We start from the raw sequence: 90548 nt of genomic DNA, 5'->3' as shown, positions 1-90548 counted from the left end.
TATCGCTTCAACCGGCGCTTCGATTTGCCGGCCATGGTGCTCGATTTGGCCCATGCGCTGCTCGGAACCCGCCCGCAAGCAGAGCGGGCTCTTCGAGATCCAGCTGACATTCGACGCTAATCAGGCCTCCGGGAGAGGGTGCCGACAGGCGGGAGAGGGTTCGGGCGGAGCGAAATGTCGAGGCAAGTCCGCCCTCTCCCCCGGCCCCTCTCCCGCTAGCGGGGGAGGGGAGGGCAAGCACGTCAGCGCCCCCCGACTACCACCGGTTCCGGTTCCAGCCGCACGCCGAACTTCGCCTGCACGGTGGCGATCACGTGTTGCGCGAAGGCCCATAGTTCGCCGCCGCTGGCATGTCCATGGTTCACCAGCACCAGGGCATGGCGGTTGGAGATGCCGGCATCGCCTTCGCGCTGGCCCTTGAGGCCGGCGGCCTCGATCAGCCACGCGGCGGAGAGCTTGCTGCGGCCATCGGCCTGCGGCCACGCGGGCAGTTCCGGGTGTTCGCGCTTGAGCGCTTCGGCCCGCGCGGCATCGACCACTGGATTCTTGAAAAAGCTGCCGGCGTTGCCGATCACCGCAGGATCCGGCAGCTTGCGCGTGCGCAGGTGCACCACCGCTTCGGCGACGTGGAACGGCGCGGGCCTGGCCACGCCCATGCGCGCGAGTTCCTCGCGGATGCCGGCGTAGTCGAGGCGCAGCTCGCGCGAGCGGGGCAGGGCAAAGCGCACGGCGGTGACGATGTAGCGGCCGGGCTCGCGCTTGAACAGCGAGTCGCGGTAGCCGAACGCGCAGGTGGCGCGGTCGAGCTGGGCCACGCGATGTTCGCGGGTATCCCAGGCTTCCACGCTCTCGATGAACTCGGCGACCTCGGTGCCGTAGGCGCCGATGTTCTGGATCGGCGCGGCGCCCACCGTGCCGGGGATCAGGATCAGGTTTTCCAGTCCCGCATAGCCCTGGCCCAGCGACCAGCGCACGAAGTCGTCCCAGCGCTCGCCCGCGGCCACCGCGATGCGCGCGATGTCGCCGTCCTGCTCCACCTGCACGCCGCGGGTTTCCATCGCCAGCACGGTGCCGTCGAAATCACCGGCGAGCAGCAGGTTGCTGCCTTCGCCCAGCACCAGCAGCGGCGCGTTGCGCACGGCGGGGAAGTCCAGCAGCTCGGGCAGCTTGCTGGCGTCGCGCAGCTCGGCCAGCAGCTTCGCACGTGCGTTGACGCGCAGCGTGTTGCGCGTGGCGAGCGGGGCGTTTTCGGTGAGCGTGTAGCCGCCCATGTCGATCCTTTCAGGCGGCATGCGGGGCTTCCTGTTGGCGGCGGATCTCGTCCACGCACTCGGCGATCAGCCGCGGGCCGCGGTAGATCAGGCCGGAATAGAGCTGCACCAGGGTGGCGCCGGCGTCGAGTTTCTCGGCGGCGTCGCTGCCGTCGAGGATGCCGCCCACGCCCACGATGGGCACGCGCTCGCCGAGGCGGCGGCGCATGCCGCGCAATACGTCGGTGGAGAGCGCGAGCAGCGGCTTGCCGGACAGTCCGCCGGTCTCGCTGCCGCGCGGATCGTCCGCCACGAGGGAGTGGTCGATCGTGGTGTTGGTGCAGATCACGCCGTCGATGCCGGTGGCGAGCAGGGTTTCGGCGATGCCGTCCTGCTCGTGTTCGGAGAGGTCGGGCGCGATCTTCAGCAGCATCGGCTTGCGCTTGCCGCCCTGCGAGCCGAGCTGCTCTTGCCGCTCGCGCAACGTGGCGATGAAGCGGCGCAATGTGGCTTCTTCCTGCAGGTCGCGCAGCCCCTGCGTGTTCGGCGAGGAGATGTTCACCGTGATGTAGGTGGCGCGGTCGTACACGCGCTCCAGGCACAGCAGGTAATCGTCCACCGCGTTCTCGTTCGGCGTGTCCTTGTTCTTGCCGATGTTGATGCCGAGCACGCCGCGGTAGCCGGCCTTGTCCACGTTGCGCACCAGCGCGTCGACGCCCGCGTTGTTGAAGCCCATGCGGTTGATGATGGCCTCGTGCTGCGGCAGGCGGAACAGCCGCGGCTTCGGGTTGCCCAGTTGCGGCCGTGGCGTCACCGTGCCCACTTCGACGAAACCGAAACCCAGCGCGCCCAGAGCGTCGAGGTGGTCGGCGTTCTTGTCCAGGCCTGCGGCAAGGCCGACGGGATTCGGGAAGCGGATGCCGAAGGCTTCCACCGGCAGTTCGTCGGCAGGCCTGGCGACGAAGCGCATCAGCTCGCTGCGATGGGCCACGTCCAGGCCATAGAGGGTGAGGCCGTGTGCGGTCTCGGCGTCCAGCGCGAACAGCAGCGGGCGGAGCAGGTCGTACATGAAGAATCTCGGTAGAAAAGGTCTGGCCGACCGGTTTTTTGCTCGTCATTCCCGCGAAAGCAGGAATCCAGTGACTCTGGTCTTCAGGGAATTACAGTCGCTGGATCCCAGCTTTCGCTGGGATGACGAGCTAAAGCTGAAACGATCCCGCGATGATGCGCGTGTCGTAGTCGAAGCTGATGCGTCCGTTCTGCTGGCAGCGCTCGAACAGCTCGCGCAGCGCAGCGATCATCGGCGCGTGCTGCGAATGGCCTTCCTTCGGCGCGTAGGAGGATGACATCAGGCGGCCGCGCAACGCGTCGAAATCCAGCGACTGCTTGTGCTCGAAACGCACCGTGCCGCGCCAGCCGGCGCCGAACCACGCGCGCATGCTGTCGTCGTCGGCGTAGCGTTCCGCCACGCTGGTGTAGTCGGTGCCGTAACGCAGCAGCAGCGCCTCGTAGCCTTCGAGGAAGGGCGTGCCGGTGAGCCGACGCGAGTTCCAGAAGATCGCGGCGAGGCCGCCGGGACGCAGGATGCGCGTGAATTCGCGCCGCGTGGAAGCGGGGTCGAACCAGTGGAAGGCCTGCGCCACCGTCACCAGGTCGACGCTGCCGTCGGGCAGGTGGGTGGCGTCGGACGTGCCGTCGACGGCGCGGAAACGCGGGTTGTCGCCCAGCCAGGCGAGCGCCGCGTCGCGCATCGCCGCGTTCGGTTCCACCGCGGTCACGTCGTGGCCGGCGTCGAGGAGCAGCTTGCAGGAGATGCCGGTGCCCGCGCCCACGTCGGCCACCTTCCACGCAGGCGTGACGCCCTGTTCGCGGTGCAGCCAGTCGAGCATCGCGACGGGGTAGTCGGGGCGATAGCGCACGTAATCGGCGACGCGGTCGCTGAAGCGTTCGGTGGAATGCAGTTGGCTCATGGCATCAACCCGAGAGGTTCTGGCCGCCATCCACGCACAGTGTCTGGCCGGTGATCCAGCCGGCCCACGGCGAGGCGAGGAACAGCGCGGCGTGGGCGATTTCCTCCGGCTTGCCGTAACGGCCGAACGGAATTTTCGCGAGCGTGGCAGCGTACAACTCGGGTTCTTCGCGCTTGCGCCGGTCCCACAATCCGTCGGCGAATTCGATCGAGCCCGGCGCGATGGCGTTGACGCGGATGCGTTGCCCGGCGAGCTGCATCGCCTGCGAGGTGGTGTAGTGGCTGAGCGCGGCCTTCATCGCGGCATAGGCGGAGCCGTTGCGGCGCGGATGGAAGGCGGCGATGGAACTGGTGTGCAGGATGCTGGCGTGCGGCGAGCGCTGCAGGTACGGCAACGCGCAGCGCGAGGCGCGCACGGCGGCCATCAGGTCGACGTTGAAGTTCGCCAGCCAGGCCTCGTCGTCTTCGCTGAAGCCGTAGCCCGAGGCGTTGTTCACCAGCACGTCGATGCCGCCCAGCGTGTCGGCGGCGGCATCGACGTAGCCGGCGATGGCGTTTGCATCGCCCAGGTCGCAACTGGCCGCGTGCGTCGCGTGGCCGAAGACGGCGAGTTCGTCGTGCGCGGCCTTGAGCGCCTCCGCGCCGCGTGCGCAGATGGAGACCGCCGCGCCGGCTTCCGCGAAGGCCAGCGCGATGCTGCGGCCGATGCCCTTGCTGCCGCCGGCGACGGCGATGCGCCAGCCGCGGAAATCGAAAAGCGGAGTGGCGGACGGATCAGGCATCAGTGCCAATGCGCGAAGCCAAAACCAAAGACCAGCATCGCGATGACGAAGACCACCACCAGCACGCTGAAGGCCAATTGCACGTAACCCAGCACCAGCCCGGCGACGGCCATGCCGTCGCCCTCGATGCGCTGGTCGATGGGTGCACGGCGGATCTCGCCGCGCGCCAGGTGGCCGCAGATCACCGCGATCAACGCGCCGATGAAGGGCAGCATGAACCAGGTGAGGATGCCGAACACCAGGCTCACGATGGCCATGGAGCTGGTGGTGCTGCGTTGGGGCGGCTGGTAGCTCATGGTGATGATCCCTGGATTGCAGAGTGCGGAAAACCTTCTCCCTCCCCTGCGTGCAGGGGAGGGTTGGGGTGGGGTGCTTTTGTCTCCACGCAAGCGTGAGAGCCACCCCCTCCCAACCTGCATTCGGGCCATCCATGGTCCTCACCCTACGGGCGGCTTGCGCCGTGCAAATCGGCAATCCTGCCGATTTGTCCCCTGCAAGCAGGGGGAGGGGCACAGCAACTTACAAGTCGAACTTGATGCCCTGCGCCAGCGGCAGCGAATCGGAGTAGTTGATGGTGTTGGTCTGGCGGCGCATGTAGGCCTGCCACGCGGTCGAGCCCGACTCGCGGCCGCCGCCGGTTTCCTTTTCGCCGCCGAACGCGCCGCCGATCTCCGCGCCGCTGGTGCCGATGTTGACGTTGGCGATGCCGCAGTCGCTGCCGGCGGCGGACAGGAAGGCTTCCGCGCGCTTCAGGTTGGTGGTGAAGATCGAGGACGACAGGCCCTGCGGCACCGCGTTCTGCATCTCGATGGCGTCCGCGATGTCGCGGTACTTCATCACGTACAGGATCGGCGCGAAGGTCTCGTGCTGCACGATCTCGGCGTCATTGGTGAGGCCGGTGACGATGGCCGGCAGCACGAAGTTGCCGGGGCGCTCGATGGCGGCGCCGCCGGTTTCCACCTTGCCGCCCGCGGCCTTGGCCTTGGCGATGGCATCGAGGTAGGCGGCCACGCCTTCCTTGCTGTTGAGCGGGCCCATCAGGTTGGCCGGGTCGGTGGGGTCGCCGATCTTGCCTTCCACCTGCTTGTACGCGGTGATCAGCTTGGCCAGCACCTCGTCGTACACCGACTCCTGCACGATCAGGCGGCGCGTGGTGGTGCAGCGCTGGCCGGCGGTACCCACCGCGCCGAACACGATGGCCGGGATCGCCAGCTTCAGGTCGGCGGTTTCGTCCACGATGATGCAGTTGTTGCCGCCCAGCTCCAGCAGCGAGCGGCCCATGCGCTGCGCCACGCGCTCGCCGACCTGGCGGCCGACCTTGGTGCTGCCGGTGAACGAGATCAGCCCCACGCGCTTGTCGTCCACGAACTGCTGCGCCAGCGCGCTGCCGGCGTCGTTGAACAGGAAGAACAGGTCGGGGAAGCCGGCCTTGTTCAGCGCCTCGTTGCAGATCTTCATCGAGGCGATGGCGGACAGCGGGGTCTTGGGCGAGGGCTTCCAGATGCTGATGTCGCCGCAGATCGCGGCGATGAAGCTGTTCCACGCCCACACCGCCACCGGGAAGTTGAACGCGCTGATGATGCCGACCAGGCCGATCGGGTGCCACTGCTCGTACATGCGGTGGCCGGGGCGCTCGCTGTGCATGGTCAGGCCGTACAACTGGCGCGACAGGCCCACGGCAAAATCGCCGATGTCGATCATCTCCTGCACTTCGCCGTCGCCTTCCGGCTTGGACTTGCCCATCTCCAGCGCCACCAGCGAACCCAGCGCATCCTTGTGCGCGCGCAGCGCGTCGGCGCACAGGCGGATCGCCTCGCCGCGGCGCGGCGCCGGCGTGGTGCGCCACACCTTGAAGGCGGCCTGGGCGCGCTCGACGATGGCGTCGTAGTCGGCCTGCGAGGAGGCATTCACGCGGCCCAGCACCTCGCCGGTGGTCGGGTTCACCGGCTCCAGCACGCCGGCGTCGCTGGTCTTCGACCACTCGCCGTTGCCGAGGTAGGTGCCGGAATTCGTCTCGGCCAGGCCGAGCGCGGAGAGGATGCTGTGGGACATGCGGACTCCAGTGCCGGACGCGTGCGTGCGCCCCGTTTCAAAAGGGGGATTCTAGCAGGGGCGGCCCCGCGGCCGGTTCCGGAGGGGCGCGTTCCATGCCAGAATCCGCGCCTCGGCCCCGTAGCTCAGCTGGATAGAGCATCCCCCTCCTAAGGGGAAGGTCGCGCGTTCGAATCGCGCCGGGGTCACCAGATGCGCAAAGGCCGGCGAAAGCCGGCCTTTGGCGTTGCTGTGGTGGGTGTTTCGAGGCGATAAGTAACGTTTGAATTTAATGATCTGCGAGCTTTTGCGCAGGTCTGGTAAGGTGCGGCGACGGGCTCGATATCATGCGGGGATGCCCTTTCGATTTGGATCGGCGAGCCAGTTTTTCAGTTGTTGCATAAACACCCAAACATCGTTGTCCGATGGTTTTAAGTAATTCGCGGCGTTCGGATCTTCCCCCATTTTTTCGAAGACGCTTATCAGCCATGATGGCCCGTGGCCTGATGCACCCAAGTGTTTCAGCCATGATTCCAACTCACCACCAGATATTATAAATACGCCGTAGTCTCCGAGTTGAGATAGAAGATTCTTCGCCGCTTCTTGCTCGGTAGGACTGAGGATTGTGATGCCACCATCGCGTTTCATGTCGCGCCCAGTGGCATCCATCGCTTGTTTAATGGCCGCGCGCATTGTCGCCAACGATCCGTGGGAGATATTTGGAACATTCGCTCCAGAAAGCAAATTCGTCCACGTTGTACCTCCATCTTTAAGTATGTCAACGTCAATAATGCCGGCGGCTGGAATGCCTAATTTACGCAGGGGGCGAAGTATTGTCTGGACGGTCTGCTTGTTCTGCGCGTTGATGAATAGACAGTTGGGAATTCCCCATTCGGGCTTGAATCGCAGCAAACGTTCATTAATTTCTTGGTAGAAAGCTCTGTCTGCATCGGACTCAGTTACAACTACAAATTCATAAAACAGGCCGCTAAGAACGCCGGTTGATCGAAGTAGTGGATTTCGCATCAGCTCGAGGATTTCGTCACTAGGGAGTACTCTTGCCGTGGCGGTACCTCCTCGATAAGTTAGTCGGACAATATTAAGTGGGGCTCCGGATTGAATGCAGCCCATGACGAATGTAGGGCTATGGGTGGAAACAAATATTCTTTTTTCAGCTGAAAGAGCGGCACGGGAAACCTCGTGGCCAAGTTTGGAGGCGAGCGAAGGATGGAGAAATGCTTCCGGCTCATCAATGAGTAGTATTTGTGGGTCGCCAGCCATTACTTCGGTAATGATGCCGGCAAAGGCTTTCACTCCATCACTTGCCAGATCGATAAGCTGAGCTTCCGAGTGAAATTTAACCGCTTCGGCGTGAATTCCGCGCTCTTCTAAGTCATTGGCTGGTGCACGCTGAGACAGCCGAATGCGCAGATATCCCAAGCTGGTGGGGTCAATTACGAAATAAGAGCCAAACGCTTCATTGACGATTCGACGAACCTCGTGACGCTTTTTGTCGTCTCGGAATAAGACTTGAAAGCTCGATTGTGGCGGCATTTGTAAATCGCCGGCGCTTTGCTGATTAACTAAATTGATTCTGTTCCGGCCGTCAAGTATTAGTGTGCTGTGTTGCAAAAACCACTGACAGAAAGCTTGAATGTTGGTGTCTGGTTTCTCTATAAATTGGGTAAGAGAGCTTATGGGCACCTGTTGCCGGCCATATCGGCTGCCGACGATGATGTGGTCTATGTTGATTGCCTCTCCTTGGCCTGGCACCTGCTTAATGCTCTCGATTGCTTGTGGTGTTTTATCGGCGGCAAGGCCGGTAAAGGTGAGGTCGTCAAGAATTACTGCTGAGGCATCTTTCGACCCTCTTCGACAGTACTGTTCAATTTCAGAAAGCACCTTGCTCTTGCCAGAATTATTTGGTCCAACGAACACAGTAACTGGCGTCGCAGTAATGTTTTCTGGGTTGAGGCCGGGGGCGCGACCGAATTTGAGCTTGAAATTGGAAATCACGCTAAAGGCTCCAGGGGGGCATTTTTGATGATGCTGAGCTCAAATTCGCTTGTCTTATAAAGCCTGTTAATTAATTTAAATTTACAATATGGATTCAGGTCATTGGCATTTCATGTAAATTGAAAGGTTTAATTTTTTTCTTAATTTATGTTGCTTAATTTTGTGGTCTTTCCAAAGGGCGGCGAGCATATGGTGATTCTCTCGCCATGGACTGGCGTCGACAAGTTGAGCATGCGTGATTGGCGCCGTCCTTGGCGCCTTCTATGACCACGATCAGTGCGATTTCCTCAACATCGCCGTGAGCCGTTCAAGCTGCAGGCGATACCCATCCAGCACCTTGGCCGTAACGACCGCATAGCGATCCGCTTCATCCCACCGCCGCGCCTCCAGCGCCTCACGCACACCAGGCACGGTCTTCACGCCATAACCCGTGAGCATCCCGGGCGCATAGATCATGTGCCGGAACCAGGTGCGCCCGGGCAGGCCGTCGGGGCTGGTGAGCGACTGTTCCATGCGGCCCATCAGCGTGTTCAGGGCTTTGCGCTGGGCATCGGTGAGGTCGAGTCCGCTGGCGGCGCGGGCGTGGTAGGCGGTTTCGTAGGCCTGCGCGCTCTGCTTCAGTTTCTGCGCGGCCTGGTCCAGCGGGGCGAGGTCGATGGCTGGCACGTCGGAGTCCCGTGCGGGCGGGGCCACGGGGTGGCTGGGGTCGTCGGCGAGGGCGAAGGCATGCTGGTCGAGCAGGCGGTGCTGTTCGTCGGTGGCCTTGCGCGTGGCGTCGACCAGTTCGTGCAGTTGTTTCACGTAGCGGTCCAGCGTGTCGCTGAAGTCGCCGAGGCGCAGCGGCAGCACGCTGGCGTCGGCAGTGCGCAGCACGATGTGGCCGGCGACCTTGGACAGCGCCACGCCGTATTCGAAGCTGGGGTCGCCGAAGCGCGCGTAGTGCTCGAAGGTGTCGTAGGCGGAGTGGTACACGGCTTCGTTTTCGTCCTCGCCGCCGAAGCCGAGGTCGAGCGAGGCGATGCCCAGGTGTTCGAGGAAGGCGCTGTAGTCGGAGCCGGAGCCCAGCGCCTCGATCGGCAGGTCGCCGCCGCCGGCCGCGAGCTTGGCGTCGTCCTTCGCGCGTGGGCTTGCACCCTTGGCCGCACCTTGCACCTGCATGCGCGCGCGCAGGCGTTGCTGCACGCTCACGTGGGTTTCCGGGTCGGTGACGCCGGAGGCGACCTGGTTCACCAGGTGCTGCAGCGAGTGGCTGCCGCCCGCGCCGAGGAAGCCGCGGCCGTTGGTGTCGGAGTTGACGTAGAGCACGGCTTTGGCCTGCAGCTCCTGTGCGTGCGTCTCGGCCCATTCGGTGGAGCCGAGCAGGCCGGGTTCCTCGCCGTCCCAACTGGCGTAGACCAGGGTGCGCTGCGGGCGCCAGCCCTGCTTGACCAGGGTGCCGATGGCCTTGGCCTCGGCCAGCAGCGCCACGTTGCCGGCCAGCGGATCGAAGGCGCCGAACACCCAGCCGTCGTGGTGGTTGCCGCGGACGATCCACTGGTCGGGTTCGCTGGAACCCTTGAGCGTGGCGATCACGTCGTAGACGGGCTGGCGGCCCCAGTTCGATTCGACCACGAGATGCGCTTTCGTGGTGCCGGGGCCGATGTGATAGGTGAAGGGCAGCGCGCCGCGCCAGTCGGCGGGCGCCACCGGGCCGCCCAGCGATTGCAGCAGCGGCGTGGCGTCGGCGTAGGAGATCGGCAGCACCGGGATCTTCATCAGTGTCCTGGCGTCTTTCAGCGCCAGGTGCTTGGCGCCGGGCACCGAGCCGTAGCCGGGCGTGGTGGGGTCGCCGGGGTACACCTGCATGTCGGCCACCGAGCCGCGCTGTACACCGTCGGCGGGACGCCAGCCGCCGTCGGGGTAGGTGTCGCCCTGGTAATAGCCGTCGTCGCGCGGGTCGGAATAGATCAGGCAACCCAGCGCGCCGTGCTCCTGCGCGAGCTTGGGCTTGAGGCCGCGCCAGCCGCCGCCGTAGCGCACGATCACGATCTTGCCCTTCACGTCGATGCCGCGGCGGGCCAGCGCCGTGTAGTCGTCGGGCATGCCGTAGTTGACGTAGACCAGCGGCGCGGTGACGTCGCCGTCGGCGCCGTAGACGTTGTACGGCGGCAGCGCGCCTTGCTGGATGGACGAGGTGGCGTCGCCGGGCAGCGGCGGCTCGTCGAGCTTGGCGGTGAAGGGCTTGGGGCCAAGCAGTTGCAGCGATTCCTTCTTCGGCGTGGGGTAGAGCACGTCGAAGGTTTCGATATGCGCGTCCCAGCCCCATTCGCGGAACTTCGCCAGCATGAAGTCGGCGTTCGCCTTGTCGTGCGGGGAGCCCACCTGGTTGGGCTGCGAGGCCATCTGCTTCAGCCACTCGCGCTGGTCGGCTGGGTCGAGCAGGGCGTCGAAGCGTTGTTCGAGGGTTTGTTCCTGCGTGGCGCCAGTGCGGGTGAAGCCGAGCATGCTGGTGCTGGCCTGATCGCTGGCGGGCGTGGCGGCCGACGTGGCGAAGGTCGCCAGCAGGCAGGCCAGGGCGCAGGCCGGGCGGATGTTCGGGTGTGGCATGTGGAACTCCCCTTGGCGTGGTTGCCGCGTGATGTGCAGTAGCGGGCTTGTTCAAGATTTCCGAAGCAGGGCGGACATGAAGCCCTCCCCTTCAAGGGGAGGGGGAGGCGGATCGTGCCGAGGTGCTTATTGCAGGCCTTGCCACACCGCATGCAGCAATTCGTCGGTGGGGTCGCTGCTCTGTTCCCAGTACATCAGCCCACCGAGGTGCTGCGCCTTCACGTAGGCGCCCTTGGCGGCGATGGATTGCGGGTCGTCGTAGGTGATGAAGCGGTGCGTCTGTTCGTTCCACAGGAACGGCGCATCGGCCTTCGCGTCCCAGTAGCGCACGTAGCCGTCGTGGTTGATGAAGTCGGCCTTGAGCTCCGGCCAGTCGTGGCCGCCCTGGTAGTGGCCGTATTTCTGGAACATGCCGTGATGGGCCGCATCGACATCGGCAAACTCGCGGCCATAGAACGCCACGCCGGGCACCAGCTTGGCGGCCGGCACGCCCGCGGCGAGGAACTGCCGCACCGCGCGCGACAGCGTGCGTGCATCGGCGGGAGCGAGTTCGGACGCGTGCAGGCCGGTGTGGTTGCAGGTGGTCGGCGTCATCACGTTGCAGAAGTCGTAGGTCATCATGTTGAACCAGTCCAGCGACGGCGCGACGGCGGCGAGGTCGATGCCGTCCACGAACGGGCCGTCGGCGGCGGCGATGGTCAACAGGTAGTGCTTGCCGTGGCCGGCCTTGTCCAATGCGGCGCGCAGCGCCTTCAGCAGCGCGGTGAAGTGTTCGCGGTCCTGCGGGTTGGAGGCGATGCCGGATTCGTGGTGGCCGGGGTATTCCCAGTCCACGTCGAGGCCGTCGGCATGCGTGTCCACCAGCAGCGCGGCGGCGCTGTCGGCGAAGCGCTGTCGTGTTTCCGCGGTCATCGCCGCTTCGGAGAAGCCGCCCACGCTCCAGCCGCCCACCGAGATCATCACCTTGAGCCTGGGATGCGTGGCTTTCAGCGCGATGCGCTGTTCCAGCAGCGTGCGGTCGTTGGGGGCGAGCGTCACGCGGCCATCGGCCGGGTGCGCGAATGCGAAGATCAGGGTGTCGATGCGGTCCACGTCGGCCGCGGGAATCGGGTGGTGTGCGGTGTCGTAGGCCACCACGCGATAGTGTTCGGAAGCTGCGTGTGCGAGCGGTGCGCAGGCGAGCATCGCCAGCAAGGGGAGCAGGGAAAGGCGGCGCAACGTCATCAGGGGGATTCCGCAACGGGGGAGTCCCGATCATCGCAGCGCTTCGATGGCGCCACCAGTGCGAATTACACTGCGAACCGGATTTGCCCGAGTGTCCTGCGTGAACCCAGCCGACAGCCCCGACGACCCGCGCCCCCAGCCGCCGCCCGAACCCGATCCCGGCGAGTGCTGCGGCAACGGCTGCGATCCGTGCATCTACGACTTGTACAACGACCAGGTGGCGTATTACCGCACTGCGCTGGCGGCGTGGCAGGCGCGGCATCCCGACGCGTGAGTCTTGCAGCCCTCAAGGGCATCTTGAATGACCGCATTTCTGCTCGTCATTCCCGCGAAAGCGGGATGAGCTTCACAACAGCGAAGCTGGTCATCCATTTCGACCTTGCGAAACATCCACTTGGATTCCCGCTTTCGCGGGAATGACGTCGGCGGGAGTTTTCGAGATCCCTTCAAGGGCTCCCTTGCTACTCCTGGCCGTTCGCCTTGAGCCGCATTGGCAAGCGCGCTTGCCGCCCCCAGATCAGCAGGCATCGTGCCCTTGGATGCCGCCATGATCCCGTTCTCCGTACTTGACCTTGCGCCGATCACCGCAGGCAGTGATGCCGCGCAGGCGTTCCGCAACACGCTGGACCTGGCGCAGCTCGCCGAACGGCTGGGCTACACGCGCTACTGGCTGGCCGAGCACCACAACATGCCGGGCATCGCCAGCGCGGCGACGGCGGTGCTGATCGGCCACGTGGCGGCCGGCACCTCGACCATCCGCGTGGGCGCAGGCGGCATCATGCTGCCGAACCACGCGCCGCTGCAGGTGGCCGAGGCGTTCGGCACGCTGGCGGCGCTGCATCCGGGGCGGATCGATCTCGGTCTCGGACGCGCGCCCGGCACCGACCAGGCCACCGCACGGGCGTTGCGCCGCTATTACGAAGGTGCCGACGAGTTTCCGCAGGACGTGGTGGAGCTGCTGGGTTATCTCGAACCGGCCGCGCCGGGGCAGGCGGTGCGTGCCGTGCCTGGTGCGGGCAGCGAGGTGCCGGTGTGGATACTCGGTTCCAGCCTGTTCGGCGCGCGGCTGGCTGCGCAGCTCGGCTTGCCGTATGCGTTCGCTTCGCACTTCGCGCCCGACGCGATGGACGAGGCGCTGGCGTTGTACCGGCGCGACTTCAAGCCTTCGGCACGGCTGGCGCGGCCTTACGCCATGCTGGGCATCAACGTGGTGGCCGCCGACAGCGATGCCGAGGCTCGGCGTTTGTTCACCACGCAGCAGCAGAGTTTCATCAATTTGCGGCGTGGGCAGCCGGGGCTGATTCCGCCGCCGATTGACGATATCGAGGCGTATTGGACGCCGGCGGAAAAGTTGATGGTGGAGCGGGCGCTGGCCTGTGCCGTGGTGGGCGATGCCGCCAGCGTGAAGCAGGGCCTCGCCGACTTCATCGCCCGCCACAAGCCGGACGAACTGATGATCACCAGCAACGTGTTCGACCATGCGTTGCGGCGGCGGTCGTATGAGTTGGTGGCCGCTGCGCGCGGGTAGCTCGCTGGGTGCTTCCAAGTTGTGACTCCCCTCGCCAGCTTGCGGGAGAGGGGTTGGGGGGAGAGGGTGCTTTTGCTTTAGCTGTGTTATCGCAAGCGACGAAGCGGTTTCGTGCGCCTGTCGGCGCCCGAGTTACTTTTCTCTTGCGTGGCCAAGAGAAAAGTAACCAAAAGAGAAGGCCACCCCGCGGCGGCGCTCTCCGGGCATCCTGCCCTCCGAGTCCGTGAGGCGTGGCCGGGCTTTTCGGCCGGGCTCCTGCCCGGTCGAAAAGGCGAGTCCATCCATGGACTCGCCCGCTGCGCGGCCTGATCGTCCACGCCTCACCGCCGCCGAGGGGCCCCGGGTAAAGCGGGCGCGCATCGTGCGCGCCAGAAGCATCGGCCAGAGCAAAGCGGCACGTGCATCGTGGGCCTTTGTGCCTCAGCTCCCAGATACGGCGAGGCATGGCGGCGGCAATGGGCGTGTCGCGAGATGTAGTTCCAGCATCCTCGAAACAGCAGGCTTGTAATCCCGGCGGATCAAGCAAGGCCATTTCTCTTGGTTACTTCTCTTTGGGCCAGCAAAGAGAAGTAACTCGAGCGCCGGCAGGCGATCGAAAGCCCGCCGCAGGCGAGCCAAGGTGCAGAAGTACAGGATTGTCGCCTGCGAAAGCAAAGCATTGCGCGGTAGCGTCCGCGGAGATCCGCTTACTGCTGCCCCACGCCCACCAATTTCACATCGAACACCAACGAGGTGTTGGGCGGGATCACGTCGCTGGCGCCGCGGGCGCCATAGCCGAGTTCGGCGGGGATCAGCAGGGTGCGTTCGCCGCCCACGTGCATGCCGGCCACGCCCTGGTCCCAGCCCTTGATGACCTGGCCCTGGCCCAGCGGGAAGGCGAACGGTTCGCCGCCGTGGTCGTCGGTGCTGTCGAACTTGCTGCCGTGCTTGTCCTTGGCGCGGTCGTCGTACAGCCAGCCGGTGTAGAGCACCTGCACCGTCATGCCCGGTTTCGCCTCGGGGCCGGTGCCCACCTTGGTATCCACTTCGGTGAGCTTGTCCACCTGGCCGTGGCCGGCCGGTTCGGGTGACGGCGGGATGCGGTTGCAGGCGGCGAGGGCGAGGGTGGAGACGGCGGCGAGCAGGGCGAGGCGATGGCGCATGGTGGGTATCCGCGATGACGATTCGCCATCATCGCAGATCGCCCGTGCTTCAGGCCGCCAGCGCCTGCCGCCATGCGTGCGCGGGGTAGTAGAAGCGCATCATGCGCGCCACGTAGGCGACGAGGTTCGGATGGCGTTCGGCGGCCGCGCGCAGCGGGGTGTCGAAGAACGGGGTGAGGATGGCGGCGAGCACGGCGAAGCCGATCGCGTCCACGCCATGCGGCCGGTCGCCGAACAGGTAGTCGTGCCCGCCGAGCAGTACGGCCAGCGCGTCGATGGAGCGCGTGCCCAGCTCCGCGATCTGGTCGCGCGAGTGGCGGCCGAGGCCGTGGGCGTGCAGTTCGTTCTGCTTGGCGGCCTGCAGGTTGTCGCGCAGTTGCTGGCGCACTTCTTCCGGTGCGCGGTCGACGAAATGCGCCGGGCCCTTGGCGAAGTTCTCGGCGTCGATCCAGCGGAACCACACCATCGCCCAGTACAGGTGGTCCTCCAGCAGGCGCTCGACGGCCCACGCCTCGGCGCGCTGGCGCGCATCGAGGCCGGCGTCCAGGTCCAGCGCGTATTTGTGCTCCAGGTGGGCGCGGATGAAGCTGGAGTCGCAGACGATCTCGCCCGCGTCGTCGATGTACGGCAGCTTGCCCTTGGGCGCTTCCGGCGGGATGGCGAACACCTTGCGGTAGGGCAGGCCGGCCATCTGCAGCTGCACTTCGGTCTTGGTGACGAAGGGGCTGGGGTCGGGCAGGCCGAAGGCGGGGGCGCAACCGTACAGGGTGATCTGGGACGTGCTCATCGCGGGGCTCCTCGTGTGGATGGAGCGCAGTCTGCCGGGGGGCTGCTGACAGCCTGTTGTCAGCAGTCGCCGTCGCGCCGGCGTCGCCGCGACCGGGCCCTACGGCGGTCGGAGGCCGGCCGCAAGATGGGCAGGGAGGGCCAATCCACGCTATCTTGCGCGGCAGCATCCAACGGGGAGTCCCATCGTGAACCCATCCGCACCCAGCGCGTCCACGCGCGCCGAACTGACCCTGCGCGGCCTGGTCATCGGCATCGTCATCACGGTGGTGTTCACCGCGGCCAATGTGTTCTTCGGCCTGAAGGCGGGCCTGACTTTCGCCACCTCGATCCCGGCGGCGGTGATCTCGATGGCGATCCTGCGGGCGATGAAGAACTCCACGATCCAGGAGAACAACATCGTGCAGACGGTGGCCTCGGCCGCCGGCACGCTGTCCTCGATCATCTTCGTGCTGCCGGGCATGATCATGATCGGCTGGTGGGCCGACTTCCCGTTCTGGACCTCGTTCGCCATCTGCGCGCTGGGCGGCATCCTGGGTGTGATGTATTCCATCCCGCTGCGTCGCGCGCTGGTGACCGATACCGACCTGCCGTATCCGGAAGGCCTGGCCTGCGCCGAGGTGCTCAAGGTGGGCACCGGCGACGACGCGGATGCCGGCAGCGAGGAAGAAAGCCGCGCCGGCCTGCTCGCCGTGCTGTGGGGCTCCATCGTCTCGGCCGTGTTCGCCGTGGTGGTCGCCACGCAGGTGTTCGCGTCGGATTTCGTGCGCAATTTCCGCGTGAACGACAAGGGCGCGGTCAGCGGTTTCGATTTCAATCTTTCCTTCGCGCTGTTCGCCATTGGCCATCTGGTGGGCCTGTCGGTGGGTATCGCGATGCTGATCGGCGCCGTCATCGGCTGGGGCTGGGGCGTGCCGCACTACTCGGTGCTGGGCGACATGAGCCAGTCGGTGGCGGACCTCGCCAACGGCACCTGGAGCCACAAGGTGCGTTTCGTCGGTGCCGGCGCGATCGGCGTATCGGCGATCTGGACGCTGGCCAAGCTGGTGAAGCCGGTGGTCAGCGGCCTGGCTTCGGCGATGGCGGCTTCGCGTGTGCGCAAGGCCGGCAACGCCGACTCGCTGCCGCGCACCGAGCGCGACATCCCGATCGGCATCGTGGGGTTGGTCACGCTGGCGTGTTTCGTGCCGATCGCGTGGCTGCTCGGCTACTTCGGTTCGATCAGTGGCCTGGGCAACCAGGTCGCCGTGCTCGCCATCGGCGGCGTGGCCTTCGTGGTGCTGATGGGCTTCTTCGTGTCCACCGTGTGCGGCTACATGGCCGGCCTGATCGGTTCGTCCAACAGCCCGCTGTCGGGCGTGGGCATTCTCGTGGTGATCGCCGCCGCGCTGCTGCTGGTGGCGTTCGTGAAGCCGCATGTCGGCCCGGAAGAAGGCAAGGCGCTGGTGGCGTTCGCGCTGTTCATCACCTCGGTGGTGTTCACGGTGGCGGCCATCGCCAACAACAACCTGCAGGATCTCAAGACCGGCCAGCTCGTCGACGCCACGCCGTGGCGCCAGCAGGTGGCGCTGGTCATCGGCGTGATCGCCGGCGCCGCGGTGATCCCGCCGGTGCTGAACCTGCTCAACAAGGCCTACGGCTTCGTGGGCGTGGCCGGCGTCGGCGCGCATGCGCTGCCGGCGCCGCAGGCGGGCCTGATTTCCGCGCTGGCGCAGGGCGTGATCACCAACAACATCGACTGGAGCCTGATCATCACGGGCATCTGGATCGGCGTCGGCATCATCGTGATCGACGAAATCCTCGCGCGCACCACCCGGAACATGCGCGTGCCGCCGCTGGCGGTGGGCCTGGGCATCTACCTGCCGACCGTCAGCACCTTGATGGTGGTGGTGGGTTCGGTGGTGGGCTGGTTCTTCGATCGCCGCGCGGATCGTCGTTCGAAGAAGCCGGAGGCCACCAAGCAGCTCGGCGTCCTGCTGGCCTCGGGCCTGATCGTGGGCGAGAGCGTGATGGGCGTGGTCATCGCCTTCATCGTCGGCTTCTCCGGCAAGCCGGCGCCGCTGGCGCTGGTGGGCGAGAGCTTCGGCGCGGCGGCGCAGTGGATCGGCGGCATCGTGTTCGTGGCCCTGGTGGTGGTGCTGTACCGCTGGATCGCCCGCATGGGGCAGGGCACGTCCGCGCGCTGATCGCGCGGACGTCGTTCACCGCCTGCAACATGGCGTGCCTTAAAATCGGGCGTCCCCAGGGAAAACGAGCATCGCGTGGAGCAGCAGGAAAAAGTCGAGCAGGCGCCACGCGCGGATGATGTCCTGAGCACGGTCGGCACGCGGGTGGCGGTGCTGCGCCGCGTGGCCGGGCCGCTGCTGTCGATGGGCATGCTGGTGCTGGCGATGTGGGGGCTGCGCCAGTTCGCGCGCCACGTCACCTACCAGGAGATCCGCGAATACGTGGCCAGCGTGTCGCGCCTGCGGCTGCTGCTGGCGATCGTGCTGACCACGCTGGGCTTCGGCGTGATGTCGCTGTACGACCGTTTCGGCCTCGAGTCCATCCACAAGTCGCTGCCGTGGCGGCGGGTCACCCTGATCTCCTTCATCAGCTACGCCTTCAGCAATGCGGTGGGCATGTCGTTCCTGGTGTCGGGCTCGATCCGCTACCGCTTCTACGTGCAGAACGGCCTCTCCACCGGCGAGATCGCCAGGCTGGTGCTGTACTGCACGCTGAGCTTCTGGCTGGGCCTGCTGGCGCTGACCGGCGTGACCCTGCTGGCGGTGCCGTTGCCCGCGGGCCTGCCGCTTAGCGACTGGCGGATCCCGCTGGCGCTCGTGTTGGCGGCGGTGCCGCTGGCCTGGGTGCTCGGTGGCTTCGTCCGCAAGCCGCTCCAGTTGTGGCGCTGGCGCGTGCTGCTGCCGCGGCCGCTGCCGGCGCTGCGCCAGGTGCTGGTGGGCGCGCTGGACTGGTGGCTGGCGGCGGCGGTGATGTACGTGCTGATGCCGGACAGCCTGCACGCCACCTTCGGGCACTTCCTGGCGATCTTCGTGATCGCGCAGATCGTGGGCCTGATCAGCCACGTGCCGGGCGGGCTGGGCGTGTTCGAGACGGTGATGCTGGCCGGCTTCCACGCCACCGACGACAAGCACCTGGCCGCGCCCATCCTCGGCGCGCTGGCGATGTTCCGGGTCGTCTACTACCTGATGCCGCTGTGCGCGGCGACCATGCTGGTGCTGCAGCGCGAGGCGCGCGGCCTGCGCCAGCAGTCGCTGTGGTCGCCGTGGTTCACCGGCCTGCTGCCCTCGTTCTTCGCGGGGCTGACCCTGGTGTCGGGCGCGGTGCTGCTGTTCTCCGGCGCCACGCGGGCGCTGCCGGAGCGCATGGAGATCCTGCGCGACGTGCTGCCGCTGTCGGTGCTGGAGGTGTCGCACTTCATGGCCAGCGTGATCGGCATGATGCTGCTGATCCTGGCGCGCGGCCTGCAGCGGCGGCTGGACGTGGCCTACTGGGCGACCCTGGTGCTGCTGGTGGTGGGTGCGGTGTTCTCGCTGCTCAAGGGCATCGACTACGAGGAGGCGACCCTGCTGGCCCTGCTGGCGATGGCGCTGGCGCCGGCGCACCGGCTGTTCTACCGGCGCGCCTCGCTGTTCGGCGGCCGTTTCTCGTGGGGCTGGATCGTGGCGATCCTGGCCGTGTTCGGCTGCGCCGCGTGGCTGGTGATGTTCAGCTACAAGCACGTGGAGTACAGCAACAGCCTGTGGTGGGAATTCAGCTTCCACCAGGGCGCCTCGCGCGCGCTGCGCGCGCTGGTGGGCGCGGCGGCGGCCGGCCTGCTGTTCGCGCTGGCCAGCCTGATCAAGCCGCAGCGCCTGCGCCGCGCGCCGCCCAGCGAGGCGGAGCTGGAGCGCGCGCTGCCGCTGATCCGCAACTTCCATTCCGCGCAGGCGCACCTGGCGCTGATGGGCGACAAGCACCTGCTGTTCGACGCCGACGGCAAGGCCTTCCTGATGTACGACACCGAGGGCCGCAGCTGGGTGACCATGGGCGACCCGGTGGGCGAGGACGAGGACGCGCGGCGCGAGCTGGTGTGGAGCTTCATGGAGCAGTGCGAGCGCGCGGGCGGCTGGCCGGTGTTCTACCAGGTCTGCCCGGCCGACCTGGACATGTACCTCGAAGTGGGCATGAACCTGCTGAAGATCGGCGAGGAAGCGCGCGTGCGGCTGGAGGACTTCAACCTCGACGGCAAGTCGAAGAAGACCCTGCGCGGCACCGTCAACAAGCTCAGCCGCGACGGCCTGCGGCTGGAGATCGTGCCGGCCGACGCGGTGGCGCCGCTGCTGCCGCGGCTGAAGCAGATTTCCGACGCCTGGCTGGGCGACAAGAACGCGCGCGAAAAGCGCTTCTCGCTGGGTTCGTTCGATCCGCGCTACCTGGTGCGCACGCCGATGGCGCTGATATGGCAGGGCGAGCAGTTGCTGGCCTTCGCCAACCTGTTCCTCACCGAGACGCGCGAAGAGGCCTCGCTGGACCTGATGCGCTTCGCGCCCGAGGGCCCGTCCGGCATCATGGATTTCCTGTTCATCGAACTGATGCAGTGGGCCAGGCAGCACGGCTACCGCTGGTTCAACCTCGGCATGGCGCCGCTGGCCGGCCTCACCAGCCGGCGCCAGGCGCCGCTGTGGAACCGCTTCGGCGCGCTGGTGTTCGGGCGCGGCGAGCGCTTCTACAATTTCCAGGGCCTGCAGCGCTACAAGGACAAGTTCGACCCCGAGTGGGAGCCGCGCTACATGGCCGTGCCCGGCGGCATCGCGCTGCCGGTGATCCTTACCAACGTGGCCAGCCTCATTTCCGGCGGCATCACCGGGGTCGTGCGTCGATGAGCAAGTCGAAGAGAGGCAAGTGGATCATGGGGTCAGGCGTGGGTGCGTGCGTGCTGGGCCTGGCCCTGCTGGTGTGGACACCGTTCTCCAGGCCCAGCCTGGAGGATTCCACCATCGTGCTGGCGCCCGCGGCCGGCGCGCAGGCGCCGGCGGGCAAGGGCGACGTGCTCACCATCCTGTATTCCGGCGACGGCGGCTGGGCCGACCTCGACAAGCAGCTCGGCAACGCCTTCGCGGCGGACGGCATCCCGGTGCTGGGCATCAACGCGTTCAAGTATTTCTGGCGCAACCGCACGCCCGACGAATCCGCCGCGCAACTCGACGCGCTGATGAGCAAGTACGTCGACCAGTGGCACAAGCCGCGCGTGTGGCTGGTGGGTTTCTCCTTCGGCGCCGACGTGCTGCCCACCATCATCGACAAGCTGAGCCCCGCCAACCGCGCGCGCATCACCCAGCTGGTGCTGCTGTCGCCCAGCCACGACACCAGCTTCGAGATCCAGTTCGAGGGCTACATGATCACGCAGGGCCGCTTCAAGGCCTTCGTGAAGACCGTGCTGGAGAAGTTCAACAAGGTGGAGCACTACGACGCGCTGCCGCCGCTGGTCGCGCTCCACAACCAGTTCCCCGTGATCTGCTACTACGGCAAGGATGAAGCCGACGATGCGCTGTGCACCGATCCAAAACTGCCCACGTGGGTGACGGTGCACGCCAAGAACGGCGACCATCACTTCGAAGGCGGCTACCAGCCGCTGGCGGCGCAGATGGTGGACGAGTTGCCGGCAGCGAGCGCATCGGCGCCGACGCCGCCTTGACGACGCGCGGGCGATACTGCCCGTCCTTCACGCGCAAGGGGGAGACTTCCATGCTCGACTGGCTCGGATACCGCAAGGAACTGCTCGCCCGCATCGGCGAGATCGGCAAGCTCAGCCCCGGCACGCTGGCCGGCTACCAGACCCTGTCCAAGGCCGGCGCCGAGACCGGCCACCTGGACGCCAAGACCCGCGAGCTGATCTCGCTGGCGGTGGCGGTCACCACCCGCTGCGACGGCTGCATCACCGTGCACACGGGCGAGGCGCTGAAGCATGGCGCGACGCGCGAGGAGATCGCCGAGGCGCTGGGCGTGGCCGTGGCGATGAACGCCGGCGCCGCGCTGGTGTACTCGGCGCGCGTGATGGACGCGGTGGCCACGCACAGCGGGGCGTGACCGCTTGCCGCGGGATGTCCGGGCGGGTCGCGACCATCGCATAATGCTCGCCGCGATTCACCGGACAGCCCGCACCATGCCCAGCCCGAAGATCCCCGACGACAGCAGGCTCGACCGCATCGTGGCCGAGGCGCGTCGCGCGGCCGAGCAGCGCGAGCTGGGCTATCGCGAGCGCGCGTTGAAGATGTACCCGTGGGTCTGCGGCCGTTGCGGCCGCGAGTTCACCCGCGCGAACGTGCGCGAGCTCACCGTGCACCACCGCAACCACAACCACGACGACAACCCCGCCGACGGCAGCAACTGGGAGCTGCTCTGCGTGTATTGCCACGACAACGAGCATTCGCGCCACATCGACCATGTGCGCGGCGCCGGCTACGACCTTGCCGCGCCCGAACAGGCGCCCGCCACCGGCAACCCGTTCGCCGACCTCAAGGCGATGCTGGAAGCGAAGGGCGGGCGCTGAACGCCGTCGCCTCGCGCGGGCACCGTACAATGGCCGCCCGTTTCCATCCGATATCACCGTGACTGCAGCCGGTTTCTCCGCGGCCGCGCCCGAGGCGGCGCTGGATGCCTTGTTCGTAGCGTTCGCCAGCGGCGGCTTGCCGCTGCCGACGGACGGCCGCGCGCTGTTCCTGCGTGCCCGCGCCGGCGTGCGTCTGCGCGAGCTGGCGCAGCCGGGCTGGCTGTGCGAGCAGAGCTTCCTGCCGTTCGCCGACGAGCTGGCGCGCTGCGGCCTGCGCGTGGGCGAAGCGGGCGAGGGGGAAACCTTTCCGCTGGTGCTGCTGCTGCCGCCGCGCCAGCGCGACGAGGCGCGCGCGCTGTTCACCCGTGCGCTGGACCATCTCGCACCGGGCGGCACGCTGGTGGCGAGCATGCCGAACGCCGAAGGTGCGAAGTCCAGCGAGGCCGACCTGAAGCGACTCGCCGGTGCGGTGGGCAGTCTGTCCAAGCATCATTGCCGGGTGTTCTGGACCACCCCGCGGCCGGGTGCCATCGACCGTGCCCTGCAGGACGCATGGCGCGCGCTGGACGCGCCGCGCGAAACCGCCGAGGGCTGGTGGAGCCGGCCCGGCCTGTTCGCGTGGGATCGCGTGGATCGTGCCTCAGCCTTGCTCGCCGAGCATTTCCCCGAAGATCTGCACGGTCGCATGGCCGATCTTGGCGCCGGCTACGGCTATCTCTCGACACAGCTGATCGAGCGCTGCCCTCGTCTCGCGGCGCTGGATTTGTACGAGGCGGAAGGGCGTGCCCTGGAGCCTTTGCACCGTAACGTGGCCAACGCCGTGGCCAAGTCAGGCCATGGGTTGCATATGAACGTGCATTGGCACGATGTCACCCGCGGGCTGCTGGACCGTTACGACGTCATCGTCAGCAACCCGCCGTTCCATCTCGGTCGAGCGGACTTGCCCGAACTCGGCCGCGCGTTCATCACCAGCGCCGCCGATGCGCTCACGTCGCAGGGGCGCCTGCTGATCGTGGCGAACCGCCATCTGCCGTACGAGGACTTGCTCGCCGCGCGCTTCGCCGAGGTGCGCCAGCTCGCGCTGCAGGACGGCTTCAAGGTGATCGAGGCAAGGAGCCTGCGCGCATGAAACTGGTCAAGCTGATCGCCAACCTCGGCTACGGCAGCCGCAAGGACGTGGCGTGGATGTTCCGCGAGGGCCGCATCACCGACGGCGACGGCGAAGTGCTGTACGCCGACGACAAGGTGGAACCCGCGCGTATCCACGTCGACGGCGAGCCGCTCGACCCGCCGCCCGGCCTGGTGCTGGCGATGCACAAGCCGCTGGGCGTCACCTGCTCGCGCAAGGACCCCGGCCGCGTGGTCTACGACCTGCTGCCGCCGCGCTACCGCGTGCGCGAACCCGCGCTCTCCAGCGTGGGCCGGCTCGACCGCGACACTTCGGGCCTGCTGTTGTTCACCGACGACGGCGCGCTGCTGCACCGGATCATCTCGCCCAGGGCCGAGGTGACCAAGGTCTACGAGGCCACGCTGGCGCAGGACCTGCGCGGCGACGAAGCCGCGCTGTTCGCCAGCGGCACGCTGCTGCTGGAATCCGAGACCACGCCGCTGGCCCCCGCCATGCTGGAGGCGCTCGGTCCGCGCCACGCGCGCCTCACCGTCACCGAAGGCCGCTACCACCAGGTGCGCCGCATGTTCGCCGCCACCGGCAACCATGTCGAAACGCTGGAGCGCGTGGCCGTGGGAGCCCTCACGCTGGGCGACCTGGCTGCGGGCGCGTGGCGCGCGCTTGGCGCGGACGACGTCGCGCGCATCTTCGTGGCGACGCAGGACGCACTGGCGAAAGCTCCGCAGGCATGAGCCCTCCGCGCATGTCGCCGAGGGGGCATGCGCCAACCTTGCTTGCGAACGAGCCCCGGCCCTTCCCGTGAAGGCGACGGGAGGCGACGTTCCCCGGCAAGATGAGTTAAAACGGCAACGCACCCCACGGCCGGTTCGAGGCCTCGCCCCAACACACCCAGAGGATCGTTGAACGTGTCTTCCGTCAATTCGCAACCCTTGACCGCCAAGCTCACGCAGGCGGCCATTTTCCTGGTGGTGACCCTGGATCCGGGCGCCGGGCCCGAGACGGCGGTGAAGGGGCTTTGCGCCGACCTTTCCTCGCTGCTGCGCGGCGTCGGGTTCCGCGTCCAGGACGGGCGCCTGTCGTGCGTCATGGGGGTCGGCTCGGCGGCCTGGGACCGGCTGTTCGGCAAGCCCAGGCCCGCGGAACTGCATCCGTTCCGCGAGATCCGCGGCGTCCACCATGCCGTCTCCACGCCGGGCGACCTGCTGTTCCATATCCGCGCCGACCGGATGGACCTGTGCTTCGAGATGGCCGGCGCCATCATGGAGCGGATCGGCGGCGTGGCGAAGGTGGTCGACGAGGTGCACGGCTTCAAGTACTTCGACGAGCGCGACCTGCTGGGCTTCGTCGACGGCACGGAGAACCCGGTCGGGCAGGCGGCCATGGACGCGGCGGCGATCGGCGACGAGGACCCGGCCTTCGCGGGCGGCAGCTACGTGATCACGCAGAAGTACCTGCACGACCTGCAGGCCTGGAACGCCATGCCGGTCGAGTACCAGGAGGGCGTGATAGGCCGCAGGAAACTGTCCGACATCGAGCTGGCGGAGCATGCCAAGCAGGCCTATGCGCACAACGTGCTGACCAACATCGAGGAGAACGGGCAGCAACTGCAGATCGTGCGGGCGAACATGCCGTTCGGCGAGATCGGCAAGGGCGAGTTCGGCACGTATTTCATCGGCTACGCGCGCTCGCCCAGCCGCATCGAACGCATGCTCGAGAACATGTTCGTGGGCCTGCCGCCCGGCAACTACGACCGGCTGCTGGACGTGAGCAGGGCGGTGACCGGCACGCTGTTCTTCGTGCCGACCGCGGCGTTCCTGGACGGCGTGTCCGATGACGCGCCGGATGCTGCGGCAGGCGGCGCGCACTAGGCTGGGTCGTGCGGCTCATCTCCGTGCGGGGAGGGATCGCCCCGGCCGTCCATGAAAAATGCCGCCCATGGGAACTCCGCAACGTCCCGACCGGGCTGGTGAAGACAGCGCCGCAGTCGCGCCCGACGCCGAGGCGGGTAAGATGACCCCATGCTCCCCAAGACCATCCCGATCAAACGCTACCCCGAACTGCGCTTGGCCGCCCGGCATCTCCCGGAGACCGCCCGGGTCACGCCAGCGGAGGCGTTGGGATTGTATGAGCGGGACGCACGCCGTCTGGATCGGCAGCACATGAACGACGCCGAGCGGACGCTGCTCAATACCCTGATCAGGGAAGTCGGTCATGGCGTCTTCAACGGCTGACCGTCCGCACCACCAACGCGTCATGACGGCGCTCTCCGCGTTCGACCCGGAGGCGCTGGCCGCGTGTTCATGCTATTTCGCTGGCGGCACCGCGATCGCCCTTCTGGTGGGCGAACACCGCGAGTCGGTCGATATCGATTTCCTGTGCGCCACCCGCGATGGGATGCGCGCGCTGCGGGAGACCGTGACCAGCCACAGTCTGGGCGCGCTCCTGAAACCAGACATTCAACTGGTGTTGCAGCGGGAGGTGCTCTCCGACCGATACGGCGTGCGCACCGTGGTGAACGTCGACGGCGTCAACATCAAACTTGAACTGGTTCACGAAGATCGCATCGATGTGTCCGGCGGTGCGGTCGCATCGCTCCCCGTGCCGGTGCTCAACCGTACCGATCTCTACGCCGAGAAACTCCTGGCGAATGCGGATCGGGGTACCGACGGGGCGATTCTGTACCGGGACATGATTGATCTGGCGGCCATGATCGCTACCTGGGGTCCCATTCCGGACGCCGCTTGGCAGAAGGCTCGCGTGGCCTACGGCACACACGTTGATCGGGCATTCGCCACGGTCCGTGACACGCTGCGCAATCACCCTGCCAAATGGGCCGAGGCATGCCAGCGCATGCACATCGATACCCACTGGCGCGAAAGACTGGCCGCTGCCATCGGTATGGCATAAGCGCCTGTCCCATATCTCCGCGTGCGCCTGTGCGATTGGCGCATGAGCTCGCCCGGCCACGCAAGGTGCCCGGATTCAAAACGCCCCTCGAAGTCTTCTCCGGGGAATCCATCAACACCGTTGCGAATCAGCCTTGAAGCCGTCAAGCAACAGGTAAGAAAAAAGGCCGTAAACCATTGGTCTACGGCCTCTTATTGGTGGAGTCAGGGAGGATCGAACTCCCGACCTCGTCATTGCGAACGACGCGCTCTCCCAGCTGAGCTATGACCCCGAAAGGGAAGGCGCATGATAGCCGCTCGAACTGGGGCGGGCAAGCCTGGCCACGGCCATGTAATCGTAGGAACGCACCCTGTGCGCGATGCCCTGGTGCCCGGTCGAAGCGAGAGCCATCGAGCACAGGGTGCTCCTACAGGGGCCGCATGGACTTGTGTGCTCGTTGCGGAAGGCTCTCAGGCCGGCAGCAGGGTGGGCAGGTGCTCGCGCAGCACCTCGCCGCGCCAGCCGTCGAGGAAGTCCGGCCATTCGGCGGTGACCACGTATTCCTCCAGCACCTTGCGCGGGCAGAGCAGGCCGGGGGGCAGGTCGAGTTCGGCGGCGCGTTTGTCGATCAGCTCCTTCATCGCGCCCAGCGCCTTTTTTGCCTCGCCCTGCGGATGGGCCGGGATGGGGCGGGTGGCTGTGATCTCGTCGGCTTCGACGGGTTCGCGCAGCAGGGCGAACAGTTCGCCGCGCTGGGCGCTGCGCAGGGCGCGCTGGCCGCGGCCGCGTTGTTCGAGCTCGGCGAGGCTGGCGGGTGGCTGCTGGGCCAGGCTCAGGGCGAGCGCGTCGTCGAGCAGCCACGGCCGCGGACGGTCCAGCATGCGTGCGCTGCGGTCGCGCCACAGCAGGACGCGGCGCAGCAGGGCCTGCCGTTCCGCCGGCCACTCGGCGGCGCCGCGCAGCGCGCGCTGCGGTTGCGGGTCGCCGTCGCGATGGCTGGCGCGGCGCTTCAGGCGTTCGCAGTCTTCGGCGAACCAGTCGCCGCGGCCGCGCTGGTGCAGGCGCCCGGCAAGCTGGGCGTGGATGGATTCGAGGTACACCACGTCCAGCGCGGCGTAGCTGCGCTGCGAGGCGGTGAGCGGGCGCTGCATCCAGTCCGAGCGCGTCTCGCCCTTGTCCAGTTCGTCGCCGCAGAGTTCCGCCACCAGCGCGCGGTAGCTGATGCCCAGCCCCATGCCGACGAAGGCGGCGGCGATCTGGGTATCGAACAGCACGCGCGGGCCGTCGGGCAGCAGCGGCGCCAGCGTCTCCAGGTCCTCGCCGGCACTGTGCATCACGGTGATGGCGTCGCCGCTGCCCAGCCTGGGCCGCAGCGTGTCGTCGATCGCGAAGGCCAGCGGATCGACCAGCGCATGGCGGCCGCGGCAACCCAGCTGCAGCAGGGCGAGCTGCGGATGGAAGCTGTCGCGGCGCATGAACTCGGTGTCCATGCCGACCACGGCGTCCGCCGGCACCTCGTCCAGCCAGGCTTGCAGCGTGGCGCGATCGGCGATCCAGTCGGCGGTGGCGTCGGATGGGGGCATGCGGATTCCTTGGAAAGGGCGGGGCGTGCATTGCCCCGTCATCGGTCGTGGCATAAGGTGGGCGGACGACGATAACAGGCCGATCCGGGAACGCCCAAGCATGCCGAGCAACAGCACGCTGCAACGTCAACGCACGCTGGGCGGCGTGGTCGGCATCATTGTGTTGGCCTTCGGCCTGGGCTACCACTTCTTCCCGGGCCTGTTCCACGCCGAACCGGTCGAGGTCGCGCGCCCCAACGTGCCGGCGCCGCCGGTGGCGCCCGGCCATGCGGCGGCGGCGGACGAACTGGCCGACGACCAGTTGAACGCGGGGCCGCCGATCACCCTTGCGCCCACCGCCGTGATCGCCGCGCGGCTGAACCACGAACACGCGAAGCTGCCGCGCCAGCTGACGCCCGACACGCCGCAGGTGCGCGCGTTGCTGGAGCGGGCCGACAAGGCGCTTGCCGCCGACCACCTGGCGGGCGACCAGGACAGCGCCGCCACGCTCTTCCTGCAGGCGGCGAAGGACAAGCCCGACAGCCGCCGCGCCGCGCAGGGCCTGATCGACGTGCGTTCCCGCCTGGTGGCGCAGGCCGAGCGCGACATCGCGCTGGGCAACGCCGAGGATGCTGGCGACCTGCTGGCGGCGCTGCAGCAGCTGCCCGACAGCATGGACGACGCGGCGCGCCTGACGGCCGCGCTCAAGACGCTCACCGAAGTGCGCCCGCTGCTGGCCAAGGCGGCGGGCCTGCTGCAGCAGGGCAAGGCGGACCAGCCCGCCGGACGCAGCGCGCTGGACATCTACCGCCAGGTGCAGCAGCTCGACCCGCAGAACGCGGTGGCGGAGCAGGGCATCCTCGACGTGCAGCACGCGGTGCTGGATCGCGCGCTGGCCGCCCTGGCGCAGAACGACTTCGCCAGCGCCGACAAGGTGCTGGCCGAGGCGCAGCTGATCCGCCCTGGCTCGCAGCAGCTGTACGACGTGCGCCAGCGCGTGGGCGACATGCGCGCGACGCGCGCCGGCGGCCTGCTGGACCAGGCGCGTTCCGCGCTGGATGCCGGCAACCTCGCGGTGGCGAGGCAGCTTGCCGGGCAGGCGCGCGCCACCTGGCCGCAACTGGACGACCTCGCCGCGTTCGACCAGCAACTGCTCAACGCGCAGGTCTACGACAGCCACAAGCCGGGCCAGGTGTTCAGCGACCGCTACGTGGACGTGGCCGGACAGTCGCCGGCGATGGTGGTGGTCCCCACCGGCAGTTTCCTGATGGGCGCGTCCGGCGCCGACAACGGCCGCAACGCGGACGAGCAGCCGCAGCACAAGGTCGACATGGCGCAGGGTTTCGCGATGTCGCGCAGCGCGATCACCGTGGGCCAGTTCCGCGAGTTCGTGCGCCTGAGCGGCTACGTGCCGGACTCGGTGAAGCATGGCGGAGCCAGCGTCTACGACGAGCGCAGCGGGACCATGCACGACGACGGCAACGCCAGCTGGCAGGACGACTATGCCGGCCGCAAGGCGGCCGACAGCCTGCCGGTGGTCAACGTTTCCTGGGGCGACGCCAAGGCCTATGCCGACTGGCTGGGCAAGCGCACCGGCAAGACCTATCGCCTGCCCAGCGAGGCCGAGTTCGCCTATGCGTTGCGCGCCGGCACCACCACGCGCTACTGGTGGGGCGACGGCACGCCCAGGGGCAAGCCGGAAAACCTCACCGGTTCGCGCGACCGCTCGCCCAGCGGCCGGCGCTGGAACAACGCGTTCCGCGACTACGGCGACGGCTACTGGGGGCCGGCGCCGGTGATGAGCTTCGCGCCCAATCCGTTCGGCCTGTACGACATGGGCGGCAACGTCACCGAGTGGACGGCCGACTGCTGGCACGACAACTACATCCGCGCGCCCGTCGACGGCAGCGCGTGGCTCAATCCCGGTTGCAGCATGCGCGTGCTGCGCGGCGGATCGTGGGGCAGTTCGCCCGACCAGGCGCGCTCGGCATGGCGGCAGGGTGCCGATGCCGGCCTGCGCAGCGGGCGCGTCGGTTTCCGCGTGGTGCGGGAACTTTAAATTTGTCGCGTTGCAACTACACCAAACGCCTTAAATTCGCGTAGATTGTGCATGCCGAATGGCCGTCGCCTCGTTGGAGGCGGTGCCTCAATCACCATAGATGGATGCCCATGGCTACCAAGACCACTGCCAAGAAAGCCCCCGCCAAGGCCGCCAAGCCGGCGCCGAAGGCCCCCGCCGCCGTCAAGCCGATCAGCGACGCGCTGAGCAAGTCCGGCCTGATCGCCCACATCGCCCAGCACGCCGGCGTCGAAGCCAAGCACGTCAAGGCCGTGCTCGCCTCGCTGGAGCACGTCGTGCTCGGTTCGCTGCACAAGAAGGGCGTCGGCCAGTTCACCCTGCCGGGCCTGTTCAAGGTCAACGCGGTGAAGGTGCCGGCCAAGCCGAAGCGCACCGGCATCAACCCGTTCACCAAGCAGGAACAGGTGTTCGCCGCCAAGCCGGCCACCGTGAAGGTGAAGGTGCGCCCGCTGAAGAAGCTGAAGGACGCCGCGGTCTGAGCGCCTTCGCGCCGCCCGCGATGCGGGTGGCGCGAATCCCGATACGACAAAGGCCGCGCAAGCGGCCTTTGTTGTTTTTGGATGGTCATCGTGACGCAGGCTCGCTGCTGTCCGGAATATTTTCGTGGCGGCTCGTCTCCCTTCTCCCTTCGGACGCGGGGAAGGGCCATGGATGGCCCTGCTTTGAGGAGCGAGGAAGAGGGGTTGGGGGAGAGGGTTCGGTCGGAGCGCGTTGCCGACATCTTTCGCAAGTCACCATCGCCGCGCTTCGACCGAATCCTTTCCCGCCCTGCGGGCACCCTCTCCCGGAGGGAGAGGGATTCACCCGCAGTGCTCACGCGGATTGCGTTGCTTACACGATCGGCACCTGGTTGACGTTGTTCTTCGGCTCCAGCCAGAACGCCTCGTTCGCGAAGCGGCCGAAGACCTCGCGCGGCAGGATGGGCGCCTGCTCGACCGCCGCCACCTTGCGGCGCACGGTATGCAGGCCCGGCATGCCCACGCGCGCATCGAACTCGTCGGCGTGGTATTCGACGTTGTCGAAGTCGTGTTCGAACCACGGCTCGTCGAGGAAGCGGTAGACCGCGCGCATCGCCGTGGCAGGGTCGCGCACCAGGGTCTCGTAGGTCAGCAGCAGCAGGTGGTCCCGTGCGTGCTGGCCGTAGAACGCGTCCTTGGTGGCCTGGTAGGCGAAGCCCACCATGCCGCGCGGATCGGTCAGCGCCTCGACGCGCGAGTACACCGTGGTGTTGGTGTCGAAGCGGAACACCTTGCTGACGCTGACCGGCTGCCGGCGTACCAGCCGCTCCATGCTGTCCAGCACCCAGGCCAGCTGGCGCACGCAGGCGATCACCTTCACGCCGGGGAACAGCACGTCGAGCAGCTGCATGCGGCTGCACCACAGGCGGCTGGTGTCGAACACCACGCCGGCGCCGGCCTGCACGGAGTAGAAGTTCTCGACCAGCCCGCGCAGCAGCGCGACGCGCTGTTCGTCGGAAACGTCGAACGAGAAATCGTTCTTGCTGCTCGCCTCCGCGATCACCACGCCCATGATGTCGGCCAGCGGGCTGGTCATGCCGGCGCGGAAGCGCGGGTTCTGGTTGAGGATGGCGGCCAGCAGGGTGGTGCCGGAGCGCGGCAGGCCGGAGATGAAATGGAACTTCCGTGACGACTGGCTGGCATCAGGCATGTGGACACTCTCCGCGGGTCAGGTGGCGTCGGTTGCAGGATAGCGTCCGGTTCATGGCGCGGGCGCCGTCGAGGCGCGGATGCGCATTTCGTAGCCGACCTCGACCATCGTGGCCTCGCCCTTGCCCTGCACGCGCAGCAGCAGTTCCTCGGTGGCGCGCCGGCCCATCTCGTGCACGGGCTGGCGGATGGTGGTCAGCGGCGGCCACACCTGGGTGGCGATGGGGGTGTCGTCGAAGCCGCAGACGGAGATTTCGCCGGGCACCGACACGCCGGCTTCGGCGGCGGCCCAGATCACGCCGGTGGCCATGTCGTCGTCCGCCGCGAAGATGGCGGTGGGGCGCTGCTTCAGCGCCAGCAGCTTGCGCGCGGCCGCCACGCCCGACTCGAAGGAGAACTCGCCCTGCACCATGTACTTCGGGTTTTCCTTCAGTCCGGCGCGCTGCATGCCGTCGCGGAAGCCGGCGAGGCGCCAGACGCCGCCGCCATGCTTGGGGTCGCCGATGATGTGCGCGATGCGGCGATGTCCAAGCGCCACCAGGTGCGCCACCATGGCCGCGGCGGCCTCGCGCTCGCGCAGCATCACGCCGATGCAATCCTTGGGGTGCAGCGGGGCGATGGAGGCGAACGGCAGGTCGTTCCTGCGCAGGTGCTCCAGCAACTGCGGATGGTCGGTGATCGGCGGCGTGAGGATCAGCCCGTCGGGCCGGTGCCGCGACAGGATGTCCTCGACGCGCCCGACCAGGTCCGGCGCGCTCGACACCAGCGGCTGCACCATCATGCTGTAGTGCTGCGCCTCGCAGGCCTCGAGCACGCCGGCCTGCACTTCCATGATGTAGCTGGGTGACAGGTTGTCGTACAGCAGGCCGATCATGAAGGAGCGGTTGGTCGCCAGGCTGCGCGCCGAGGTGAGCGGGCGGTAGTTGAGTTCGGCCATGGCCGCCAGCACGCGGTCGCGCACCGTGTCGCGCACGTTCGGCTCGCTGTTGAGCACCCGCGACACGGTCTTTTTCGAGGTGCCCGAGGCGCGGGCGACATCGTTGATGGTCACGCGCGACATGGGGTGCTGTCCGTGTTCAATGGGTGGTTTCCTGTGAGGCGGCGGCCGGGACGCCTTGTGCCGGAACGTTCCAGCCATCCACTTCGACGACCGGCGCCGCGCCGCCCTGTGATGCGTAGTGCGCGACCAGCACGATGGACTCGCCGGGCCACAGCGTGACGTCATTGTCGTTCCACACGATAGGCAGCGCGAGGTCGCCGTGCGCGCCGCGCCGGATCGACACGTGCTGGAACAGGGCCACGGCCCTGGACGACGCGGGCACTGTCAGGGTGACGGTGGTGACGTCCTCGTTGCCTTCGCGCCGCGTCGTCGCATGGGCCTCGCTGGTCGCGGTCGGCAGGGACTTCAGCGCGGTGAGGTCCGCGTACTGCGTCAGCGGAGTGAGGTACCAGTTCGACTTTGCCCAGTCGAGCACATCTGCCCGGGTGGAAAGCCAGTAGACGTTGCGGCTGACGGGCTTGCCATCGGAAGCGGAAAGATCGAGCTCGACGAAATACGTGGGCGACAGGCCCGCCAGCGTCGGCAGCGTCGCCACTTGCTGCGTGTGGTTGCCCGCGAGGGCGATGCCCTGCAAGTGTTTCTCGTAGCGTACGCTGCCATCGAGGTTGCGCACTCGGATGTTCGCCTGCAGGCCGTGCGCATCGTCCAGCGTGTGGTTCACCAGCACGATGGCGTTCGCGTCGTACGAATACTGGATGTGCAGCGGCTCGTTCGCCTTCTTCGCGCCGAAGTAGGCGCCGGCCGGATTCATGTACCAGTCGTACAGGTGCCAGTGCAGCGAGGGCCAGGCGTTGTTGAGCATCCAGTAGATCACGCCGGTGGACGGGTTGGCCGCATCCATGTGCGCGTTGAACGCCTCGAATTCCGCGCGCACGTTGTCGTAGTTGTCGAGTTGGGCCTTGGCGGCGTAGTCGGCGAGATCGGTGGGGGCGCCGTAGCGGTGGGCGAGGGCGTTGTCGAACGGCGTCAGCACCGCGAACGGCGACCACGCGGCGGAGGCGTGGTACTGGCGCAGCTCCGGGTACTTCCACAGCGCCTCCTGCTCCTGCGGCGACAGCATGCGCTGCAGGTCTTCCAGCCGCGGGATGGTGGCGCCCGCGCTGACCTCGGAGTCGAAGCCGAACGCGCCGCCCAGCTTGTCGGCATACCAGTACGCGGGCGGGATCCAGTCGTACGGCCCGGCCATCTTCATGCCGGAAGGGCCGGTTTCCGCGGTCGCTTGGTCGGAGGCGGCCGAGACGATCGGCAACGGCCAGTCCGCGGCGCGCAGCGTGTCCGCGTACATCTTCGCTATGGCCGGCGGCGGCGCGTTGTCGCTGCCGATCAGGAAGCCGATCACCGAGGGATGGTTGCGCAGCAGGCGGGCTTCGCTGGCCATCGAATCCGCGGCCACCTTTTCGTCGGCGGCGTTCCACGGTTCACCGCCGGTCTTCGCGGCGGACTCCCATTTGTCGCAGCACTCCCAGCCCGCGAGTATCAGGATGCCGTCGCGGTCGGCGAGCTCGTAGAAGCGCTGGTCCTCCAGCTTGCCCTCGCTGCGGATGGTGTTGAGGCCGAGGTTGCGCACGTAGCCGAACTCGGCCTCCATGCGTGCGGGATCGTCGCGCAGGAACATGTCCGGCGCCCAGCCCGCACCGCGGATCAGCAGCGGTTTGCCGTTGACGAAGAACTGGCGGTAACCCTGCTTGGTGAGGCTGGAGCTGACACTGCGTATGCCGAACGTGGTGCCGGCCTTGTCGGAAGTCGCGCCGTCGACCGCGGCAGTCATGTCGAGCTGGTACAGCGGATGCGCGCCCATGCCGACCGGCCACCAGATCCTCGGGTGATCCAGTGCGAGGCCCGGCGTGGTCTTTGGTGAGAACGCAACCACCAGTGTCTGCCCGGGGGCGAGGTGGATGGTCTGTTGCAGCGGCACGCCGGCCACCGTGCCGGTGATCGTCGCGTCATGCGCCACCTTGTCGAGGTTCCTCGCCTCCACCTGCACGCCCAGGTCAGCATGCGAGAGATCGGGAGACAGCGACGAGCCAACCTGCGGCCAGCGCAGTTCGACCGGCCCGGCCTGCACGATGTCCACGCCGCGCCACGGCCCCATGTTGTTGTCCGGCGGTGTTGGGTTCCAGTCCACCCAGCTCGTCGTCAATGCCATGCGCGGATCGGCCGGATGCACGCGCAGGGCGACGGTGTTCTCACCGGCATGCACCCAGCGCGTCACGTCGAATTCGTTGACGGGGTAGGCGCCGGCGATGGCCACGTGGTCGGCGACCAAGTGGCCGTTCACCCACAGGTCGGCGCTGGCGATCATGCCGTTGGTGCGCAACAGCGTGTGCATGCCCTGTGCGCTTCTCGTCAGGGTGAATCCGCTGCGGTACCACCACGGCGTCACGAACAGGTCGCCGCTGGAGTCGGGCACCTCTACCGCGCGCAGGTTGTCGCTGTGGAACACGTCCTTGTACACGTCGTTCTCCAGCAGGCCGGCCATGACCGTCGCGCGGCCGCTGACCGGATACCAGCCCTTGGTGGAGTAGCCGCTCGCGGAGATTTCGTCGCCGCCTTGCTGCGCCTTCGCGCTGTCCTGGATCTGCCAGTGGCCGATGGTGGTGATCGAGCCCGCGTCGCCGTCCGCCCGTGTGGGCGCGTAAGCCGTCTGGGCGCAGGCGAGCGGTGCGGCCAGCATCAGCGTGGCGATCGTCGAGCAGGCATGTTGGGTCGAAATGCGCATGGCGTCAGTGCTTCCTTAGAGCCTGTTCATGGTCTCCGCATGGCCCGCGCCGGGAGCTGTTTGCGCGCAGGCCAAGGAAGAAGGGGGGAGTGGACGTCCGTCCACGACCGAGTGATGACGCCGGCATGCGGGCAAACAGACCCGGCCCTGCGGGTTGCCATCGAGTGGCCGCCATGCGGCAGCACGCGGCTTGACCTGACCGCCAGTCAGGCGCTGCGCCACGCGCTACCACCTGGCGACCCATGCAAGGCAACGCGGGCCATGTGGAGATCATGAACAGGCTCTTGAATAGGCTTCATGTATTTCGACCGGCGCGAACGGCCACGAGCGGCTGGCCCTGGCCCAGATCGCGAACACTGCCAGCCCGGCGAGTATCCACACGCCGGACAGGATCAGCGACAAGGCGGATGCGGAGACGTAGACGTAGATCCAGCCCGCCAGCGCGATCACGCATGGCACGGGGTAAAGCCACTGCTTGTACGGTCGTTCCAGTTGCGGCTGGCGCTTGCGCAACACCACCAGCGCGGCGATCTGCGCCACCGACTGCACGATGATGGTCGCGGCCAGCAGCATGTTGATGACTTCGGTGAGGTCGAAGAACGTGCCGATCGCCGTCGCCACGCCCATCGTGAGCAGGGCCACGTGCGGGAAACCGAGCCTGGCGTGCAGGCGCCCGAACACGGACAGGAACACCTTCTCCTGCGCCGCCTGGAACGGCACGCGCGAACCGCCCAGCAGGCCGGTGAACACCGAGGCGAACGCGGTCACGATGATGAGCACGGTCATCACCGCTGCGGCCGCATGCCCCCAGCTGCGTTCCACCACCAGCGAGGCCACGGATTTCGATTGCGCGATTTCCTGCCACGGCGCCACGCCGAGCACGCTGATGTTGAGCGCGAGGTAGACGAACATCATCGCGATCACCGAGATGATGATCGAGCCGGGCATCGTGCGGCCCGGGTTGCGCAGCTCGTCGCCGATGTAGGCGGTGGTGTTGTAGCCGAGGTAGTCGTAGATGCCGATCACTAGCCCCGCGCCCAGTCCCATGAAGAACTTGCTGCCGAACGCGCCGGCCGGCCAGGCGAAGGCGTAGCCCGCGTTGAAATGCGAGAAGCCCGCCGCGGCCACGCCGACGACCGAGACCAGCATGATCACCCACAGCGCGACGGTGATCGCGCGCACCGACTCGATGCGCCGATACAGCAGCCAGGTGACTAGCGCGGTCGCCGCCACGCCGATGAGGTGCACCGGCCACCAGCCGAGGCCGGGGAAGAAGAACTCCAGGTACTCCACCATGCCGATGATGCCGGTGGACATCAGCAACGGAATCGCCAGCAGCATCGTCCAGATGAACAGGAACGGCATCAGCTTGCCGGTGCGGTACTGGAACGCTTCGCGCAGGTAGACGTAGGTGCCGCCGGAGCCGGGCATGGCCGCGCCCAGCTCGGCCCAGACCAGGCCGTCGGCCATCGCGAGGATGGCGCCGGCGATCCAGCCGATCACCGCCTGCGGGCCGCCCATCGCGGCGACCATGATGGGGATGGTGATGAACGGCCCGATGCCGCACATCTGCGTCATGTTGATCGCGGTGCCCGAGAACAGGCCGATGGAGCGGTGGAAGCCGTTGCCGCGGACGGGCTGGGGCGCGCTGGAATCCTGCATGGTGGCCTTGTTGTCGTGTGTGTCCCGGTGAATCCCTCTCCCTCCGGGAGAGGGTGCCCGAAGGGCGGGAGAGGGTCCGGGCGGAGCGAAGTGTCGATGGCTTGCGCGAGACTTCAGTATCGCGCTTCAGCCGGACCCTCTCCCCAAACTCCTCCCCCGGAGGTCTGATCAGCGTCGAGTCTCGGTCGTGCCATGTTCTGTCTCCCTCCCCTGCGTGCAGGGGAGGGCTGGGGTGGGGTCAAGCGCTTGCGAAGGCAATCCATGAGCGTCTTTCGCAAGGTTTCACCCCCTCCCAACCTCCCCCCTGCAAGCAGGGGGAGGAGCAAATCGGCTCACCGCTGAGACTCGACGCCGAATCAAGCCCCCGGAGGGGGAGGGGAGGACGATCCGGGCAGCGAGGGGAACCGTCCGGCTCACCATTGCCCGCGTATGCCCAGCATGACCATGCGCTCGGAGTACTGCGAGTGCGCGGCCTGGTCGGGCCATACGAGGTAATACTTCTGGTACTCGTTGGTGAGGTTGGTGCCGTCGAGGAAGATCGTGGCGTACTTGTTGAGCTTGTACGACACCGATGCGTCCAGATACTTCTGCGGCGCTTCGTACATCTCCAGGCCGGTGATGTTGCCCACGTCCTGCTCCACCGCGCGGCGCGAGCGATAGTTGTAGGCAAGGCGCGCCTCGAAGCGGTTGTCCTGGTACCACACGATGAAGTTGCCGGACTTGGTGGAGTTGTCCTGGAACGGAATCTTCGCGCCGGACAGGTCCCGCAGGCCCGTGTTGCTGGGCGCGTAGGTGGCGTTCACCTCGATACCGGTCTTGGACAGGAAGCCCGGCAGGAAGGTGAAGCCCTGGCGGTAGTCGTATTCCGCGCCCTGGATGCTGTTGCCGCTGCCCTGCACAGGCTCCTGGATCGTGATGCAGTGGTCGCGCACCACGCCGTCCTCGTCCGGGTAGCCGCAGTTGGTCACGTTGCCGTTGACGATGAAGCTCTCCATGTCGATGCGGAACAGCGCGAGGCTCATCATGCTGGTGGGGTTGATGTACCACTCCAGCGACGCGCCGTAGTTGGTGGAGCGCCACGGGTTGAGGTTCGGGTTGCCCGCGGACTGCCCGCTGGAGACGCGATAGAGCGGCCCCTGCGGCGTTTCCATCAACGAGTAGTTCAACTGCAGGCCGCCGGACCACTGGCTCAGATCCAGCGGCATCATGTTCTTGGAAGCGGCGAGGCGGAACTTCAGGGTGTCGGTGATATCCAGCGAGAAGTTGGCCGAGGGCAGCACGTCCTGGTAGCTGCGGTTGGTGATGGCCGTGCCGTTGGGTTGCGACACGTCGCCGTACGCGCCCGGCGCGCCGACCAGGTGCTGGGTCACGTTGAGGTCGGTGTGGATCATGCGCACGCCGACGTTGCCGCTGTACGGCATGTCGCCGATGGTGCCGCTGAAATCCCCTTGCATGTAGCCGGTCAGCTCGCGCAGGCCCACGCCCCAGGTGGTGCTGGGATCGTCCGCGATGACGGTGTCGGGATAGAGCGACTTCCAGTACGAAATGGGGTTGACCAGTGCGTTCGGGTTGACCGCCCAGAAGTTGATGCCCGAGCCGAGCAGGTTGGTGTATTCCTTCCAGTTGCCCGACAGCGGCGCGGCCGTGTCCGGCATCGAGATCGCGGACAACGGCCCCGCGCGGTAGTAGCCCTCGGCGTTGCCGGCGGTGCACGAACCGGTATTCATCACCACGTCGGCGCCGACGTAGCGCACCAGGCAGCCGTTCGGATCGGTGGCGCCCATGCCGGCATACACCGGCGTTTCCAGGGTCCAGCCGACGTTGTTGGCGCTGCGGATGCTGTCGCGCAGGCCGAATTCGAGCTGGATGCCGTCCTGGAAATCGTACTTGCCGTCGAAGCGCAGCGCGTTGAGGCTCACCTGGCGGTCGTAGTCGCCGGAGGATTCGATCGTCTTCATCGTCCAGCCGGCGGGGTTGGCGAAATCGTTGATCATCGTCTGCGGCATGCTGATGGTGAGGTAGCGTCCGCCGAAGTTGGCAATGATCGGCAGGGTGTTCTGCGGTATGCCGTTGGCGTTGAACACGCGGTCGCCGCCGAGTTGCGACGGATAGATCATCGTGGTGCCCGGCGTGGTGCTGCCGTCGCTCAGCACGTTGGGCCACAGCCCGCCGTCGGAGTCGGAGATGTTGAGGTCGGTTTCCACGTTCGACTGGAACGCCGTGTCGTGCACGCCGCGCAGGCCGAAGGTGAACGAGCCGCCGTTGTCGTAGTCCAGCTGCAGGTTGAAGTTCTTCGCGTTGGAGCTCTTCTGGGTGATCTGCGAGAACGACTCCACGTCGCCCGGCCACTTCTCGTACACCTGTGTGGTGTACAGCTGCGAGCCTTCCCAGCCAGGCTGTGGCGTGCCGTAGGCGCCGAGCGCGGGGCTGCCGGTGTTGCGCGACTGCAGCGGCACGTAGGTCGCGCCCTGCCAGTCGGTGGAGTTGAACTGGATGCCGACGTTGGTATCCCACTCGCGCTGCTGCGAGTAGAAGAAGTCGCTGGTCAGGCTGAAGCCGTTGCCGAGGTCCGCCTGGAACGACATGTTGGCGGACTTGCGCTTGCGCTGGGTGACGGTGTCGTAGATGCCGATGTTCTGGCTGCCCATGAACACGCCGTTGGACTTGCCGTCGCCGTTGACGTCCACGCTGCCGTCGGCGTTCTGGTGGATCTGCGAGGGGATCGGCGCGCCGTTCCACGACGTCAGGAAGCCACCGTAGCCGCCCGCGCTGGTGGCGTTCTCGCCGTTCAGCACCACGCCGTACTGGTCGAGGCCCTCGGTGGAGTTCTCGCGCGTGGTGTTGGAGAAGTCGGCGGAGACCAGCAGGCCCCACTTGCCGTCGTCGTTGTACGAGATCAGGCCGTTGGCCTCGGGGCCCCAGCGGTCGGTGGTGCTGCCGCGCTCGCCGTTGGCGGAGTAGCTGTAGGTGAAGCCGCTGGGCAAGTCCCAGGGGCGGTAGGTGTGCAGGTCGACCGCGCCGCTGATGCCGCCGTCGGTCTCGCTGGCGGTGGTCGACTTGACCACGTCCACGCCGTGGAACAGCGTCGAGGGCAGCATGGTGAAGTCCGGCTGCTGCGAGTCGATCTGGTCCGCGGTGATGAACACCTCGCCGTTCAACATCGTGCCGACCTGCGGCAGGCCGCGCACGGAGACCGACGTGCCCACGCCGGCATCGCGGTCGATCTGCACGCCGGTGACGCGCTGCAGCGAGTCGGTGATGGTGGTGTCGGGCAGGGCGCCGATGTTTTCCGCGGTGATGCTGTCCTGGATGTTCGGCGCCTGGCGTTTCACGTCGATCGCGCGCTCCTGCGACGCGCGCACGCCGGAGACGTTCACGGTGGACAGCGTGACTGCGTTCTTGTCGGCAGCGCTGTTCTTGTCCTTGCCATTGGCCTTCCTGGCGTCGGGCGTCGAAGCCGCCGGTGTCGATGGCGCGGTCTGCGCCGTGGCGGCCTGCGTCGCCTGTCCGTCCGACTGGGCGTCGGCGAACGGTGACGCCGCGACCGACGTCGACACGACGGCGAACAGCGACATGGTGATGGCGAACGACAAGGGATGCTTGCGATGTACGGTGGACATGGGCCTTGACCTCTAGTTGTTGGTGCCTGTCTAACCTCGGATGCTTCGCGGTGCTCCAAAATGCGTGTGATCCGGCGGCGCCCGCATGTTTCGTGCGCCGACGCGATGCAATCTCTCTGCTCTCTCGATCTCCCCGGCCATGGCCCTGCAGGCCACGGTCATTCCCTTCGGTGCCACTTGTGCGGGACGTGCGCCCGCGTACCGCTTATTTCGAAAACGCCACGTGCGCCAACGCCCACTGGCCATCGCGTGGATCGCCGGTGGCGTAGATGCACAAGTCGCGGACGCCGGCTCCCGCCGGCAACGCAACGTCTGCATCCAGATGGATCTGTCCCTTGGCCGGCGCCGCGCGCTCCAGCGGCAGGCTGGCAAGCAGCGGGCCCGTGCAGGAACCGGCATGGATCTCGAACTCGCCGGCCGCGCTGGCCTTGCGGCGCACGGTGGCGTCCCTGGCCTCGTCGCCGAAGCGCCACGCAATGCGCTCCACGGCCAGGGCGACATGCCTGATGCCGGACAACTGCGCCTGCGGCCACAGCCAGCAGGCATTGCCGATGTCCACGGCATAGACCGGCCTCGTGCCCTGGGCCGGCCGGCTGCCGTCGAGGCGCGAAGCGGGTTGGCCGGAGCAGGTTGCCAGCGCGCCGCCGTCGCGGCTCAGCGAGGTGGCCTCGTCCAGCACCTGCGTGCGCGGCGCAGCGAGCTCGAAGCCGTCCGGTGCGAATGCCGCGGCCCGCAGCGTCGTCCTGTCCGTGAGCGTGAGCGGTTGCGTGTATGGCGTGGAGTGGATGCCGGGTGCGGAGCCATCCGTCGTGTAGCGGATCGTCCCGGGTCCCGCCTGGGTGGAGAGCGTGACGCGGAACGCGCCATCGGCACCGGCTGCCACCTGGAAGGCCGGCGCAAACGCGCTGTCGGCATAGCCGATGCCGAGCGCGCGCCAACGCGCCAGTTCGGCCGGCATGCGCTGCAGGAAACCGTTCCAGTCATGTGCGTCCGCCGGCGACCAGGCCAGTTCCGACATCGCCGCGAGGCGCGGGAACAGCGCGTGCTGGTCGTGCGCGAACGTCGGCATCTGCTCGGTCCACAGACTGGCCTGCACGCCGACGATGCGCCGGGCCTCGGCGGCATTCGCGCCGGGCGGGATGATGGCCGTGTCGTAGGCCTGCCGCAGCGTCGCCGCGGGCGGCGGGCCGGCCCACTCGTCCGGCAGGCTGGACTGGTAGTGGTCGAAGTACAGCGATTCCTGCGGCGTCATCACCACGTCGTGGCCTTGCCTGGCCGCCTGCAACGCCACGCGTTCGTTGTCGTCGCCGTGCCACGACATCACCAGCTGCGTGGCCGGCAGCGTCGCGCCGGCGACGATCTCGTCGTCCCAGCCCACCGGCCTGCGCCCGTGTCGCACGAGGTAGTCGGCAAGCCGGCCCATGAACCAGCCCTGCAGTTGGTCCATGTTCGCCAGGCCCAGACTGTGCATCTGCGCGCGCACCTCGGGCGATGCGTTCCACTGCTGCTTGTCGGCCTCGTCGCCGCCCAGCGAGATGTACTTCGACGGGAACAGCCGCATCACCTCGTCGAGCACGTCATCGACGAAGCGCAGGGTCTTTTCATTCGGATCGAGCAGCCATGGACTGACGCCCCAATCGGTCCACACGGCCGGACGCCGGCCGGTCACGCCCAGCCACGGATAGGCGGCGATGGCCGCCTGCGAATGGCCGGGCAGGTCGATTTCCGGCACCACGTCCACGTAGCGTTCGGTGGCATAGCGCACGATCTCGCGCACCTCGGCCTCGGTGTAGTAGCCGCAATAGGGCTTGTCGGCGGAACCGGTCAGTTCGGCGTCCAGGCCCACCGCCTTGCGGCATGCGCCGACGCGCGTCAGCTCGGGATATTCTGGAATCTGCAGGCGCCAGCCCTGGTCCTCGGTCACGTGCCAGAGCAGCACGTCGAGCTTGCCCTGCGACATCCAGTCGATCAGCTTCTCGATGTCGGCGACGCTCTGGAAATGCCGTCCGGAGTCGAGCAACAGCGCACGCCAGGCGAAACGCGGATGATCGTCGATGACGCCATCGGCCACCGCGGCCGGCGCGCCACGCATCCAGCCGGGCGGCGTCAGCAGTTGCCACAGGGTGACGCCGCCGTAGAACGCGCCGCGCGGCGTGCGCGAGACGACCCGTATGCCCTGGTCGCCCACCGTGATGCGATAGCCGGCGTCGCCCACCACGTCGGCATGCGGGTCCAGCTCGAACGTGATCGCCGGATGCGCGCTGGCCGCCGTGGCCATGCGCAGATGCAATCCGCCGGTGTCGGCGACCCTTTGCACGAAACGATCCGCGATGGATTGCAGCCCGGCGCCATACACCACGACCTCGGCGCCGTCCGCGACGTCGAACGAGCCGGAGGCTGCCGGCTGCATGCTTGCCGGCTGCGGCATCAGCGACCAGGCGGGCGTGTCGGACGCAGCGGCCGCGCCGCCCGCCGTCGCCAGCCAGGCCACGGCCATGCAGCGGAAAAGCCGGGATGGCGCGACGCGGCTCATGCGACCAGCCCGCTTGCGATGACCCCGCCCGGCACGCCGCGCCGCAGATACCAGCGCGCCGCGCCCAGCACGCCATGGTGGCCGTGTTCCGTCACCCACACCGGCACCTGCGCGAGCAGCGCGCGTGCGCTGCGCCCGTGCAGGAAACGTTCTTCGAAAGCACTGCGCTCGAGCAGCGCGAACATGGAGGACAGGAAGCCGCCGGCCAGGTACACGCCGCCGGTCGCCATGAACGCCAGCGCGAGGTTGCCGACCAGGCTGCCCAGCGACGCACAGAAAACCTCCACGGCTTCCGTTGCGCGCGCATCGTTGCCGGCAGCGGCTGCGAGGGTGACGGCCTGCGGCGTGGCGTGTTCCGGCGTTTCCCCCTGCAAGGCGCACAGGGCCTGGTAGGCGGTCAGCAGGCCGGGGCCGGAGACGATGCGCTCGAACTCCACGTAGCCGCCATCCGGGGCGAGCTGCGCGAGGATCGCACGCTCGCGCACCGAGTTCGGCGCGTAGTCCATCTGCCCGGCCTCCGTCGTCAGCACGAAGCCGCCTGCCGGGCCGGGGACGTGGACGGCGGCGCCGAGGCCGGTGCCGGGGCCGATCACCAGGGTCGGGCCAACGCCGCGCGTGCGCGGCCCGCAGAGGTGGCGGCCCTCGTGGGCCAGCGCGCCATCCAGTGCATGGCCCAGCGCCTCGAAATCGTTGAGCACGGCAACATCATCCAGCGCCAGCGCTTCGCGCAACTGCGACAGGTGGATGGGCCAGGCGAGGTTGTCGTTCACCACCTCGTCGCCCATCAGCTGCCCCGCGCAAGCCAGCACGCAGTGCCGCAGCGGCACCTGCGCGTCGGCATCGACGAAGGCGCGCAGCAGCGCCGACAGCGTGGTGAACTCCGCGCACACGAACTTGCGATAGGCGAGCGTCTCGATCCCGTGGTGCGCTGAGCGCACCAGCGCGACGCGTGCGTGCGTGCCGCCGATGTCGGCGGCCAGAAACGGCGTCGTCGGTATCCCCGCCTGTCGATCCGGATGGTCGATTGCCACGTCCAGCGCGCTCCCCCGCAATGGATTCGCCATCAGCTTGAAACGTTGTTGACACCGGTGTCAAGTCGTGACGCAACATGCGCGGAAAATGCCCGGGAGTGGGCTGCACGATGAGTTCCGGTCGTGCCAGAGGCTTGGCGGGAGGCGGCCTCCGATATGAAGAAGCCCGCAGTCATGCGGGCTTCGGGGGCTTTGCGTACATCGCCATGGCGCGTATCCCGCATGCTCCTGCCTGGCCGGAAACCCGCTGCAGAAAGGAGTGCATGGATCGGCTTCAGCGTCCCGTCAATCCCATGCCGGCGACAAACCCGCTGGGCTGACTTCGCGGCCGTTGCGCTCCAGCGCGGCGATCTGCGCCATGTCGTCGGCATCGAGCTTCAGGTCGCGGGCGAGCAGGTTGCTGGCCAGGTTCTCGCGCCGGGTCGAGGACGGAATCACCGCATAACCCAGTTGCAGTGCCCAGGCCAGCGCCACCTGCGCCGCGGTGGCCCGGTGCTTGTCCGCGATCCTCGCCAGCACCGGATCCTGCAGCACCTTGCCGTAGGCCAGGGTCATGTACGAGGTCACGGCAATGCCTTGCTCCTCGAGGAAGGCGGTCAGCGTACGGTTCTGCAGGTAGGGGCTCAGCTCGATCTGGTTGGTGGCGATCTCGCCCTTGCCGACCACGGCCACGGCCTGCTCCGTCAGCTCGATGTTGAAGTTGGAAATGCCGATACGGCGGGTCAGGCCCAGCGCCTTGGCCTCGGCCAGCGCTTCCATGTATTCGGGCAGCGCCACGCCGTTGCCCGGTGCGGGCCAGTGGATCAGGGTCAGGTCCACCTGGTCGGTGCGCAGCTTCGCCAGGCTCTCGCGCAGGCTGGGTACCAGCTTGGCCCGTGCGTAGTTGTCGGTCCAGATCTTGGTGGTCACGAACAGCTCGGAGCGCTTCACGCCGCTCTCGGCGATCGCCTGGCCGACTTCGGCCTCGTTGCCGTAGATCTGCGCCGTGTCGATGGCGCGATAGCCCACGTCCAGCGCGTTGCGCAGCGAGTCGATCACGGTCTGGCCGGTCAGGCGGAACGTGCCGACGCCGAAAGAGGGGATGGTGTTCATCGAGGTTTCCTTGGCTCAGACGGAAGAAGAGGGCAGCGGCACGCGGCGGCGGGCATGGCTGTGGCCCAGCCAGACCAGGCCGAAGCCGCCGGCGGCGAGCGCCGCGCCGGCCCAGAGCACCGCCGAATAACCCAGCCCCTGGCTGATGACGGCTCCGCCCAGCGCGGCGCCGACCGCGTTGCCGAGATTGAACGCGCCGATGTTGACGGACGACGCCAGCCCCGGTGCCTGCTCCGCAGCCTGCATCACGCGCATCTGCACCGGCGGCACGATGCCGAAGGACGCGGCGCCCCAGACCACCAGCCCGATCGCCGCGCCCACATGGGTGGTCAGCACCAGCGGCAGCACGAGCATGATGAATGCGAGCGACGCGAGGATGAGCTTGGCCGCGCCATCCAGCGACCAGTCGGCCAGGCGGCCGCCCAGGCTGTTGCCCAGCGTGAAACCGATGCCGATCAGCACCAGCGCGAAGGCCACGAAGCCCGGGCTGGCGTGCGTGATGGCGGCGAGCACCGGCGCCACGTAGGTGTAGAGCGCAAACATGGCACCCGCACCGAGCACGGTGGTACCCATGGCCAGCAGCACCTCCGGGCGCGTCAGCACCGCCAGCTCGCGGCGCACGTCGGGGCGCGTGCCGGGTTCGCCCTTGGGCAGTACCAGCCACAACGAAGCGATGGTGAGCAGGCCGAGCAGGGCCGTGCCGCCGAACGCAAGGCGCCAGCCCACCTGCTGCCCGACCCAGGTCGCCGCCGGCACGCCGCCGACGTTGGCCACGGTCAGGCCCATGAACATGGCGGCGATCGCGCTGGCCTGCTTTTCCCTGGGCACCACGCTGGCCGCCACCACCGCACCGATGCCGAAGAAGGCGCCATGGTTCAGGCTGGTGATGAGGCGCGACAGCAGCAGGGTCGCATAGCTGGGCGCGAATGCCGACAGCAGGTTGCCGAGGGTGAAGACGAGCATCAGCGACATCAGCGCCGCGCGCTTGCCGAAGCGGCTGAACAGCAGCGTCATCACCGGCGCGCCGAGCATGACGCCCACTGCATAGGCGGAGACCAGCATGCCCGCGCGGGGAATGCTCACGTGGACGCCGTCGGCGATCACGGGCAGCAGGCCCATCGGGGTGAATTCGGTGGTGCCGATGGCGAACGCGCCGACAGCGAGGGAGAGCAGGGCTAGGCGTGGGGATTTCATGCCGCGCAGTGTGCCCGGTTAATATTTGCGGATTAAGTCAGGTATCTGCCAAATTCATTTGACCTGGATTCAATAATGAAAACGACCCTGGACGAACTGCAGGCCTTCGTGGCCATCGTGGACACGGGCTCGATCACCGCCGCCTCGGAACGGCTGGGGCTGACGATCTCGGCCACCAGCCGCACGCTGGGCCGGCTGGAGGAAAAGCTGCAGACCACCCTGCTGCGCCGTACCACGCGGCGGCTGGAGCTGACCGAGGAGGGCGCCGGTTTCCTGCAGCATGCGCGCGCGATCCTGGCCTCGGTGGACGAGGCCGAGGAACATATGGCGGCGCGACGGATGCGCCCGGCCGGGCGGCTGCGCGTCGATGCGGCCACGCCCTTCATGCTGCACGTGCTGGTGCCGTTGCTGGCCAGTTTCCGCGCCCGCTATCCCGAGGTGGAGCTGGAGCTGAATTCCAACGAGGGCATCATCGACCTGATCCAGAAGCACACCGACGTGGCCTTCCGCATCGGCGTGCTCAAGGATTCCAGCCTGCATGCCCGCCCCGTGGGCACCAGCCGCGTGCGGGTACTGGCCAGCCCTGCCTACCTAAGGCGCCATGGCACGCCGACCAGGCCGGCTCAGCTCGACCGGCACACGCTGCTGGGCTTCACCCAGCCCGAAACCTTGAACGACTGGCCGCTGCGCGACGCGGACGGCAACGTCCTGCGCATCCGGCCGGCGCTGGCCTCCTCCAGCGGCGAAACGCTGCGCCACATGGCCCTGGCGGGCCTGGGCATCGTCTGTCTTTCGGACTTCATGACGCGCGAGGACCGCCGTGGCGGCAAGCTGGTGCAGCTCTTTCCGCGGCAGACGCTGGACGTGCGCCAATCGATCAATGCGGTCTACTACCGCAACACCGCGCTGGCCGCGCGGATCACCTGTTTCGTGGATCACGTGGCCGAGACGCTGGGCAAGCGACCGTTCGATGCGTGACGCCCGGGTGCGAAGCAAAACAAAAGCCGCTCGATGGCGGCTCTCGTCAATGCAGCTATTCGATTTCTCGCGTGGTACCGGTGAGAGGACTCGAACCTCCACTCTGTCGCCAGAAGCGGATTTTGAGTCCGCCGCGTCTACCATTCCGCCACACCGGCACGTGAGCTGCGCATTATGCCGTGATCAGTGCACCGGGTCGAGGCCCAGCTGGCGGTCGCAGCATTCGTAGCCGTCGTCGCCGGCCAGCGGCTGGAACACCGCGCAGTGGGTCATGTTGCCGGAGTAGATGTGCAGGCTGACCGCGATGTCCTGGTCGCTGGGGTTGCGGATGGTGTGGTACTCGTGCGGCGGGATCAGGCTGCCGGCGGAGCCGGGGCCGGCCTGCACCGAGCCCACGGGCTGGAAGTGGCAGTGGCCGTCGGTGTCGCTGAGGCGCTCGTACTGCACCACGTCCAGCGCACCGCGCCACACGCCTTCGACGCACCACATGCCGGCATGGTCGTGGATCGGCGTGCCCTGGCCGGGGCCCCAGGTCATCGCCACCACGCAGTAGCCGTGGTCATCACTGCGGTACAGCTCGCGCCGCGCGTAGCGGCCTTCGGCGGTTTCCAGCACGCATTCGGGCAACTGGATTTCATTGCCGCGGATCAGCCGGCACAAGCTGTTGCGCAGGCTGTCGGTGATCGCAGGCGTGCTGCCCTGGGCGACGGCGGTGTCGATGGCGGCGATCAGCTGGCGACAGCCGGGGAATTCGGTGGTGAGCATGGTGACTCCGGGCGTAGCGTGAAACGGTACGGTCATTATAGGTTCGGTGGCCGCTAATGACGAATGGTCATGAGAGGCCCCCACGGCTGCGCCAGCGGTCCGGGAGCGGACACGGGAATGTCGCGATGCGCTTGTACCGTGGTTAATCGAGGCGTGCCTATGCTCGACGGGACGCAGCTTCGAGGAGACGGCCATGGGCACTCATGCGAAACGCGGAAACGGCGGCAACGGGAATCCGACCCGGAACCCGCAGCCGGGCACGTCCGGACCGGTCGCGAACGGGCTGGCCGCGATCAGCCATATCGTGGTGCTGATGCTGGAGAACCGTTCGTTCGACCACATGCTCGGCTTCCTCTACGCCGACGCGGATAACGTCTCGCCCGCCGGACAGCCGTTCGAGGGCCTGACCGGCAAGGAGTCGAACCCCGACGGCGCGAGCGGCAGCAGCGTCGCGGTAGCGCAGATCCAACCCGGCCAGGCGAACACCTACTTCCTGCCCGGCGCCGATCCCGGCGAGGGCTACGTGGCGACGAACGCGCAGTTGTTCGGCAGCAACACGCCACCCGTGCCGCCGGTGGCGACCAACGCCGGTTTCGTCAACGACTTCGCCGCCACCCTGGCGACGGAGATCAGGGAAAAGGAATCGATCTACCCGGGCACCGTCGCCACCGACATCATGGCGATGCACACGCCTGCGACCCTGCCGGTGCTGTCAGCGCTGGCCCGCGGCTTTGCCGTGTGCGACCACTGGTTCGGCTCGGCGCCCACCGAGACCCTGCCCAACCGCTCCTTCGTCCATGCGGCGACTTCGCAGGGCCACATGGACGACAAGACCAAGTCGTTCACCGCGCCGACGATCTACGGCCTGCTCTCGCAGAACAATATCGACTGGATGATCTACGGCTACGACGCCGACCCGCTGACCCGGCTGACCTTCAGCGACACGGCGAGCGCGGCGGATGCGCATTTCGGCGAGTTCACCGATTTCCAGGCGGAGGCAAAGCAGGGCCAACTGGCCGCGTATACCTTCCTCGAACCCAGCTGGGGATCGAGCGGCAACAGCCAGCACCCCAACTACGACGTCGCGCTGGGCGAGCAGCTGATCCACGACGTCTACTACGCGTTGCGCAACGGGCCGGCCTGGAACGAGACACTGCTGATCGTCACGTACGACGAGCACGGCGGCTGCTACGACCATGTGTCGCCGCCGACCAATGCCGTACCGCCGGATGCCACGGCGGGCGAGTTCGGTTTCGACTTCAAGCGCTTCGGGCCGCGCGTGCCCACGCTGCTGGTTTCGCCGCTGATCGCGGCGGGCACGGTGTTCCGTGTGGCGACTGGCGCGATGCCGTTCGATCACACGTCCATCCTCAAGACGATCGAGCTGCGCTGGAGCCTGCCGGCGCTGACCGCGCGCGACGCGGCAGCGCTAGATGTCGGCGGCGTGCTCACGCTGGCGGCGGCGCGCACCGACGATCCACTCGCCGGAGTCGTCGTGCCCGTTTCCAGCGGGACGAATCCCGCCGCCGGCAAGCCTTCGCATCTGCAGGAGGTGTACGCCGATCTGGCAGCAGCTTTGCCGGTCGCCGCGACCAAACCTGATCGTACGTCGCTGCGCAGCGAGGATGACTACGAGGCATACATTCGCCAGCGCGTGACTGCGTGGAAGACGCAGAAAGGGCGCTGAGAATTCGGGTGCGGATTCCGGTTGGATCGAACATCGAATCCGGCAGGCGCTGAGAATGCCCTGCTGGTGCTGGCCACAAGTGTCAGAGGTGTCAATGACTACCAGCGTTTGCCTTGTGCACGAGCGTGTCGAACGCCGCAGTGGTTTGTACATCGGTGAAGTTGCAGTGGCCACTGCCAGTCGGAGCCAGGACAGTCAGCCACTTGCCGTTGCCTGCCGCACGGACCTGGTCCGGATAGATGTCATGAAACCGCGCAGGGACGGTGGGATCGGAGGGATTCCATTGCATCACCAACGGTATGTCGATGCGGCCGGTCAGGGTGACGTTGCGCCGGGCATAGGTCATCGCGGCGGGTGAGCCGGCATAGCGATGCACCTGGCGGTTGAAAGCGGCATCGTCGCCGAACCCGTGATAAATCGTCTTGCGGTTGTCCACCGGCATGCCACCGGCACGCCGCTCGAATTCGCGAAACGCCATGTAATAGAGCGAGAGCGGCAGCTGCGTTCCTGGCGCTTCCTGCAGACGCTTTTTCAACAAGGCGGCCTCCTTCGGGTGTGCTTGCAGCGCCTTGGCGAAAATATCCTCGGGGATGAAGGACGGTGAATCGGGCGCTGCCAGATCCGGCAGGACGCCGGGAATCAAGGCATCGAACGCCACCAAGGGAGTGAGCACGCCACGCGCCATGAATTCCGGTGTCGAGACGGTCAGGCCGCACGTGATCATCGCGCCCGTGTAGGTGTGTGGGTAACGCTCGATGCTCGCCGCCACCTCCAAGCCGCCCAACGAGAAGCCGTAGATATAGGTGTGGGCAGGATGGGCGAAGGTACGAACGAAATATTGGCGGAGGTGTTCATTGTCGACGATGGCATCACCTACCGCCCAGCCTTGCGATGCGTACTGGCTCTGGGCAACGGCATAGCCTTCCTTGAGAAAGTCGGGCGTGGCATCGGCGGCTGTCATCGGCGTCTTTATGGGGGCACCCACGGGCTGGTAGCCGTGCATCAGCATGACCAGGTCGCCATTCCAGTTTGCCGGGATATCGATGCGGTAAAGGGCGCCCTGCAGCGTCCCGGTATGGACACCCGGCTGCAGCTCGCTTGCATGCACAGGCAAGGAGGCCATGCCGATACAAGCGGCCAATGCGAGACAGATCTTGGTGGCGTAGCGTGATGCTGCACGTTTCATGATGTCCCTCCAGAAGGAAAAGGTTGCACAGGGGTACCGTTGCGGCCATTCGGCATGGCCACAGACAGGTCGGGCATGGGGGGGCTGGTCAGCTCTTCGGTGCGGGAGTCATCGAGGAAAACCGAACGGCGGTGGCCAGGGTTCCATCCGCGTCGACCACCAGCAGGATCCTTTCCTCGCCGTGCTGGCGCTTGACGAGGTAGGTGTCCGAACCGAACTTGCTGACGCCCGTGAATGTGTAGGATTCGACCGGTCCGATCTCGGCGAGATACTTTTCCCTCGACGCCTTCTGCTGCTCGCGCACCCAGGCCAGGTCGGGGCTCATGCCGGCGCCGCTGTCGGGATCGCTGAGCAGCAATTGCAATGCCTTCTCGCTGCCCGGGAACGGTTTCTGCGCCTTGATGCGAGCCGCAAGCGCGGCGTTGATCCGGTCGGCGGTGGCCTTGTCGATACGCGGTCGGTCGAGGACAACGCGCCCGTTCTGCGTGGCGACCAGTCGCGAGGCGTATCCATGGACGTCCGTGACGAAGTGCACACTGGCGCCATCCTTGCCTTCCACGGCAAATCGGGTCTCGCCGATCGGGACGATATGGAACGGCTTCGGTGCGGCGATCTGCCCGCTGATACTGACGGTGAGACCGTTGCCGGCACGCGTCACGGCGATAAGCGAGATCGGGCTGATCTGGTAAAAGCCGGTGTAGCGGTCAAGCGTGTCGTTGCCCAGCACGACAGTGGCCTGCGCGTTCCGGCGGCCGGAATCGGGCGGTGTTACCTGCGCCGCAAAGATCGCCATGCCCAGCGAAGCGCAAACCAGTGCGGCCGCCGAAGCGCGCGCCCCTTTGCCCGGCTTGCGCAGCATCTGGCGGATCCGCAGTTCAAGGAACGACGCGGAATCGGACATCGCGGGTACCACGGCGATGCGACCCGACTGGCGCTGGCCGACCTGGATCAGCGTTTCGCAATACGCGGTGATGTCGTGCCCACCCAGCAGGACGCGGGCATCGCAGTCCACCTCGATCGCGCGGCGCAGGCGGCGGAATTGCCACCACAGCAATGGATTCCATGGCATCAGCGTCAGCAATGCCAAGGCGAGCGCGATGACTTGCGGATCGCGTGCGTCCAGATGCGAACGTTCATGGGCGAGCGTGCATCGCTGCTGTTCCTCGCTTGCGTGCAGCAGCCACGCAGGTACAACGATGCGCGGGCGCATCAAGCCGACGACCGCAGGCCCCGCGCTAGGCGCGACCAGAACGCGCTCGCCACATAGAACTCCTTCATGCCAACCGCGCTTGCGTCGCTGCAACAGCGTGGAACCCACGGCGAGCATCAGCGCCATCAATACCGAGGCTATAGCCCAGATGGTGCGTGCCAGCGCATCGATGCTGGTGGACATGGCGTACGGCCGGACGTCCTCAAGATCGAGCAGCACCGATGGCATCCGTATCGATGTGGCATTGCGCAGGACAATCGACGTCGGCGCCTCGCCGGATTTGAGGTTGTCGGGAAGTCGTATCGATGCGTAGGCAATCACCATTGGCAGCACCAGCGAACCGATGAGCGATGCGATCCACAACCATCGCGTTACGGCTCCGCGAACTTTGGCCGCCCGTTCCGCCAGGAGTGCGGCCGCACTCAACGCCAGCGTGACCAGGACGGCATAGAGCATCCAGGCAATCATCGGGACTCGTCCTTGGCGGAGCGTTCGGCCAGCAGCTGCCGCATGCGACGTATCTGCTCGGCGCTGAGCTTCTGTTCCGACACCAGGTGCGAGAAGAGCAACTCCGCCGAGCCCTTGAACAGCTTGTCGGTCAGGTGCTGCACCGCATTCTTGCGTGCAGCCTGCTGCTTGATGCTGGCGAAGTAGCGATGCCCGCGTCCTTCCTCGTCATGCCCTACATAGCCCTTGCCTTCGAGCGTACGTAGTACGGTAAGCACCGTCGTGTAGGCGAGCTCGTCGCTCAGACGTTCGCGAACTTCGGCGACCAACGAAGGCCCGTGGTCCCACAGGGCCTGCATGATGTCGGCTTCTCGATCGGTGAGGGAAATCTTCATGCACCGGCGCATCATCTACTATGGACATAGTAGATACTCGCGTCCGTCGGCTTGTCAACTATGGATATAGTTGACAAACGATTCCTCGGACACGACGGGAGGAAGGGGCGGTGGTGCAAGCAAGGCGCTGCCGAAGGGCAGGGCGATCAACCTGCGTCATTGAGGATAGGGAAAGTGTCTGTCTCGACCCACGGCAGTCCTTTCAGGATGACCCGAATTGGGCAGCTGCAGGGTGGGCGACACCGGCGTGTTGTTCAGGGCATGCCGGGACGCTATTCAGTCGTCACCGTAATCCGCGCTGGATTCAAAGCTTCGCCAGGAAACCGCCGATGGCGCGGCTGTAATTTTCGATGTCGACTAGGAAGGCGTCGTGGCCCTGCGGCGAATCCAGCGCCACGAAGTCCACGGCGGCGCCGGCGGCTGCCAGGCCTTCGGCGATCTGCTCCTGCTGTTCCAGCGGAAACAGGATGTCGGTGCTGACGCCGATGACCAGCGCGCGTTCGACGCGGATACGCTTCAACCCCTCCATCACGTTGCCGCCGCCGTATTCGGCGGTGTCGAACCAGTCGCTGGCGCGCGAGAGGTAGAGATAGCTGTTCGGGTCGAAGCTGCGCACGAAGCGCCGGGCGTGGCCTTCGAGGTAGGACTCCACCTGGAACTCGAAGCCGAAGGGCTGTTGCTCCTCGCGCTGCTCGGCGTCGAGGCGGATGCGCGCGAAGCGGCCGTTCCACTCCATCGCCGAGCGGTAGGTGATCACGCCGAGCTTGCGCGCGATGCTCATGCCCATGTCGGGATAGCGCTCGCCGTCGCCGTGGATGTCGTAGTTGCCGCCGGCCCAGTCGGGATCGAGCCGGATCGCCTCGCGCTGCAGCGAACGGATCGCGATGGCGAAGGGCTGCGCCTGCGGTGCGGTGTCCACGCTGACGTGGGCGCGCACCGTGCCGGGATGCAGCAGCATGTAGGCCAGCGCGGCCATGCCGCCCATCGAGCAGCCGAGCAGGCAGGCCAGCTTGTCGATGCCGAGTGCCCGCACCACGGCGTGCGCCGCGTTGGCCACGTCTTCCAGCGACAGTTCGGGGAAGTCCAGCCGGTAGGCTGCGCCGGTGGCGGGGTTGGTCGAGGCTGGGCAGGTGGAGCCCTTGTCGCTGCCCAGCGAGTTCACGCAGATCACGAACCAGCGGTCGGTGTCGATAGCCTTGCCGGGGCCGGCCATGTCTTCCCACCAGCCAGGCGCGGGATCTTCCGCGCTGGACGTCATGTGCGCGCTGGGCGACAGACCGGTGAGCACCAGCAGCGCGTTGTCGCGCGCGGCATTCAACGTGCCCCAGGTCTCGTAGGCCACGCGCGCACCGTGCAGCGCGCCGCCGCGCTTCATGGCGAACGGCGAGGGCAGGGCACAGTACTGGCGGGCGTCGGCGACGGGTTCGGCGGCCATGCTCAATGCACCTTGTCGATGGCGATGGCGATGGGTGTCTTGCGGTTGGTGTCGACGATGCCGGCGCTGCCTTCCAGGTCGCCCGGCTGGGCGATCGGCTCGCCGCTGTGGCTGATCCGCGCCGCCACCACCACGCGCGCCACCGAGGAGAGCTTCAGCTCCGGCGTCATCGCCATCGCGTCGGTGAGCGTGACCGTGGCCGGCAGCGCGTCGGCCGCCAGCTTCGCCACCGCCAGCGGCATCGGCGGGCCGCTCGCTGCACGGGCGTAGACGTAGAGCTGGTCGCCCGGGTGCAGCTTGTCCTTGAGTGCGGGTGCCAGGCTCACTTCCACCTTCAGCGCGGCACCCTGGCTCGCGGCCGGTGCGGGTTCAGCCGAAGGCTTGATGCCGGCGCGCGCATCGGCGTTCGCGATCTGCTCGGCCACGGTCTTGGCCACGGTGGAGCCGGGTTCCAGCAGCGGTTGCAGCTTGCGCCAGGTGGCGGCGGCATCCGCGTACTGCGCGTGCTGGAACTGGCTGATGCCGAGCAGCCACAGCGCGCGCTGGCTGTCCGGCTGCAGCTCCAGCGCGCGGTGCAGCAGGTCGAGTGCGCGGCCTTCGATCAGGTGGTCGCTGCGCGCCATCGAATCGGTTTCGGCCCAGCCCACCATGGCGGCCACGTCGTTCGGCGTGATCTTCAGCACGTGGCCCCAGGCATCGCGTGCGTCCGCGGGTTGCTTGAGTGCAGTGGTGGCTTCGGCCAGCAAGGCCCAACCCTGTGCATCGTCAGGCTGTTGCTGGAGATGCGTGCGCAGTTCGGTCAGTGCCTGCTGGAAGTCCATGCGCCTGGGGGCGGCGGGCACGCCGTCCAGCGCGACGGGCGTTCCGATGTGCAGGTACAGCGCACCGGCGCCGATCGGCAGCAGCAGGGCGATGCCCAGCGCAAGCGCGAACACGCCGCGCGGGCGGCCGTGCCGGCGGCCTTCGCGCAGCAAGGGCAGCAGCAGCAGGGCCAGCGCCACCGCGACCATCGCGGCGGCGACCAGATAGAACGCGAGCTTCACCAGTCGTCCCCCGTGTCGGCCGGTTCGTTGCCGGCCCGCCTGCCATCGGCAGGCTTGTCATCATCGATGGCGCCGTCGTCGCGGTTGCGCCGGCGTATCGCCACCACCACCACCGCGCCGCCGGCCAGCAGGATCGCCAACGGCCCGAACCACAGCAGCCAGGTGCCGGGTTTCAGCGGCGGCTTGTACAGCACGAAATCGGAATAGCGGTCCACCAGGTACTGCTTGATCTGGTCGTCGGACTTGCCCTGCTGCATCAGCTGGAACACTTCCAGCCGCAGGTCGCGGGCGAGGTCGGCGTTGGAGTCGGCCAGGTTCTCGTTCTGGCAGACCATGCAGCGCAGCTGCTTCGTCAGGTTCTGGAAGCGCACTTCCTGGGCGTGATCCTTGAACGGCAGCGGCTCGATCGCGCCGGTGGCCGCGAAGGCGTGGCCGGCGAAGGCCAGCAGCGCCAGCAGCGTGACATGCAGGAGCGGCTTCAGCCGCGACCGGCGTGGCGAAGAATCGCGGCTGAAGCCGCTCCTGCGTGAGATCCGGGCGGTCATGGCGTCTCCCGCTTCACGGCATCGATCGCCGGCTGCAGTTCCTGCGCGATCACCTCGGACGTGAGCGGGCCGATGTGCTTGTAGCGGATCACGCCCTTCGCATCGACCAGGAAACTCTCCGGCGCGCCATACACGCCGAAGTCGATCGCGGTGCGGCCGGGCTGGTCGGCGATCACCAGGTCATACGGGTTGCCGCGGTCGCGCAGCCAGCGTCTGGCGTCGTCGGGCGCGTCCTTGTAGTCGTAGCCCACCAGCGCGATGCCGAGCTGGTGGCCGTCGCTCATCAGCACCGGGTGTTCCTCGGCGCAGGCCACGCACCAGCTGCCGAACACGTTGAGCAGGTAGGGCTTGCCGAGCAGGCTGGCCTTGGTGACGGTCTGCTCCGGCGCATCCAGCTTCGGCAGCGCGAAGTCGGGCGCGGGTTTGTTGATCAGCGGCGAGGGCACGTAGCGTGCGTCGTGCCAGGTGTTCCACCAGATGCCGAAGCCGAACAGGCCCACCAGCGCCATGAACACGATGAGCGGCACGAAGCGCTTCATGCCGGCGATTCCTGCGGCGAAGCTGCCGCGACGGGCAGGGCGGCCTCGGCGGCGATGCGCTTGATGCGGAAGCGGCGGTCGCCGGCGCAGACGAAACCGCCCAGCATCATCAGCAGGCCACCGCCCCAGATCCAGCGCACGAAGGGCTTGTAGTACAGCCGCAGCGCCCACGCGCCTTCGATGTCGTTGGCGTCCATCGGCTCGCCCAGCGCCACGTACAGGTCGCGGAACACGCCGGCGTCCACCGCCGATTCGGTCTGCACCTGCTCGTGCGAATAGGTGCGCTTCTGCGGATGCATCGTCGCCACGGTGGCGCCGTCGCGCAGTACGGTGACCACGCCCTGGTCGGCATGCCAGTTCGGGCCGACGGTGCGGTGCACGCCGTCGAAGCGGAAGTCGTAGCCGGCCACGCTTTCGCTCTGGCCCGGCGTGAGGCGCACGTCGTGGGTGACGCTCAACGACTCGGACAGCAGTACGCCGACCACGAACACGCCCACGCCGAGGTGCGCCAGCAGCATGCCGGCCATCTCGGCGGGATAGCGACGACCGCGCGGCATTTCACGCCAGCGCTTCAGCGCGTACAGCAGCACGCCCACGGCGATCCACACTGCCGATGCCACGCCCACGATGGCTTTCAGTTGCCCCTGCACGAAGAACGCCGCCACGATGGCGCAAGCCACCGCGGCGATGCCGGCGCGCAACATCACCTGCTTCAGCACGCCGCCATCGGCCTTGCCCCAGTGCAGGAACGGTCCGAACGGCAACAGCGCCACCACCGGCGCCATCAGCAGCGGAAACAGCAGGCCGAAGTAGGGCGGCCCCACCGAGATGCGGCCGAGGTGCAACGCGTCCCCGATCAGCGGGAACAGCGTGCCCAGCAGCACCATCGCCGAAGCCGTGGCCAGCAGCAGGTTGCCGATCAGCAGCGCCGTTTCGCGCGAGACGACGTTGAACGGCTTGCCGCCCGCCACCTTGGGCGCGCGCAACGCGTAGAGCAGCAGCGAGCCGCCCACCACGATGGTGAGGAAGATCAGGATGAAGATGCCGCGGCGCGGATCGGAGGCGAACGCGTGCACCGAAGTGAGCACGCCCGAGCGCACCAGGAAGGTGCCCAGCAGCGACAGCGAGAACGCGAAGATCGACAGCAGCAGCGTCCACGCGCGCAGGCCGCCGCGCTTCTCGGTGATCGCCTGCGCGTGGATCAGCGCCGCGCCGACCAGCCACGGCATGAAGCTGGCGTTCTCCACCGGGTCCCAGAACCACCAGCCGCCCCAGCCCAGCTCGGCATAGGCCCACCAGCTGCCGGCCACGATGCCAAGTGTGAGGAAGCCCCACGCGGCGTTTGTCCACGGCCGTGCCCAGCGCACCCAGGCCTGTTCCACTTCGCCGCCGAGCAGGGCGGCGATGGAGAACGCGAACGCGACCGAGAAACCCACGTAGCCCATGTACAGCACGGGCGGGTGGAAGGTCATGCCGGGGTCCTGCAGCACCGGGTTGAGGTCGGCGCCGTCGGCCGGCATCGGCAGCAGTCGGCCGAACGGATCGGAGGTGAACAGGATGAAGGCGAGGAAGCCGATCGCGATCAGACCCATCACGCCGATCACGCGCGCGGCGAACGCCTCCGGCAGGCGGTGGCTGAGCGCGGCCAGCGCCACCGTCCACAGGTTGAGGATCAGGATCCACAGCAGCAGCGAACCCTCGTGCGCGCCCCACACCGCGGCGATGCGGTAGTACCACGGCAGCGCGAGGTTGGAGTTGTCGGCCACGTACTGCACCGAGAAATCGAAGTGCAGGAACGCCCACGCGAGTATGCCGAACGCCATCGCCACGAACACCGCCTGGCCCGCCGCGGCGGGCCGCGCCACCGCCATCAGCGCGCGGTTGCCGCGCCATGCGCCGAGCAGCGGCAGCACGCCCTGCGCGATGGCGAGCAGGAAGGCGAGTACCAGCGCGAGCTGGCCGAGTTCGGGGGTCATGGGCTCTTGTCCTGCGCGGCGGCTTCCTTCACCTGCGCGTCCGCATGCGCCTTGGCCATCGCATCCTTCAGTTCCTTCGGCATGTAGGTCTCGTCGTGCTTGGCCAATACCTCGGTGGCGACGAAGCGCGCGCCGTCCATGTGCCCGGTGGCGATCACCGACTGGTTGTCGCGGAACAGGTCGGGCAGGATGCCGGTGTACTCCACCGGCATCGCGCCGCCGGCGTCGACCACGGTGAAGGTGACCTGCAGTGAATCCTTGCTGCGCTGGATCGAGCCGGCCTTGACCATGCCGCCGAGGCGGAAGGTCTTGTACTGCGTCGCCTGTCCCGACTGCACCTGGCTGGGGGTGAACAGGTAGTTCATGTTCTGCTGCAGCGCGTACACCACCAGGCTGATCGCCAGTGCCGCGGCAACCGCGACCACGATCACGATGGTGAGCCTGCGCTTGCGAGTGGGGTTCATCGGCATGGCGGATCAGTTCGCTGGAGGGGACGGGCGGCGTTCGCGCGCGGCTTGCCGCGCCAGGCGGCCGCGCAGTTCGCGCAGGATGCGGCGGCGGCGCAGCCGTGGTGCCACGCCGTCGACGACCAGCACCGCGAAGAACACGGCATAGGCCGGCCACACATACATGGCGTAGCCACCCATCGCGAGGAAGTGCTGCAGCGCGCTCATCGGGCGCCCTCCGCCTCGGCGATCGCGCGCACCCAGTCCTTGCCGCCTTCCAGTGCAAGGATGTCAGTGCGCGCGCGGCGGCACAGGCTGGCCGCGTACCAGCATTTGGTCGCCAGCGTCATCGCCAGCAGCGGCCACAACATTTCCCACGGCATCTTGGAGTGGCCGAAGATGTTCACCGTGCTGCCCTGGTGCAGGGTGTTCCACCACACCACCGAGAAATGCACGATGGGCACGTTGATGACGCCGATGATGGCGAGGAAGCTCGCGGCGCGCGCGCCCTGGCGGCGATCCTCGAACGCGTGGTAGAGCCCGATCACGCCAAGGTAGAGGAACAGCAGCACCAGCTCGGAGGTGAGCCGCGCATCCCACGTCCACCACGTGCCCCACATCGGCTTGCCCCACAGCGAGCCGGTGACCAGGGTGATGAAGGCGAAGGCCGCGCCGATCGGCGCCGATTCCATCGCCACCACCTCGGCCAGCTTGATGCGCCACACCAGCGCGACGAAGCCGGACACGCCCATCGCCGCGTAGACGAACATGCTCATCCACGCGCTGGGCACGTGGATGAAGATGATCCGGTAGGCATCGCCCTGCTGGTAATCCGGCGGCGCCAGCACCAGCCCGCCGTACAGGCCGATGACGCCGAACAGCAGCGCCAGCCCCATCGCCCACGGCATGACCGCACCCGCGAAACGGTAGAACGTCGGCGGTGAGCCGAGCTTGTGCAACCAGAGCGGGATCCAGGTGGCCATGACTTACGAATCCAGGGCAATACGCAAGGCCGCCGCGCAGGCGAGCGGCGCCAACACTACGCAGAGGATGAGTGCGGCGGCCAGCCACGCGACCGGAGCAACCCACGGAAGGCCCTCTTGGGCGGCTGCCACCGCGCCGGCCGCGAAGATCACCACCGGCACGCACAGCGGCAGCAACATCAGTGCCAGCAGCATACCAGAGCGCCGCGTGCCGGCCGTCAGCGCCACCAGCACCGCGCCGAGCAGGCTGAGCAGCGGCGTCGCCAGCAGCAGCGCCAGCAGCAGCGCCGGCATGGCCGCCGCGGGCAGGTGCAGCATGCCGGCCAGCAGCGGCGCGATCACGATCAGCGGCAACGCCGTGGTCAGCCAGTGCGCGAGGACCTTCATGCCCAGCATCAGCGCCAGCGGCTGCGGCGCCAATACCAGTTGCTCCAGCGAGCCGTCCTCGATGTCGCTGGCGAACATCCCGTCCAGCGCCAGCAGCATCGCCAGCAACACCGTCACCAGCACCACGCCGCCCGCGATCCGCTGCAGCAACGCCAGATCCGGCCCCAGCGCAAACGGAAACAGCACCACCACGATCACCGCATACAGCACCGGCATCGCCATGTCCCCCCGCCGCCGCCACGCCAGCGTGAGGTCGCGTCGAAGCATCGCGGAGCAGGCGGGCACGAGCGAGGCGCTCATGGCATGCGACCCGGCAACGTCACGGCTGCAACTGCCTTGTTGCTTGCGGCAAGGGCGGAAAGGCCCCGCTCCCCCGCCCCCTCTCCCGCAAGCGGGCGAGGGGAGCAAGGCGCGTGCCTGCTGGCAGGGAAAGACCATGGCCCTTTACGCATGCATGCGTATCCGCTGCGGTTCCCCGCCATGGAACCCGACGGCGCCGTGGCTGCTCACCAGCGCGGTGCCGCCGTCGGCCACGTGCCGCTCCAGCAACCGGTTGACCAGCGCAATGCCATGCCGGTCGAGGTTCGCGTAAGGCTCGTCCAGCAACCACAGCGTGGCCGGAAGCAGCAGCAGGCGTGCCAGCGCGGCGCGTTTCTTCTGCCCCGCGGAAAGACGCCGCACCGGTTCGTCCTCGTAACCGCGCAGACCCACTTCGTCCAGCACCGCATCCGGCGTGATGCCGGCGCGGCAACCGTGCAGGCCGGCGGCGAAGGCCAGGTTCTCGCGCGGGCTCAACTCGTGCTTCTGGCCCAACTGGTGGCCGAGGAACAGGATCTCGTTCGCGCAGGCGTCGCGTTGCAGCGGTTCGCCGCGCCAGCGCAATTCGCCTTCGCTCGCATGCAGCAGGCCGGCCAGCAGGCGCAGCAGGGTGGTCTTGCCGCTGCCGTTGTCGCCCTCGACCAGGGCCAGTTCGCCTGCGTGCAGGCGGAAATCCAGCGGCGCGAACACCGGCTCGTCCTGGCGGTGGAAGCTCAGGCGATGCGCTTCGAGCAGGGGAGTGGCGGTGGCTGCGGTCATCCGCCGCATTCTCCGCAATGGCCGGCGAGCTTGTCCATGCGGCGGGCTGCCGCTGCAGAGCCGCTCAACCCAGCATGCGCAGTTCGGCGGGGCCGTCGGCCTCGCCATGCACGTAGGACAGTTGCGCGTGCTCGCGCATCAGCCCGTCCAGCGTGGGCACGTCGGCGCCGATCACGAACAGGCTGGGTTCGCTCCAGCCGGTCTGGCCCACGCCGATGGCGGGATACACGGCGACGTCCGGCAGCTTGCCCAGGGCATCGACCAGCGCCTGCTGCGCGGCGAGGTTCTCCGCCTGGGGACGGCGGCGGGCCTGCGGGTTCCAGGCGGTGATGAAGCCCCATGGTCGCGCGCCGACGACGGCCGCCAGCTCGGCTGGCAGCGGCAGGTCGATGCGGATCGCCGCCCAGCGCACCGTGTCGAGCACCACGTGGTAGGTGGTGTTGCGGAAGTCTTCGAGCAGGAACTCATTCATGGCGTAGTGGCGCGGGCAGGAGCGAAAGCCGAGCTTGCAGCATGCGCGCCGCCGCGTCGAGATCGACGGCGCCAGCGTCCGGCGCGTCGCGCAGGATTTCCTCCAGCAGCGCGTCCTGCAGGCGGCCCCGCTCCAGCGCGTAGCTGTAAGGCAGATGCGTGAAGGTGACCATGCGGTAGCGCGCCATGAAGTGTCGCGGCGCGCGTTCGGCCAGCTGCGCGCCCAGCGTGCGTTTGGCGAGGTAGTGCGGGTCGGCCACCGAGTCGCGCATCTCCACGTAGTTCTCCAGCGCCATCGTGGCGATCGCGTTCGCATTGGGCTGGCGGATGCGCTGGAACTCGGCGAACACGCCGGCGCTGTCGCCGGGCGCGGCGGCGAGCAGCTCGGTCAGCGTCACCGTGTCCTCGAAGCCGCAGTTCATGCCCTGGCCGTGGAACGGCACGATGGCGTGCGCCGCGTCGCCGACCAGCAGGGCGCGTCCGTCCAGGTGCCAGCGGTCGAGGTACAGCGTGGAGAGCGTGCCCATCGGGTGCTCCGCGTAGTCCGCGTCGAAGCGCGGGATCAGCGGCAGCAGGTCGGGGAAGTCCGCGGCGAAGAACGCGCGCGCCGCCGCAGCATCGGGCAGGGTGGCGAAACTGGGATGCGCGCCTTGCGCGGGCAGGAACAGCGTCACCGTGAAACTGCCCTCGGCGTTCGGCAGCGCGATGCACATGTAGCCGCCGCGCGGCCAGATGTGCAGTGCATGCGGCTCCAGCGCGAAATGGCCTGCGCCGCCGGACTGTTGCACCAGTGCGGGCGGAAGGGTGCCGGCGTTGGGTATCTCCAGCTCCTTGTAGCCGTGGCCTAGCGGTTCGATGCGCTCGCCCAGCGGCGCATGGGCGTTCATCGCCGCGCGCAGCATCGAACCCGCACCGTCGGCGCCGATCAGCAGGCCGGCATCGTGCTCGCGCGCCGTGCCGGCCTCGTCGGCCAGCCGGATGCGGCACCGGTCGAAATCCGCGCCCAGCAGCGACTGGCCGAAATGGAAACGCACGCCGGACACTTCGGCGGCATCCAGCAGCAGCATGTTCAGCGCGCCGCGCGACACCGACCAGATCACCTCGCTGTCGTCCACGCCGTAGCGCTGCAGGCCGCTGGCACTGCCGTGCGCATGCACCATGCGCCCGCGCATCATCACCGCGCGTCGCAGCACCTCGTCGGCCAGTCCCGCCGTGCGCAGCGCCTGCAGGCCGCGTTCGGCCAGCGCGAGGTTGATCGAACGCCCGCCGAGGAAACCCGCACGGCGCGGGTCGGGCCGCTTCTCGAACACCTCCACCGCAAAGCCGTGCTGTGCCAGTTGCCGCGCCAGCAGGGCGCCGACCAGGCCGCCGCCGATGAGGGTGATGCGAGTAGCTTGCGTCATGTCGCGTACCGGGAAAGTGGTCCGCCCACTGTTCCGCAAGCGGCGCGCGACTGCAATACGCGCCGCGCTATGCGCCTCAGAAGCTCATGAAATACCCGCCGTTCACCGGCAGGTTGACGCCGGTGAGGTAACCCGCGTCGTCGGCCGTGAGGAAGGTCACGGCGCGGGCGATGTCGGCGGGCTGGCCCAGCCGGCCCACCGGGATGCCGGCGATGATCTGGGCGCGGATCTCGGCGGGCACCGCAGCCACCATCGGCGTGTCGCAGTAGCCGGGCGAGACGGTGTTGACGGTGACGCCCTTGCGCGCGGTCTCGCGCGCCAGCGCCATGCTGAAGCCGTGCACGCCGGCCTTGGCGGCGGAGTAGTTGGCCTGGCCGAACTGGCCGGTCTGGCCATTCACCGAGCTGATGTTGACGATGCGGCCGAAGCCGCGCGCGGTCATGCCTTCCAGCACGGCATGGCTGGTGTTGAACACCCCGTCGAGGTTCACGCGCATCAGGTCGTGCCATTGCGCCGGCGTCATCTTGCGCAGGCTGGCGTCACGGGTGATGCCGGCGGCGTTGACCAGGATGTCCACGCCACCGTGCTCGCGCTCGTGGCGGCCGATCACCGCCGCGCAGGCCGAGTGGTCGCTGACGTCCATCGGTTCGTAGCGGATGGCGTCGCCGAATGCGGCAGTGGCTTCCCGGAAGGCGGCAAGGCGGGTTTCGCTGGCGGGCAGGTCCGCGGCGATCACGCGGCGGCCGGCCTGCGCCAGTTGGCGGCAGATTTCGGCGCCGAGGCCGCCGAGGCCGCCGGTGACCAGGGCCAGGCGGGAGGTGACAGGTGCGTTCATGGGGTTTCCGTTGCTTTGCGATCGGGCGGTGTTTTTGCGATCGTCCTTGATCGCTTAAATCACACGGGCGGCCATCCGTGGCCGCACTTTCAATATCTTTGCGATCGTCCCTGACCGCATGAATCACACGGGCGGCCATCCATGGCCGCACTCTTCAAAATAAAACGCGCCGCTCGAGGCGGCGCGTGGATGAACTGGATGGAGGGGATCAGCCGGGTTTCTTGCCGCGGCCGCCTGGCGGGGTGATCTGCGCGGCGGCGTCGAGCAGGCCGCGCTGCATGGTCTTCCACGCATCCATGTTGCGCTCGGTCAGCTCGTTCACCATCGCCCACGGGGTCTGGCCCATCAGGCTGTTGAGCTGGGTGCGGAACTGCTGCTGCTGGTCGAGGAAGACCTGCAGGCTGCGTTCCAGGTACGGACCCATGAAGCCCTGCAGCGAGTCGCCGTAGAAGCGGATGATCTGGCTGAGCAGTTGGGGCGACAGCATCGGCTGCCCCTTCTCCTCGTGCTCGGAGATGATCTGCAGCAGCACGGAGCGGGTCAGATCCTCGCCGGTCTTGGCATCGCGGACTTCGAAGTCCTCGTTGTCCAGCACCAGCTGGCGCACCTCTTCCAGCGTGATGTAGCTGGAGATCTCGGTGTCGTAGAGCCGACGGTTCGGATACTTCTTGATGGTGCGTTTGTTTTGTGCCATGCGGCGAAACTAGCAGAAGATATTGCGCCGCACCAGTAGACCACTGGCATGCATGTCCGGAAATTGGTCTGCTCCGCGATGGCCGTGGCGCCGCGATGTGCGACACGGTGGTCTGCAGCAAACGGCGGCCCAGAGCCTGTTCCATATCTCCACGTGGCCCGCGCCGGAAGCTGTTTGCGCGCAGGCTAAGGAAGAACGAAGGAGTGGACGTCCGTCCACGACCGAGTGATGACGCCGGCATGTGGGCAAACAGACTCGGCCCATAGGGTTGCCCATGAATGGCCACCATGCGGCAGCGTGCGGCTTGATCTGCCAGTCAGGCAGGCGCTACGCCGCGCACGACCACCTGGCGGCCATTCATGGGCAACGCGGGCCACGTGGAGATATGGAACAGGCTCTTTAGTGGCCGACCGCCCCGCCGGCGCTGCCGAACGGAGGCTTGGCGAACCACAGGATGGGGATCAGCAGCACGAACAGCACCGCGCAGCCCCAGAACACGTCGTTCACCGCCAGGGTGAGCGCCTCGCGGTTCACCAGCTGGTCGATCAGGCCCAGGCTCTGCGTGTGCGGCATGCCGTGCTGGGCCAGGCCCTGCAGGAACTGCGCGGCCGCGGGGTTGGCGTTGCTGACGTCCTCGGTGAGGTTGGCATGGTGCAGCTCGCCGCGGTGCTGCCACAGCGTCACCGTGATCGCGGTGGACATGCTGGAGCCCATGGTGCGGCAGAAGTTGGACAGGCCCGAGGCGCTGGCGATCTCCGAGGCGGGCAGGCCGGACAGGTAGATCTGGTTCAGCGGGATGAAGAAGCAGGGGATGGCCATGCCCATCACGAAGCGCGGCACCACCAGCGTGCCGAACGAGGCGTTGCTGTCGAAGCCGGCGAACCAGTACGAGGTGAACGCGAAGACGATGAAGGCGAAGGTCACCACCGAGCGCAGGTCCAGCCGGTGCATGTTCTTACCCAGGATCGGCGACAGCAGGAAGGCCAGCACGCCGACCGGCGCGGTAGCCAGGCCCGCCCAGGTGGCGGTGTAGCCCAGGTCGAGCTGCAGCCACAGCGGGAACACCACGTTGATGCCGAAGAACGCGAACATGCCCAGCGTCAGCGCCACCACGCCCACGGTGAAGTTGCGCTGCTTGAACAGCGAAAGGTCGATCACCGGGTGCTTGGCGTGGATTTCCCACACCACCAGGAAAGTGAGGCAGACCAGCGCGACCAGGCCCAGCGTGAGGATCAGCGGCGAGGCGAACCAGTCGTGGTCGTTGCCGTTGTCCAGCATGAACTGCAGGCAGCCCACGCCGGCCACCAGCAGCAGCAGGCCCACCGCGTCGATCGGCGCCTTGACCGTCTTCGTCTCGCGCTTGTGCAGGATCGACCAGGTGATGACCGCCGCGGCCAGGCCCACCGGCAGGTTGATGTAGAAGATCCACGGCCACGAGAAGTTGTCGGTGAGCCAGCCGCCCAGGATCGGGCCGAAGATCGGCGCCACCACCACGGTCATCGCCCACATCGCCATGGCGATGCCCTGTTTCTCCTTCGGGTAGCTGGTCAGCAGCAGGGTCAGCGACAGCGCAACCATCGGGCCGGAGCCCGCGCCCTGCATCAGGCGCGCGAACACCAGCATCGGCATGCTGGTGGCCAGGCCGCACAGCATCGAGAAGACCACGAACAGCAGCACCGAGACCACGAAGGTGCGCACCTCGCCGAAGCGCCGCGCCAGCCAGCCGGTGAGCGGCTGCATGATCGCGCTGGCCAGCGAGTAGGAACTGATCGTCCACGTGCCTTCGCTGGCGCTCACGCCGAGGCTGCCGGAGATGTGCGGCACGGCCACGTTGACGATGGTCATGTCCAGCACCTCCATGAAGGTGCTGAACGCGACGGCGATGGTGAGCAGCGCCAGCGGGCCGCCGTGCAGCGGCTTCAGCGGGGCGGCGTTTTCAGGGGTGGTGGCCATGCGGTGCTCGCGCGGGTGTCTGGAGCTATGGGGTGGGACTGCTTTGGCCGTCACTCCGGCGCAAGCCGGAGTCCAGTGTCTTTGCGTTTGGCGGCGGGGAGGCCCTGGATGACTCGCTTCGCTCGCCCCTCTGGGGCCGCCCTGCGGGCGTTCTGCGCGCGAAGCGCTTGTCCGGCCTGCGCCGGTATGACGGACAGGACATCAACGCGACTTGCCGCCGGCACCGAGGTTGGCCGCGATCACCTTGTCGGCCTCGGCATCGGCCTGGCTGGCGATGGCGTCGTACACATTGGTCTCGGCGGCGGGCTGCGCCGGGCCGGCAGCCAGCACCTTGCCCTGGTCCTGGCTGACGTCCACGGTGACGTCGGCGGACAGGCCCACGCGCAGCGGATGCCGGTCGAGCTCCTGGTCGTCCAGCGCGATGCGCACCGGCACGCGCTGCACCACCTTGATCCAGTTGCCGGTGGCGTTCTGCGCGGGCAGCAGCGAGAACACGCTGCCGGTGCCGGCGCCCAGGCCGATCACCTTGCCGTGGTATTCCACCTTGCTGCCGTAGAGGTCGGTGGTGATGGTCGCCGGCTGGCCGATGCGGATGCGGCCCAGCTGGTTTTCCTTGAAGTTGGCGTCCACCCACAGCTGGTGCAGCGGGATCACGCTCATCAGCGGCTGGCCGGGCGACACGCTGTTGCCGAGCTGCACGCTGCGCTGGGCCACATAGCCGGACACCGGTGCCACGATGGTGTTGCGCTGCGCGGCCACCCAGGCGGCGCGGAAGTTGGCGCGCGCCTGCTGCACGGCCGGATTGCCGGCGGTGTCGGTGCCGGCGATGGCCGCATGGGCGGACTGCGCCTGCGCCTGCGCCGCATCCAGCGCGGCCTGTGCGCCGGCCACGGCATCGCGCAGGTGCTGCACGATCTCGGGCGATTCCGCCTGCGCGGCCACCAGCGGCAGGTGGCGCTTGAGGTCGGCCTCGGCCTTCGCCAGGTCGACCTTGCGCGCCGCCACCGCGGCATCGGCGCCGCTGGCGCTGTCGGTCTGGCCGCGCACCTGGCGCACGGCGAGCGCCAGAGCGCTGCGCGCCTGGCGCAGGCGCACGTCGGCGTCGGTGGGATCGAGCTTCACCAGCACCTGGCCGGCATCGACGTGCTGCGTGTCGTCGGTGAGCACCGCGACCACGGTGCCGGGCACCTGTGCGGAAATGCCCACCTGGTTGCCGCCCACGTAGGCGTTGTCGGTGTTCTCGCGGTTGGCGAACACGAACTTCCACAGCAGGAACCAGGCCAGGGCGGCGAGTACGAAGACCGTCGTCACGATCAGCAGCGCGCGGCGGCGCTTGGGCGGATCCTTGGCGGCAAGGCCACTGTCATTGGCGCCCTGCGGCAGGGTGGACTCGGTGGCGCTCATGGGCTTGGGCTCCGGTGGCTGTTCGTGGAAGAGGAATTCGCGTCGGCGTCGGCGGGCAGGCGATAGCCGCCGCCCAGCGCCTTGATGAGGTCGAGGTCGGTACCCAGCGCCTGCGCATGCAGGGCGATGGCCTGGTCCTGTTGCTGCAGCAACTGCGCCTGCGCGGCGAGGCTTTCGCGGGCATCGGTCACGCCGCGTTGCAGGCGCGAGCGCGCGGTGTTGCCGAGTTGTTCGTTGGCGTCGACCTGCTGTTGCTGCTGCTGGCGGGTCGCGGCCAACTGCTCGGCGGCCAGTGCCTGGCTGGCGACTTCGCGGGCGGCATGGAACACCGAGGCGTTGTATTGCGCCACCGCGTCGTCGAGCTGGGCGCGGCTGATGCCGTAGGCGGCCTTCAGGCGGCCGCCTTCGAAGATCGGCAGGTGCAACGCGGGCGTGAGGCCGAACACGCGGCTGCCCGCGCTGAACACGTTGCCGAGGTTGCCCGAGCCGCCGCCGCCGAACAGCGCCGGCGCGGCCTGGTTGGTGCTGGACAGGCCGGCCAGCGCGGTGATGCTGACGTCGGGGAAGAATTGCGCGCGCGCCGCGTCGGTCTGCTGCAGCGCCGACTCGACCTGCCAGCGGCTGGCGACGATGTCGGGGCGGCGGGCGATCAGGTCGAGCTTCGCATCGGCGGGCAGACCGCCGTGGATCGCCGGGAGCGGGCGCGGCGACAGTGCCGGCAACTGCTCGGGCGTGACGCCGAGCAGGGCGGCCAGCGCCACCTTGCGGATCTTCGCCGAGCTTTCCAGTGCCGTCTGCGCCTGTTCCACACCGGCGATGCGCGCACGCGCCTCCTGCACGGTGTCGGGCAGGTCCACGCCCTGCCGCACGCGCAGCTCGGCGATTCGAAGCAGGCGCTGCTGCACGGCCAGCGATTGCCCGGCCAGGGCCAGGCGCGCCTCGTCGGCCAGCCAGCCGAAATAGGTGCCGGCCACCGCGTTCTGCAGCGTCAGCGCGGCTTCGCTGCGCTGGGCCTCGGCGGCGTGCGCCTGGTCCAGCGCGCTTTCGATCGCGGCGCGCTTCTTGCCCCACCAGTCGAAGTCGTACTCGAACTGCACGCCGAGGTCGGCCTGGTTGTACCAGGTGAAGCCGAGCAGCTGCGGCGGCATCAGGCCGTGTTCGCTCAGCCGTTGCCGGGCGACCTGCGCGCTGCCGTTGATGCTCAGCCCGGCCTGCGCGGCGGCGAGCTTCACCGACTGTTCGGCGGTGTGCACGCGGCTCTGCGCCTGCCTGAGGTCGGGCGACTGGCCCAAGGCCGTGGCCATCAGGTCGTCGAGTTGCGGATCGTCGTAGCCGTGCCACCAGTCGGTGGCCGGCCAGCCGGCGACGGCGGTGCCCTGCAGGCCGGCCAGCGGCACGTCGTCGCGCAGCGCGGGGTGCTGCAGCTTCGGCGGCGCGAATGCGCAGCCGGCGAGCGCCAGCATGACGGCAAGCGCCATGGCTGCGCGCGGGCGTGGCGGGGCGAGGGTCATCTTGGGCTCCTTCACGACGCGTCCTCCGCGTCGAGCTGGTCGAGGTTGTTGGCGAGCTTGCGCAGGAGGCGGCTGAGCTGGCTGCGTTCGGTGGCGCTGAAGCCGGCGAACATCGCCTCCAGGCGGGGGAACATCGGCGGCAGCATCTTCAGCACGAAACGACGTCCGGCGGCAGAGATGCGCATCACCACGCAGCGGCGGTCCTCGGCGCTGGCGCCGCGCGAGATCAGGCCGCGCTTTACCAGCGTGTTGCCGATGCGCGTCATGTTGGTGCTTCCCTGCGAAGTGAACTCGCACAGTTCACCCGGCGTGGAGCTGCCGTCCGGGCGGCTGTACAGCATCATCAGGGTGAGGAACTCGCTGTGGTTGAGCTGATGCGGCTTGAGCTTTTCCTCCAGCCCCTCGTCCATGCGCTTGCCTACCATCGACATCAGCCGGCACAGCGTGGCCTGTTCGGCGGGAAGGTGCGAAATGGCCTCGCGCATGCGCCCGATGCCCTCGTCCATCATCGCCATGCAATTGCCGAGCAGTGTCATTTCATCAATTCATATTTCACTGGTGAATGAAATTGTGGCGCGCGCGGAAGCGCGGCGCAAGTGCCTGGTCGCGGGTCAGTCGAGTCCGGGGGCGGGCAGGTGGAACAGGCGTCGGGCGTTCGCGGCGGTGGCGGCGGCCACGTCGCGTTCCGCTTCGCCGCGCAGAGCGGCCACGCAGCGCAACACCTCGGCGACGCGCGCCGGTTCGTTGCGCTGGCCGCGATGGCCCGCGTCGGGCTGATCCGGGGCGTCGCTTTCCAGCAGCAGGAATTCGCCGGGCATGTTGGCGACGATGCGGCGCAGGCGCTGTGCGCGGTCGTAGGTCACCGGGCCGCCGATGCCGACCAGGAAACCGAGTTGCCACAGCCTTCGCGCCTGTTCTTCGCTGCCGGAGAAGCTGTGCACCACGCCGCACACGCCCGGATGGCGTCGCAGGGTGAGGATGACTTCCTCCAGTGCCTGCCGTGCGTGCACGATCACCGGCAGGCCGAGTTCGCGGGCCAGCGCCAGTTGCCGCGCGAAGTAGTCGCGCTGCAGGTCGGGATCGAGGTCGGGTTGATGGAAATCCAGCCCGATCTCGCCGATGGCGACAGCGTCGCTTGAGGCGCACCATGACGACAGGGCGTCGACATCGCCGGGCGCATGCTGACGCAGGTACAGCGGATGCAGGCCGTAGGCGGGGAACAGCATGGTTGGACGGGTTGCGCAAAGTTCGCGGATGCGCGGCCAGCTCGCCGCGTCCACGGCGGGGATCACCAACTGCCGCACGCCGGCGTCGTTCGCGCGTTGCAGCACCTGTGCGCGGTCGGCGTCGAATGCTTGGTCGTCGAGGTGGACGTGGCTGTCGACTGGCACGGCGCGATCGGCCTCCGTTTCTGTGCCGTGGCTGGCAGTGGACCGGGTGAAGTTAGTGTAGCGTCCGGTCCGGCGTTATTCAGAATCATGAAGGTTCAATGGATGTGAGGGCCGCGAGAAACTGCATGCCCGCGGCATCGCGACCGCAACACAAACAGAGGAGGAGAGTCATGAAAAAGCTAATGGTCAATGCACTCAATGTCGGTATCGCGGCCGCGCTGGCCGTCGGGCTGTCGGCCTGCAACCGCAGCGCCGATGCCGGCACGCAGGTGGCGCAGGCGGCTTCGTCGGCGCCAGCACCCGCGGCTGCTCCGGTCGCCCCGGCGGCGCCGGCCGGCCCGCAGTATGCCCAGGTGGTCAGCGTGACGCCGGTGCATTCGACGAGCGCGTCGCAGCAGGTCTGCCACGACGTGGTGGTCAACCAGGCGGCGCCGCCGAAGGATCAGCATAACGTCGCCGGTACCGCGATCGGCGCGGTGGCCGGCGGCCTGCTTGGCCACATGGTCGGCGGCGGCAAGGGCAACACCCTGGCCACGGTGGCTGGCGCGGTGGGCGGTGGCTACGCCGGCAACCGCATCGAGAATGCCCATCATCAGCCGCAGGTGACGCAGTCGGTGCAGCGCCAGTGCAATACGGTCGCCGGCAGCGACAAGATCGTCGGCTACGACGTGCAGTACGTGTACAACGGCGTCACGCGCACCACGCGCATGGACCACGATCCGGGCGATCGCGTGCAGGTGCAGGAAGGCGTGACAGCCGTTTCGGATGCGCGCTGATCCAATGGAAGTCGAAGGAGCATCGCGATGAACGCATTCATGCGTGGCATGGTTCCGGCGATCGCGCTTGCGATCGGGCTGGCGCTGTCCGGTTGCGTCACCAATCCGGGCTACGGCAATGGCGGCTATCGCCAGGGCTACGGTCAGGCCTATGGCGCGGGCTACGCCCGTTGCCAGCAGGGATGTGGCGTGGTGCAGGACGTGCGGCCGGTGTACATCGACAACGGCAACCCGAATGGCGGCGCGCTGGGCGCGGTGATCGGCGCGGTGGCCGGCGGCGTACTCGGCAGCACCATCGGCAAGGGTGATGGCCGCACGGCCACCACGGTGGTGGGCGCATTGGCGGGTGGCGTCGTCGGCAACCAGATCGGACAGAACTCCGGCGGCGGCAGCAACGCGTGGCGCATCGTGATACGGCTGGACAATGGCCAGTACGCCACGGTGACGCAGCGCGAGGACCCACGCGTGCGCAACGGCGATTACGTGCAGATCGCCAACGGGCTCGTCTATCCGATGTGATGGTTAGCTGTCTGGACGGATGGATGTCTGGACGTCCAAATGAAAAATGCTCTCGCAAGAGGGCATTTTTTGTGGCTTCCGTTGATTCAATTTACCGCGTAGAACGTGTGGTCGCCGATGGTGATGCCGGTCTTGTTGCGCGACCATGCGGGAGTCACCGCGGCGGTCGCGAAGTGATCGGCGTGCGGCACCAGAAGGCGGCGCCGGTTTGCCGGCAATTGCCAGTCGTGGATCGTCTGGCCTGCGATCTCCCACGCCTTGTGGAAGGAGTCGAGGCTGTTGATCTCGAACGAGCCGGGTGTGGTGGTGGTGGCGAACTGGTGCGGCGCCATCACGACCTCGCACACCGTGCCGCCCCATTGACCACGTTCGCGGCGGCGCATCGCCACTTCGGCAACGGCCATCTGGCCGACGGTGGGTTGGCTGCGCGCCTCCAGGTACACCGTCGTCGCCAGGCAGGCCTGGTTTGCGACGGGTTGTGGCATCAGGGTGGTCAGCCACAACAACATGGAAAGTTTCATTTCTGCCTCCAGCGTGCTGTACGCGCGGACGATGCGTTGTCCTTTGCGCCGTTGCGGTGGACGGGCGGGCAGGCCGTTCCACCTGGATTGAATCGCGCAACCGAAACTTGTGGCTGGGCGAAGTGCCACGGGATTGTGGCGTTCGAATGGCGGTGTCTCTGTGCCGATCGAAGGATGTTGTCGCGGCGTTGCGCGGTACCTGTGCCGTGTAGCCTGCGACGTTTTCCGCACTCAGGCGGTTGTTCCATCCGGTGGTCTTCACCGGGTCGCGCCGATTCGGAATCTTCCGGTTCGTCGCGTGTTTCTGCCGCACCGATGACGGGTGTCGGGCCAAAAGGATTGGGGGAGCCTAGCGGCGGTTTTTTTTCGCGGCAAGTGCCGCGTCGTTTCGATTCACCCCAAACTCACACAAATCGATGACGAAAGTGAACGATTGTTCACGGATGCGCGACGATGTGCGAATCAATTCTCCCATCGATGTTGCAAGCGCAGTACGAGCTCGTCGTCGAACTGCGGCGTGGCGTCGTCTGCGGACACCGACATGATGTCGTCATTCACTACGGCGAGTGCATCGATGCAGTTGTCGTGCGCGATGACATCGAGCAGCACGCCGACGTCGTGGCCTTCGCGGTGCAACGTGGTGCCGGGTGTCGCGTCGTATGCCAGCTGCACTGTGCACAGGTGCCGTTTGTGTCCGCCACGCCAGTGCAGTCGCGCAACGATCTCCTGGCCGGGGTAGCAGCCCTTGTCGATGGCGACGGCGTGCAGGCGATGCAGCGACAACGCGGGTGGCAACAGGGTGTCGAGTGTCGAAGGAGGCAGCCACGGCCAGCCGAGTTGCAGTTGCGGCAATCGCCAACGCACGTCGCCTTCACCGTCCGTGGCGATGCGCAAGCCGTGCGCGCCGCAGCCAAGCACGATGTCGTTCCGTGCGACGAGTGCTTCATGCAGTGGCAGCGCGGCAGCGATGGATGGCACGCGCCACGGCGAGGCGGTGATCGTGAGTCTGGAGCGGAACACGTAGCGGCGCAGTGCTTCGCGCAGCGCATCCGCTTCGCCGCCGCGCAGCAGCAGCAACAGGCGTTGCTCGTCGAGGCGCACGAGATGGAACAGCACGCGCACGCGTCCCTGGGCATTCAGCCACGCGCTGAACTGCCACGCGCCGATGGCGAGCGATTGGACGTTGCTGCTGAATTGCGCGTGCGCGAAGGCGAGCGCATCGGGGCCTTCGATCAGCAGGGTTTCGGCGGGGCGGGGAGTCGACATAGGCGGATCAAGATGTGGCCGGCAGGGGCAGAGCGCAAGTCGTCGCGATCTCGGGGCCTGTCCAGCTATCTCCGGATCGCACGCACTGGGAGCTGTTTGCGCGCAGGCCAGGTGAATAGGGAAGTGGACGTTCGTCCACGACCGGGTGATGACGCCGGCGTGCGCGCAAACAGACCCGATCCTCATGGGTTGCCTTGCCATGGCCGCCATGCAGTGGCACGCGGCTTGGCCTGCCAAACCGGGCAGGCGCTGCGCCACGCACTGCCACTCGATGGCCACGGCAAGGCAACGCGGAGATACTGGACAGGCTCTTAGTCAAGGTTGTGCGGCATTGCCGCAAGTATTAATCTCCCGCCGCTTGCGATGACCATGTCCGACACTTCCCGCCCAACCGAATCCAGTCCCGCTTCCGCTCCGGCGGAAACCGTGGCCGTGCCCGCGCGACCCGCGGGGGAGAAGGCGGCGACGGAGCGGCCGGCGCTCGATCCCACCCGCTACGGCGATTGGGAGAAGAACGGGCGCTGCATCGATTTCTGATGCGTCGCGCGACGGCAGGGGTCGTCGTGCGGAGGCGGTTCGGCTTGGCAGGCAGCTTCAGCGATTCCACTTCAGGATAGCCGCCATGGCAGACACGCGACGACCGCTCTCTCCGCACATACAGATCTACAAGTGGCAAGTGCAGATGGTGACCTCCATCCTGCATCGTGCCACCGGCATCGCGTTGGCCGTGGGCACGCTGCTGGTGGTGTGGGGCCTGCTCTCGCTGGCCGCCGGCGAAGCCGCCTTCGACCAGTTCAAGGTCTGCATCGGCAGCCCGCTGGGCATGGTCCTGCTGGTCGGCTGGAGCTGGGCGCTGTTCTACCACCTGTGCAACGGCACCCGTCACCTGCTGCAGGACGCCGGCGCGGGTTATGCGATCCCGCAGTTCGTGCGTTCGAGCTGGCTGTCGGTGATCGTCAGCCTGCTGCTGGTCGTCGTCGTCTGGGCCTGCGTGCTGACCTGTGGAGGTGCCGCATGAGCGCGAATGCGAAAGACCTGCGCAACCCGTTGAAGCGTGCGCGCGGCTTCGGCTCCGCGCAGTCGGGCGTGGGCCACTGGTGGACGCAGCGCGTCACCGCCGCCGCGCTGATCCTGCTCGGCCTGTGGTTCGTGTTCACCGTGCTGTCGCTGACGCACGCCGACTACGCCACGGCGAAAGCCGCGGTGGCGAAGCCGTGGAATGCGCTGCTGCTGATCCTGTTCGTGGTCACCATGTTCTGGCACGCCGTGCTCGGCCTGCAGGTGGTGATCGAAGACTACGTGCACACCCGCTGGAAGGAAGTGGTCCTGCTGGTGGCGATCAAGTTCCTCGCGGTGCTGGGCGCGCTCGCGGGCGTGCTGGCCGTGCTGCGCATCGCATTGGGAGTTTGAGACCGTGGAAAGCTACAAGATCCAGCAGCACAAGTTCGACGTGATCGTGGTCGGCGCCGGCGGCGCGGGCCTGCGCGCCACCTTCGGCCTGGCCGAGAAGGGCCTCAAGACCGCGTGCATCACCAAGGTGTTCCCGACCCGCTCGCACACTGTCGCGGCGCAGGGCGGCATCGCCGCCGCGCTCGGCAACATGGGCGAGGACGACTGGCGCTTCCATTTCTACGACACCATCAAGGGTTCGGACTGGCTGGGCGACCAGGACGCGATCGAGTACATGTGCCGCGAGGCGATCCCCTCGATCTACGAGCTGGAACACTACGGCGTGCCGTTCTCGCGCACCGACGAAGGCCGCATCTACCAGCGCCCGTTCGGCGGCATGACCACGCATTACGGCAAGGGCACCGCGCAGCGCACCTGCGCCGCGGCGGACCGCACCGGCCACGCCATCCTGCACACGCTGTACCAGCAGGCGCTGGCGCATGACGCGACCTTCTTCATCGAATACTTCGCGATCGACCTGATCTTCGACGACGAAGGCGTCTGCCGCGGCGTGTTGGCCCTCGACATGAACGAGGGCACGCTGCACCTGTTCCGCGGCCAGGCCGTGGTGCTGGCCACCGGCGGCTACGGCCGCGCCTACTTCAGCGCCACCTCGGCGCATACCTGCACCGGCGACGGCGGCGGCATGGTGCTGCGCGCGGGCCTGGCGCTGCAGGACCTGGAGTTCGTGCAGTTCCATCCCACCGGCATCTACGGCGCGGGCTGCCTGATCACCGAGGGCGTGCGCGGCGAAGGCGGCTACCTCACCAACTCCAATGGCGAGCGCTTCATGGAGCGCTATGCACCGAGCGCGAAGGACCTGGCCTCGCGCGACGTGGTCAGCCGCGCCATCACCATCGAGGTGCGCGAAGGCCGCGGCGTGGGCGAGCACAAGGACCACGCCTTCCTCAACCTGATGCATCTCGGCCCCGAGGTCATCCACGAACGCCTGCCAGGCATCGCCGAGTCGGCGCGCATCTTCGCCGGCGTGGACGTGACCAAGGAACCGATCCCGATCCTGCCCACCGTGCACTACAACATGGGCGGCATCCCGACCAATTACCACGGCGAAGTGGTGCAGAAGAAGGGCGACGACGTCGATGCCGTGGTGCCGGGTCTGTTCGCCATCGGTGAGGCGGCCTGCGTGTCCGTGCACGGCGCCAACCGCCTGGGTTCCAACTCGCTGCTCGACCTGGTGGTGTTCGGCCGCGCGGTGTCACACCGCTGCGCCGAGCTGATCAAGCCCGGCCTGGCGCACAAGGACCTGCCGGCCAGTGCACTGGACAAGGCGCTGGCCCGCTTCGACGGCCTGCGCCATGCCGACGGCGAACTGCCGACCGCGAAGATCCGCCTCGACATGCAGCGCACCATGCAGTCCGACGCCGCGGTGTTCCGCACCGGCGAGACGCTGAAGGAAGGCTGCGCCAAGATCGACGCCGTGCACGAGTCGTTCAAGCACGTGCGTACCAGCGACCGCTCGCTGGTGTGGAACTCCGACCTGATCGAGACGCTGGAGCTGGCCAACCTGCTCGACCAGGCGGTGGGCACCATGCACTCTGCCGAGCAGCGCACCGAGAGCCGCGGTGCCCACGCGCGCGAGGATTTCCCCGACCGCGACGACCACAACTGGCAGAAGCACACCATGGTCAAGGTGGACGAGGACGGCAAGGTTGGCTTCGACTTCCGCCCGGTGCACATGTACACCCTGACCGACGAGGTCGAGGTGGTGCCGCCGAAGAAGCGCGTCTATTGATCGTCCGTAGGAGCGGCTTCAAGCCGCGACCGGTATCCGCATCAGGCAGTGATCGGGGCTGAAGCCCCTCCTACATGCAAGATTGAAGGGTTCAGCATATGGCAGAGTTTTCGCTACCCAAGAATTCCAAGATCCAGCCCGGCAAGCACTTCCCGGCGAAGGATGCGAAGAAGCCTCGTACCTTCCGCATCTATCGCTGGAGCCCGGACGACGGCCAGAACCCGCGCATCGACACCTACGAGGTGGACATGGCCGCGTGCGGCCCGATGGTCCTGGACGCGCTGCTGAAGATCAAGAACGAGATCGACCCCACGCTCACGTTGCGCCGCTCCTGTCGCGAGGGCATCTGCGGTTCGTGTGCGATGAACATCGACGGCACCAACACGCTGGCATGCATCTGCGCCGTGGACAGCGTGGCCAAGGGCGACGTGAAGATCTACCCGCTGCCGCACATGCCGGTGGTGAAGGATCTGGTGCCCGACCTCACGCATTTCTACGCGCAGTTCGCCTCGATCAAGCCGTGGATGCGCACGCAGAGCGCCAAGCCGGACCGCGAGCGCCTGCAGTCGCCGGAAGACCGCAAGAAGCTCGACGGCCTGTACGAGTGCATCCTGTGCGCCTGCTGCTCCACCAGCTGCCCGAGCTACTGGTGGAACGGTGACCGCTATCTCGGCCCGGCCATCCTGCTGCAGGCCTACCGCTGGATCGTGGACAGCCGCGACGAGGACACCGGCGCGCGCCTGGACGACCTGGAAGACCCGTTCAAGCTCTACCGCTGCCACACCATCATGAACTGCGCGCGCACCTGCCCGAAGGGGTTGAACCCGGCCAAGGCAATCGCGGAGATCAAGAAGCTGATGGTGGAGCGCCGCGCGTAAGAGACATCTTCCCTTCTCCCCGCCGGGGAGAAGGTGCCCGCAGGGCGGATGAGGGGCGGGTGCTTGCGGGAAGGCCAATCAAAGCACTCTTTCCGGAATAACCATTCCGCAAGATTGGCCCCTCACCTCAATCCTCTCCCCGCAGGGAGAGGAGGCAAAGGAGGCGCTTCGCGCGCATTGCCCCATGGAAGCTGCCCGCATCAAACGCCTCCGCTGGCGCACCCGCCGCGGCACCCGCGAGCTCGACGCGCTGTTCGGCGGCTGGCTGGACGAAGCCTTCCCGCATGCCGACGAGGCGCAGCAGCAGGCCTTCGACGAACTGCTCGACGTGCAGGACCCAGACCTGTGGGACTGGGTGATGGGACACGCGAAGGCGCCGCGCGCGGACTGGCAGGCGATCATCGATGACATCCGCGCCCGCCATCGGCTTTGAATACCGTCCCTCGCACTGGCTGCCGCGACTGCTGTGGTCGCTGGCGATGCTGGTGCTGCTCGCCATCGCTTCTTGCGGGCTGCCGACCTGGTTGAAGCTCATCCTGGCCGTGCTGGCGGTCGCACTGGTATTCCACGCCGTGCGCCGCCATCGGGCTTCGCCGGTGATGGCTGCAGGCTGGAGCGGCGAAGGCGGCTGGAGCCTGCACCTTGCCGACCGCAGCGACGCGCCGGCCCGTCTGGCCTCGTTCCGCGTGCTGGGCGCATGCATCCTGCTGCGCCTGCGCACGGCTGCTCTGGGCGAACAGGTGTTGCTGCTGGCGCCCGACAACAGCGACGCGGACACCCGGCGCCGCCTGCGCATGCGCCTCGCCACGGTACAGGCGGGGCAGGCTGCCGCGCGCATCTGAACCTTTTCCACGCGGGCACTTCGCCTTGCCTGCGTTGTCTGTGCGAATGCCGGATAATGCCGGCTCCTTCGGGCGCGCCGCCCATCACTTCCTATTGCGACCTGCCCATGTTCCGACCGCTAGAGCTTTTCATCGGCCTGCGCTACACCCGAGCCAAGCGTCGCAACCAGTTCATTTCCTTCATCTCGGCCGTTTCCATCGTCTGCATCTCGATGAGCGTGATCGCGATCATCACCGTGATGTCGGTGATGAACGGCTTCGGCTACCAGATGAAGACGCGCATCCTCGGCGCGATCTCGCACGCCACCATCTCCGGCATCGGCCAGGGCATGGAGGACTGGCCGCTTGCACTGAAAGCCGCCCAGGCCAACCCGCACGTGAAGGGTGCCGCGCCCTACGTGGAAATCCAGGCGCTGCTGCAGGGCCGGGCCACGGCCGGCGCGATGGTGCGCGGCATCGATCCCGCGCTGGAACCCAGGGTGGTCGACATCGGCCAGCACATGGTGCACGGCAAGCTCGACGAACTCACGCCGGGCAGCTGGAACATCGTGCTGGGGCAGGATCTCGCCACCCAGCTTGGCGTGGGCGTGGGCGACCAGGTGGTGATGGCGGTGTCGGAAATGCGCGCCACCCCGTTCGGCGGCGTGCCGCGCATGCGCGGCTTCCACGTGGTGGGCACCTTCACCATGGGCATGGAGCAGTTCGACTCCGGCCTCGCGCTGGTCAACATCCAGGATGCCGAGAAGCTCAACAGCCTGGACGGTCCCAGCGGCATCCGCCTGAAGCTGGACGACCTCTTCAACGCCCGCCCGGTGGCGCACGAGCTGGCCGACCAGCTGGGGCCGGTCTACCAGGTGCGGACGTGGGACCAGGACAACGCCAACCTGTTCTCCGCCTTGTCGATGGAGAAGCTGGTGATGTTCATCATCCTCTCGCTGATCGTGCTGGTGGCGGTGATCAACCTGATCTCGATGCTGATGATGCTGGTCACCGACAAGCAGGCCGACATTGCCATCCTGCGCACCCTGGGCGCCACGCCGCGCAGCATCATGGCCATGTTCATGGTACAGGGCGTGCTGGTGGGCCTGGTCGGCATCGGCATCGGCGTCGGGCTGGGCGCGCTGCTGTCGTGGAAGCTGCCGGGCATCGTCAAGTGGATCGAGCACGTGTTCCACGTGCAGTTCCTCTCGCCGGACGTGTACTACATCAGCGAGGTGCCCAGCCGGCTGGACTGGAGCGACGTGGGCTGGGTGGCGCTGGTCACCTTCGCGTTCTCGCTGCTGGCCACCCTGTATCCCGCGTGGCGCGCCTCGCGCACGCAGCCGGCGCAGGCGCTGCGCTATGAGTGAGAAGAACCCGATGCCGTCGAACATACCTTTGTCGAGCGGGCCCGTGCTGCGCGCCACCCGCGTGGCCAAGACCTATGCCGAAGGCGGCCTGCGCACCGAGGTGCTCGCCGACGTCAGCTTCGAGCTGAAGCGCGGCGAGACCATGGCCATCGTGGGTGCCTCCGGCACCGGCAAGAGCACCCTGCTGCACATCCTGGGCGGCCTGGACACGTTGAGCGCGGGCGAGGTGGAGGTGGATGGCCGCCAGCTCTCCAGACTCTCCGACGCCGAGCGCGGCCGCGTGCGCAACCGTTCGCTGGGCTTCGTCTACCAGTTCCACCACCTGCTGCCCGAGTTCACCGCGCTGGAGAACGTGTGCATGCCGCTGCTGATCCGCGGCACGGCGATTGCCGATGCGCGCAGGCAGGCATCGGCATTGCTGGAGCGGGTGGGTCTCGGCGCGCGCCTTGACCACAAGCCGGCCGAGCTCTCCGGCGGCGAGCGCCAGCGCTGCGCGGTGGCGCGTGCGCTGGTGACCAAGCCGGCCTGCGTGCTGGGCGACGAACCCACCGGCAACCTCGACGAAGGCAACGCGGCGCAGGTCTACGAGCTGATGCTGGAGCTCAATCGCGAAGTGGGTACCAGTTTCATCCTGGTCACGCATGACACGCGACTGGCGGCGCGGATGGATCGCACGCTGGTGTTGCATGAAGGGGTGTTGCGGGAGCAGGCACGCGGGTGAGGTTTGACCGCCTCACTTTTCGAAGTCAGGAAAGTCAGATGACCATGGCCTGGGATGGCGCGGTCGGTTGAACGCCTGGTGTGGGAGTGGTGACGGGCGGCTGGATAGCGGCGGCGAGATCGGAGCTTTGCGCCATTGCCGTTTGCGTGGCCTTGACCGTATCGACAGCGCCGTACTTGTCGGTCTCCATGAGTGAACCGGCCTTCTGGACGATGAAGACCCTGCTGTTGCCGTCCCCAAGGGCTACCTGGTCGATGCGTGTCATGCCTTCACGTTTGGCCTCGACGACCAGTGCGGCGGCTATGTTATGGCTTTGCCCATCAACAGTGCGGCCATGTTGCGCATCAAGCTTGCTCACACCCGCCAGCGCCTGTTCGTACAGGGCATGATCGGGATTGCGCGGATCGCCCAAATGATGGAGGGCGTCCTGTCGGGTATGCGATTGCAACGCCGAGCGCATGGCTTGCTGCGTCAGCGGGCCGGCCTTGCCATCCACAGCAAGATGATGGTCGTGCTGGAAGCGTTCCACGGCATGGCGTGTCTGGATGCCGAAGTCGCCGTCGGCTTCGAGGGGCTGGCCTCGATCCTGGCCGTAACCCAACTTCGCCAGGTCAGCTTGCAGGGCGGTGACAGCCGTGCCGTGGGTGCCTTGCTCCAGGATCGCTTGCTGATGTAGCTGACTATCCGGCGAGTGGTATCCGGTTGCCTCCAGTGTTTGCGCTGCCTTGATGGCGTTCTGCATGGTCGGGCTATTGAACACGCGCACCAAGCCTTCGGCGTAGTGTGGGTCGGTGGCATAGCCCGCTTGTTGCAGGGCGGCCGATTCTTTTTCAAGGCTGCCCTTGGTGCCTTCGTCAAACAGGCCGGCTTTGGCATAGCGCGGGTTGTCGCGCAGAAACTCGACACGATCCCGTAATGCTTCCTCGTCGGAGCCATATACGCGGAAGGACTGATCCTTCCAGACCTTCTGGCCGTTTTCGATCTCCCAGACATTGAATGTCTTGCTCGGCCCGTGCCAACTGGGATCGGCCTTGATGTTGAAGATGTTGTGACTACCGGGAAGCTGGTGTTGTCCCCAACCGGTTTCCTGCGCGGCCTGGGCCAGGATGGTTTGCCAGGCCATGCCGGTTTCATTGGAGACTTCAACAGCCGCTGGATACAACCCGGCAATGAAGCTTTCCTTCTCGTTCATGATGCGCTTCCCTTCAAGGATGCAGGTTCATCGGAGCCTTCAGGGAGAAGTCCACGGGCCCATCCCGGTTGGAAAGCAATGCGTATTTTCCCGTGACGATCAAACTGTTTTCCTGCAAGACGAAGTGCTGGTCGCCGTCATCAACCCATGTCGTGTGGGCTGCGCCGACGTTCGGTGCATCGATTGGCGTTGAGGTCACGACAGCGCCGGTGGAACGGTCGAGTGCGACGATTTCAAGCAGCGTCTGCGATATGGTCTGTTCGGACTGCGTGTCGCCTTGCACCAGCACATAGAGCGTAGACGGCGTGCCGACACAATGCGTTGCCCTGGCCTGGTAGGTGTGGGCGGGTAAAGGCAAGGTGACATGCCATGCCGCGGTGCCGGACGAATTTTCGAGATAGACCACAGGCTTTTCGTTCATGCCGTCGTCGTCGGTCTGCGCGCCGGCCAGGCAGTTTTGCCCGGCACCGATGCCTGGCTTCGCATAGAGGCTGACACTGGTGGGGGGGGCGAAATTGGTGCCGGCGGCACACACGCCTGTACCCAAGAGGCAGGCAAGCACGGCGATCAAGGGGCGAGTGGCTTTCATGTCGGTCCTCTGGAGTGCGTGCAGGTAGAAGTCGAAGCAGGTTCGGACATGTTGTCCCAACAAAGAGTGAAGTAAACCTGGACCAGCCTGCGGCAAGGCATAGTCCTACATGCCTTTCGTCCGATACCGCGCCGCAGGCGGGGTAGCCTCGATGCGATCCATCCGGCATCGGGCGGAGCATGGCGCTGGCGTTCGACAAACCGTTCACCGCGACGCTGGCGGCGCCTGTCCTGCTGCTTGGCGTGCTTGCCGTGCAATGGCTGCCGGCGTTGCCGCCGCGTTGGCTGTCGATGCTGTCGTTGCTCCTTGTGGCCGCGGCCTTCTGGTGCTGGCCGCGCTGGCGGTTGCCCTTGTGCGGTTGCGCGGGCGTGTCGTGGGCGATGGCCTGCGGCGCGGGGGCGATGGACGCGCGTTTGCCGAGGGACCTGGAGGGGCGCGACTTCGCGGTGACCGGGCGCATCGCGGAATTGCCGCTGGTGCGCGAGGACGCCACCCGCTTCGCGCTGTACGTCGATGGCGCCACGCTGGACGGCAAACCGGTGCCCTTGCGCGGACGCACGATGGTGTCGTGGTACGACGACGCGCCGCCGCTGGCTCCCTGCGAGCGCTGGCGCCTGTCGCTGCGGCTGAAACGACCGCGCGGCCTGCTCGATCCCGGTGCGTCGGACGGCGAGCGTACGGCCTTGCAACGGCGCATCGTGGCCACCGGCTACGTGCGCGGGGATGCCGCCAATGCGCGGACAGGCCGCGCGGCATGGTGCGTGGACGGCGTGCGCGATGCCGTCTCGCGCGGCATCGCGGCGCGGGTCGGCGATCCGCACGATGCCGCGCTGCTGCGGGCGTTCTCGGTGGGCGACACGCGTGGCTTGAGCCAGCAGGATTGGGAGGTCGCGCGCGCCAACGGCATTCCGCACCTGATCGCGATTTCCGGTTTCCACGTGGGCGTGGTGGCGGTGATCGGTGCGTGGCTGGTCGGCGCGCTGTACCTGTTGTGGCCGGGATTGGCCCTGCGCCTGCCGCGCGCGCAGGCGCAGGCCGCCGCTGCCTTGCTGGCGGCAGGAGCGTACGGCGCACTGGCCGGCTTTGGCCTGCCCACCGTGCGCACGCTGCTGATGATCGCGGTGGTGGCGCTGGCGCGCTGCTCGCGGCGCGGCGGCCATGGCGCGCATTCGCTGGCCTTGGCCGTGATCGCGATCCTCGCGTTCGATCCCTTGTCGGTGCTGGCGGCGGGCTTCTGGTTGTCGTTCACCGGGGTGGCCTTGTTGATGCTGTGCCTGCAGTCACGAGGTCGTGGCCTGCGCGCTTTCCTGCACGAGCTCACGGCCGGCCAGCTGCTGATGACGCTGTCGCTGTTGCCGCTGACCCTCTGGTTCTTCGGCGAGGCCTCGCTGGTGGGGGCGCTCTCCAACCTCGTCGCGGTGCCGTTCGTGAGTTTCGTCATCGTGCCATGCGTATTGCTGGGCACCGTATTGCTGGGCTTGTGCCCGCCCCTGGCCGCACCGGTGCTGGGGCTGGCGGCAAGGCTCGCGCACGCGCAGTGGTGGCTGCTGGAACGCATGGCGACCTGGCCGGGCGCGCACTGGTATCTGCCCGAGGTGTGGCCGTGGGCATTGCTGCTGGCCACGCTGGGCGCGTTGTGGCTGTTCATGCCGCGCGGCTTGCCGTTGCGCGCATTGGGCCTCGCGTTGTTCCTGCCCTTGCTGTGGCCGTCGTTGCCGAAGCCGGCTGCAGGTGCGTTCGAGGCGTGGGTGCTGGACGTGGGGCAGGGCTTGTCGGTGCTGCTGCGTACCCGCGACCACGTCTTGTTGTACGACACCGGCGCGCGCTATCCCTCGGGCTACGACCTGGGCGAGGCGGCGGTGCTGCCATCGATCCGGGCCCTGGGCATCGCACGGCTGGACGTGCTGATGGTGAGCCATGCGGACAACGACCATGCCGGCGGCGCCGATGCCGTGGTGGCCGCATACCCGCAGGCAGTGCGCTATGCAGGCGAACCCGCGCGCATGCATGTGCCCATGCGGGCCTGCGCGGCTGGACAGGCGTGGGTGTGGGACGGCGTGCGCTTCCGCGTGCTCAGCCCGGCGGCAGATGCGGGCGGCAAGGACAACGACCGCTCCTGCGTGCTGCTGGTGGAGGGCACGGGGAATGCGTTCCTGCTCACCGGGGACATCAGTTCGAAAGTCGAGCCGGCCGTGGCGGAGGCGCTGGACGATGGCCCGTCGCCGGTGCTGCTGGTGCCGCATCACGGCAGCAAGACTTCGTCCGGCGCGGATTTCATCGATGCGGTGGATCCGCCGTTCGCCATCGTCTCCGCCGGCTGGCGCAACCGCTTCGGCCACCCCAGGCCGGAGGTGCTGGCGCGCTACGCGGAGGCGGGCGTGCCGGTGCTGAACACCGCCGACAACGGCGCGATCGCGCTGGACTTTCCCCGCGACGGGCCGGCCCGGGTGGCGGCGCGCTGGCGGCTGCGCGATCCGCGCTACTGGCGCGAGCGGCCTTGAAGCACACCCTGCTTTTGCTCGTCATTCCGGCGAAGGCCGGAATCCGGCAGCGGCCAAGCGTGCCTGTCCATCCGGTCACCGGATGACCGGCAAGACCCTTCCGGCCCACGACCGGTGGCTGGCTTGACTGTCACCTCCACCACGGAACCATTCCGGCCGGCTGCTATGATGCGGCCTCTCGTTGTGGATGCCCGGTGGAACGATCGTGCTCGATATCCTGATGGCTGGCGGTTGGGCGATGCTGCCCATCCTGGTGTGCTCGCTGGTGGCGCTGGCGATCGTGCTGGAGCGTTGCTGGACGCTGCGGCGCAGCGCCGTGCTGCCGCCGGGGCTGGGCGAGGAAGTGCGCCAGTGGGCGCACGCAGGCCAGCTCGATCCCGGCCACCTGCAGGCCCTGGCCAGCAGCTCGCCGCTGGGCGAACTGCTGGCGTCGGCGCTGGCGGTGCGCGGCCAGTCGCGTGACATCATCAAGGAGCGCATCGAGGACACCGGCCGCCACGTGGTGCATTCGATGGAGCGCTACCTCAGCACGCTGGGCACCATCGCGCTGATCGGCCCGCTGCTGGGCCTGTTCGGCACGGTGATCGGCCTGATCCGCATGTTCATGCAGGTGATGGCCGGTGGCATCGGCGATCCGGCGAAGATGGCCGGCGGCATCGGCGAGGCGTTGATCTGCACGGCCTCGGGCCTCACCGTGGCGATTCCCGCCTACGTGCTGCACCGCTGGCTGCGCTCGCGTATCCTGGGCTATTGCGTGCAGATGGAAAAGCAGGCCACCGCGCTGCTGGACGAATTGACCCTGCCCGCGCCGGCCACCGCGCCGCGCGTGCGCCGCACAGCCACGCCCGCCGCGCCGACCGCAGGCTGATTCCATGCGCATCGGCAACGACCACCGCCGGGACGAGTTCGAGATCAACGTGGTGCCGTTGATCGACGTGCTGCTCACCCTGCTGATGTTCTTCGTGCTCACCAGCACCTTCGTCCAGCACGCGCGGATGCAGGTCACCCTGCCCAATGCCAGCGCGCAGGATCGCGACATGAACGCGCCCGCGCTCACCATCACGGTCGACCGCGAAGGCCGCTACTGGGTGGGCAGCGACGCGGTGCCGGGCGAGGGCATCGAAATCCTCAAGCAGGTGATCGAGCAGAACGCGAACGGCGACCACGACCGTCCGGTGGCGATACGCGCCGACGCGCTGTCCTCGCACCAGAGCGTGGTGACCGCGATGGACGCGCTGGGCCAGCTCGGCTTCACGCACCTGTCCATCGCCACCACGCCGACGCAGCCGGACAAGGCGCAATGAGCAGCGGCAAGACCGCGATCTGGGACGCGCATACCTGGGCCATCTACAAGCGCCTGCTGGGCTACACCAGGCGCTACTGGGCGGTGGGCATCGTCGCGGTGGTGGGCATGGCGGTGGATGGCGGTGGCCTGGCCGTGTTCACCAACCTGCTGCGCCCGATGTTCGACGACCTGTTCAAGAACAAGGATCCGCACCTGATCTTCTGGATGCCGATCTGGATCATGGCGATCTTCTCCGTGCGCGGCATCGGCACGTTCGTCAGCAGCTACGGCATTTCCTATATCGGCCGCAACATCGTGCAGTCGATGCAGCACGACGTTTTCGCGTCGTACCTGCGCCTGCCGGCGTCGTACTTCGGATTCGAGCCGTCCGGGCAGCAGATCTCGCGCATCACCTACACCAGCGAGCAGGTGGCGGCCGCGTCCACCGACGCGATCAAGGTGGCGGTGACCGAGGGCGTCACGGTCGTGAGCATGCTGTACGTGATGCTGCACAACAGCGCCTACCTCACCCTGGCGCTGCTGGCGATGGTTCCTGCGGTGGCGGCCATCGCCGCCGTGGTGAGCCGGCGCTATCGTGCGATCAGCCGGCGCATCCAGAATTCGATGGGCTCGGTCACCGGCACGGTGGAGGAGTCGGTGGGGGCGCACCGCGAAGTGCGCATCTATGGTGGCCAGTCGCATGAGGCGGACCGGTTCGACGAGGTGACGCACCGCGCGCGCCGGCTCAACCTCAAGATCGCCGCCACCAACGCCAGTTCGAGTACGGCCATACAGACGGTATCGGCCTTCGCGCTGGCCCTGCTGGTGTACCTGGGGACCCGGCCCGGCGTGATCGACAGCATCTCCTCGGGCGTTTTCATCGCCGTGTTGACGGCGATGGGTGCCATGATTCCCTCGCTAAAGCGGCTCGCCAACGTGCAGGCGAACATCCAGCGCGGCATGTCCGCGGCGGAGGACCTGTTCGAGGTCATGGACCGGCCGCCGGAAGCCGACCATGGCACGCGCGAACTCGTGCGCACCCGTGGCGACCTGCGCTTCGAAGACGTGAAGCTCACCTACGCGCGCAACGATTTTCCCGCGTTGCGCGGCGTGGACCTGCACTGTGCGCCGGGTACGGTCACCGCGCTGGTGGGCCGCTCGGGCAGCGGCAAGAGCAGCCTGGTGAGCCTGTTGCCGCGCTTCAACGAACCCAGCGGCGGCCGCATCGTGCTGGACGGCAAGAATTACGAGGACTACACCCTGGCCTCGCTGCGCCGGCAGATCGCCTGGGTGGGGCAGAGCGTGGTGCTGTTCGACGACACCGTGGCCAACAACATCGCCTACGGCGAACTGGCCGGCGCCAGCGAGGCCGAGATCGTGGCTGCAGCCGAAGCCGCCAACGCGATGGAGTTCATCGCGCGCCTGCCCAAGGGCATCCACAGCCAGATCGGCGAACGCGGCAACAGCCTGTCCGGCGGCCAGCGCCAGCGCATCGCGATCGCCCGCGCCATCCTCAAGAACGCGCCGATCCTGGTGCTGGACGAGGCCACCAGCGCGCTGGATACCGAGTCCGAGCGGCTGATCCAGCAGGCGCTGCAGCAGCTGATGCGCGATCGCACCACGCTGGTGATCGCGCACCGCCTCTCCACCATCGAGGGCGCCGACCAGATCGCGGTGATGGAGCAGGGCCGCATCGTGGAGCGCGGCAGCCATGCCGAGTTGTTGGCGATGGGCGGCCATTACGCCGCGCTGCACCGCATGCAGTTCCACGACGCGAACCTGGGCAGCGACTGAGCCCGCGCATGGCGCTCGCGGACGAACTCGTCGAGGCGTGGTACGGCCGGCGCAGCAGCCCGTGGTGGACGTGGCCGCTGGCCGGCCTGTACGGCGCGCTCGCGGCGATGCGTCGCCTGCTGTACCGCAGTGGCGTATTGCACGGTGTGCGCTTGCCCGTGCCGGTGATCGTGATCGGCAACCTCACCGCCGGCGGCACTGGCAAGACGCCGCTCACCATCGCACTGGCGGACGCGCTGCGCGCGCGGGGCTTCCGTCCCGGCGTGGTGAGCCGCGGCCATGGCGGCAGGCAGCGCGAACCGATGCTGCTGGGCGGATCCCCCGATCCTGCCGAGGTGGGCGACGAGCCTTGCCTGATCCAGGCCAGCGGCGTGCCCGTGGCCGTGGGGCGCGACCGCCCTGCGGCGGCGCGGCTGCTGGTGGCGGAGGGTTGCGATGTGGTGGTCGCCGATGACGGCTTGCAGCATTACCGCCTTGCCCGCGATGTCGAGATCTGCGTGATCGACGGTGCGCGCCGCTTCGGCAACGGCCATCTGCTGCCCGCCGGTCCGTTGCGCGAGCCGTTGCGCCGGCTGGCGCGCGTGGACCTGCGCGTGTGCAACGGCGGCACGCCGCTGGCCGGCGAATATCCCATGCGACTCGCGGGAGGCGAGGCGGTGGCGCTGGACAGTGCGCGGCGGCAACCGCTATCGGCGTTTGCGGGCAGCCGGGTGCATGCGGTGGCTGCCATCGGCAATCCCGGGCGCTTCTTCGCCGCCTTGCGCGATGCGGGCATGGCCGTGGTCGAGCATGCGTTCCCCGACCATCATGCCTTCGCCGCCGCCGAACTCGCCTTCGGCGACGGACTGCCGGTGCTGATGACCGACAAGGACGCGGTGAAGTGCCGTGGCTTCGTGCAGCCGCATTGGTGGCGGGTGCCGGTGCATGCCGAGCTGCCGGCGGATTTCTTCGGTGCCGTGCTGGCACGGCTGCCCGCGCATCTGTAGGGCGCCCCCTGTGCGCGATGGCCTCACGCCTTGGTCTAAGCGCCAGAGCCATCGCGCACAGGGTGCGCTCCTACAGGGGGCGGGCGCCGATCCAGGCTTGCCGCACGAGCGGGCCGCCGATCCAGTAGCACAGCTCGGCGGGCTGCTGCGCGTTCCACGCCACCAGGTCGGCGCGCTGGCCCACGGCCAGCGTACCGCGATCGTGTAGGCCCAGCGCGCGGGCCGCATGCGCGGTGACGCCGCGCAGCGCTTCCTCCGGCGTGAGCCGGAACAGCGTGCAGGCCATGTTCGCGGCCAGCCGCAGCGAGAGCAGGGGCGAGGTGCCGGGGTTGCAATCGGTGGCGATGGCGATGGGCACACCGTGTCCGCGCAGCGCGGCCACCGGCGGCAGCTGCGTTTCACGCAGCGCGTAGAACGCGCCGGGCAGCAGCACGGCCACGGTGCCGGCCTTCGCCATCGCCGCGATGCCGGCTTCGCCGAGATGTTCCAGGTGGTCGGCGGAAAGGCCGTCAAAGGCCGCCACCAGGGCCGCGCCGCCCTGGTCGGAGAGCTGTTCCGCGTGCAGCTTCACCGGCAGGCCGAGCCGTGTCGCGCGCTCGAACAGCCGGCGCGTCTCGGCGGGCGTGAAGGCGATCTTCTCGCAGAATGCGTCCACCGCGTCGACCAGGCCTTCGGCGGCCAGCGCGGGCAGCATCGTGTCGCACACCAGCGCCACGTAATCGTCGCGGCGTTCCCTGTACTCGGGCGGCAGCGCATGCAGGCCGAGGAAACTGGTGCGCACGGTGATGCCCAGCGATTCGCCGATGCGCCGCGCCACGCGCAGCATGCGGCGTTCGGTTTCGAGGTCCAGCCCGTAGCCGGACTTGATCTCCAGCGTGGTCACGCCGTCGGCGAGCAGGGCGCGGGCGCGCGGCAGCGACTGCGCGAACAGTTCGTCCTCGCTGGCCGCGCGGGTGGCGCGCACGCTGGAGACGATGCCACCGCCGGCGCGGGCGACGTCCTCGTAACTCGCGCCGTTGAGGCGCATGTCGAATTCGTTGGCACGGTGGCCGCCGAACACCAGGTGCGTATGGCAATCGACCAGGCCCGGCGTGAGCAGGGCGCCACCGAGGTCTTCGATGCGCATGGCCTCCGCGCCGGGCGGCAGGTCGCACATGGCACCGACCCATGCGATGCGCCCATCGGCACAGGCCACCGCGCCATCCTCGATCGAACCGAACGGCGCGTCACCGGCAACGCCCGCGAGGTTGGCGTGGGTGAGCAGCAGGTCCCAGCGTGGCGC

General features: G+C 67.4%; 81 protein-coding genes and 3 tRNA genes (1 of these 84 running past the window's edge). 33 read left to right on the top strand and 51 right to left on the bottom strand.

Annotation, left to right across the window (positions count from 1 at the left end; genetic code table 11):
- Positions 1 to 242: 242 nt before the first annotated feature.
- From murB to IHE47_RS03805, 6 genes are all read right to left on the bottom strand, one after another.
- The gene (gene murB / locus IHE47_RS03830; RefSeq protein WP_192104435.1) at positions 243 to 1271 is read right to left on the bottom strand and encodes a UDP-N-acetylmuramate dehydrogenase; all 1029 of its coding nucleotides are present in this window, start codon (positions 1269 to 1271) and stop codon (positions 243 to 245) included.
- A gap of 10 nt (positions 1272 to 1281) precedes the next feature.
- Entirely contained in the window at positions 1282 to 2319 is a 1038-nt protein-coding gene (locus tag IHE47_RS03825) for a quinone-dependent dihydroorotate dehydrogenase (protein ID WP_192104411.1), read from the bottom strand.
- A 130-nt stretch (positions 2320 to 2449) separates the two neighbouring features.
- Complete coding sequence (locus IHE47_RS03820) at positions 2450 to 3220, bottom strand: class I SAM-dependent methyltransferase (RefSeq protein WP_192104409.1); 771 nt, start codon at positions 3218 to 3220, stop codon at positions 2450 to 2452.
- 4 nt (positions 3221 to 3224) lie between these two features.
- Entirely contained in the window at positions 3225 to 4001 is a 777-nt protein-coding gene (locus IHE47_RS03815; protein ID WP_192104407.1) for an SDR family oxidoreductase, read from the bottom strand.
- On the bottom strand, positions 4001 to 4297 hold the full coding sequence (locus tag IHE47_RS03810; protein WP_192104405.1) for a DUF4190 domain-containing protein: 297 nt from the start codon (positions 4295 to 4297) through the stop codon (positions 4001 to 4003). The genes IHE47_RS03815 and IHE47_RS03810 overlap by 1 nt, the downstream gene beginning before the upstream one ends.
- Positions 4298 to 4520: 223 nt before the next feature.
- A complete protein-coding gene (locus IHE47_RS03805) occupies positions 4521 to 6053 on the bottom strand; it encodes an aldehyde dehydrogenase family protein (RefSeq protein ID WP_192104403.1) in 1533 nt (510 codons plus the stop codon).
- 114 nt (positions 6054 to 6167) lie between these two features.
- Here IHE47_RS03805 and IHE47_RS03800 point away from each other — a divergent pair.
- Positions 6168 to 6244 (top strand) — tRNA-Arg (locus IHE47_RS03800).
- A gap of 133 nt (positions 6245 to 6377) precedes the next feature.
- Here the strand turns inward: IHE47_RS03800 and IHE47_RS03795 are convergent.
- The 3 genes from IHE47_RS03795 to IHE47_RS03785 all read right to left on the bottom strand — a co-directional run bounded on the left by IHE47_RS03795 (position 6378) and on the right by IHE47_RS03785 (position 11858).
- Positions 6378 to 8048 (bottom strand): AAA family ATPase, encoded by a 1671-nt coding sequence (locus IHE47_RS03795; protein ID WP_192104401.1) that lies wholly within the window; start codon positions 8046 to 8048, stop codon positions 6378 to 6380.
- A gap of 273 nt (positions 8049 to 8321) precedes the next feature.
- Entirely contained in the window at positions 8322 to 10634 is a 2313-nt protein-coding gene (locus IHE47_RS03790) for a transferrin receptor-like dimerization domain-containing protein (RefSeq protein ID WP_192104399.1), read from the bottom strand.
- Positions 10635 to 10760: 126 nt separating this feature from the next.
- Positions 10761 to 11858, bottom strand: a complete 1098-nt coding sequence (locus tag IHE47_RS03785; RefSeq protein WP_225561600.1) for a glycosyl hydrolase family 18 protein — start codon at positions 11856 to 11858, stop codon at positions 10761 to 10763.
- 100 nt (positions 11859 to 11958) lie between these two features.
- Between IHE47_RS03785 and IHE47_RS03780 the strand changes: the two genes are divergently transcribed.
- Both IHE47_RS03780 and IHE47_RS03775 read left to right on the top strand, forming a co-directional pair.
- On the top strand, positions 11959 to 12132 hold the full coding sequence (locus IHE47_RS03780; RefSeq protein ID WP_343227431.1) for an oxidoreductase-like domain-containing protein: 174 nt from the start codon (positions 11959 to 11961) through the stop codon (positions 12130 to 12132).
- Positions 12133 to 12405: 273 nt separating this feature from the next.
- Complete coding sequence (locus IHE47_RS03775; protein ID WP_192104395.1) at positions 12406 to 13386, top strand: LLM class flavin-dependent oxidoreductase; 981 nt, start codon at positions 12406 to 12408, stop codon at positions 13384 to 13386.
- A 686-nt stretch (positions 13387 to 14072) separates the two neighbouring features.
- Here the strand turns inward: IHE47_RS03775 and IHE47_RS03770 are convergent.
- The gene (locus IHE47_RS03770; RefSeq protein WP_192104393.1) at positions 14073 to 14528 is read right to left on the bottom strand and encodes an FKBP-type peptidyl-prolyl cis-trans isomerase; all 456 of its coding nucleotides are present in this window, start codon (positions 14526 to 14528) and stop codon (positions 14073 to 14075) included.
- Between the two features lie 49 nt (positions 14529 to 14577).
- On the bottom strand, positions 14578 to 15315 hold the full coding sequence (locus tag IHE47_RS03765) for a glutathione S-transferase family protein (protein ID WP_192104391.1): 738 nt from the start codon (positions 15313 to 15315) through the stop codon (positions 14578 to 14580).
- 187 nt (positions 15316 to 15502) lie between these two features.
- On the opposite strand from IHE47_RS03765, the gene IHE47_RS03760 reads away from it, so the two are divergent.
- The 10 genes from IHE47_RS03760 to IHE47_RS03715 all read left to right on the top strand — a co-directional run bounded on the left by IHE47_RS03760 (position 15503) and on the right by IHE47_RS03715 (position 25885).
- Positions 15503 to 17500, top strand: a complete 1998-nt coding sequence (locus IHE47_RS03760; protein WP_192104389.1) for an oligopeptide transporter, OPT family — start codon at positions 15503 to 15505, stop codon at positions 17498 to 17500.
- 75 nt (positions 17501 to 17575) lie between these two features.
- Positions 17576 to 20182: a bifunctional lysylphosphatidylglycerol flippase/synthetase MprF gene (mprF, locus tag IHE47_RS03755; protein ID WP_343227430.1), complete on the top strand. Its 2607-nt coding sequence runs from the start codon at positions 17576 to 17578 to the stop codon at positions 20180 to 20182.
- The gene (locus IHE47_RS03750; protein ID WP_192104387.1) at positions 20179 to 20994 is read left to right on the top strand and encodes an AcvB/VirJ family lysyl-phosphatidylglycerol hydrolase; all 816 of its coding nucleotides are present in this window, start codon (positions 20179 to 20181) and stop codon (positions 20992 to 20994) included. The genes mprF and IHE47_RS03750 overlap by 4 nt, the downstream gene beginning before the upstream one ends.
- A gap of 50 nt (positions 20995 to 21044) precedes the next feature.
- Positions 21045 to 21386: a carboxymuconolactone decarboxylase family protein gene (locus IHE47_RS03745; RefSeq protein ID WP_192104385.1), complete on the top strand. Its 342-nt coding sequence runs from the start codon at positions 21045 to 21047 to the stop codon at positions 21384 to 21386.
- Positions 21387 to 21462: 76 nt separating this feature from the next.
- Positions 21463 to 21849 (top strand): YajD family HNH nuclease, encoded by a 387-nt coding sequence (locus tag IHE47_RS03740; RefSeq protein ID WP_192104384.1) that lies wholly within the window; start codon positions 21463 to 21465, stop codon positions 21847 to 21849.
- 58 nt (positions 21850 to 21907) lie between these two features.
- Entirely contained in the window at positions 21908 to 22978 is a 1071-nt protein-coding gene (locus tag IHE47_RS03735) for a methyltransferase (protein WP_343227429.1), read from the top strand.
- Positions 22975 to 23709, top strand: a complete 735-nt coding sequence (locus IHE47_RS03730; protein WP_192104380.1) for a pseudouridine synthase — start codon at positions 22975 to 22977, stop codon at positions 23707 to 23709. The genes IHE47_RS03735 and IHE47_RS03730 overlap by 4 nt, the downstream gene beginning before the upstream one ends.
- A gap of 174 nt (positions 23710 to 23883) precedes the next feature.
- Positions 23884 to 24846 carry a Dyp-type peroxidase gene (locus IHE47_RS03725; RefSeq protein WP_192104378.1) on the top strand — a complete coding sequence of 321 codons (963 nt, stop codon included), beginning with the start codon at positions 23884 to 23886 and terminating at the stop codon, positions 24844 to 24846.
- Between the two features lie 150 nt (positions 24847 to 24996).
- Positions 24997 to 25209: a hypothetical protein gene (locus IHE47_RS03720; protein WP_192104376.1), complete on the top strand. Its 213-nt coding sequence runs from the start codon at positions 24997 to 24999 to the stop codon at positions 25207 to 25209.
- 22 nt (positions 25210 to 25231) lie between these two features.
- Positions 25232 to 25885 (top strand): nucleotidyl transferase AbiEii/AbiGii toxin family protein, encoded by a 654-nt coding sequence (locus IHE47_RS03715; RefSeq protein WP_192104374.1) that lies wholly within the window; start codon positions 25232 to 25234, stop codon positions 25883 to 25885.
- A 195-nt stretch (positions 25886 to 26080) separates the two neighbouring features.
- Here IHE47_RS03715 and IHE47_RS03710 read toward each other — a convergent pair.
- Together IHE47_RS03710 and IHE47_RS03705 are read right to left on the bottom strand one after the other, a co-directional pair.
- Positions 26081 to 26156, bottom strand: a tRNA-Ala gene (locus tag IHE47_RS03710).
- A gap of 178 nt (positions 26157 to 26334) precedes the next feature.
- Positions 26335 to 27447 carry an HRDC domain-containing protein gene (locus tag IHE47_RS03705; RefSeq protein WP_192104373.1) on the bottom strand — a complete coding sequence of 371 codons (1113 nt, stop codon included), beginning with the start codon at positions 27445 to 27447 and terminating at the stop codon, positions 26335 to 26337.
- A 100-nt stretch (positions 27448 to 27547) separates the two neighbouring features.
- Between IHE47_RS03705 and IHE47_RS03700 the strand changes: the two genes are divergently transcribed.
- Both IHE47_RS03700 and IHE47_RS03695 read left to right on the top strand, forming a co-directional pair.
- A complete protein-coding gene (locus tag IHE47_RS03700; protein WP_192104367.1) occupies positions 27548 to 29485 on the top strand; it encodes an SUMF1/EgtB/PvdO family nonheme iron enzyme in 1938 nt (645 codons plus the stop codon).
- Between the two features lie 110 nt (positions 29486 to 29595).
- Positions 29596 to 29985 (top strand): HU family DNA-binding protein, encoded by a 390-nt coding sequence (locus tag IHE47_RS03695; RefSeq protein WP_225561599.1) that lies wholly within the window; start codon positions 29596 to 29598, stop codon positions 29983 to 29985.
- A gap of 352 nt (positions 29986 to 30337) precedes the next feature.
- Here the strand turns inward: IHE47_RS03695 and IHE47_RS03690 are convergent, their stop codons facing one another.
- From IHE47_RS03690 to IHE47_RS03650, 9 genes are all read right to left on the bottom strand, one after another.
- Positions 30338 to 31174, bottom strand: a complete 837-nt coding sequence (locus IHE47_RS03690) for a sulfotransferase (protein ID WP_192104359.1) — start codon at positions 31172 to 31174, stop codon at positions 30338 to 30340.
- Positions 31175 to 31225: 51 nt separating this feature from the next.
- A complete protein-coding gene (locus IHE47_RS03685; RefSeq protein WP_192104357.1) occupies positions 31226 to 32233 on the bottom strand; it encodes a LacI family DNA-binding transcriptional regulator in 1008 nt (335 codons plus the stop codon).
- A gap of 16 nt (positions 32234 to 32249) precedes the next feature.
- A complete protein-coding gene (locus tag IHE47_RS03680) occupies positions 32250 to 34952 on the bottom strand; it encodes a sugar-binding domain-containing protein (protein WP_225561598.1) in 2703 nt (900 codons plus the stop codon).
- Positions 34953 to 35222: 270 nt separating this feature from the next.
- Positions 35223 to 36614, bottom strand: coding sequence for an amino acid permease (locus IHE47_RS03675; protein WP_192104356.1), 1392 nt, complete (start codon positions 36612 to 36614; stop codon positions 35223 to 35225).
- Positions 36615 to 37027: 413 nt separating this feature from the next.
- Positions 37028 to 40234, bottom strand: a complete 3207-nt coding sequence (locus IHE47_RS03670; protein WP_192104354.1) for a TonB-dependent receptor — start codon at positions 40232 to 40234, stop codon at positions 37028 to 37030.
- Between the two features lie 205 nt (positions 40235 to 40439).
- Positions 40440 to 42767, bottom strand: a complete 2328-nt coding sequence (locus IHE47_RS03665) for a family 20 glycosylhydrolase (RefSeq protein ID WP_192104352.1) — start codon at positions 42765 to 42767, stop codon at positions 40440 to 40442.
- The gene (locus IHE47_RS03660) at positions 42764 to 43798 is read right to left on the bottom strand and encodes a glucokinase (RefSeq protein WP_343227428.1); all 1035 of its coding nucleotides are present in this window, start codon (positions 43796 to 43798) and stop codon (positions 42764 to 42766) included. Before IHE47_RS03660 ends, IHE47_RS03665 begins: the two co-directional genes overlap by 4 nt.
- Before the next feature lie 285 nt (positions 43799 to 44083).
- On the bottom strand, positions 44084 to 44890 hold the full coding sequence (dkgB, locus tag IHE47_RS03655) for a 2,5-didehydrogluconate reductase DkgB (protein WP_192104348.1): 807 nt from the start codon (positions 44888 to 44890) through the stop codon (positions 44084 to 44086).
- A gap of 15 nt (positions 44891 to 44905) precedes the next feature.
- Positions 44906 to 46084, bottom strand: coding sequence for an MFS transporter (locus tag IHE47_RS03650; RefSeq protein WP_192104346.1), 1179 nt, complete (start codon positions 46082 to 46084; stop codon positions 44906 to 44908).
- A gap of 75 nt (positions 46085 to 46159) precedes the next feature.
- On the opposite strand from IHE47_RS03650, the gene IHE47_RS03645 reads away from it, so the two are divergent.
- A complete protein-coding gene (locus IHE47_RS03645) occupies positions 46160 to 47062 on the top strand; it encodes a LysR family transcriptional regulator (RefSeq protein WP_192104345.1) in 903 nt (300 codons plus the stop codon).
- Positions 47063 to 47134: 72 nt separating this feature from the next.
- Here IHE47_RS03645 and IHE47_RS03640 read toward each other — a convergent pair.
- A tRNA-Leu gene (locus tag IHE47_RS03640) sits at positions 47135 to 47220 on the bottom strand.
- Between the two features lie 25 nt (positions 47221 to 47245).
- Complete coding sequence (locus IHE47_RS03635) at positions 47246 to 47827, bottom strand: cysteine dioxygenase family protein (RefSeq protein ID WP_192104343.1); 582 nt, start codon at positions 47825 to 47827, stop codon at positions 47246 to 47248.
- Between the two features lie 193 nt (positions 47828 to 48020).
- On the opposite strand from IHE47_RS03635, the gene IHE47_RS03630 reads away from it, so the two are divergent.
- A complete protein-coding gene (locus tag IHE47_RS03630; RefSeq protein ID WP_192104341.1) occupies positions 48021 to 49514 on the top strand; it encodes an alkaline phosphatase family protein in 1494 nt (497 codons plus the stop codon).
- A 91-nt stretch (positions 49515 to 49605) separates the two neighbouring features.
- On the opposite strand, the gene IHE47_RS03625 is transcribed toward IHE47_RS03630, so the two are convergent.
- From IHE47_RS03625 to IHE47_RS03520, 22 genes are all read right to left on the bottom strand, one after another.
- Positions 49606 to 50700 carry a hypothetical protein gene (locus IHE47_RS03625; protein WP_192104340.1) on the bottom strand — a complete coding sequence of 365 codons (1095 nt, stop codon included), beginning with the start codon at positions 50698 to 50700 and terminating at the stop codon, positions 49606 to 49608.
- Between the two features lie 88 nt (positions 50701 to 50788).
- A complete protein-coding gene (locus IHE47_RS03620) occupies positions 50789 to 52378 on the bottom strand; it encodes a M56 family metallopeptidase (protein ID WP_192104338.1) in 1590 nt (529 codons plus the stop codon).
- Positions 52375 to 52752 (bottom strand): BlaI/MecI/CopY family transcriptional regulator, encoded by a 378-nt coding sequence (locus IHE47_RS03615; RefSeq protein WP_192104336.1) that lies wholly within the window; start codon positions 52750 to 52752, stop codon positions 52375 to 52377. Before IHE47_RS03615 ends, IHE47_RS03620 begins: the two co-directional genes overlap by 4 nt.
- Before the next feature lie 304 nt (positions 52753 to 53056).
- Positions 53057 to 54187, bottom strand: coding sequence for a homoserine O-acetyltransferase (locus IHE47_RS03610; RefSeq protein ID WP_192104334.1), 1131 nt, complete (start codon positions 54185 to 54187; stop codon positions 53057 to 53059).
- 2 nt (positions 54188 to 54189) lie between these two features.
- Entirely contained in the window at positions 54190 to 55230 is a 1041-nt protein-coding gene (locus IHE47_RS03605; protein WP_192104331.1) for a hypothetical protein, read from the bottom strand.
- On the bottom strand, positions 55227 to 55775 hold the full coding sequence (locus tag IHE47_RS03600) for a cytochrome c-type biogenesis protein (protein ID WP_192104329.1): 549 nt from the start codon (positions 55773 to 55775) through the stop codon (positions 55227 to 55229). Before IHE47_RS03600 ends, IHE47_RS03605 begins: the two co-directional genes overlap by 4 nt.
- Positions 55772 to 56314, bottom strand: a complete 543-nt coding sequence (locus tag IHE47_RS03595) for a DsbE family thiol:disulfide interchange protein (protein WP_192104327.1) — start codon at positions 56312 to 56314, stop codon at positions 55772 to 55774. Before IHE47_RS03595 ends, IHE47_RS03600 begins: the two co-directional genes overlap by 4 nt.
- Positions 56311 to 58290, bottom strand: a complete 1980-nt coding sequence (locus IHE47_RS03590) for a heme lyase CcmF/NrfE family subunit (protein WP_192104325.1) — start codon at positions 58288 to 58290, stop codon at positions 56311 to 56313. Before IHE47_RS03590 ends, IHE47_RS03595 begins: the two co-directional genes overlap by 4 nt.
- Positions 58287 to 58754, bottom strand: coding sequence for a cytochrome c maturation protein CcmE (ccmE, locus tag IHE47_RS03585; protein WP_192104323.1), 468 nt, complete (start codon positions 58752 to 58754; stop codon positions 58287 to 58289). The genes IHE47_RS03590 and ccmE overlap by 4 nt, the downstream gene beginning before the upstream one ends.
- Positions 58755 to 58766: 12 nt before the next feature.
- Positions 58767 to 58955: a heme exporter protein CcmD gene (gene ccmD / locus IHE47_RS03580; RefSeq protein ID WP_192104423.1), complete on the bottom strand. Its 189-nt coding sequence runs from the start codon at positions 58953 to 58955 to the stop codon at positions 58767 to 58769.
- Positions 58956 to 58960: 5 nt separating this feature from the next.
- Positions 58961 to 59719: a heme ABC transporter permease gene (locus IHE47_RS03575; protein WP_192104321.1), complete on the bottom strand. Its 759-nt coding sequence runs from the start codon at positions 59717 to 59719 to the stop codon at positions 58961 to 58963.
- A gap of 3 nt (positions 59720 to 59722) precedes the next feature.
- Positions 59723 to 60406, bottom strand: a complete 684-nt coding sequence (ccmB, locus tag IHE47_RS03570; protein ID WP_192104319.1) for a heme exporter protein CcmB — start codon at positions 60404 to 60406, stop codon at positions 59723 to 59725.
- A gap of 144 nt (positions 60407 to 60550) precedes the next feature.
- Positions 60551 to 61183, bottom strand: coding sequence for a cytochrome c biogenesis heme-transporting ATPase CcmA (gene ccmA / locus IHE47_RS03565; protein WP_192104318.1), 633 nt, complete (start codon positions 61181 to 61183; stop codon positions 60551 to 60553).
- A gap of 64 nt (positions 61184 to 61247) precedes the next feature.
- Complete coding sequence (locus tag IHE47_RS03560; protein ID WP_192104317.1) at positions 61248 to 61655, bottom strand: DUF3293 domain-containing protein; 408 nt, start codon at positions 61653 to 61655, stop codon at positions 61248 to 61250.
- Complete coding sequence (locus IHE47_RS03555) at positions 61648 to 63057, bottom strand: NAD(P)/FAD-dependent oxidoreductase (RefSeq protein ID WP_192104316.1); 1410 nt, start codon at positions 63055 to 63057, stop codon at positions 61648 to 61650. The genes IHE47_RS03560 and IHE47_RS03555 overlap by 8 nt, the downstream gene beginning before the upstream one ends.
- A gap of 76 nt (positions 63058 to 63133) precedes the next feature.
- Complete coding sequence (gene phbB / locus IHE47_RS03550; RefSeq protein ID WP_192104314.1) at positions 63134 to 63892, bottom strand: acetoacetyl-CoA reductase; 759 nt, start codon at positions 63890 to 63892, stop codon at positions 63134 to 63136.
- A 208-nt stretch (positions 63893 to 64100) separates the two neighbouring features.
- Positions 64101 to 64586 (bottom strand): polyhydroxyalkanoate synthesis repressor PhaR, encoded by a 486-nt coding sequence (gene phaR / locus IHE47_RS03545; RefSeq protein ID WP_192104312.1) that lies wholly within the window; start codon positions 64584 to 64586, stop codon positions 64101 to 64103.
- Between the two features lie 399 nt (positions 64587 to 64985).
- A complete protein-coding gene (locus tag IHE47_RS03540; RefSeq protein WP_192104310.1) occupies positions 64986 to 66539 on the bottom strand; it encodes a DHA2 family efflux MFS transporter permease subunit in 1554 nt (517 codons plus the stop codon).
- Between the two features lie 201 nt (positions 66540 to 66740).
- Complete coding sequence (locus IHE47_RS03535) at positions 66741 to 67943, bottom strand: HlyD family efflux transporter periplasmic adaptor subunit (RefSeq protein WP_192104308.1); 1203 nt, start codon at positions 67941 to 67943, stop codon at positions 66741 to 66743.
- The gene (locus IHE47_RS03530; protein WP_192104306.1) at positions 67940 to 69454 is read right to left on the bottom strand and encodes an efflux transporter outer membrane subunit; all 1515 of its coding nucleotides are present in this window, start codon (positions 69452 to 69454) and stop codon (positions 67940 to 67942) included. The genes IHE47_RS03535 and IHE47_RS03530 overlap by 4 nt, the downstream gene beginning before the upstream one ends.
- An 11-nt stretch (positions 69455 to 69465) precedes the next feature.
- Positions 69466 to 69990: a MarR family transcriptional regulator gene (locus tag IHE47_RS03525; RefSeq protein ID WP_192104304.1), complete on the bottom strand. Its 525-nt coding sequence runs from the start codon at positions 69988 to 69990 to the stop codon at positions 69466 to 69468.
- Positions 69991 to 70065: 75 nt separating this feature from the next.
- Positions 70066 to 70845: a TatD family hydrolase gene (locus IHE47_RS03520; RefSeq protein ID WP_192104303.1), complete on the bottom strand. Its 780-nt coding sequence runs from the start codon at positions 70843 to 70845 to the stop codon at positions 70066 to 70068.
- A gap of 170 nt (positions 70846 to 71015) precedes the next feature.
- Here IHE47_RS03520 and IHE47_RS03515 point away from each other — a divergent pair, with 170 nt between their 5' ends.
- Positions 71016 to 71621 (top strand): glycine zipper 2TM domain-containing protein, encoded by a 606-nt coding sequence (locus IHE47_RS03515; RefSeq protein WP_192104300.1) that lies wholly within the window; start codon positions 71016 to 71018, stop codon positions 71619 to 71621.
- A 27-nt stretch (positions 71622 to 71648) separates the two neighbouring features.
- Positions 71649 to 72140 carry a glycine zipper 2TM domain-containing protein gene (locus IHE47_RS03510; RefSeq protein WP_192104299.1) on the top strand — a complete coding sequence of 164 codons (492 nt, stop codon included), beginning with the start codon at positions 71649 to 71651 and terminating at the stop codon, positions 72138 to 72140.
- Positions 72141 to 72226: 86 nt separating this feature from the next.
- On the opposite strand, the gene IHE47_RS03505 is transcribed toward IHE47_RS03510, so the two are convergent.
- Together IHE47_RS03505 and IHE47_RS03500 are read right to left on the bottom strand one after the other, a co-directional pair.
- Entirely contained in the window at positions 72227 to 72661 is a 435-nt protein-coding gene (locus tag IHE47_RS03505; protein WP_225561597.1) for a cell wall hydrolase, read from the bottom strand.
- Between the two features lie 462 nt (positions 72662 to 73123).
- Positions 73124 to 73927, bottom strand: coding sequence for a folate-binding protein YgfZ (locus tag IHE47_RS03500; RefSeq protein ID WP_192104297.1), 804 nt, complete (start codon positions 73925 to 73927; stop codon positions 73124 to 73126).
- Positions 73928 to 74296: 369 nt separating this feature from the next.
- On the opposite strand from IHE47_RS03500, the gene IHE47_RS03495 reads away from it, so the two are divergent.
- The 9 genes from IHE47_RS03495 (at position 74297) to lolD (ending at position 80919) form a co-directional block, all read left to right on the top strand.
- A complete protein-coding gene (locus IHE47_RS03495; RefSeq protein WP_192104295.1) occupies positions 74297 to 74464 on the top strand; it encodes a DUF1674 domain-containing protein in 168 nt (55 codons plus the stop codon).
- 85 nt (positions 74465 to 74549) lie between these two features.
- Positions 74550 to 74945 (top strand): succinate dehydrogenase, cytochrome b556 subunit, encoded by a 396-nt coding sequence (sdhC, locus tag IHE47_RS03490; RefSeq protein ID WP_192104293.1) that lies wholly within the window; start codon positions 74550 to 74552, stop codon positions 74943 to 74945.
- Positions 74942 to 75337, top strand: coding sequence for a succinate dehydrogenase, hydrophobic membrane anchor protein (sdhD, locus tag IHE47_RS03485; protein ID WP_192104291.1), 396 nt, complete (start codon positions 74942 to 74944; stop codon positions 75335 to 75337). Before sdhC ends, sdhD begins: the two co-directional genes overlap by 4 nt.
- Before the next feature lie 4 nt (positions 75338 to 75341).
- Positions 75342 to 77129, top strand: a complete 1788-nt coding sequence (gene sdhA, locus IHE47_RS03480; RefSeq protein ID WP_192104289.1) for a succinate dehydrogenase flavoprotein subunit — start codon at positions 75342 to 75344, stop codon at positions 77127 to 77129.
- 98 nt (positions 77130 to 77227) lie between these two features.
- Positions 77228 to 78007 carry a succinate dehydrogenase iron-sulfur subunit gene (locus IHE47_RS03475; RefSeq protein WP_192104287.1) on the top strand — a complete coding sequence of 260 codons (780 nt, stop codon included), beginning with the start codon at positions 77228 to 77230 and terminating at the stop codon, positions 78005 to 78007.
- Positions 78008 to 78191: 184 nt separating this feature from the next.
- A complete protein-coding gene (locus IHE47_RS03470; protein WP_192104285.1) occupies positions 78192 to 78440 on the top strand; it encodes a succinate dehydrogenase assembly factor 2 in 249 nt (82 codons plus the stop codon).
- Positions 78412 to 78849, top strand: coding sequence for a protein YgfX (locus IHE47_RS03465; RefSeq protein ID WP_192104283.1), 438 nt, complete (start codon positions 78412 to 78414; stop codon positions 78847 to 78849). Before IHE47_RS03470 ends, IHE47_RS03465 begins: the two co-directional genes overlap by 29 nt.
- 107 nt (positions 78850 to 78956) lie before the next feature.
- The gene (locus IHE47_RS03460) at positions 78957 to 80198 is read left to right on the top strand and encodes a lipoprotein-releasing ABC transporter permease subunit (protein WP_192104280.1); all 1242 of its coding nucleotides are present in this window, start codon (positions 78957 to 78959) and stop codon (positions 80196 to 80198) included.
- Complete coding sequence (gene lolD / locus IHE47_RS03455) at positions 80191 to 80919, top strand: lipoprotein-releasing ABC transporter ATP-binding protein LolD (RefSeq protein ID WP_225561596.1); 729 nt, start codon at positions 80191 to 80193, stop codon at positions 80917 to 80919. The genes IHE47_RS03460 and lolD overlap by 8 nt, the downstream gene beginning before the upstream one ends.
- A 34-nt stretch (positions 80920 to 80953) precedes the next feature.
- On the opposite strand, the gene IHE47_RS03450 is transcribed toward lolD, so the two are convergent.
- Both IHE47_RS03450 and IHE47_RS03445 read right to left on the bottom strand, forming a co-directional pair.
- Entirely contained in the window at positions 80954 to 82111 is a 1158-nt protein-coding gene (locus tag IHE47_RS03450; protein ID WP_192104278.1) for an XVIPCD domain-containing protein, read from the bottom strand.
- Positions 82112 to 82124: 13 nt separating this feature from the next.
- Complete coding sequence (locus IHE47_RS03445) at positions 82125 to 82700, bottom strand: hypothetical protein (RefSeq protein ID WP_192104274.1); 576 nt, start codon at positions 82698 to 82700, stop codon at positions 82125 to 82127.
- Positions 82701 to 82879: 179 nt separating this feature from the next.
- Between IHE47_RS03445 and IHE47_RS03440 the strand changes: the two genes are divergently transcribed.
- From IHE47_RS03440 to lpxK, 5 genes are all read left to right on the top strand, one after another.
- Positions 82880 to 85201 (top strand): DNA internalization-related competence protein ComEC/Rec2, encoded by a 2322-nt coding sequence (locus IHE47_RS03440; RefSeq protein ID WP_192104272.1) that lies wholly within the window; start codon positions 82880 to 82882, stop codon positions 85199 to 85201.
- A 205-nt stretch (positions 85202 to 85406) separates the two neighbouring features.
- Complete coding sequence (locus IHE47_RS03435) at positions 85407 to 86069, top strand: MotA/TolQ/ExbB proton channel family protein (protein ID WP_343227427.1); 663 nt, start codon at positions 85407 to 85409, stop codon at positions 86067 to 86069.
- A gap of 4 nt (positions 86070 to 86073) precedes the next feature.
- Positions 86074 to 86505, top strand: coding sequence for a biopolymer transporter ExbD (locus IHE47_RS03430; RefSeq protein ID WP_192104270.1), 432 nt, complete (start codon positions 86074 to 86076; stop codon positions 86503 to 86505).
- The gene (msbA, locus tag IHE47_RS03425; RefSeq protein ID WP_192104268.1) at positions 86502 to 88280 is read left to right on the top strand and encodes a lipid A export permease/ATP-binding protein MsbA; all 1779 of its coding nucleotides are present in this window, start codon (positions 86502 to 86504) and stop codon (positions 88278 to 88280) included. The genes IHE47_RS03430 and msbA overlap by 4 nt, the downstream gene beginning before the upstream one ends.
- 8 nt (positions 88281 to 88288) lie before the next feature.
- The gene (lpxK, locus tag IHE47_RS03420; protein WP_192104265.1) at positions 88289 to 89266 is read left to right on the top strand and encodes a tetraacyldisaccharide 4'-kinase; all 978 of its coding nucleotides are present in this window, start codon (positions 88289 to 88291) and stop codon (positions 89264 to 89266) included.
- Between the two features lie 70 nt (positions 89267 to 89336).
- On the opposite strand, the gene hutI is transcribed toward lpxK, so the two are convergent.
- Positions 89337 to 90548, bottom strand: the 3' portion of a protein-coding gene (gene hutI / locus IHE47_RS03415; protein WP_192104263.1) for an imidazolonepropionase. Its footprint extends 6 nt past the window's final position; 1212 of the gene's 1218 nt are visible here — the last part of the coding sequence; its start codon lies off the right edge, out of view — the gene reads right to left on this strand; it ends in the stop codon at positions 89337 to 89339.

Origin of the sequence: Rhodanobacter sp. DHB23 (assembly GCF_014842975.1) — a bacterium.
In the GTDB taxonomy this organism is placed as follows: domain Bacteria; phylum Pseudomonadota; class Gammaproteobacteria; order Xanthomonadales; family Rhodanobacteraceae; genus Rhodanobacter_A.
This window is presented reverse-complemented; position numbering and strand designations above follow the sequence as displayed.

Bases quoted from the DNA above. Each gene is read 5' to 3' on its own strand.
- murB (WP_192104435.1), bottom strand. From the start codon at position 1,271: ATGGGCGGCTACACGCTCACCGAAAACGCCCCGCTCGCCACGCGCAAC.
- IHE47_RS03825 (WP_192104411.1), bottom strand. From the start codon at position 2,319: ATGTACGACCTGCTCCGCCCGCTGCTGTTCGCGCTGGACGCCGAGACC.
- IHE47_RS03820 (WP_192104409.1), bottom strand. From the start codon at position 3,220: ATGAGCCAACTGCATTCCACCGAACGCTTCAGCGACCGCGTCGCCGAT.
- IHE47_RS03815 (WP_192104407.1), bottom strand. From the start codon at position 4,001: ATGCCTGATCCGTCCGCCACTCCGCTTTTCGATTTCCGCGGCTGGCGC.
- IHE47_RS03810 (WP_192104405.1), bottom strand. From the start codon at position 4,297: ATGAGCTACCAGCCGCCCCAACGCAGCACCACCAGCTCCATGGCCATC.
- IHE47_RS03805 (WP_192104403.1), bottom strand. From the start codon at position 6,053: ATGTCCCACAGCATCCTCTCCGCGCTCGGCCTGGCCGAGACGAATTCC.
- IHE47_RS03790 (WP_192104399.1), bottom strand. From the start codon at position 10,634: ATGCCACACCCGAACATCCGCCCGGCCTGCGCCCTGGCCTGCCTGCTG.
- IHE47_RS03785 (WP_225561600.1), bottom strand. From the start codon at position 11,858: ATGACGTTGCGCCGCCTTTCCCTGCTCCCCTTGCTGGCGATGCTCGCC.
- IHE47_RS03775 (WP_192104395.1), top strand. From the start codon at position 12,406: ATGATCCCGTTCTCCGTACTTGACCTTGCGCCGATCACCGCAGGCAGT.
- IHE47_RS03770 (WP_192104393.1), bottom strand. From the start codon at position 14,528: ATGCGCCATCGCCTCGCCCTGCTCGCCGCCGTCTCCACCCTCGCCCTC.
- IHE47_RS03765 (WP_192104391.1), bottom strand. From the start codon at position 15,315: ATGAGCACGTCCCAGATCACCCTGTACGGTTGCGCCCCCGCCTTCGGC.
- IHE47_RS03750 (WP_192104387.1), top strand. From the start codon at position 20,179: ATGAGCAAGTCGAAGAGAGGCAAGTGGATCATGGGGTCAGGCGTGGGT.
- IHE47_RS03745 (WP_192104385.1), top strand. From the start codon at position 21,045: ATGCTCGACTGGCTCGGATACCGCAAGGAACTGCTCGCCCGCATCGGC.
- IHE47_RS03740 (WP_192104384.1), top strand. From the start codon at position 21,463: ATGCCCAGCCCGAAGATCCCCGACGACAGCAGGCTCGACCGCATCGTG.
- IHE47_RS03730 (WP_192104380.1), top strand. From the start codon at position 22,975: ATGAAACTGGTCAAGCTGATCGCCAACCTCGGCTACGGCAGCCGCAAG.
- IHE47_RS03720 (WP_192104376.1), top strand. From the start codon at position 24,997: ATGCTCCCCAAGACCATCCCGATCAAACGCTACCCCGAACTGCGCTTG.
- IHE47_RS03715 (WP_192104374.1), top strand. From the start codon at position 25,232: ATGACGGCGCTCTCCGCGTTCGACCCGGAGGCGCTGGCCGCGTGTTCA.
- IHE47_RS03705 (WP_192104373.1), bottom strand. From the start codon at position 27,447: ATGCCCCCATCCGACGCCACCGCCGACTGGATCGCCGATCGCGCCACG.
- IHE47_RS03700 (WP_192104367.1), top strand. From the start codon at position 27,548: ATGCCGAGCAACAGCACGCTGCAACGTCAACGCACGCTGGGCGGCGTG.
- IHE47_RS03695 (WP_225561599.1), top strand. From the start codon at position 29,596: ATGGCTACCAAGACCACTGCCAAGAAAGCCCCCGCCAAGGCCGCCAAG.
- IHE47_RS03690 (WP_192104359.1), bottom strand. From the start codon at position 31,174: ATGCCTGATGCCAGCCAGTCGTCACGGAAGTTCCATTTCATCTCCGGC.
- IHE47_RS03685 (WP_192104357.1), bottom strand. From the start codon at position 32,233: ATGTCGCGCGTGACCATCAACGATGTCGCCCGCGCCTCGGGCACCTCG.
- IHE47_RS03680 (WP_225561598.1), bottom strand. From the start codon at position 34,952: ATGCGCATTTCGACCCAACATGCCTGCTCGACGATCGCCACGCTGATG.
- IHE47_RS03675 (WP_192104356.1), bottom strand. From the start codon at position 36,614: ATGCAGGATTCCAGCGCGCCCCAGCCCGTCCGCGGCAACGGCTTCCAC.
- IHE47_RS03670 (WP_192104354.1), bottom strand. From the start codon at position 40,234: ATGTCCACCGTACATCGCAAGCATCCCTTGTCGTTCGCCATCACCATG.
- IHE47_RS03665 (WP_192104352.1), bottom strand. From the start codon at position 42,767: ATGAGCCGCGTCGCGCCATCCCGGCTTTTCCGCTGCATGGCCGTGGCC.
- dkgB (WP_192104348.1), bottom strand. From the start codon at position 44,890: ATGAACACCATCCCCTCTTTCGGCGTCGGCACGTTCCGCCTGACCGGC.
- IHE47_RS03650 (WP_192104346.1), bottom strand. From the start codon at position 46,084: ATGAAATCCCCACGCCTAGCCCTGCTCTCCCTCGCTGTCGGCGCGTTC.
- IHE47_RS03645 (WP_192104345.1), top strand. From the start codon at position 46,160: ATGAAAACGACCCTGGACGAACTGCAGGCCTTCGTGGCCATCGTGGAC.
- IHE47_RS03635 (WP_192104343.1), bottom strand. From the start codon at position 47,827: ATGCTCACCACCGAATTCCCCGGCTGTCGCCAGCTGATCGCCGCCATC.
- IHE47_RS03630 (WP_192104341.1), top strand. From the start codon at position 48,021: ATGGGCACTCATGCGAAACGCGGAAACGGCGGCAACGGGAATCCGACC.
- IHE47_RS03625 (WP_192104340.1), bottom strand. From the start codon at position 50,700: ATGAAACGTGCAGCATCACGCTACGCCACCAAGATCTGTCTCGCATTG.
- IHE47_RS03620 (WP_192104338.1), bottom strand. From the start codon at position 52,378: ATGATTGCCTGGATGCTCTATGCCGTCCTGGTCACGCTGGCGTTGAGT.
- IHE47_RS03615 (WP_192104336.1), bottom strand. From the start codon at position 52,752: ATGAAGATTTCCCTCACCGATCGAGAAGCCGACATCATGCAGGCCCTG.
- IHE47_RS03610 (WP_192104334.1), bottom strand. From the start codon at position 54,187: ATGGCCGCCGAACCCGTCGCCGACGCCCGCCAGTACTGTGCCCTGCCC.
- IHE47_RS03600 (WP_192104329.1), bottom strand. From the start codon at position 55,775: ATGACCGCCCGGATCTCACGCAGGAGCGGCTTCAGCCGCGATTCTTCG.
- IHE47_RS03595 (WP_192104327.1), bottom strand. From the start codon at position 56,314: ATGAAGCGCTTCGTGCCGCTCATCGTGTTCATGGCGCTGGTGGGCCTG.
- IHE47_RS03590 (WP_192104325.1), bottom strand. From the start codon at position 58,290: ATGACCCCCGAACTCGGCCAGCTCGCGCTGGTACTCGCCTTCCTGCTC.
- ccmE (WP_192104323.1), bottom strand. From the start codon at position 58,754: ATGAACCCCACTCGCAAGCGCAGGCTCACCATCGTGATCGTGGTCGCG.
- IHE47_RS03575 (WP_192104321.1), bottom strand. From the start codon at position 59,719: ATGGCCACCTGGATCCCGCTCTGGTTGCACAAGCTCGGCTCACCGCCG.
- ccmB (WP_192104319.1), bottom strand. From the start codon at position 60,406: ATGAGCGCCTCGCTCGTGCCCGCCTGCTCCGCGATGCTTCGACGCGAC.
- ccmA (WP_192104318.1), bottom strand. From the start codon at position 61,183: ATGACCGCAGCCACCGCCACTCCCCTGCTCGAAGCGCATCGCCTGAGC.
- IHE47_RS03560 (WP_192104317.1), bottom strand. From the start codon at position 61,655: ATGAATGAGTTCCTGCTCGAAGACTTCCGCAACACCACCTACCACGTG.
- IHE47_RS03555 (WP_192104316.1), bottom strand. From the start codon at position 63,057: ATGACGCAAGCTACTCGCATCACCCTCATCGGCGGCGGCCTGGTCGGC.
- phbB (WP_192104314.1), bottom strand. From the start codon at position 63,892: ATGAACGCACCTGTCACCTCCCGCCTGGCCCTGGTCACCGGCGGCCTC.
- phaR (WP_192104312.1), bottom strand. From the start codon at position 64,586: ATGGCACAAAACAAACGCACCATCAAGAAGTATCCGAACCGTCGGCTC.
- IHE47_RS03540 (WP_192104310.1), bottom strand. From the start codon at position 66,539: ATGGCCACCACCCCTGAAAACGCCGCCCCGCTGAAGCCGCTGCACGGC.
- IHE47_RS03535 (WP_192104308.1), bottom strand. From the start codon at position 67,943: ATGAGCGCCACCGAGTCCACCCTGCCGCAGGGCGCCAATGACAGTGGC.
- IHE47_RS03530 (WP_192104306.1), bottom strand. From the start codon at position 69,454: ATGACCCTCGCCCCGCCACGCCCGCGCGCAGCCATGGCGCTTGCCGTC.
- IHE47_RS03525 (WP_192104304.1), bottom strand. From the start codon at position 69,990: ATGACACTGCTCGGCAATTGCATGGCGATGATGGACGAGGGCATCGGG.
- IHE47_RS03515 (WP_192104300.1), top strand. From the start codon at position 71,016: ATGAAAAAGCTAATGGTCAATGCACTCAATGTCGGTATCGCGGCCGCG.
- IHE47_RS03510 (WP_192104299.1), top strand. From the start codon at position 71,649: ATGAACGCATTCATGCGTGGCATGGTTCCGGCGATCGCGCTTGCGATC.
- IHE47_RS03505 (WP_225561597.1), bottom strand. From the start codon at position 72,661: ATGAAACTTTCCATGTTGTTGTGGCTGACCACCCTGATGCCACAACCC.
- IHE47_RS03500 (WP_192104297.1), bottom strand. From the start codon at position 73,927: ATGTCGACTCCCCGCCCCGCCGAAACCCTGCTGATCGAAGGCCCCGAT.
- IHE47_RS03495 (WP_192104295.1), top strand. From the start codon at position 74,297: ATGTCCGACACTTCCCGCCCAACCGAATCCAGTCCCGCTTCCGCTCCG.
- sdhC (WP_192104293.1), top strand. From the start codon at position 74,550: ATGGCAGACACGCGACGACCGCTCTCTCCGCACATACAGATCTACAAG.
- sdhD (WP_192104291.1), top strand. From the start codon at position 74,942: ATGAGCGCGAATGCGAAAGACCTGCGCAACCCGTTGAAGCGTGCGCGC.
- IHE47_RS03475 (WP_192104287.1), top strand. From the start codon at position 77,228: ATGGCAGAGTTTTCGCTACCCAAGAATTCCAAGATCCAGCCCGGCAAG.
- IHE47_RS03470 (WP_192104285.1), top strand. From the start codon at position 78,192: ATGGAAGCTGCCCGCATCAAACGCCTCCGCTGGCGCACCCGCCGCGGC.
- IHE47_RS03465 (WP_192104283.1), top strand. From the start codon at position 78,412: ATGACATCCGCGCCCGCCATCGGCTTTGAATACCGTCCCTCGCACTGG.
- IHE47_RS03460 (WP_192104280.1), top strand. From the start codon at position 78,957: ATGTTCCGACCGCTAGAGCTTTTCATCGGCCTGCGCTACACCCGAGCC.
- lolD (WP_225561596.1), top strand. From the start codon at position 80,191: ATGAGTGAGAAGAACCCGATGCCGTCGAACATACCTTTGTCGAGCGGG.
- IHE47_RS03450 (WP_192104278.1), bottom strand. From the start codon at position 82,111: ATGAACGAGAAGGAAAGCTTCATTGCCGGGTTGTATCCAGCGGCTGTT.
- IHE47_RS03445 (WP_192104274.1), bottom strand. From the start codon at position 82,700: ATGAAAGCCACTCGCCCCTTGATCGCCGTGCTTGCCTGCCTCTTGGGT.
- IHE47_RS03440 (WP_192104272.1), top strand. From the start codon at position 82,880: ATGGCGCTGGCGTTCGACAAACCGTTCACCGCGACGCTGGCGGCGCCT.
- IHE47_RS03430 (WP_192104270.1), top strand. From the start codon at position 86,074: ATGCGCATCGGCAACGACCACCGCCGGGACGAGTTCGAGATCAACGTG.
- msbA (WP_192104268.1), top strand. From the start codon at position 86,502: ATGAGCAGCGGCAAGACCGCGATCTGGGACGCGCATACCTGGGCCATC.
- lpxK (WP_192104265.1), top strand. From the start codon at position 88,289: ATGGCGCTCGCGGACGAACTCGTCGAGGCGTGGTACGGCCGGCGCAGC.